Origin of the sequence: Streptomyces sp. T39, assembly GCF_008042045.1 — a bacterium.
Taxonomy (GTDB): domain Bacteria; phylum Actinomycetota; class Actinomycetes; order Streptomycetales; family Streptomycetaceae; genus Streptomyces.
Window position 1 is genome coordinate 1365729 of sequence record NZ_RDBP01000012.1, and the last position, 114525, is coordinate 1480253.

A 114525-nucleotide genomic window follows, 5' to 3' on the forward strand; every position below is an offset into this window, starting at 1 on the left:
GCCCCCGCCCCCCGGCCTCCGGCGCGGCCCCGCCCCCGAACGATTCCGCCTGACCGCCGGCCTCCGGGCGAGGGGCGCCCGCCGTCCCGCCGGTCGCGGCCACCTCACCGCCGGCCTCCGGGCCGAGGAGACCGCCCCCGGCCGCCGGGCCGCCGGCCTCCCGGCGAAGGACGCCCGCCGTCCCGCCGGCGTCTCCCGCCGAGCCGGACGGCCCACCGCGCTCCTGCACGGGGACGCCCACCGCGCCGCGCTCGTCCGCGGGCTCCACCGACGCGGTACGGCCGCCCCCGGCCGCCGCCCCGTTCTCCGCAGCCTCCGCCACGGCCTCCTCCGGCCGTCGCGCCAGCGTCACGACCCGGTCGGCGAGGGAGAGCAGGGCGGGCCGGTGCACGACGAGCAGGACCGTACGTCCCCGGGCCAGGCGTCCGACCGCCTCGACGATTCCGGCCTCGGTCTCGCCGTCCAGGGCTGCGGTCGGCTCGTCGAGCAGCAGCACCGGCCGGTCGGCGAGGAACGCCCTCGCCAGGGCGATCCGCTGCCGCTGGCCCGCCGAGAGGCCGGCGCCGTCCTCGCCGAGCAGGGTCTCGGCGCCCTGGGGGAGCGCCGCCACGACGTCGTGGGCGCCCGCCTGGCGCAGGGCGTCGAGCACCTCGGCGTCGTCGGCGTCCGGCCGGGCGAGGCGCACGTTGTCGGCGACCGTCCCGGCGAACAGGCAGGGCCGCTGCGGGACCCAGGCGATCCGCTGCCGCCAGAGCACGGGATCGATGTCGCCCAGCTCCCGGCCCCCGACGAGCACCCGCCCCTCGGAGGGTTCGGCGAATCCCAGCACCACATCCAGCAGGGTCGACTTCCCCGTGCCGCTCTCCCCGGTCAGTGCCACCGTCTCGCCGGGTTCCACCACGAGCGACGCCCGGTGGGGGGTCGCCTCGCCGCGCCCCGCGTGCCGCACGCTCAGGCCGTCGAACTCCAGCCGGAGGTCCGCCGGTACGGGGGCCGTTCCGGTGGGCCGCGGCCGGGTGCCAAGGATCTCGAAGATCTCCTCGGCGGCCGACAGCCCCTCGGCGGCCGCGTGGTACTGGGCCCCCACCTGACGCAGCGGGAGGTAGGCCTCCGGAGCCAGGATCAGGATCACCAGGCCGGTGTAGAGGTCGAGTTCGCCGTGCACCAGCCGCATGCCGATGGTCACGGCGACCAGGGCCACCGACAGCGTCGACAGCAGCTCCAGGGCGAAGGAGGACAGGAAGGCGATGCGCAGGGTGCGCAGGGTGGCCTGCCGGTACTGCGCGGTGATCGTACGGATCGAGTCCGCCTGCGCCTTCGCCCGCCCGAAGACCTTGAGCGTGGGCAGACCGGCCACCACGTCCAGGAAGTGCCCGGAGAGCCGGGAGAGCAGCTGCCACTGCCGGTCCATCCGCGTCTGCGTCGCCCACCCGATGAGCACCATGAAGAGCGGGATCAGCGGCAGGGTCCCGACGATGATCGCGGCGGAGACCCAGTCGTCGGTGACGATCCGTGCGAGGACGGCCACGGGGACGACGACGGCGAGTCCGAGCTGGGGGAGATAGCGCGAGAAGTAGTCGTCGAGGGCGTCGATGCCCCGCGTCGCCAGGGCCACCAGCGACCCGCTGCGCTGACCGCTCAGCCAGCCCGGCCCCAGCTCTGCCGCCCGCTCCAGCAGTCGCCCGCGCAGTTCGGACTTGACCGCGGCGCCGGCCCGGTGGGCCGCCAGCTCGGTGAGCCAGGAGACGACCGCGCGCCCGGCCGCCACGGCCGCCAGCAGGACCAGCGGGGTGGTCAGCCCCGACGCGGAGAGTCCCTGCTGGAAGCCGCCGACGACCACCTCGGCGACGAGCATGGCCTGGGCCACGACGAGTGCCGCGCCGAGCAGGCCGAGCACCACCAAGGACACCAGGAAGACGCGGGTGGCCCTGGCGTACCGCAGCAGCCGCGGGTCGATCGGTTTCACGTGAAACATCTCCTCGCTGGTACGCGGGCTAGTGCGAGTCGGCCAGGTGCTGGGTGCCGATCCGCTTGCGGAACACCCAGTAGGTCCAGCCCTGGTAGAGCAGCACCAGCGGGGTGGCGATGACCGCGAGCCAGGTCATGATCTTCAGCGTGTACGGACTCGACGAGGCGTTGGTGACCGTCAGGCTCCACTCCTCGTTCAGCGTGGACGGCATCACGTCCGGGAAGAGCGCCAGGAAGAGCATCGCGACCGCGGCCGCGATCGTGACGCCGGACAGCGCGAACGACCAGCCCTCCCTGCCCGCCTTGATCGCCCCGATCGCGCCGAGCAGCGCCGCCACGGCGACTGCCAGCGCCACCAGGCTCGGTCCGTCGCCGCGCAGCACCTGGGTCCAGAGCAGGAAACCCGCCGCCGGCACCGCTGCCGCGAGGCCGAGCCGGAACGCGAGCCTGCCGGCCCGTACCCGGATGTCCCCGACCGTCTTCAGCGCTGCGAACACCGCGCCGTGGAAGGTGAAGAGAGCGAGGGTCACCGCTCCGCCGAGGAGCGCGTACGGGTTGAGCAGATCGGACAGACCTCCCACGAACTCCTTGTCCGCGTCGATCGCCACACCCCGCACGATGTTGCCGAAGGCGACTCCCCAGAGCACGGCGGGCAGCAGCGAGGTCCAGAAGATCGCGTGCTCCCAGTTGGTCTGCCAGCGCTCCTCATCCCGCTTGTGCCGGTACTCGAAGGCGACGCCGCGCACGATGAGGCAGACGAGGATCAGCAGCAGCGGCAGGTAGAAGCCGGAGAAGAGCGTGGCGTACCAGTCGGGGAAGGCGGCGAACGTCGCTCCGCCGGCGGTCAGCAGCCACACCTCGTTGCCGTCCCAGACCGGCCCGATCGTGTTGATCAGCACCCGCCGCTCGGCGCGGTCACGGGCGAGCAGCTTGGTCAGGACCCCGATGCCGAAGTCGAAGCCCTCCAGGAAGAGGTAGCCGGTCCACAGGACGGCGATGAGTACGAACCAGACGTTGTGGAGTTCCATGCCCCATCAGCTCCTCAGCGCTCTCAGTGCTCTCGGTGGGCTCAGTACGAGAAGGCCATCGGCCGGTCGGGGTCGCGGTCGTCGCCGCCGATCCGGGTGGGCGGGTTGAGGTCCGCCTCGGTGAGCTCGGGCGGGCCGGCCTTGACGTACTTCACGAGGAGCTTGACCTCGATCACCGCGAGCACGGCGTAGAGCAGGGTGAAGGCGATCATCGAGGTGAGCACCTCGCCCTGGGAGACACCGGGGGAGACCGCGTCGCTGGTGCGCAGCACGCCGTAGACGACCCAGGGCTGACGGCCCATCTCGGTGAAGATCCAGCCCCAGGAGCTGGCGATCAGCGGGAAGGTCATGGTCCACAGGGCGATCAGCCAGTACCAGCGGGCGAAGCGCGGCGCGAGGGCCTTGTTCCGGAAGAGGACCAGATGCGGCACCTCGTCCTCGCCGGTCCGCAGGGCGGGTGGCAGCAGGAACCTCTTGCGGGTCAGCCAGAGGCCGAGCATCCCGATGGTGAGGGAGGCCATGCCGAAGCCGATCATCCACCGGAAGCCCCAGTAGGCGACCGGGATGTTGGGCCGGTAGTCCCCCGGACCGAACTTCTCCTGTTCGGCCTTGTTGATGTCGTTGATCCCGGGGACGTACGAGCTGAAGTCGTCGTTGGCCAGGAAGGACAGCAGGCCGGGTATCTCGATCGCGACCTTGTTGTGGCCGGCGTCCACATCCCCGTAGGCGAAGATCGAGAACGGCGCGGGCGCCTCGCCCTCCCAGAGCGCCTCCGCTGCGGCCATCTTCATGGGCTGCTGCTTGAACATCACCTTGCCCAGCAGGTCACCGCTGACCGCGGTGAGCAGACCGGCGACGGCGACGGTCACCAGGCCGAGCCGCAGCGAGGTGCGCATCACCGGGATGTGCTTCCTGCGGGCGAGGTGGTAGGCGGCGATGCCGACCATGAAGGCGCCGCCGACGAGGAAGGCCGCGGTGATGGTGTGGAAGAACTGGGTGAGCGCGGTGTTCTGGGTCAGGACCAGCCAGAAGTCCGTCAGCTCCGCGCGGCCGCGCTCCTCGTCGATCCGGTAGCCGACGGGGTGCTGCATCCAGGAGTTGGCCGCGAGGATGAAGTAGGCCGACAGGATCGTGCCGATCGAGACCATCCATATGCAGGCCAGGTGGATCTTCTTGGGCAGCTTGTCCCAGCCGAAGATCCACAGGCCGATGAAGGTCGACTCGAAGAAGAAGGCGATGAGCGCCTCGAAGGCGAGCGGGGCGCCGAAGACGTCGCCGACGAAGCGCGAGTAGTCGGACCAGTTCATGCCGAACTGGAACTCCTGCACGATCCCGGTGACCACACCCATGGCGATGTTGATCAGGAAGAGCTTCCCCCAGAACTTGGTCGCCCTGAGGTACTTCTCCTTGTCGGTCCGTACCCAGGCCGTCTGCAGGCCGGCGGTGAGGGCGGCGAGCGAGATCGTCAGCGGCACGAAGAGGAAGTGGTAGACGGTGGTGATGCCGAACTGCCAGCGGGCCAGGGTCTCCGGCGCCAGTGCGAGGCTCGAATCCACGTCGTCTCTCCTTACGTCGGCGTGGTGACCGAGGGTTGCCCACCCGGCATACCCCCACAGAGCGGGAGCAGCCGGACGAGCTTGTGAACGCGTTCACATTCACAAGCATTATGGCGCACACGAAATCCGCACTGTTTGCCGGGGGGTCCTTTGAGCCACCGCACGCGACGGGACCCCGGTGGGCAGGGCGCTCACCGGGGTCCCGTCGGGTGGGCGGGGTCCGGGTCCGGGCATTCCCGGACCCGGCGCCGTCAGCCCGCCAGCGTCTTGCGGAAGGCTTCCGCCGTGTGCAGGAAGACGTCGTTGGCCTCGTCCTCGCCGATGGTCACGCGCACGCCCTCCCCCGCGAACGGGCGCACCACGACACCCGCCTTCTCGCAGGCAGCCGCGAAGTCGAGGGTGCGCTCGCCGAGACGCAGCCACACGAAGTTCGCCTGGGTCTCCGGCACCGTCCATCCCTGGCCGACCAGCCCCTCGTACACCCGGGTGCGTTCGCAGACCAGCGAGCCGACCCGGCCGAGGAGCTCGTCCTCGGCGCGCAGCGAGGCGACGGCCGCGTCCTGGGCCAGCTGCGAGACGCCGAACGGCACCGCGGTCTTGCGCAGCGCGGCGGCCACCGGCTCGTGGGCCACCGCGAAGCCCACCCGCAGCCCGGCGAGCCCGTACGCCTTCGAGAAGGTCCGCAGCACGGCCACGTTCGGCCGGTCCCGGTAGATCTCCAGGCCGTCCGGGACCTCCGTGTCCCGGATGAACTCCCGGTACGCCTCGTCCAGGACCACCAGCACGTCGGACGGCACCCGGTCGAGGAAGCGTTCCAGCTCGGCACGGCGCACGACGGTGCCGGTCGGGTTGTTGGGGTTGCAGACGAAGATCAGCCTGGTCCGCTCGGTGATCGCGTCGGCCATCGCGTCCAGGTCGTGCACGTCGCCGGCGGTGAGCGGCACCTGGACCGGGGTCGCCCCGCTGATCTGCGTGATGATCGGGTACGCCTCGAAGGAGCGCCAGGCGTACATCACCTCGTCGCCCGGGCCCGAGGTCGACTGGATCAGCGACTGGGCCACCCCCACCGAGCCGGTGCCGGTCGCCAGATGCGTCGCCGGCACGCCGAACCGCTCGGAGAGTTCGTTCATCAGGCCGCTGCACGCCATGTCGGGGTAGCGGTTGAAGTTCCGCGCGGCGGCGACCGCGGTCTCCATCACCCCCGGGAGCGGCGGATAGGGATTCTCGTTGGAGGACAGCTTGAAGGCGGCCGGGCCGTCGGCCGCCGCCGGCTTGCCCGGCTTGTACGTGGGGATGCCGTCCAGCTCGGCGCGGAGCTTGGGACTCGTCTCGCTCACCGCAGGTCCTCCTCAGACCGTCATGCCACTCGGTACCGCGGTGCGCGTCGGTACGGGACACCGGGCCTCCGCACACCAATACTGCTCACCTTATGAGGATTCGCCTCCGCTGCGAATGGCCCGCGGAAAGGAAGGGGGGAGCACGCCGCCCTGGCGCGCGCCCCTGGCTCACTCCGTGGCGCGCATCACCCGTAGTGGTGAGTTGAGACCTCTTCGCAACATGGACCCCTCAACAGGTCCACGCGCGCCGATAGCGGCAACTCTGCAACCGATAGGCTCAACTTCCTTGTTAAGTAAGGCTTTTGCTGCTTAATGATCATGCAGAAACGTGCCTGTCAACGTGTGCATATGCGACCGGCCAGACCCACCGCCCGCGCCCTACTATCGGCACGCCATGACAGCAGCAGGGAAGCACCAGGTGAGCCGGACGGAAACATCCCGCCGGGGCGGTCGGCAAGGACGGGCGGGCATCCGGGACGTCGCCGCCGCGGCCGGCGTCTCGATCACGACCGTCTCCGACGCGCTCAACGGGAAGGGCAGACTCCCGGACGCCACCCGTCGGCACGTCAGGGAGGTCGCCGACCGGCTGGGCTACCGCCCCTCGGCCGCCGCCCGCACCCTTCGTACCGGGAAGTCCGGCTTAATCGGCCTCACCGTGACGACCTACGGGGATGAACCTTTCACCTTCACGGAGTTCGCCTACTTCGCGGAGATGGCCAGAGCCGCCACATCGGCGGCGCTCGCCCGCGGCTACGCGCTGGTCATCCTGCCCGCCACCTCACGCCACGACGTCTGGTCGAACGTCGCCCTCGACGGCACCGTCGTCATCGACCCCTCCGACCACGACCCCGTCGTGACCGAGCTGGTCCGCCAGGGGCTGCCGGTCGTCTCCGACGGCCGCCCGGCCGGCACGCTGCCCGTCACCGCCTGGGTCGACAACGACCACGAGGCCGCCGTCCTCGACCTGCTCGACCATCTCGCCGCGGCCGGCGCCCGCCGGATCGGCCTGCTCACCGGCACCACCACGGACACCTACACCCGGTTGTCGACCACCGCCTACCTCGACTGGTGCGCGCGCGTGGGCCAGGACCCGGTCTACGAGTCCTATCCCGCGCACGACCCCTGCGCGGGCGCGGTCGCCGCCGACCGGCTGCTCGCCCGGCCCGACCGCCCCGACGCCGTCTACGGCCTCTTCGACCCCAACGGCACCGACCTGCTGGCCGCCGCCCGCCGCTACGGGCTGCGCGTCCCGGACGACCTGCTGCTGGTGTGCTGCAGCGAGTCCACGGTCTACGCGACCACCGAGCCACCCATCACCACGCTCTCCCTGAAGCCGCGCCGCATCGGCACGGCCGTGGTCCAGCTGCTGATCGACGCCATCGAGGGGATCGACGAGGACCGGCCGGTCGAGCAGGTGATACCGACCGAACTGATCGTCAGGACGTCGTCCCAGCGCCGCCCCCCGCGGACCACGGTCAGCGCCCCACGGTCTCCCGCGAAGGACTAGACCTTCCGAATAGGGATGAATCGGCCGGCGAACCGGGGGTGCGGAAGGATTCATCACCCCTGGTGCGTCACACACCGCCGGGCTCATTCCTATGATGGGCGAACGACACCGCGGACCACCCCGACCAGGCTGGGCCGAGAGGTGAACGGCGGCGCGACGGTGTGGAGGGGTCGATGACTCAGGGGGCCGGTCAGGGACCCGTGGTGCGGACGGCGACGCTGCGCGATTTCCGCGTGCCGCCGTACGCTCAGGTGCCGGTGCAGTCGCAGGCCGCGGACCCGGGGCACCCCGGCAACGCGGTCCCGGAGGGCGAGATGCCGGAGGGCTACACGCCCACCGCCCGCGACCTGCCGGTGATCAGCCGCGGCGGCCCGGGCGACACCGTCCAGGTGCGGGTCGAACCCGACCCGCAGCCCGCGCCCCCCGGCCGCGGCCCGCTGTACGTCGTCGGCGACGTCCACGGCTACCTCGAGGAACTGGTCGCCGCCCTCGCCGAGCAGGGCATCATCGACGCGGACCTGCGCTGGGCGGCCGGCAACGCCCGCCTGTGGTTCCTCGGCGACTTCACCGACCGCGGTCCCGACGGCATCGGGGTCATCGACCTCGTGATGCGGCTCTCCGCCGAGGCGGCGGCCGCGGGCGGCTACTGCAAGGCTCTGATGGGCAACCACGAGCTGTTGCTGCTGGGCGCCAAGCGCTTCGGCGACACCCCCGTCAACTCCGGCGCCGGCACCGCCACCTTCCAGGCGGCCTGGCTGCTCAACGGCGGCCAGAAGTACGACATGGACCGGCTCCAGGAGGTCCACCTCCAGTGGATGGCCCGGCTCGACGCCATCGTCGAGGAGGACGGCCACCTGCTGCTGCACTCCGACACCACCGCGTACCTCGACTACGGCACCACGATCGAGGACGTCAACGACGCGGTGCACCAGGTCCTCACCCTCAACGACGCCGACCAGTGCTGGGACCTGTTCCGCAAGTTCACCAAGCGCTTCGCCTTCCGTGACGAGGGCGGCCCGGACGCGGTCCGCGAGCTGCTCGCCGCCTACGGCGGCCGGCGCGTGGTGCACGGGCACAGCCCCATCCCGTACCTGCTCGGCGAAGTCGGCACCGAGGACGGCGAGGACGGCGCCCGCCCCCTGGTCGACGGCCCCCATGTGTACGCGGACGGTCTCGCCATCGCCATGGACGGCGGAGTGACCATGGCCGGAAAGCTTCTCGTACAACAGCTCCCCCTCCAGGACTGAGCCGGTTCGCGACGGGCGATTTACGGAAACCCTCTGTCACGCCGCGCCGTCGCCGCTCTACCATCGGCTTATCCGTAGCAGGCTCTCCTCCGTTTACGCCCCATTGCCCGGCACCGACGGGCGATCCGCGGCCTACGGAGCATCGGGGGATGCACATGAACAGCGCTCCGCACCTGCTGACCGAGGACCGCGCAGAGTACGAGCGCGTCCTCGACGAAGCACTGCGCGACGACCGGGCACGCCGGGAACCGGCCGCCGGGACGGCACGACTGAGCACCGAACAGCTGCGCACCATGGCGCTGAACGCGACGGCACTCATCGTCGCGTCGGCCGCCGCCGAGTACGAGCACTACGTGAAGGTCCGCGCCGAGGTGCGCGCCGCGGCGGGCGGCACGGGACACGGAACGGCCGGGCTCGGACCGGCCGTCGGGGCGGCGGAGAGCGGCGCGGGTGTCGCCGCCGTGGTCGCCGTGCTCGCCCCGCTGCTCGCGGGAACCGCCGCGGCGATCTTCCTGATCGCCGGCTACCTGCTGAAGATGCTCAGCCCGCCGCCTGCCTTCGCCGACACCCTGCTCTCCGCGGGATGGGTCTTCGGCGCTCTCACCGCGGCCGCCGTTCTCGCCGCCGCCGTCGCCCTGCTGCTCACCGCGCTGCGCAACGACGCCAGCCATGTCGCGGACGGCAGAGCCCACGACGAGCCGCCGCCCGAGGTGAGGGACGCGAAGGAGGCATGGTGCGAGGCGCTGCTGGACCGCGGCATCCTGCCGTTCCTGCGGGCCGCGCTGGCCGAGCGCCCCCAGACGCCGGCCCCCACGGACGCCGGGCCGCCGGTGCGCCGCATCCCCAGGATCGGCTACAGCGGTCCGGAGTTCTCCAGCCCCGCCGAGGGCCGCACCGCGGGCCGGCGCCCCCGGTACACCAGCCCCGACTTCTCCAGCCCGGACTTCGGGGGCCCCGAGCACCAGCCGGACTGACCCCCGGCGCCCGGCATCCCGGCACCCGCATCCCATCCGGCCGGCATGCGGCACCGGCCCCGGCATCCCGCCCGCACCCGGCGCACGGTGGCGCGGCGGGGCCCGGCGGCTCCCCCGTGAACCGCCGGACCCCGCCGCGCCCCCGGCTCAGTCGGCCAACGGCAGGTAGACTCGGTTGCCCGCCGCGGCGAACTCCGCGGACTTCTCCGCCATCCCGGCCTCGATCTCCTCCTGGCTCCCGCCGTGTTCCCGGCGGATGTCCTGGGAGATCTTCATCGAGCAGAACTTCGGCCCGCACATCGAGCAGAAGTGCGCGGTCTTGGCCGGCTCCGCCGGCAGCGTCTGGTCGTGGAACTCCCGCGCCGTGTCCGGGTCGAGGGCCAGATTGAACTGGTCCTCCCAGCGGAACTCGAACCGCGCGTCCGACAGCGCGTCGTCCCACTCCTGGGCGCCGGGGTGCCCCTTGGCGAGGTCCGCGGCGTGCGCGGCGATCTTGTACGTGATGACGCCGGTCTTCACGTCGTCGCGGTCGGGGAGGCCCAGGTGCTCCTTGGGCGTCACGTAGCAGAGCATGGCCGTGCCCCACCAGGCGATCATCGCCGCCCCGATGCCGGACGTGATGTGGTCGTACGCCGGGGCGACGTCCGTGGTGAGCGGGCCGAGCGTGTAGAACGGCGCCTCCTCGCAGATCTCCTGCTGGAGGTCGATGTTCTCCTTGATCTTGTGCATCGGGACGTGACCCGGGCCCTCGATCATCGTCTGCACATGGTGGCGCTTGGCGATCGTGTTGAGCTCGCCGAGGGTCCGCAACTCGGCGAACTGCGCCTCGTCGTTGGCGTCCGCGATCGACCCGGGGCGCAGCCCGTCACCGAGGGAGTACGTCACGTCGTACGCGGCGAGGATCTCGCAGAGTTCCTCGAAGTTCTCGTAGAGGAACGACTCCCGGTGGTGCGCCAGGCACCACGCCGCCATGATCGACCCGCCGCGCGAGACGATGCCGGTCTTGCGGCGCGCGGTCAGGGGCACGTACCGCAGCAGGACGCCCGCGTGGACGGTCATGTAGTCCACGCCCTGCTCGGCCTGCTCGATGACCGTGTCCTTGTAGATCTCCCAGGTCAGCTCCTCCGCCTTGCCGTCGACCTTCTCCAGCGCCTGGTAGAGCGGCACCGTGCCGATGGGGACGGGGGAGTTGCGCAGCACCCACTCGCGGGTGGTGTGGATGTTGCGGCCGGTGGAGAGGTCCATGACCGTGTCGGCGCCCCAGCGGGTCGCCCAGGTCATCTTCTCCACCTCCTCCTCGATCGAGGAGGTGACGGCGGAGTTGCCGATGTTGGCGTTGACCTTCACCAGGAACCGCTTGCCGATGATCATCGGCTCGATCTCCGGGTGGTTGACGTTGGCGGGCAGCACGGCCCGCCCCGCCGCGATCTCCTCGCGCACCACCTCGGGCGAGACGTTCTCGCGGAGGGCGACGAACTCCATCTCGGGGGTGATCTCGCCCCGCCGGGCGTAGGCGAGCTGGGTCACCGCCTGGCCGTCGCGGCCGCGGCGCGGCTGGCGCGGGCGGCCGGGGAAGACGGCGTCGAGATTGCGCAGACCGCCGCGCGGCGACGTGTGCTTGATCCCGTCGTCCTCGGGGCGGACCGGCCGCCCCGCGTACTCCTCGGTGTCGCCGCGCGCGGTGATCCAGTTCTCCCGCAGCGGCGCCAGACCGCGGCGGACGTCGGTCTCGGCGGCGGGGTCGGTGTACGGGCCGGAGGTGTCGTAGAGCGTCACATCCTTGCCGTTGGTGAGGTGCACCGTGCGGACCGGCACCCGGATGTCGGGGCGGGAGCCCTCGACGTATCCCTTGTGCCAGCCGATGGACTTCCCGGCCTCGTCGTTCTGACTGGAGGCAGGCGTGCGTGCGTCCGATACGGTCATGAGACCTACTCCCTACGCCGGCATTACCCGGTAACAGGTTCGGCGGTCGGCGCAGCCTTCCCGTACGACGTACGGCGATCAGCGCCCTCTCAGCCCGGTGCTCCGAGCTCCCGCGTGTGCAAAGGTGCCACCACGCTAGCGCCCGCTCTGGCGCGCTGAACAGAGGGCCCCTCGCGTTCTTGCGATGATCTGTCGGTGACCTCATCGCCGCAGAACCCCGAACAGCACGGCCACGACCACGGTCATGTGCACAGTCACGGGCCGGCAGCGCCCGTTTCCCAGCACCTTCGCAAGGTCATCGCCGCGGTGCTGATCCCCTTCGCGACGGCCGTCCTCGTCGGTCTCGTGGTGCTGTGGCCGGGCGGGACACCCGGCCACGAGCGCTCGGGAGTCGGCTTCGACCGGCAGACCGAACAGGGCAGGGTGGTGAGCCTCGAGGAGGTCGACTGCAAGGACGTCAACGCGGCGCAGGTGCCGCCCACGGGGGACACCTCGACCCCCGAGGGGCGCGAGGCGGTCGCATCGCAGCGCGGTGACTGCGGCAGGGCGACGATCGAGGTCGTCACGGGCAAGGACAAGGGGCGGACCTTCGTCGAGATCGTCCAGCCCGACGCCCCGCGCCAGTTGAAGGAGGGGCAGGGCGTCATCGTGGCCTACGCGCCGGACGCGCCCCGCGATCTCCAGTACTCGGTCACGGACGTCGACCGGGACTTCCCCATCGCCCTGTTGGCGGGCATCTTCGCGCTCGTCGTGGTGGTGGTGGGCCGCATGCGCGGCGTGATGGCGCTGATCGCCCTGGCCGCCTCGTTCGCCGTGCTGACGCTCTTCATCCTGCCGGCCATCCTCCAGGGGTCGAACCCGCTGGTGGTGGCCATCGTGGGAGCCAGCGCGATCATGCTCATCGCGCTGTACCTGTGTCACGGGGTCAACGCCCGCACCTCGGTCGCGGTGCTGGGCACGCTGATCTCCCTGCTGCTGATCGGGCTGCTCGGTTCGCTCTTCATCGGCTGGGCGAGCCTGAGCGGGAACACCGACGACAACACCGGTCTGATCAAGGGGCTCTACCCGGGGATCGACATGAGCGGTCTGCTGCTCGCCGGAGTGATCATCGGTTCGCTCGGTGTCCTCGACGACGTCACCGTGACCCAGACGTCGGCGGTCTGGGAACTGCACCGGGCGGACCCGGCGATGGGTCCCCGCGGGCTCTACCGCTCCGCCATCCGCATCGGCCGTGACCACATCGCATCCGTGGTCAACACCCTGGTCCTCGCGTACGCGGGTGCGGCGCTCCCGCTGCTGCTGCTCTTCTCGATCGCGCAGTCGAGCGTGGGGACGGTGGCCACGAGCGAGCTGGTGGCGGAGGAGATCGTGCGCACGCTGATCGGCTCGATCGGCCTGGTCGCGTCCGTGCCCGTGACGACCGTGCTCGCGGCGCTGGTGGTGTCCGCCGACCGCCCCCAGGAGCAGCCGAACGGCACGGCGCCCGCGGCACCGGTCCGGGGTGGCCGGGGACGTCGCCGCAAGCGGTAGCGGCCGACGGCGGGGACGGCACGGGCAGCCGCCCGGGCCGCGGGCGTGCGGACCGGGCCGGCGCGGCGGCGCGCCGCGGAGTCTGTCAGCCGGCGTTCTCCTCGGCGAGGATCCGCCCCAGCGCCTCCTCCAGGCTCAGCTCGAAGTCACCGAGCGCGAGCTCCTGACCCAGCGGGACGAGCTTGTCGGTGCGGTCGAGGAAGGCGACCAGCGGCGGGGCGCCCACCCGGAAGAGCGCCGAGTCGCCGCCGACCCGGAGCCGGATGTGGACGTCCGAGAGCGCCTCGGGCCGGGTGGGCGCGATGTGCACATCGCCGTCCCCGCTCGGCGCGTTGATCCCGTCGAGAAGCAGTTCCCGACCGAAGGCCCAGGTCACCGGCGCGTCGCCGGGCAGGTGGAACGTCATCCGCACCGCGTACGGATCGGATGTCTCGTAGCCCAGCTCCACCGGGATCCGGAAGGAGAGCTCGTCGGAGACGAGAAAGCTCATCAGAACCTCGGCCTGAACCGACTCGCGCATCACATACCTCGCAGTAGATGAAGCAATGAATGACCGTGCTGGCGAAGCAAGAAGTTGGCCAAGAACGATCCCCGTTGGGCACAGAGGCCCTCTTGACGCCATCGTGCTCCAAGCGCTAGCAGATCACAAGGAGTGATTTTTCAGATACTGATAGAGAAGGCAAGTGACCTCAGAAGGCCACCGATCCCCTCGCGTAACTGCTCAACTGCCGGACGCAGCCTGAGTTCTTGGTGCAAGGGAAGAGAAATGGCCATCGTCGCGGCCAGGTTACCCACAGTGATCGGGATGGCCGCGCAGACGGTACCGAGCGCGTACTCCTGACGCTCCACGACCGGTTCCATCCGGCCGATGGAGGCGAGGCGTTCCATCAGCGCCGCCTGGTCCCGCACCGAGTACGGTGTCACCGGCTGGACGGGATGACGGTCCAGGTGGTCCTTGCGCGCCGCCTCGTCGAGCTGGCTGAGCAGGCACTGACCGATCGCATGGGCGTGACCGGTCTCCCGGAAGTCCGCCCATTCGTGGACGGCGGGGGAGTACGGCGTGTCCGAGACCGCCACCAGCTCGATCTCGCCCTCGCGGTAGACCGCGAAGTACACGGGCACGCCGATGGCGTCCCGCCAGTGGGTCAGGGACTCCTCGAGCGTGCTGCGACGATTCTGCACCTCGCCCCCGAGCGCCAGCCTGCCGACGGCCTCGCCGAGGGTGAACACACCCTTGTCACGCCGGAGGTAGTCCTCGTGCGTCAGGGTGCGCAGCAGGTGGTAGGCGGTGGGAAGCGGGATCCCGGTCTCCCGCGCGAGCTGCTTGGCGGGGGCACCGTCGCGGTGCGCGCCCGCGGCCTCCAGCAGCCTCAACGCACGCTGCACCGAGCCGATCAGGGTAGGGACAGCGGCATTCGTGGCGCCGGCCAAAGGTCACCCCCCAGGCATGGTGACGGGCAGCGGCCCGCCCGCGGGAACCGCCCCCGCGCGGCCGCCGCGACCCCCGGGTCTCCCGATCGGCGGTCCCGGCCGGCCGGGCAGCCGGTCCGACCACCTGGGCGGCCACGACACGGCGAAAGCGCCGGTCGGAGCCGTCACATGTGGAGAGGTGCCGAAGAGTGCGGCAGAGAGCTGCCACTCTAATGGCAGCCCTCCGCCGTGACAGGCATAAAGCGGAGCGTTCCCCCGGGCGGGCTAACGGGCCCGCCGCCCCGGCTCACCACTCCTTGCCGGACGGGCCCGAGGAGCCCGTGAACTTCCGTACGACGAAGACCAGTCCGCCGATCAGCGCGACGAAGAGCAGCACCTTGAAGAGCACAGTGATCACGAAACCGACGATGCTGGTGATCAGTCCGCCGAACACGGCGAGGGCGATGACGGGCACCGCGATCCACTTCACCCACCAGGGCATCCCCGCGAATATCTCCCGCACAGCCATCGTCGTACCTCTTTCTCCGAGTGCGTGCTGTCGATGCTAGGCGGAGGGGCGGGGCGTGCGGGGGCCCGCGAGCCCTTGGACTCCCCGGAGCGGACCCTTAAGGGAACGGTGGAATCCGTGGGTCAGCCCTCGGGGGGCGAGAAGACCACCATGACCCGCAGGTCCTCGCTGATGTGATGGAACTTGTGCGGCACCCCGGCCGGCACGTAGACCACGCTGCCCCGTCCCACCTGGGTCGTCTCCATCCCGACGGTGATCGACGCCCGGCCGCTGACGACGAAGTAGACCTCGTCCTGGTTGTGGGGGAGCTGCGGGTCGACCTGGCCGGCGTCGAGCGCGTACAGCCCGACCGACATGTTCCGCTCGCGCAGGAACTGCAGATACGCGCCGTCGTTCGCGGCGCGTTCCGCCTCCAGTTCGTCCAGTCGGAATGCCTTCATCGCCGTCCGCCCCTGCCGTTGATCCGATCACGTCTGCCACGATCAGACACATGATGAATTTCGTAGTCAAGACGCTCGCGAACGCAGGGGCGCTGCTGGTCGCCATCTGGCTGGTGCACGACATCACGCTCACCGGGGACAGCACCGGCAGGAAGGCGCTCACCCTGGTGCTGGTGGCGCTGATCTTCGGTCTGGTCAACGTCATCGTGAAGCCCGTCGTGAAGCTGCTCACGCTTCCGCTGTTCATTCTCACGCTCGGGCTGATCACCCTGGTGATCAATGCCCTCATGCTGCTGCTGACGTCCTGGCTCGCCGACCAGTTCTCCCTCAACTTCCACGTGGAGGGCTTCGGTACCGCCGTCCTCGGCGGCCTGATCATCTCCGTGGTCTCCTGGGCACTGAACGTGGCCCTCCCGGACAAGGACTGAGCACTTCCGGCGCTGCCCGAGAATGGTGGCGGCGCCGGGCGAGGTCCCTCTCCGGCGCGGAACAGGCGCAGCGGAGGAGCGAGCGGCATGACGGAGACACCCCTGGGCGAGGGCACCCGAGCGGTACGCGCGGGCCTTCCGGAGCCCCTGCAGTACGAACCGACCCTGCCCGGACCGGTGTTCGCCGCCCACTTCCACCTCTCCGGCGACCCCACCGGCCCCTACACCTACGGCCGTGACTCCAACCCGACGTGGACGCATCTGGAGCGCGCGATCGGCGAGCTCGAGGCCCCGGGGGAGGACGTGCACACCGTCTCCTTCGCCTCCGGGATGGCCGCGATCTCCGCCGTGGTGATGTCCCAGCTCCGCACCGGCGACGCCGTCGTCCTCCCCGACGACGGCTACCAGGCGCTCCCCCTCCTCCGCGAACAGCTGGAGGCCTTCGGGATCGAGGTGCGCACCGCGCCCACCCGGAACGACTCGCAGCTCGCGGTGCTCGACGGGGCCCGGCTGCTGTGGATCGAGACCCCGTCCAACCCCGGCCTCGACGTCTGCGACGTGCGGCGGCTGGCCGAGGCCGCGCACGCGGCCGGCGCCCTGGTCGCCGTCGACAACACCCTCGCCACGCCGCTGGGCCAGCGGCCGCTCGATCTCGGCGCCGACTTCTCGGTCGCCAGCGACACCAAGGGCATGACCGGCCACGGGGACGTCCTGCTCGGCCATGTGACCTGCCGCGACGCCGAGCGGGCGGCCGAGGTGCGGCGCTGGCGCAAGATCGTCGGCGCGATCCCGGGGCCCATGGAGGCCTGGCTCGCCCACCGGTCGCTCGCCACCCTCCAGTTGCGGTCGGACCGCCAGAACGCGACGGCACTCGCCCTCGCCGAGGTCTTGGAGCGCCGTGCGGACGTCACCGGCCTGCGGTATCCGGGGCTGCCGGGCGACCCGTCGCACAAGGTCGCCGCCCAGCAGATGCGGCGCTTCGGCTGCGTGGTCTCCTTCGTCCTGCCGGACCGCGCCCATGCCGAGCGCTTCCTCGCCGCACTGCGCCTCGTCGACGACGCCACCAGCTTCGGCGGGGTCCGCTCCACCGCCGAGCGCCGCGGGCGCTGGGGCGGGGACGACGTGCCCGAGGGCTTCATCCGCTTCTCCGTCGGCGCCGAGGACGCCGGGGACCTGCTGGCCGACGTGACCCGGGCACTCGACGAGGCCGCGGGCACGGCGTAGGGCCGTCGTCCGGTGCTCCCGGCCCCGGCGGCCGTTCCGTGCCGGGCCCTCACCGGCGCGGAACGGCCTGACGGAGGACGGTCCGAGCCTCCCCCCTCGTGGCTCGGACCGCCCCGGTCCCTGCTGACGAAGAACCGTGCCGACAAGGCTAGTTGACTGAGCGTCAGTGTCCAATCACAGTAGCGACAGCGACCTATCGACTTATTTATAGTTGACCGGGTTCGGGAGAGACGTCGGACCGGGAGGGGCATGGGATGGATCTGGCCCTGCTGCGCACATTCGTCACGGTGCACCGGGCCGGCTCCTTCACCCGCGCCGCCGCCCTGCTCGGCCTCTCCCAGCCCGCCGTCACCGGTCAGATACGCACCCTCGAACGCCAGCTGGGCCGCCCCCTCTTCCTGCGCCAGGCGCGCGGTGTCACGCCGACCACCATCGGCGACGAGCTCGCCCAGCGGGCGGCACCCCATCTGGACGCGCTGCTGGAGATCACCGAGGCGGAACTCGACGGCGACTCCGCCGTCCGCACCGTGCATCTGACCGGTCCCCCGGAGTTCACCGCACTGCGCGCCCTGCCGGCACTGACGCCGCTGACCGGCCAGGGGCTCGCGCTGCGGACCTCGTTCGGCACCGCGGAGGAGTCGCTCGACGGGCTGGCCGCCGGCCGTCACGACATCGCCATCACCACCGCCCGCCCGCGCGGCGGCCTGCTGAGCGCCACGGCCCTGTGCGACGAGGAGCACGTCCTGGTGGCGGCCCCGCGCTGGGCGGCGCGTCTGGGGCCCGACGATCTGCGCACGGGCCATGTCGTGCTCGAGCAGCTGCCCGTGGTCGAGGTGCACGAGACGCTGCCGCTGGTGTCCCGCTACTGGCACAGCGTCTTCGAGTCCCGTCCGGCGGCGGCCGGCGCCGTCATCGCCCCGGACCTGCGCGCCGTCCTGGAAGCGACCGCCGCCGGGGCCGGGCTCGCGGTGCTGCCCCGGTATCTGTGCGAGGAGGCGCTGGCCCAGGGCCGGGTCGTCGCCCTCCTGGAGCCGCCCGTCCCGCCGCTGCGCACGTACTTCCTGGTCGTCCGCACCGGCACCCTGGCCCATCCGCATGTCGCACGGGCCCACGAGTGCCTGCTGCGCGCGGCCGCCGAATGGTGAGCGCCCGCACCCGAACGGTCCGGTGCGTTTCAGACGCCGCGGCGTGGGCCACTCTCTTGCCATGACCGAACGACCAGTGGTCAAGCGCACCGCACGCGCCATCCTGCTCGACGGGGACGATCTCGTCCTGATCAAGCGCACCAAGCCCGGCGTCGATCCTTACTGGCTCACTCCCGGCGGCGGTGTCGAACCGGAGGACGCGACCGTCGTCGACGCCCTCCACCGCGAGGTCCACGAGGAGCTCGGCGCCAAGATCGTCGACGTGGTGCCCTGCTTCGTCGACACCGTCGAGCACATCGCCGACGGCGGGGTGACCGGGGTGAAGGTGCAGCACTTCTTCGTCTGCCGGCTGGAGTCGATGGACCCCTCGCAGCGCCACGGCCCCGAGATCGACGAGCCGTGCGGGGAGTACGAGATCGTGCGGGTCCCGTTCAGCCGGGTCGGCATCGCGGCGGTCCATCTCGTGCCGCTGTCCCTGCGGCACTACCTGGACGGCAACATCGAGGGCGTGCGGGCGATGCACGCGCCGGACCTCGGCTGACCCGGCGGGTGCGGTGCCCTCGCGGCGGGGGTCACTTCCCGACCGCGACCAGATCCTCCAGGGAGTCGTGCCGGATGCGGTCGACGGGTATGCCGATGCCGCGCAGGGCGTGCACCCCGCTGCGGATCATCCCGGGCGGCCCCGAGAGATAGGCGTCGAAGTCGTTCCAGGGGCCGTGCCTGCCGAACTCACGCAGCGCGGAGGGGAACTGGGCGCGGTCGTCGACCACGGGGCGGACCGACAGCCACGGATGGGCCTGCTGGAGCCGGAGCATGGTGTCGATGTCGTAGAGGTCGAAGTCCGTGCGGGCCCCGTAGAACACCTCGACCGTCCGCCGCTCACCGTGCTTCGCCACGTCCTCCACGAGTGCCTTGATCGGCGCGATGCCCGTGCCCCCGCCGAGGCAGAGGAGACCGTTGTCGGTGGTGTGGTCGACCGTCATCGAGCCGGCCGGCGGGCCGAGGCGCAGGACGTCCCCGGGGCGGGCGCGGTGCACCAGCGCGTTGGAGACCCAGCCCGCGGGGACCGCCTTCACATGGAACGACAGCAGACCGTCCGATCGCGGCGCCCCGGCGAACGAGTAGTGCCGCCACACCCGGGGCCACCAGGGCGTCTCCAGGGTCGTGTACTGGCCGGCCAGGAAGGCGTACGGCGTGTCCGGCCGCACGGTGACCACCGCGATGTCCGGGGTCCGCAGATCGTGCGAGACCACCTCGGCGTCCCACCAGGCGGGGGCGTGGAGCTCGTTCTCCGCCGCCGCGTCGATCATGATCTGCGAGATCGTCGTGTACGTGCGCACCCAGGCCGCCTCGGCGGCGGAGTCCCACGTCCTGGTCGCGTACTGGGCCAGGGCGCCCAGCAGGGCCTCGCCCACCGCGGGGTAGTGCGCGGGCTGCGTGCCGTACTTGCGGTGGCCCCGGCCCAGGTGCTGGAGGTACTCCGTCAGCACCGCGCTGTCGTCCATGTGCTCGGCGGCGGTCAGCAGGGCCTTGAGCAGCCGGTCGCGCTGGGTGTCCATGGCCACGGGGAACATGCCGCGCAGGGCGGGGTGGCGTGTGAACAGCAAGGCGTAGAAGTACGAGGTGACCTGATCCGCGACGGGCTCGATCTCGGCGAGGGTGCGGCGGACCAGGAGCGCGTCGGGGGACGCGGGCGAGCCGGGATCCCGGGCCGGCGCGGCGGAGCCGACCGGTGGGTGCTCGGTCCCGGCAGGGGTGCTCTCCGGGCCGTGTGCGGCCGCGTCGCCCGCGTCGTCCACCTCGTCCCGGGGCAGGTCGGGGACCACGGAGAGGCGTGGGCGCTCGCGCCGGGAGGCACCCGACCCCACCGGCCGTATGGCGCTCACCGGTCGCGACGGCGTGGCCGCCGTACCGGCGCTCTCCCCGTCCCCGCTCCGCTCGCCCGCTCCGGTCCGGCCGGCGGTCCCGCCGGGGGCGGCGTCGGCCGCGGAGGACTGCTCATGCGGCGACGGCTGCCTGCGAGGGCTGAACCATCCGCCGTTGTCGTCCGGCGTCCCGTTGTCTGCCGACGTGGTGGCCGGAGCGTCCATTGTCTGCCTCGCCTCGAACATCTTCTGGTCGGTTCCCGCACGTCCGCCTTCCGGACGCGCTGCCTTACCTGCTCTGTCCGCACCTGCCCGCTGTCGCAGCATGTCAGGCGCCCCATGGTCAGGGGAGGAAGTCGGGAAAGTCCGGGCAGCCGAATCCGATTCCCTCCTCAGCTCGTGCCACCGCGTCGCCGTGCTGCCCGCAGGGATCTCCGCGCCCACATGGAACCACCGGGGCCGACGCGCCCGTCCAGCCTCAACCCGGTTTCTGCACACGGCCGGTCCTCGATCTTCACGTTCACCGTGCCCGCGCAGCCGCCCCCCGGCCCCCCCTCCCCCCGGGGACGGCTCCACGCATACGCCGCAGCTCGTACGCAGGGATACTCCCGTCGTCAGACGCGCCCGCCGGGACCCGCCCGGCAGGGTGTTTCACGTGAAACATCTCCAGCACCCCGCCCGCCGGGGAGTCCTCGCCATCCATGTCACCGCGTCCGCCGGCTGGCTCGGGCTCACCCTCGGCCTGCTCGCCCTGGCGCTCACCGCCCTCTCCTCCGGGAGCCCCTCCGCCGCCGAGGCCTCCTACCGGTCCATGAAGGTCTTCACGGACTGGCTGGTACTGCCGATCGCCCTCGTCACCCTGCTCAGCGGTCTGGTGCTCTCCCTCGGCACCCCGTGGGGCCTGGCACGCCACCGATGGGTCGTCGCCAAGTTCTGGCTCACCCTGGCCACCACCGTCGCCTCGGTCGTGCTGCTGCGGCCGGGCGTCGACCGCGCCGCGGCGGCCGCCGTGTCGGGGCTGCCGGTGCCGGAACCCCGCGACCTGGTGATGGGCCCGGCGGTCTCCCTCGCGGCCTATGTCTTCATGACGGTCGTCTCCCTCCTCAAGCCCTGGGGCCCCACCCGGCGCGGCCGTCGGCTGCGGAGCGCGTCACGCCGGACGCCCGGTTCCCGGAAAGGGGTGGACGCGCGATCGGTGCGTCGGACAGCCTGACCCCATGTCGACTCCGCTCCCCGAACTCCCCATCCGGCGCCTGACCCGCGAGGACGTCGTCGCCTGCGCCGACCTCTCCGAAAACCGCGGCTGGCCACGCGAAGACCACAAATGGGGGCTCCTGCTCACCGCGGGCACCGGATACGGGATCGACGACCCCGACGGCAAGGGCCTCATGGCCGCCTCCGTCCTGACCTCGTACGGCACCGGACTCGCGGCCATCGGCATGGTGCTCGTCGCCGAGCGCCACGCCCGGCGCGGGGTGGGCCGCCGCCTGATGCACCATGTGCTCGCCGAAGCCGGTGACACCCCCGTCACCCTGCACGCGACGCCCAACGGACAGCCGCTCTACGAGGAACTGGGCTTCGCCACCGTGGGCAGGGCGGAGATGGTCAAGGGCCACTTCACGGGGACAGAACCGGTCCCGGCAGTGGCGACCCGGCCGGCGACCGCCGATGACATGGCCGCCGTCACCCGGCTGGACGCCGAGGTCTTCGGCGTCGACCGTACGCACATGATCACCCGGCTGCCCGCCTTCGCCGACCGGATCCGGGTGGCCGAGGAGGACGGCGAGCTCACGGGCTACGCGGCGGCCTGGCCGAACATGGCCACGCAGGTCATCGGCCCTCTCATCGCCCGCGACACGCGAACGGCCCAGGCACTGGTCGCCTCACTCGCCGCACAGACCGACCGGCCGCTGCGCACGGACATCGACGTCCGGCACGAGGAGTTGCTCTCCTGGCTGAGGAGGCAGGGGCTGGAGACGATCACGTTCAACGCGGTGATGACCCGTGCCACACCCGCCCTGCCCGGCGACTGGACGCGCCGGTTCGCACCCCTGACGGTGGCTGCCGGCTGACGCCACGACGACGGAGGCCTTGCCGCGGGGCGCTGTCCCCCGCGGCAAGGCCTTGGTCGTTCCCGGTGGGCGCTCAGTGCGCGACCGGCAGCCCCTCGCGTTCCGGGACGCGGAGGGCGGGTGCCGTCCCGCGCCGGTCGGCCCTGCGCTCCAGGGCCGCGGAGAGGACGGCGAGCGCGAGTGCCGAGGCGGCGAGCAGGGCGCCGACCCAGTTGGGAGCGGTCAGTCCGAACCCGGCCGAGATGACCAGTCCGCCCAGCCAGGCCGCGAGCGCATTGCCGAGGTTGAAGGCTCCGATGTTGACGGCGGAGGCCAGCGTGGGCGCCCCCTTGGCCTGGTCCAGGACCCGCTTCTGCAGCGGCGGCACGGTGGCGAAGCCGAGGGCGCCGATCAGCACGATGGAGATCGCGGCGGGGACCTTGTGGTGCGCGGTGACCGTGAACAGCGCCAGCACCAGGGCCAGGGCCCCGAGGGTGACGTAGAGCAGGGGCATGAGGTGCCGGTCGGCGTAGCGGCCGCCCAGGAGGTTGCCGCCGACCATGCCGAGACCGAAGAGGACCAGCAGCCAGGTGACCGAGGAGTCGGCGAACCCGGCGGTCCCGGTCATCATCGGGGCGATGTAGGTGATCGCGGCGAACACCCCGCCGAAACCGAGCACGGTCATCGCCATGGCGAGCAGCACCTGGGTGTTCGTGAAGGCCGCCGCTTCGTCACGCAGCCGTACGCCCTGGGGCCGGGGCATGTCGGGGACGAGCTTGGCCACACCGGCCAGACCCACGACACCGAGCACGGCGACGACGGCGAACGTGGTCCGCCAGCCGATCGACTGACCGATGAAGGTGCCGCCGGGGACCCCTACGACATTGGCGACGGTCAGCCCGGTGAACATCATCGCGATCGCACCCGCCTTCTTGTGCGGGGCGACGAGCTCGGCGGCGACGACCGATCCGATGCCGAAGAAGGCGCCATGGGCGAGGGAGGCCACGATCCGGCCGGCGAGCATCGCTCCGAAGGACGGAGCCACGGCCGAGAGCAGGTTGCCGACGACGAACAGGCCCATCAGCAGCATCAGCATCCGCTTCCGGGAGACCTCGGTGCCGAGCGCGGTCATCAGTGGAGCCCCGGCGACCACGCCCAGGGCGTAGCCGGTCACCAGCAGTCCGGAGGTGGGGATCGACACTCCGAAGTCGGCGGCCACCTCCGGGAGCAGGCCTATGATCACGAATTCGGTGGTGCCGATGCCGAAGGCTCCGACCGCAAGAGCCAGTAGCGCGAGAGGCATGGGTTGGCCCCTTCCAGGGTTGCTTGAGCGCTTTACAGGCGTTCACAATAATTGCAGACGCCGACTAATTGCAAGCGCGGGCTATTGCGGCCGTCGTCTATCCTGGCAAGGACTGGTGGCGAGCCGCCCGGCACCGAGGAGAGACACATGACTGCGACCGATCCCGCACTCACCGCCCTCGCCCAGGGGTGGTGCGCCCTCTCCCTGCTGCACGGCAGGATCGAGTCCCACATCGAACGGGCCCTGGAGGCGGGGCACGGACTGAGCATGCGGGAGTACTCCCTCCTCGACGTCCTGAGCCGCCAGCACAGCGGTCCCGGCGGACACCTCCAGATGAAGCAGGTCGCCGACGCGGTCGTGCTCAGTCAGAGCGCCACCACCCGGCTGGTCTCCCGCCTGGAGGACCGCGGCCTCCTCTCCCGGTATCTCTGCGACACCGACCGCCGGGGCATCTACACGGACGTCACCGAGAGCGGCCTGGCGCTGCTGGCCGAGGCCCGCCCGACCAACGACACCGCCCTGCGCGAGGCCCTCGACGAGGCGGCGAAGAACCCGGAACTCGCCCCGCTCGTCAGGGCCGTCGAGGAGCTGAGGGTCCCCGCGTAGTCTGCGGATCATGAGTGATCTGCTGATACGCGCCGCCGGCCCCGATGACCTCCCGGCGATCGTGGCCATGCTTGCCGACGACCCTCTCGGCGCACAGCGGGAGTCCCCCGGCGACCTTGCCCCGTACCGGGCAGCGTTCGAGCGGCTGGCCCGCGAACCCCATCAGCACCAGACGGTCGCCGTTCGGGACGGCCGGGTCGTCGGCACACTGCAACTGACCGTGATTCCCGGGCTGTCGCGGCGCGGAGCCACCCGTTCGGTCATCGAGGCCGTCCGGGTGCACCAGGACGAGCGCGGCAGCGGACTGGGTACGCAGCTGATCCAGTGGGCCATCGAGGAGTCCCGGCGCTTGGGCTGCAGCCTGGTCCAGCTGACTTCCGACGTGCAGCGGTCCGACGCACACCGTTTCTACGAGCGGCTCGGCTTCACTCCGTCCCATGTGGGCTTCAAGCTCCCCCTCTGACGCCCGGGGCGGGACCGGAGACATCGGCACACGCAACAGGGCCGGCGGGAGAGCCGGCCCTGTTTCACGTGGAACAACGCCTCAGAGTCCGCGCCATCCCGCCTCGTCCACCCCGCCCGGCACGGCCTCCGAGGGCCCGTACGGCTCACGGGTGAAGACGAAGGACCCCAGGTCGAGATGGCTCACCGACCCGTCGGCCCGCCGCACCACCGACAGGGTCTCCCCCGCGTAGTAGCCGTCCATGCCGGTCCACCGGCCCTCGCCCACCGCGACGAAGCGCGACTTCCGGCCCCCGCCCCGGAGCATCTCCAGCTCCACCCCGCCGTCCGCGGCGAGACGCAGCCCGTAGGCGTAGGTCCCCCAGTACCAGGGGCCCGTCAGCTCCAGCAGTTCCGGGTCCACCGCGGGAAGCGGCCGCCACGGCTGAGGGATCCTGGGCTCGGCATCGCCGACGATGCGCACCAGATCGGCCGCCGTGGTGCCGGGGGCCGGCCCGGAGGTGGCATTGGTGAGCGCCACCGCGGCAACGCCGTCCTCCACACTCACCCAGAGCCCCGCGAGGAAGCCGGGCAGCGAACCGCCGTGACCGATCAGCGTCCGCCCCTCGCTCCGGACGATCTGCACGCCCAGGCCGTAGGTGCTGATCCAGTCCCCCGTCTCGGCGGGAACGGAGGGCGTCCGCATCTCCCGCACGGAAGCGGCACCGAGCACCCGGTCGTCCCCCTCGGCGAGGAACCAGCCGAAGCGGCAGAGATCCTCGACGGTCGACCACAGCTGGCCCGCGGGAGCCATCAGCCCCAGATCCTCGGAAGGTTCGGGCAGCATCACATCCGCCCAGGGGTGGACGGCCCAGCCTCCGGCATGCGGCGCACTCGGCCGGACGCCCGTACGGGTCAGCCCCAGCGGATCGAGGATCTCCCGTTGCAGTGCCTCCTCCCACGACACTCCCCGCACGGCCTCCACCAGCGAGCCCAGCACGGTGTAGCCCGGGTTGGAGTAGTGGTGCCGGCGCCCCGGCGGGTGCATACGCGCCCCCTGGCCGAGCACATCGGCGAGTTCGGGGCGCAGGGTCCCCGGTGTCCGCTCCCACCAAGGAGCGGGGGACTCGGCGCTCAAGCCGGCGCTGTGGCCCAGCAGTTGGGCGACGGTCACCTCGCCGACCCCGGTGCCGGGCAGATGCTTCTCCAGCGGATCGCCCAGATCGAGCAGGCCCTCGTCGCGCAGGCGCATCACCAGGACGGCGGTGAAGGTCTTGGTGATCGACCCGATGCGGTACTGCGTACCGGGTTCAGGAGCGTGCCCCTCGACACAGCTGCGGGATCCCGTCCATACGATCTCCCCGTCCCTGAGCACCGCGGCCACAAAGGACGGGGTCCGCCCCTCCGACTGGGCGACGGCGATGCGATGCAGCAGCGCCCTGCGCGTACTGGGGAGGAGTTCTTCCGGCGATGAGGTCATAGGGCAGGTCTACCTGCGGCCGCCCCGGCACGTCGAACGCTTTACGCCACACGGTGATGCGAGCTCCACGACCCCGAAATGCCGCTCCCCCGGCCGGTCTTCGGCCCAGACCGCCGGCGCGTGCGACGGCGGGGTCTCGCCGCCGAGCACGAGGACTGCCGGCGGTCCCGGCTCGCGCGCCGATGAGTTTCCCCCGCCGTGCCGGTCCGTACGCGTGAGACCGACTCACGAAAGGCTGCGCCATGCGGAAACTGATCTACGGCATGAACCTGAGCCTGGACGGCTACATCGCCGCGCCCGGCGACGACATCGGCTGGGGCGTGCCGAGCGACGAGCTGTTCCAGTTCTGGTCCGACCAGTTGCAGGCGACCGACCTGACGCTGTACGGGCGCAAGCTGTGGCGGACGATGAGCTCCCACTGGCCGACCGGCGACCAGCAGCCCGGCGCCACCCCGGCGGAGATCGCGTTCGCGCGCCGGTGGCGGGACATGCCGAAGGTGGTGTTCTCCTCGACGATCGACACGGTCGACTGGAACACCCGCCTGGTCACCGGCGACGCGGTCGCCGAGATCACCCGGCTCAAGGCCGAGGACGGCGGCCCGATGGACATCGGCGGCGCGACGCTCGCCGGCGCGGCCATGCGGGCCGGGCTGATCGACCAGTACGTGCTGGCCACCGCGCCGGTCCTGGTGGGCGGCGGCACACCGTTCTTCACCGCGCTGGACAACTGGGTAAACCTGAACCTGGTGGAGACGCGGACGCTTCCCGGCGGTGTGGTCCTCACCAGGTACGAGACGAGGCGCTGACGCCCGTCCCGGGGACGACCGCCCGAGGGGTGCCGGTTCTCGCCGCTCGTGGCACAGGTCGCGCTCGCCGACCAGCACTCTTCCGCTGTCCCGGGTCGATGGCACAGCCGCTCGGTCTCACGAACGTGGCACTTCCTCGTGGTGTCCGCTCACCGAGTGGCCCCCAACCCTGGACCCACACGCTCCAAGCGGGCTCAGATCTCATGATCATCCCTGTGGCGACCGAGGCTGCGGCCGAAGCGTTCGGAGATGGCCGGCATCAGGCTCTGGCCTTCGCCGGGCCGGTCCAGGCCGAAGACGTAGCCGGGGAAGTCGAGCTCCTTCTGCACTTCCCAGATCCCATTGTGGTCCTCCGGCGGGAGGATGCGCGCCGGGTCGCCGACGGCGACCCAGCCGATCGGCACCGTCGAGTCGGCGGGCAGGACCGTGCGCAGGTGCACGACGCCGTTGATCCGTACCTCGGAGCGGGTCCCGATCCGTGCTCCGTTGAAAACGCGGCTGCCGGTGGCCAGGAAGACCTCGTCCTCGACCCGGCAGCCGGTCAGGTAGGAGGTGGGGCCCACCAGGACCTGTCGCCCCAGGACCAGCGGATCCCGTCGGGTGCCGCGCAGAACCGCGTTCTCCATCACGATGCAGCCTTCGCCCAGCTCCACCGGCCCGCCCTCGGCGGTGAGCACCGCACCGAACAGCACCCGGCACCCGGCCCCCACGCGGACGTCCCCGCACAGCGTGGCGTTCGGAGCGACGTAGGCCGTGGGGTGGACGGAGGGCGAACGGCCCTCATGAGTGAGAAGCATGGCCGCGATGAACCGTCCTTTCGTATGCCTGCCGGTTTCCATGACGTACCGTCATGAGGTCGGGGTGCTGGTCAACGCGTCGACCAGCTGGGCGAACTCGACACGTTGCCGGACGGTCAGCGTGGCATAGAGCGGCGCCTGCAGCTCGTCCGTGAGCCGCTCGGCGCGCTGCCACTGGGGGATCAGGGCCGCAGCGGCCGGGCCCGGCTCGCGCCAGCCGTAGTGGGCCGCCTTCTCGACGCCGAGGTGGACGACCATCGCCTCCCGGGCGCTCAGCCCACACAGGCGTACCGCCGCCAGATGGCAGGCACCGCGGTGTTCCCGCAGGACGTGGATGCGCTGCATCGCTGCCCCGACCGGGTCGTCGCTGGGCACGGGCTGCGCGCGCCAGCCTGCGAACAGCGGCAGCGCGTCGGCGTCGGCGGCATCGATCAGCCGCTGGGCCAGGCAGTTGAAGTGCTCCACATCGGCATCGGCAGGGATGTGGGCGCGCCCCCACGTCCGCACAGCCTCTGCGTAGCAGGCGACGGCCCCTTCCGCCGGCATCACGGGCCTGCCGACACGCCAACCGGTGGCTACGAGATCGGGGCCGAGGAATCCCTGCACCGCCTGGACCACAGCGGCCGGTGCCTCGCCGAGCACCCCGAACCGGCCGCGGCAGTAGAAGCCACGCCCGGGAGCGAATCCGGCGTGCAGGCCGATGGTGGCGGTCGCCTCGTCGGACATGAACTCGTCGCCGAAGTCGTGGACCCGCCTGGCCACGGCGGCGATGCAGTCGAAGATCTCCATGCGCAGAAGGTCGCCCACCTCGACACCGCAGGTCAAGGGGATGTTTTCTGAGGAAACCCTTTAGCTAATCTATCGAGTCATGCTCGATATCCGTCGTCTGCACATGCTCAGGACCGTCGCTGCCCGCGGCTCCATCACCGCGGCCGCCCAGTCCCTCGAGCTGTCCGCCGGTGCCGTGTCCCAGCAGCTCACCGCACTGAGACACGACGTCGGGGTCGATCTCCTGCGCCCCGACGGACGAACCGTCGCGCTCACGGAGGCGGGCCGCGTCCTCCTCGAACACGCCGACCGGATCCTCGCCGCCATGGAGGAAGCCGAGTGCGCCGTCGCGGCGGTCAAGGGCACGGTCGGCGCCACCGCCACGCTCGCCGCGCTGCCGTCGACCGTCGCCAGGATCGTGGCCCCCGCCCTCAGCGCGCTGCGCGCGGATCATCCGCAGCTCGCCGTCACCTGCCTCATCACCGACCAGGCACAGCTGCGCGAACTCACACTCGGCACCGTCGACGTGGTGCTGGGGCAGCACTACCACCACCTGCCGGAGACCACGCCCCGGAGCATCGCGGTCTCCCCACTGCTCGACGACCCGCTACTCGTCGTCACCGCCACCGACGGATCCGGCGAAAGGCCCGTCGGCCTGCGCGACCTGGCCACGCACCACCTCGTCCTGCCGCCGGCGACCACGGACTGCGGACAGGCCGTCCTGCACGCCTGCCGACAGGCCGGCTTCACCCCCACGACCCGCTACGTCACCGCCGACATCGCCGCCCAGCTCGCCCTCGCCCGGTCCGGCCTCGCCACCGCGCTCGTCCCCCAGACGGCCATCGATCCGGCCACGCCAGGAATCCGCACAGCCCCCATCGAGGACCACCCGATCCAACGCCTCCTGTTCGCCGCGACCCGCCACACCGAAACGACCAACCCGACGACCGCGGCCGTCATCGCGGCACTTCGCACAGCGGCGCGGCAGGACCGCCCCGCGCACCTCCCGCGCCAGCCTGAGAAACAGGACCGCGAGCAGTGAGCGGACGGGGCCAGGTCACCCGCCTTCGCGTCCTTGGCATCCGCTCTGAGGACCACGGCGCCGGCGCGGCATCCGCGACGGTGCCGGCCTCGAGCGGAGTCACCCCACGGGCAGGGCGTTCGCCCTGCTGTCCGGTCCGATTCGAGTTGGCAGCTGGTGGGTCGCTGACCTGTGAGGTTGCCAGGTGGTTCGAGAATGACGCCGGGCGCTGTTCTCAGACGAGTCGGCTTCCGTGGAAGAGGGCGCGCTCCGGGCCGCCTCCCCGGAACGCCGGATACTCGTTCGGTCGCTTGTCAGTGAGGGCATGCAGAATGCGTCCATGAGTCGCGACTACCGGCCCGGTGACGTGCTGTTGCTGGAGTGCCCGTTCACTGAGACCGCCGTCACCGAGGTCACCCGTTACTACGCGTCCGTGCGGTGGCCGTGGTTGGAGGTGGACCCGCAGGCCGAGAACATCAGGTGGAACGGCCAGAGGGCGCTTCCGACGCCAGCGGCTCGCGAGTGGGAGCTCTTCCGAACGGAACCGGCGGAGACCGCACTGAAGCCGGGCGATACCTGCCGGGTGGGAATCCCCGCGACCGTGGTGCACGTCCAGGCGGTTCATCGCTTCGATCCGCCCCTGGTCACCGGCATGCTGCCGCGGCCCGCGTCCTACGTCGAGGTTCTGCGGCAGGGTGAGACCCATGATCCTGACCTTGAGGACCAGGGCTACGCGATCGATCCGGCCGGCGGTGAACCGATACGCATCGAGCTGTTCTTCCGTCCGTACGCCTTCCTCGAACCGGGTGATGAGGTTGCCGACCGGAACGGGCGCGCCTGGCGGTTCGATGCGGCCTGGGACTGGCATCCCTTCGACGGTGAGCAGTCGGGCACTCCGGCCTGGCCGCTGGCGCTGCTCTCCCGCCGTGGTGAGCCGACACCGAAGGAAGCCGTGGAGGTTGCCCGGGCGACGGCGGTCGGCAGCCATGCGGACGAACTGGAGCGCTGGAGCGGACTCACTCTCGCGCGACCAGCCGCCCATCAGCAGTAGCCTCGCGGGACCGGACAAGAGCAGATGGTAAGCGCTGCCAGCAGTCAAGATCACCCGGATGCCGTTCGTTCACTTCACTTGCCGCGTGAAATGGTGAGAATCCGACAACGCGGATGAGACCGAGTGAGAATCTGCCAGCTGGGCTGCGACAGGACACCCGCGAATCTCAGATGGATGGCACAAGTGCCGAAGCGGTGCCATCGCGGCTGAGACTGTGCCGCGAATCCTGAGACCCTGCAAGGCGACTGTAGGTTCTCACTTTCGGTGTCATGTGCCGACGCTATGACCTGGAGGTTCCCCTCCCGGCTCACGACGTGTCGGCAGGCGGCTGTCTCAGATCGGTGTCATTTCCTCAGACTGTCCAGCCGGCTGCCCCGGACCTCATGAGCCTGTGATGAGGCTCGTTGTTTTCCCCACCCGGTGCTCAGAGGTTCCCCAGGCCTGCTCACACTTCTCCCCACCCGCAGCGCGTGGACCTGCGGACGGATGTCACTCGGAGGGGCCGTTCGATAACCAGCCCAGCCCGAGCTGGAACGGCCGATGCTATGGATGCTCGGTCGCCGCCGGCAGGTTGTGCCATGCATGTCCGCAGGCGCCTTTGCAGTACCTCTCGCGGCGGCGAGTGTCAGCAACGGCGAACACGGAAACGAGGACGCGGAACGCCTTGACGTATTCGGCGGAGGGCAGGCCCGTGAACCCGTAGCGGGGCGGGTCCATGCAGATCATGACCGAGGGATTAGCCGTGGGCTTCACACCAGACCGCGCCACCCCCGCACGGCCGTCCGCAGCCGTAATGTGCGCCTGCATCGCATAGCCAGCGACTTCCTGAAGAACCATCTGCTGGCGTGTCGGGGCGAGGTCGGAGAACCAGCTCACCCCAGCGTTCAACGTGCGGAGCCCTTGGGCGATCTCGTTGGCGACCCGCTCGATCTCGCGCCGGAACGTGCGGCCGTCGTCGCTGCTGGGTTCAGTCATCGCTGGATGATTTCATGACGCTGATTCCGGGCGAGGGCTAGCACCAGCACCGACAAAGCACGAGCGACCCCGGCCATCGTTGCCTCCAGCAATCAAGCGGGGGGCGAAGAGCAGCACTGGCCGATTTCACAGATCCTCATCACCTGCATCGACGGCCGTCCGTTCCATCCACTCACGCACCTTCACGGCTTGCTCGATGCGGTTGACGATGTCCTTCTTGGATGCCGTGTCCAAGGTCGCTGGGATCTTGTCGAAGGTGTCGGGGAGGACGTCGAGGAGACCCCAGACCTGTTCGCCGGTGCTGACCGTCAGCAGTTGCTGGCACCTCCACTGCAGCGGCGTGTCGGGGCGGTGCGTGAGCCGCTGCACGAGCGTCGGGAACAGGTAGTGCGTCGCCTCCGCGGCGAGGTGCTCTCGGAGCCAGTCGACCGGGAGCCGCTGGCTGAAGCCATGCATGGCGGCCTCCTGGGCCAGGTCCAGGAGCTGAGCGGTGTCGACCGCTCGGACGGTGCGGGGAAGGGTCGGGGCCATGCCCCGATGATGCCAAGAAGCCTCCGCGGGGCCGAGCAGTCAGCCGGGCCGGGATGCAATCTGGAAACGGGCAGCCCCCCAGACTTCCTCGAACTCCTCGAAGGTGAGTTGTTCGGGGTCATGGCCTTCCCATTCTGAGATGGGCAGCTCGGCGGTGATCCCGAACCTGCTGTCGTACTCGTCGAGGCGGCCTGCGTCGCGGGCCCGCTGCCACTCGGCGAGGGAGGCAGCTGCGATCGGGGTCAGCTCAGGCCCTTCGAGTTCGACCTGCCGGATCACCCAGCCTTCGGCGTCGACCTCGAAGTAGAACCAGGTGTCTTCCTCGTCCCAGTAGCAGCGCATCCAGGTGGTCACCAGGCCATGATGACGGGCCAGGTGCACCGCGCTGCTCCGCTTCGCCTCATGACTGGGCGATGAATCCTGCGGATCGATCGAGCTGGAAAGGAGAACCGACCCGGGTGGGATCCCAGCCCTGATCCCGTGCCGCTCGAATGCCGGCAGCAACGTGTGCTGGGCGAATGGGCTCCGTCTCGACGCCCACCCAGTTGCTGGGGTGGGCCTGGCCGCTGGTGACGATCAAGGTCGTGCCCGGCCGGCTGCCGCCGGCCGCTTCGACCGCGTAGGTCATCGGTGTCCAGCAGAGTCCCTGCATGTAGGAGGGCTTCCTGCGGATCCGCCAGCGGTACTCGATTCCGTCAACGGTTATGCGCCGGGAACCCTTCTTGTTCAGCGCCATCTTCGCCTCCTCCGCTGTTGGACTGTGCTGTGTCGCCGCGGTCGCGAAAAGCAGGTTGCACGCGAACGTACCGAACGTTATCGCCGACGAGCACCTTCGGGACTACGGATGGGTTGATCAGCCCATAAGTTGGTGTCAGTGCCGAGCGGCCCGGCGCATCGCACCCGCCCCGGGTGCACTCACCGCGATCGGAGAGCACCGTGAAGAACAGGACGTTGTGGCGTGTAGTTGACAACGAGAGTGGTAGCCAGTCCATCGTCAGCACGCCCTCCGAGGCGGTCGCGTTCGTCAACAGCCGGTTCGACACCGATGACGACGACGAGCCGTTCAGCGTCACCGAGGTCGGTCCTCTCCTTCCGAAGCCGCTCGGGGTCATCACCGCATGGGCCGCCGAGAAGGACGGCGAGCGAACCGACGGGCGTACTGCCCCGATCACCATCAGGCCGGTTGTGACGGACAACGCCAGCGAGTGCGATGACGTCGTGCTCTGGGGCGACGTGTACGTCTCCTGGGACCACGACATGTACACCGTCGAGGGGCCGGACGGCTCCGAGTACAGCGAGGCTTACAGCGCAACCGAGTTGAGTGCGATCCTTGACGTGTACGCCGACGACTATGAGTACGCGCCTGAAGGGCCCGACAGCCACAGGTGGCCGAAACCGGAAGAGTTGATCACCTACGGCGCCCAGGAGTGTGCCAAGCGGTTCGGGCACCTCGACGACGACGCCCTGCTGTGGCTCGCTGCCACCCGCATCACGCTCGCCGTGTGGCGCAACACACCCGTCGAGAACTGGCATGCCGGGAAGAGTCCGCTGCACGACGGCACGATGATGCGGATCAACACGGCAACCACCCGACTCGTGCGCTCGATGCTGTCGTTCGACCGTGTCGACTGGATCGGTCTCGGTCTCGCGATCGTCAACCCGTCCCGGGTTCTACCGACAGGGCAGTCCGTACTCGAGCTCGGGCTGGCCTGCCACAACCCTGACGACCCGGCGCACGAGGTTGATCCGCGAGATGAACTCGCGGAGATGGCGCAGGTCGCGATCTCATGGGGGCGAAGGTACTGCCTTCACGAGAAGGAGTTCGGCCTGCGAACCCTGATCGAATCCTTCTGTGCGTCCGACAACGGCTGGTTTGGAGCACCGAGTTGGGGGCGCATCGTCGATCGGTTCCTTACGGCTGTCGACGACCGGGAGAATGCGCACTGGGGCATATACCAGGACAAGCCTTGGTTCAACGAGTGGTTCACCAACCGGCCGGCCGACATTGCGGATACCACAGAATTTCGTCGGCTGCTCCTTGCCGGGCCCGACCTGCTTTCCGAGGAGGCCGCCGAATGGTGCGTGGATGGTGCCATCGGCTACGTCTGCCAGGACGACCACGCGAACGACTGCTGGCGGTGCGGTATCCCGCTGGCAACGGAATCCCCCAACGAGTGAAGGTGTGCACCAGCATAGAAAGGCAGCAATCCACTGACCGCACTCTCTCCCGCCTACTCGGCGGCCTCCCCTGCTTGGGGAGCCAGTCGCGGCTCCACTGACTGGAGATGTGCGGGCGCTTCTGACGGATCTGTGGCAGCAACGCTAGCCCGGCTGCCCGCTGGTCGGCCACAAGCTCCGTGAGCCCTACAGGAGTGTCTGGGTCCGCTTCCACACTCCGTCGGGTCTTTGACATCAGTATCACCGGCCTGCTGGTTTCTTGATAACCACGGCTTCCACGACACGGAGGTCGAGCAGGTCGCCGGACCTCCGGGATCATGACGCCATGCAACTCCGATACTTCAATCAGACCGGATGGACCGCCATCTTCAATGGCACTGAGACCGAGATCGGTCGCATGGTGCGCGTGGAGGGATGGGATCCCGCAACCGGGACAGCCTTGGTGGTCGACCCGCAACGAGGGGCACTGCGCCAGGTCACGGACTACGTGGACTTCTCCCACTTGGAGCGGGCCGATCAGGTGGTCGCCGCGATACCCGGTGGGGGATGGCGGGCACACTGGACGGATGAAGGGCCGGGTGGATCACCTCTCACGGAGCAGGTGCTGGCCTGGTTGATCACTTCGCAGGGCCGGGCGACTGCCATCACAGTCGATGCTCAGGGGCATGTGGAGGACGCCGACAGCGCCGACGCCTTCATACCGCCGGGTGAGGAACTTCAGTGACGGCGTCGATGCCGCAACAGGCGGGCCCGGCGTCCGAGGGTCGGGCTTCTGATGCCGACTGGGAGGCTCCCTACTACCGGGTTCGGGCCGCCGGCTTCCAGGTGCTCTTCCTCGTGGAACCGGACGAGGCGATCGAAGAGGTCTGCAACGTCGATGCCGAGGTTCATCTTGCCGACGGGTCGCGCTGGAGTTCCACGATCTTCACTCTCGCCGAGGTGGATCGGCTCATGCGGAGCTGGGAGGCGAGCGGAGAGGCGGTCTCCGGGCAGTGCTTCTTCTGCGCGGACGGGCTGATCGTGCGGAATCCCGGCATCGGCAGCATGATGCGCGTGATTGCCGGGCTCGTGGCCTCCGGCGAGTTGGACGGGGTGTTCCGACGCATTGCCGACCCGGAATGATCATGCCGCATCTCAGGGCATCGTGTTGTCCTGCATCTTTCGAATGGCCTTGAGCACCTTCTTCCCCAGGGGAGTGAGCGTCATGGGCCTACCTCGTTCCGCCCGGACCAGGAGTGGTCCACCGAGTTCTCGTTCGACCCGGTTGATCTGTGCGACGAGGGTGAACGTGTTGAGGCCGAGGCCGCTCGCTGCGGCACCGAGGCTGGGGTAGGGAGATGCAGCCGCGAATCGGCTCAACCGTTCGCTGGCCCCCTGGCCGCCGAGTGCCGGCCGAAGGATGCTTGGTGCTCGGCTGGCCTGGTCGATTGCCCGAAGTACCTGGCTGTGACTGGACCCTCCGCGTGGTCGCAGCGGAACGTCGTGGGTCTTGGCCCAGCGGGCCATGTTCGCGGTGCTCATGCCAGCTTCTCGGGCGAGGTCCAACAGCGTCCGGCGGCGGTGGACGTACTGCTCGATGAGCCGTCAGATGCCATTGCGACTGAGAAAATGACACGGAATTTGAGAACCCACAAGGCGACGGATCAGGTCTGCGCCATGTCGACGAACCGCGAGTAGTGCCCCTGGAAGGCCACGGTGATCGTGGCCGTCGGGCCGTTTCGGTGCTTGCCCACGATGATGTCCGCCTCGCCCGCGCGCGGCGATTCCTTCTCGTACGCGTCCTCGCGGTGCAGCAGGATCACCATGTCGGCGTCCTGCTCGATGGAGCCGGACTCACGCAGGTCGGACACCATGGGCTTCTTGTCGGTGCGCTGCTCGGGCCCTCGGTTCAGCTGCGAGAGCGCGATCACGGGGACTTCCAGCTCCTTGGCCAGCAGCTTGAGGTTACGGGACATGTCCGAGACCTCCTGCTGGCGGCTCTCGGCGCGCTTGGACCCACCGGACTGCATCAGCTGCAGGTAGTCGATGATCACGAGCTTGATGTCGTTGCGCTGCTTGAGGCGGCGGCACTTGGCCCGGATCTCCATCATCGACAGGTTGGGGGAGTCGTCGATGTAGAGGGGCGCGGACGACACCTCGGGCATCCGGCGGGCCAGGCGCGTCCAGTCCTCGTCCGTCATCGTGCCGGACCGCATGTGGTGCAGGGCGACGCGGGCCTCGGCGGACAGCAGACGCATGGCGATCTCGTTGCGGCCCATTTCGAGGGAGAAGATGACGCTCGGCAGGTTGTGCTTGATCGACGCCGCGCGGGCGAAGTCCAGTGCGAGCGTCGACTTGCCCATCGCGGGACGTGCGGCGATGACGATCATCTGGCCGGGGTGGAGCCCGTTGGTGAGGGAGTCGAAGTCGGTGAAGCCGGTGGGGACACCGGTCATCTCACCGCTGCGGGAGCCGATCGCCTCGATCTCGTCGAGGGCCCCCTCCATGATGTCGCCCAGCGCCAGATAGTCCTCGCTGGTGCGCTGCTCGGTCACGGCGTAGATCTCGGCCTGCGCCGAGTTCACGATCTCGTCGACGTCGCCGTCGGCGGCGTATCCCATCTGCGTGATCTTGGTGCCGGCCTCGACCAGGCGGCGCAGCACGGCACGCTCGTGAACGATCTCCGCGTAGTACGAGGCGTTCGCCGCCGTCGGGACGGACTGCACCAGGGTGTGGAGATACGGCGCACCGCCGACCCGGGTGATCTCGCCGCGCTTGACCAGTTCGGCGGCGACGGTGATGGGGTCGGCGGGCTCGCCCTTGGCGTAGAGGTCGAGGATCGCCGTGTAGACCGTCTCGTGGGCCGGCCGGTAGAAGTCGTGGCCCTTGATGATCTCGACGACGTCCGCGATGGCGTCCTTCGAGAGCAGCATGCCGCCGAGGACGGACTGTTCGGCGTCCAGGTCCTGGGGGGGCACCCGTTCGAAGCTCGGAGCGCTGTCCCAGCCGCTGCCGTCCCTCCCTCGGTCGTGCCTGTCCTCACGGCCACCACGGCCCTCGCTGCCGCGCCGACGGGAGGCAGGGAGGCGGTCGCCGGGGCTGTCCGCCGCCCACGGATCGTCCAGAGGCTCGGAGATGCTCACCCGTGCCACCTCCTCCCGTCCGCTCAGCGGACCTCTGTCGTGGCACTCTTTCTACGGCACGACACTGACAAATCGACTCGCTCGATGCCGCTGCGGCGCGTCGGGCGACGGTTCACGGTAGGCCCCCGGAAGGCCTCAGCCAATCTCGTTATCCACAGGCTGTGTGGATGAACGACCAGATGCTGTGGAGAACTCTCCGCATCCTGTGCACGGACCGGGGGACAGCACTGTGGACAACATCGGAGATCACCCAAGAAACACCGGATGACCTGCACCGTTGCCGTCCACCGGCTGTGGGGGAGAAAAACTTTCCCGCTCGGGCCAAGATCAGAACAAACGGGCCCGGAAGGCGCTCGCCCACCGACGACTTGTAAGGGATGCAAGACAATTGCGTCTCTTACCTGTGGAAGATTAGATTGACCGTATGACTCAGGCCCCCGCGACCGTCCGCGCCCATCGGCGCCGGCATGACCGAGAGATCATCGCCCTGGCCGTTCCGGCCTTCGGCGCCCTCGTCGCCGAGCCCCTCTTCGTGATGGTCGACAGCGCCGTCGTCGGCCATCTCGGCACCCCTCAGCTCGCCGGCCTCGGGGTCGCCGCGGCACTTCTGATGACCGCCGTCAGTGTCTTCGTCTTCCTGGCCTACGCCACCACGGCGGCCGTGGCGCGACGCGTCGGTGCGGGCGACCTCCGGGCGGCGATCCGCCAGGGCATGGACGGCATCTGGCTGGCGCTCCTCCTCGGCGCTGCCGTGGTCGCCGTGACCCTGCCCGCCGCTCCCTGGCTCGTGGACGTCTTCGGAGCCTCGGAGACCGCGGCCCCCCACGCCATCACCTATCTGCGCATCTCCAGCCTCGGCATCCCCGCCATGCTGATCGTGCTCGCCGCCACCGGCGTGCTGCGCGGCCTCCAGGACACCCGCACACCGCTCTACGTGGCGGTCGGCGGCTTCGCCGCCAATGCCGCCCTCAACGTCGGACTCGTCTACGGGGCGGACCTCGGTATCGCGGGATCCGCATGGGGCACCGTGATAGCCCAGTGCGGGATGGCGGCCGCCTATCTCTTCGTGGTCATCCGCGGCGCACGCACCCACGGAGCCCCCCTGCGCCCCCACGCGGCGGGCATCCGGGCCAGCGCCCAGGCCGGCGTACCGCTGCTGGTACGCACCCTCTCCCTGCGCGCGGTCCTGATGATCGCCACCGCCGTGGCCGCCCGCCTGGGCGACACCGACATCGCGGCCCACCAGATCGCACTCTCCCTGTGGAGCCTGCTCGCCTTCGCCCTGGACGCCATCGCCATCGCCGGACAGGCGATCATCGGACGCTATCTGGGGGCCGGGGACTCGGAGGGAGCCCGCCAGGTGTGTCGCCGCATGGTCCAGTGGGGCATCGTCTCGGGCTTCGTCCTCGGCCTTCTCGTGGTCCTGGCCCGCCCCCTGTTCATCCCCTTGTTCACCGGGGACCAGGCGGTGAAGGACACCCTGCTGCCCGCTCTGCTGGTGATCGCCGTCTCCCAGCCGATCGCCGGGGTGGTCTTCGTCCTCGACGGCGTGCTCATGGGTGCGGGGGACGGCCCGTATCTCGCCTGGGCGATGCTCCTCACCCTGGCGGCCTTCGCGCCCGTCGCCCTGCTGATACCGGTGTTCGGCGGCGGGCTCACGGCGCTCTGGTGGGCCATGACCCTGATGATGACCGTACGTCTGGTGACGCTGTGGTGGCGGGCTCGATCGGGCCGGTGGATCGTGACAGGCGCGACCCGCTGACCGCCCCCGGCAAGCTTCACGACACGATCCTCCGCCCGGTTTCACGTGAAACATGCGGGTAGGACGTTTCACGTGAAACGTACGCGAAAGGGCCGCACCCTCGGGGTGCGGCCCTTCCTCTGCTCAGTCGATCACGCTGCTCAGGCGGCGACGACCTCGACACCGAGCTGCGCGGCGACCTCGGGGTGCAGACGCACGGACACCTGGTGCGAGCCCAGGGTCTTGATCGGCGCACCGAGCTCGACACGACGCTTGTCGACCTCCGGACCACCGGCAGCCTTGATCGCCGAGGCGATGTCGGCCGGGGTGACGGAACCGAACAGGCGGCCCGCGTCGTCGGAGCGAACGGCCAGGCGCACCTTCACGGCCTCGAGCTGACCCCGGATGGAGTTCGCCTGCTCGATGGTCGCGATCTCGTGGATCTTGCGGGCGCGGCGGATCTGCGCCACGTCCTTCTCGCCGCCCTTGGTCCAGCGGATCGCGAAACCACGCGGGACCAGGTAGTTGCGAGCGTAGCCGTCCTTGACGTCGACGACGTCGCCGGCGGCACCGAGGCCAGAGACCTCATGGGTGAGGATGATCTTCATGTCTAGGTCACCCTTCCCTTATCGCGCGGTGGACGTGTAGGGCAGCAGCGCCATCTCACGGCTGTTCTTGACGGCCGTGGCGACGTCACGCTGGTGCTGCGTGCAGTTGCCGGTCACGCGACGGGCACGGATCTTGCCGCGGTCGGAAATGAACTTCCGCAGCATGTTCGTGTCCTTGTAGTCCACGTACGCGGTCTTGTCCTTGCAGAACGCGCAGACCTTCTTCTTAGGCTTGCGCACAGGCGGCTTCGCCATGGTGTTTCTCCTGTGTGATCAAGAAGTGGGGTACGAGCTGCCCTAGAAGGGCGGCTCGTCCGAGTAGCCGCCGCCGGAACCCCCGGAGCTTCCGCCCCAGCCGCCCCCGCCGCCCTGCTGGCCACCGCCGGCCGGCGCGCTGGTGGCCCAGGGGTCGTCGGCGGGTGCACCGCCGCCGCCCTGCTGGCCGCCGCCACCGGGGCCGCCGCCCCAGTTGCCGCCGCCGCCACCCTGCTGACCGCCGCCGTATCCGCCCTGGCCGCCGCGACCCGTGGTCTTGGTGACCTTGGCCGTGGCGTTCTTCAGGCTGGGGCCGACTTCCTCGACGTCCAGCTCGAAGACCGTCCGCTTGACGCCCTCGCGGTCGTCGTACGACCGCTGCTTCAGACGGCCCTGCACGACGACGCGCATGCCCTTCTGAAGCGACTCGGCGACGTTCTCCGCCGCCTGCCGCCAGACCGAGCAGGTGAGGAACAGGCTCTCGCCGTCCTTCCACTCGTTGGTCTGCCGGTCGAAGGTGCGGGGAGTGGACGCGACGCGGAACTTCGCGACCGCCGCACCGGACGGGGTGAAGCGCAGCTCGGGGTCGTCGACGAGATTGCCGACGACCGTGATGACGGTCTCGCCTGCCATGGGTGAACCTCTCGGCGGGATTGCTTCTGGCTGCTTGCTGCTACTCGAACCCGATGACCTCTGAGCGGAAAGCTCAGTGGGTCTCGGGACGGAGGACCTTGGTCCGGAGGACCGACTCGTTCAGGTTCATCTGGCGGTCGAGCTCCTTGACGACCGCAGGCTCGGCCTGCAGGTCGATGACCGAGTAGATGCCCTCGGGCTTCTTCTTGATCTCGTAAGCGAGACGACGACGGCCCCAGGTGTCGACCTTCTCCACCTTTCCGTTGCCCTCACGGACGACGGAGAGGAAGTTCTCGATCAGCGGGGAGACAGCGCGCTCCTCGAGATCGGGGTCGAGGATGACCATCACCTCGTAGTGACGCATGTGGAACCCACCTCCTTTGGACTCAGCGGCCACGGTCGTTCCGTGGCAGGAGGGTCGTGATGCGTACGCAACGGTATCCGCGGCCACTGACAATCCCCGCGTGTTCGCGATCGATCGTGTCCTGGCCAGGGCAGACACCGGTGCAGACCGTACAGCCTACCCGCAGACCGGCTTCCGGTTGAAATCCGGTGCCAGATGGCCGCAATCTGTACACATCGGGTGCGCGCGGCGCTACGATGCGCCGCCTTCCGGCACAGGCAGGAGGTGCCCCATGGCACACGCAATGCGACGACAGGCCGCCCCCGCCGGTCTTCTCTCCACCGACGGCAGACCACATCCGCTGCAGGACTCCCTGATGGCGGCGACCCTGGTGCTCGGCGCCGTCGCCTTCATCACGGCGATGTTCCACCATCTGCATCTGCTCAGCTCATGGGCGGGTCTCCTCGGCATCCTGGCCGGGGCGTACGGGCAGTTCATCTCGGCCACCACCCGGGAGCGCTTCCTGCTGATCCTGGGACTCGGCGCATCGGCCGTGGGCTTCTACCTGGGCATGGCGCACGGCGGCCTGTTCGGCGGCCTCCTCGGCTGACCGGGGTCCGGCACGGAGCACCGCCCCGCCGCGACACGGTGCCGTCCCTCTGCTGACGGCACCGTGCGCCCGTCCCGGGGGCCCGCCGCACGGCCCGGCCCCCGGACAGCGCATCGGCGGCGAACCGCTGCGAAAGGCGGGGCGGGGCCGTGTGCGGCCGCTTCCGCCTCCGGACGGCGGCCCGCTCCTGCGCACAACCATTCGGGGCGGTTCCCGGGCGCAGTAGGCTTCGGCGCGAGAGCCGGAGCCCCTGAACCCATGGGGACACACCTGCCGAGGAGCGCCCCGCATGAGCCTGACCCTGAGGACCATCAGCCGTGAGCAGCATCTGGCATACATCCAGACACTGCCCTCGGCCAGTCACTGCCAGGTTCCGGCGTGGGCGGACGTGAAGACCGAGTGGCGCTCCGAGAACCTGGGCTGGTTCGACCGGAGCGGTGAGCTCGTCGGCGTCGGCCTGGTGCTCTACCGCCAGCTGCCCAAGATCAAGCGGTACCTCGCCTATCTTCCCGAGGGCCCGGTCATCAACTGGTACGCCCCCAACCTGGACGACTGGCTGCAGCCGATGCTGGCCCACCTCAAGAACCAGGGCGCCTTCTCCGTGAAGATGGGCCCGCCGGTCGTGATCCGGCGCTGGGACGCTCCCGCGATCAAGGCCGGCATCCAGGACCCCGACGTGAAGCGCCTGCGCGACGTCGAGGCGACCCACATCGAGCCGCGTGCCTTCGAGGTCGCGGACCGGCTGCGCAAGATGGGCTGGCAGCAGGGCGAGGACGGCGGCGCCGGCTTCGGCGACGTGCAGCCGCGCTACGTCTACCAGGTGCCCCTCGCGAACCGTTCGCTGGACGACGTCCTCAAGGGCTTCAACCAGCTGTGGCGACGCAACATCAAGAAGGCCGAGAAGGCCGGCGTCGAGGTCGTGCAGGGCCGCTACGAGGACCTCGCCGAGTGGCAGCGTCTCTACGAGATCACCGCCGAGCGCGACCGCTTCCGTCCGCGTCCGCTCTCCTACTTCCAGCGCATGTGGACCGTCCTCAACAACGAGGACCCCAACCGCATGCGGCTCTACTTCGCCCGGCACAACGGAGTGAACCTCTCCGCGGCCACCATGCTCGTCGTCGGCGGCCACGTCTGGTACTCCTACGGCGCCTCCGACAACATCGGCCGTGAGGTGCGGCCCTCCAACGCCATGCAGTGGCGCATGCTGCGCGACGCGTACGCGATGGGCGCCACGGTGTACGACCTGCGGGGCATCAGCGACTCGCTGGACGAGACGGACCACCTGTTCGGTCTCATCCAGTTCAAGGTCGGAACCGGCGGCGAGGCCGTGGAGTACGTGGGCGAGTGGGACTTCCCGCTCAACAAGCTGCTCCACAAGGCTCTCGACATCTACATGTCCCGCCGCTAGACCGCGGAACCCACTCGCCGGCCCCGAGCGGCCGGCGGGTCCGTAACCTCGTACACGTCCCCATTCACGCCGAAGTCACCAGAAAGGTCCCGGGCCTGTCATGGCGCTCTCCCTCTACGTAGACACCGCGCGCTGGCGGGCTCACCAGAAGTCGGTGATCGACCAGTTCCCCGGCCTCGTCCCGGTCTGCAAGGGCAACGGCTACGGCTTCGGCCACGAGCGGCTGTCCGAGGAGGCGGCCCGTTTCGGCTCCGACATGCTGGCCGTGGGCACGACCTACGAGGCGGCGCGGATCAAGGACTGGTTCGGCGGCGACCTGCTGGTGCTGACGCCGTTCCGGCGCGGTGAGGAGCCGGTGCCGCTGCCGGACCGGGTGATCCGCTCGGTCTCCTCGGTCGACGGTGTGCACGCCCTGGTCGGTGCGCGCGTGGTCATCGAGTGCATGAGCTCGATGAAGCGTCACGGCATCACCGAGCAGGAGCTCGGGCAGCTCCACGCCGCGATCGAGGACGTCCGCCTGGAGGGCTTCGCCCTCCACCTTCCGCTGGACCGCACCGACGGCTCGGACGCCGTCGAGGAGGTCATCGGCTGGATGGACCGGCTGCGCGCGGCCCGGCTGCCGCTGCACACGATGTTCGTCAGCCATCTGCGCGCCGAGGAGCAGGCACGGCTCCAGCAGCAGTTCCCGCAGACCCGCTTCCGCGCCCGGATCGGCACCCGGCTGTGGCTGGGCGACCACGAGGCGACCGAGTACCGCGGCGCGGTGCTCGACGTCACACGGGTCTCCAAGGGCGACCGCTTCGGCTACCGCCAGCAGAAGGCGGCATCGGACGGCTGGCTGGTCGTCGTGGCCGGCGGCACGTCGCACGGCGTGGGCCTGGAGGCGCCCAAGGCGCTGCACGGAGTGATGCCGCGTGCCAAGGGCGTGGCCCGGGCCGGTCTGGCGACCGTCAACCGCAATCTGTCGCCGTTCGTCTGGGCGGGCAAGCAGCGCTGGTTCGCCGAGCCGCCGCACATGCAGGTGTCCATCCTCTTCGTGCCCGCCGACGCCCAGGAGCCGAAGGTGGGCGACGAGCTGGTGGCCCACCTGCGCCACACCACCACGCAGTTCGACCGCCTGGTCGAGCGCTAGGACCTCTCCGTCGGATCCCGGCCGGCTCGCGCGCTCCGGCGCGCGAAGGGCCCCAGGACCTCCCGGGGGGCGTCCGGCGCCCCCCGGAGGTGTCACACGGTCGGCTGGGGCTCCTTCTCCGCGCCGGGGCCGGGCGGGCTGCCCCAGTCCACCCGCGGCCCCTCCACGGCCTTCGTCGCGTCCTGCTGCGGCCGCGCGGCGCGGCCCAGGACGAACACGTCCTCCGCACCGTCGAGCACCCCGCCCGAGGGGTCGTCGGTCCCGTCCGTCCGCACACCGTCGCGCTCCGGCTTCAGGATGTCCCTGACGATCACCGCGCACAGGTACAGCGTCCCGAGCAGGTGCAGCGCGATCGCCAGCTGGTAGCCCTCCGGCGGCAGCCCCTGGTGCTTCTCACTGGTGGTGTACGCGAGGTACATCCAGATCCCCAGGAAGTACATGACCTCGCACGCCTGCCACACGAGGAAGTCCCGCCAGCGGGGGCGCGCGAGCGCGGCGAGCGGGATCAGCCACAGCACGTACTGCGGCGAGTAGACCTTGTTGGTGAGGATGAACACCGCGACCAGCAGGAACGCCAGCTGGGCGAAACGGGGCCGCCGGGGCGCGGTGAGGGTGAGCACGCACAGGCCGATGAAAGCGGCGACCACCAGCACGATCGCCGTGTCGTTCACGGTCCGGACGTCGATCGGCTCACCGGTGCGCTGGGTGATGACCAGCCAGAACGAACCGAAGTCGATCTGCCGTTCCTGGCTGAACGTGTAGAACTTCTTCCATCCCTCGGGCGCGAGGAGCATGACCGGGAGATTGACCACCAGCCAGGCGCCCGCCGCCGCGAGGGAGGCCGTGAAGAACTCCCGCCACCTCCCCGCGCGCCAGCACAGCGGCAGCAGGGGGGCCAGCAGGAAGACGGGGTACAGCTTGGCCGCCGTCGCCAGACCGATCAGGATGCCGAAGGCCAGCACCCGTCCGCGGGACCACATCAGCATCGCCGCGGCGGTCAGCGCCACCGCGAACAGGTCCCAGTTGATGGTCGCGGTGAGCGCGAAGGCCGGGGCCAGGGCCACCAGCAGACCGTCCCAGGGGCGGTGGCGGTGCGTCCGGGCGGTGCAGACGGCGATGACCGCCGTACAGGCCATCAGCATGCCCGCGTTGACCAGCCAGTACAGCTGCTCCTGCTGCATGACGTCGGCGTCGGAGATGCCCAGCCAGAAGCCGATGTCGCTGATCCACGCGGCGACCTGCATGAACAGGCCGGTCAGCACGGGGTATTCGAGGTACTGCATGTCGCCGGGCAGCCGGTCGAAGTACGGGATCAGCCCTTCGGAGAAGCCCCGCCCCAGGTAGAGGTGGGGGATGTCCGAGTAGCAGGCATGGGTGTACTGCGAGCTGGTGCCGCGGAACCAGGCCCAGTTGTAGCAGGGCAGTTTCTGCACCATGCCCAGGGCGAACAGGCCGATCGCGGTGAGGGCCACGACGGCCACCGGGGTGAGCCTGCGGTTGCCGTCGGGCAGCGCTCGGCGCCCCGACGGGCCGCCGAGCAGTTCGCTGCCCGCCCTCGCGACGCTGTCGCGCAGGGTGGGGCGCACGTCGGGGCGTTCCCGCCGCGGGGACCGGTCCTCGTTCACGCTCGTCTCTTCTGCGCTGGGCATGCTGCACATCCTGCCGTAAGGGGGCGGGGATACGGCGAGGGCCGCCGCATCCCGTACGCCGCGGGAGGCGGCGCGAGGGGATGCGACGGCCCGTGAGCCGTGCGGTGTGCGGGGCCTGCGGGCCCCGCGGGGGGGCCTAGGTCCCGTCGGACCCTCCGATGAACCCTCCGCCGTTGCTGTTGCCGCCGCCGTTGTTCCCCCCGGAACTCTCCTCCTGCGACTCGCTGGGACTGGGGGAGACGCCGCCGTTGGTGGCTCCCTGGTCACCGCCCTGGTCGGTCCCGCCGGAGGGCCGGCAGGTCCAGTCCTCCCACGGGTTGCACGTCTCGGAAGGCCGGGGCGTGATCGAGGGGCTCGGCGTCGGGGTCGGCGACTGGGACGGCGTCGGGGTCGGGGACGGGCTGGTGGTCGGCGTCGGCTCGGGGCTCTTGGCGCCACCGCCCCAGACGGCCTCGCCGTCGAGCTCGCCCGGCTTGCTGAAGTCGATGGCCTTCTCGCCCTTGAGGGCCTGGGTCATGTAGTCGTGCCAGATCCGGGACGGGAACGACGAGCCGTGGATCTTCGGCTGGTCACCCGTGCCGTACATGTCCTCGAACTGGCGGTCCTTGTTCTTCTCGTTGTCGTCCAGGCGGTACATGTCGATGGCGGTCGACAGCTGCGGCGTGTAGCCGACGAACCACGCCTGCTTGTTGCCGTCGGTCGTACCCGTCTTGCCGGCCACGTCACGGCCCGGGATCCGGGCCTTGCGGCCGGTGCCCTCGTCGCTGTCGACCACGTCGCGGAGCACATCGGTCACGTTGGTCGCCACGGCCTTGCTGAACGGCCGCTTGACCTCGTCCTCGTGCTCGTAGATCACTCCGCCCTGGTACTCCACCCTGGTCACGGAGTACGGGTCGCGCTGCTCGCCCTCGGCGGCGAAGGTGCCGTAGGCGCCCGCCATGCGGATCGCGCTGGGCGAGGAGATACCGAGCGAGAACGACGGCACGTCGGACTTCACCAGGCTGTTCTCCAGCAGTCCGGCGTCGACGGCCGCCTGCCGGACCTGCGGGATGCCGATGTCCATGCCGAGCTGCACATAGGGGGAGTTGGCGGAGCGGATCATCGCGCGGCGCAGGCTCATGTCGGGGTAGCTCGCGTCGTCGTCGTTGACCTGCTGCCACTCCTCCCCGTTCTCGTCGTGCCAGACGCTGCCGTCGTAGTTCCGGATCGTCAGCTTGTTCTTGCCGCTGTACCGGCTCTTGTCCGGATCGACGATCTTCCGGTCCTCGGCGCCCTGCTCCTTGCCCAGCTCGGGGTTGCGCACCCCGTCGCGCATCGCGGCGGCCAGCACGAACGGCTTGAACGTCGAGCCGACCTGGGCGCCGGTCGCGTCGGCGTTGTTGGTGAAGTGCTTGGTGGCGTCCGTACCGCCGTAGATCGCGATGATCTTGCCCGTCTTCGGCTCTACGGACGCGCCGCCGAACTGCACGTGGGTGTCGGTCTTCGGCCGCTTCTTCGGATCGATGTACTCGTCCTGGATCTTCTTGACGGACTTCTCGAGCTCGGTGACCTTCTTCTTGTCGAAGGTCGTGTGGATCTCGTAGCCGCCCTGGGCGAGCTTGACGGAGTCGATGCCCCGGTCGTTCTTGTTGATGAAGTTCGCCTTGGCCAGGTCGACCAGGTAACCGATCTGGCCGCTCAGCTGGGCGTTCTTCTTCAGCGGGTCGGGCATCGGGAACTCGGTGTACTTGGCGCGCTCGGCGGCGTCCAGGTGACCGTCCTTGACCATCTCGTCGAGGATCCAGCGCCAGCGCTTGGTGGCCCGCTCCAGGTTGTCCTTGGCGGTCGCCTTGGAGTCGATCTCGGGGGCGCCGGCCGGGTCGTAGTACGTGGCGCCCTTCAGCAGCGCGGCCAGGAACGCGCACTGGCTGGCGTTGAGCTGGTTGGCGTCCTTGCCGTAGTACGTGCGGGCGGCGGCCTGGATGCCGTACGCGCCGCGGCCGTAGTACGCGGTGTTGAGGTACCCGGCCATGACCTCGGGCTTCTTCACCTCGGTGTCGATCTTGATCGAGATGAAGAGTTCCTTGAGCTTCCGCGTCACCGTCTGCGACTGGTCGTTCAGCCGGTTGTTCTTCACGTACTGCTGGGTGATGGTCGAGCCGCCCTGGGTCTGCTCGCCCGTCGCCATGTTCAGCACCGCGCGGCCGATGCCCCGGGGGTCGATGCCCGAGTCCTTCCAGAAGGTCTTGTTCTCGGCCGAGACCACCGCGTTCATCATCTCGCGCGGGATCTGGTCGAAGGCGATGATCTGGCGGTTGGTCTCACCACCGGTCGCGGCCATCTGCGAGCCGTCCGCCCAGTAGTAGACGTTGTTCTGCGCGGTCGCCGTCTTGTCCGGGTCCGGGATGCCCACCATGGCGTACGCGATCGTCGCGGCGCCCATGAGGGTGCCGAGGAAGGCGATGCACAGGCCCGTGACGAGCTTCCAGGACGGCATCCAGCGACGCCATCCGTCCTTGTCGTGGCGCGGGTAGTCGATCAGGCGCTTGCGGCCCGGGCCGCGCCCGGCGCCGCCCCCACCGCCGCCTCCACCGGTGCCCCGGCGCCCGCCTCCGCGGCCACCGCCGCCGTGGCCGGCCGCGGCCGGCTCGTCCACCCGCCGGCGCCCGCCCCGCTGGGCACGGCGGGCCTCCGCGCGGCCTCCGTAGGGCCGCTCCTCCTCACCGAAGGAGGCGGCAGGGGAAGCTGACGTGGCACTTCGGCCGGGCGCCGCACGGCGGCCGGAAGACTGCTGTGCGGCGCGACGGGCCGCGGCGCGACCGCCACCCTGCGGCTGTGGCGGTTTGCGACGGTGCTCGCTCATCGAACGACTACTCCTCGGGCAGGCGAGACGCCTGGAAGCGGCAGTTGAGTTCCGGTCCCCCCGAAATGGATACGGACGAGCTCTTCCCAGAGCTCATCCGCTGCGCATCCACGGCGATGACGCTCGGGGGCGTCACTTGGTTCCCGGTGGTCTGCATGCCGCACAGACTACGCACGGTCAAAACCCTCCTAGCCCTGAAGTTCACCCCATATCAGGCAAGTCACCGCCTGTGAATTGACGATGTGACGCCGTTCACGATGACCCCCCTTGTCGCAGCAGGAACACCCCTCTATCGTGCTGATGTATCGACTCGATACATCAGCACGACACATCGGACCGGCATACGGACTCCGTACGGCGAGGGAGGCAGCGGTGAGCAGGCGCTCAGGCATCCTCGAGTTCGCCGTACTCGGACTGCTCCGTGAAGCCCCGATGCACGGATACGAGCTGCGCAAGCGGCTCAACACCTCGCTGGGAGTCTTCCGGGCCTTCAGCTACGGAACCCTCTACCCCTGCCTCAAGACGCTGGTCGCCAACGGCTGGTTGATCGAGGAGCCCGGGCACGCACCCGAGGACGCCCTCGCCGCCTCCCTCGCGGGGCGCCGGGCGAAGATCGTCTACCGGTTGACGGCCGAGGGGAAGGAGCACTTCGAAGAGCTCCTCTCCCACACCGGCCCCGACACCTGGGAGGACGAGCACTTCGCCGCCCGTTTCGCCTTCTTCGGCCAGACGGAGCGCGAGGTGCGGATGCGGGTGCTGGAGGGCCGCCGCAGCCGGCTGGAAGAGCGCCTGGAGAAGATGCGCGCCTCTCTCGCCCGCACCCGTGAACGCCTCGACGACTACACGCTCGAACTGCAGCGGCACGGCATGGAGTCCGTGGAGCGTGAAGTGCGCTGGTTGAACGAGCTCATCGAGAGCGAGCGGGCGGGACGGGATCAGCGACAACCGTCCCCCGGGAACACCGCTCAGCAGGACAACACATCTGGAGCGACGGACGGCCTGCCCCGGCGGCCCGGGAATCGCGGGGAGACCTCTCCCGGCGACTCCGGCCCGCCGGATCCGTCCGACGACACCGCCAAGTGAAGCCCCGCGCTCCGCAGGGTTTCATCCGGAATACCGAGATCACACAGGGAGCAACCGGAATGGGTTCGGTTCGCGTAGCCATCGTCGGCGTGGGCAACTGCGCCGCCTCGCTGGTGCAGGGCGTCGAGTACTACAAGGACGCCGACCCGGCCGGCAAGGTGCCGGGTCTGATGCACGTGCAGTTCGGCGAGTACCACGTCCGCGACGTCGAGTTCGTCGCCGCCTTCGACGTGGACGCCAAGAAGGTCGGTCTCGACCTGGCCGACGCCATCGGCGCCAGCGAGAACAACACCATCAAGATCTGCGACGTGCCGTCCTCCGGCGTCACCGTGCAGCGCGGCCACACCCTGGACGGTCTGGGCAAGTACTACCGCCAGACCATCGAGGAGTCCGCCGAGGCCCCGGTCGACATCGTCCAGATCCTCAAGGACAAGCAGGTCGACGTTCTGGTCTGCTACCTGCCCGTCGGCTCCGAGGACGCCGCGAAGTACTACGCGCAGTGCGCCATCGACGCCAAGGTCGCGTTCGTCAACGCCCTGCCGGTCTTCATCGCCGGCACCAAGGAGTGGGCGGACAAGTTCACCGAGGCCGGTGTCCCGATCGTCGGCGACGACATCAAGTCGCAGGTCGGCGCCACCATCACGCACCGTGTGATGGCGAAGCTGTTCGAGGACCGCGGTGTCATCCTGGACCGCACCATGCAGCTGAACGTCGGCGGCAACATGGACTTCAAGAACATGCTCGAGCGTGAGCGTCTGGAGTCCAAGAAGATCTCGAAGACGCAGGCCGTCACCTCGCAGATCCCCGACCGCGAGATGGGCGAGAAGAACGTCCACATCGGTCCGTCGGACTATGTCGCCTGGCTCGACGACCGCAAGTGGGCGTACGTCCGCCTCGAGGGCCGCGCCTTCGGTGACGTCCCGCTGAACCTCGAGTACAAGCTCGAGGTGTGGGACTCCCCGAACTCCGCGGGTGTCATCATCGACGCCGTGCGTGCCGCGAAGATCGCCAAGGACCGTGGTGTCGGCGGCCCGATCCTCTCGGCCTCCTCGTACTTCATGAAGTCCCCGCCGGTGCAGTACTTCGACGACGAGGCTCGTGAGAACGTCGAGAAGTTCATCAAGGGCGAGGTCGAGCGCTAAGCGCCGCATCTCCACACCCCATCGAGGAGGGTCCCCGGGTCACTGCCCCGGGGACCCTCCTCGTATGTGACGCTTGCTCGCATGTCCGCCGTGGGTGATCTGTGTGTCCTTCTGCGCCTGAGGAACTTCCGCCGGCTTCTGGCGGTCCGGCTGCTGTCCCAGTCGGCCGACGGCGTCTTCCAGGTCGCCCTCGCCACCTATGTGGTCTTCTCGCCGGAGCGGCAGACCTCCCCTGCGGCGATCGCCTCCGCCATGGCCGTGCTGCTGCTGCCCTACTCCCTCGTCGGCCCCTTCGCCGGTGTCCTGCTGGACCGCTGGCGGCGGCGCCAGGTGCTGCTCTACGGCAATCTGCTGCGTGCCGTGCTGGCCTGCTGCACCGCGCTGCTCATCCTGCTGTCCGTACCCGACTGGCTCTTCTACGCCTCCGCGCTCACGGTCACCGGCGTCAACCGTTTCGTGCTGGCCGGGCTCTCCGCCTCCCTGCCCCGGGTGGTCGACTCCGAGCGTCTCGTCATGGCCAACTCCCTGTCGCCGACCGCCGGGACCCTGGCGGCGACCGCGGGCGGCGGTCTGGCCTTCGCGGTGCGCCTCCTGCTCTCCGACTCCGACGCGGCGGTGGTCCTCCTCGCCGCGCTCCTCTATCTCTCCTCCGCGTTCATGAGTCTGCGGATGAGCCGTGCCCTGCTCGGCCCCGAACCCGAGGTTCTCCAGCCCCGTCTCGCCGCCGCCCTGGTGTCGACGGCCCGCGGCCTGCTGGACGGGCTGCGCCACCTGAGGGGCCGGCCCGCTGCCGCTCACGCCTTGGCGGCCATGACGCTGCTGCGCTTCTGCTACGGCGCCCTCACGGTCATGGTCCTCATGCTCTGCCGGTACGCCTGGTCCGACTCGGACGCCGACGGCCTGGCACTGCTCGGCCTTGCTCTCGGCGTCTCCGGTGCCGGTTTCTTCGCGGCGGCCGTCCTGTCCCCGTGGGCGGTCGAACGGTTCGGACGCTACGGGTGGATGGCCCTCTGCGCGGGTGCCGCGGCGGTGCTGGAGCCCGCCCTGGCGCTCCCCTTCGCTCCGGCGCCGATGCTGGTGGCCGCCTTCCTCCTGGGGCTGGTCACCCAGGGAGCGAAGATCGCCACGGACACCGTCGTCCAGACATCGGTGGACGACGCCTACCGGGGCCGGGTCTTCGCGCTCTACGACATGCTCTTCAACATCGCCTTCGTCGGAGCGGCCGCCATCGCGGCCCTGATGCTGCCACCCGACGGCCGCTCGGTTCCCCTGGTGGTGATGGTGGCGGCCCTCTACGCCGCCGTGTGCGCCACGCTGATCCGGTGGCGGCACGGCGAACCGACGGGCTGACGGTGAGAGGTCGTGTTTCACGTGAAACACGACCCCCGAAACGCATCGGCGCGATGTTTCACGTGAAACATCGCGCCGACCACACCACCGAACTCAGTTCTGCGCCGCCCACCACTCCTTCAGCGCGGCGACCGCGGCGTCACGCTCCATCGGGCCGTTCTCCAGCCTGAGGTCCAGGAGAAACGCGTACGCCTTGCCGATCAGCGGCCCGGGGCCGATGCCGAGGATCTCCTGGATCTCGTTGCCGTCGAGGTCGGGACGGATCGAGTCGAGCTCCTCCTGCTCCTGGAGCTGCGCGATCCGCTCCTCCAGCCCGTCGTAGGCGCGCGACAGAGCGGTGGCCTTGCGCTTGTTCCGGGTGGTGCAGTCCGACCGGGTCAGCTTGTGCAGCCGGTCGAGCAGCGGTCCGCCGTCCCGCACGTACCGCCGGACGGCGGAGTCGGTCCATTCGCCGGTGCCGTAGCCGTGGAACCGCAGATGCAGTTCCACCAGCCGCGACACGTCCTTGACCATGTCGTTGGAGTACTTCAGCGCCGTCATCCGCTTCTTGGTCATCTTCGCCCCCACGACCTCGTGGTGGTGGAAGGAGACCCGGCCGTCCTTCTCGAACCGGCGTGTCCGCGGCTTTCCGATGTCGTGGAGCAGGGCGGCCAGCCGCAGCACCAGGTCCGGGCCGTCCTGCTCCAGGGCGATGGCCTGGTCGAGCACGGTGAGTGAGTGCTCGTACACGTCCTTGTGACGGTGGTGCTCATCACTTTCCAGGCGAAGCGCGGGAAGCTCGGGCAGAACGTGCGCGGCGAGCCCGGTGTCCACCAGCAGCGCCAGGCCCTTGCGGGGGTGCGCCGCCAGCAGCAGCTTGTTCAGCTCGTCCCGCACCCGCTCGGCGGAGACGATCTCGATCCGCTCGGCCATCGCCGTCATGGCCTCCACCACGTCCGGGGCGACCTCGAAGTCCAGCTGGGCGGCGAAGCGGGCCGCGCGCATCATGCGCAGCGGATCGTCGGAGAAGGACGCCTCGGGCGTGCCGGGCGTCCGCAGGATGCGAGCGGCCAGGTCCTCGAGACCGCCGTGCGGGTCGATGAACTCCTTCTCCGGGAGTGCCACGGCCATGGCGTTCACGGTGAAGTCACGGCGGACGAGGTCGTCCTCGATGGAGTCGCCGTAGGAGACCTCGGGCTTGCGGGAGGTCCTGTCGTACGCCTCCGAGCGGTACGTGGTTACCTCGATCTGGAATCGCTGGACCTCGTCCCCGACCCGGCCGTCCTTCTGCGCCCCGACCGTGCCGAAGGCGATGCCGACGTCCCAGACGGAGTCGGCCCAGGGCCGGATGATCTTCAGAACGTCCTCGGGCCGGGCGTCGGTGGTGAAGTCCAGATCGTTGCCGAGCCGCCCGAGCAGCGCGTCGCGCACCGATCCTCCGACCAGGGCGAGACGGAAACCGGCATCCTGGAAACGGCGGGCGAGGTCGTCGGCGACAGGAGAGACCCGCAGCAGTTCGCTCACCGCGCGGCGTTGCACCTGGCTCAGGGCTGTGGGGCTGTCTTCATTGGCGTTCGGCACAGCTGAAAAGGGTACGTGCCCCGGCCGGTCGAAGCAGTCGGGTTGTCCCCCGGCCCCCGGGAACACCTCACGGGTCCGTCACGATCCTTTCGTGGCGATCTTGTGGAGCAGACCGCGGCACTTCGACACAGCGGGTCTCGTTACCATGCGTGGACGCAAGGACCAGAGAACCACCAAGGGCAAGCAGACGACGAGGGACGGGCGAGCGCGTGGCCGAGGCGGCAGACACCCAGGGGATGCGTACTCCTCCGGCCCGCCGGTGGCTGCGGCGCACAGCCTCCGTGATCGCGGGACTACCGCTCGTGGCCGGGCTCCTGTGGGGTCCGGGCACCCCGGCCGCCACCGCTCAGGAGGCCGTCGGCAGCAGCACCGTCGATGTGTCCCTGAACACGATGACGCCCGCCTCTCCCGGCGAGAAGGACACGATCAGGATCTCGGGAACGGTGATCAACCGCGGCAAGCAGGCGATCACCGACGCCCATGTCGATCTTCGCGTCGGTCAGCAGCTCACCGGCCGTGCCGCCATCGACCGCGCCACGGAGCGCGTGACGGAGGGCAGGGTCTTCGACCCGATCCTCGACGGATCGCGGATCGACGACAAGTACGCGCTCGAGATCCCCCGGCTCGCCGCCGGCGTGAGCCAGGACTTCTCGCTCTCCGTCCCGGCAGGCGAGCTCGACCTCGACGAGAACGGCGGGGTCTACCAGCTCGGGGTGTCACTCACGGGCCGGACCGCGGCCCTCCCGTTCGACCAGGTGCTCGGCATCGAGCGGACCTTCCTGCCCTGGCAGCCGGAGGCGACCGAGAAGCGGACGCAGCTCACCTACCTCTGGCCGCTGATCTCGACCACGCATCTGACCTCGGAGACCGGTTCCGACGAGCAGCAGACCCCTGTGTTCGAGGACGAGTCGCTGGTCGCCGAGCTGTCCCCCGGCGGGCGCCTCCAGCAGATGGTCTCGCTCGGCACGCAGCTGCCCGTCACCTGGGTCGTCGACCCGGATCTGCTGGCCACGGTCGACGCCATGGCCGAGGGATATGTCGTCCGGCAGGGCGACACCACGGTTCCCGGCAGCGAGAAGAACCAGAAGATCGCCCAGAGCTGGCTGAACGACCTCGGGAAGGCCGTGCAGGGCCGCAAGGTCGTGGCCCTGCCCTTCGCCGACCCGGACCTGGCCTCCCTGGCCCACCGCGGCAAGGCCGTGCCCGGCTCGCTCAGCCATCTGCAGCCCGCCACCGAGGTCGCCAGGGCCACCGTGGAGTCGACGCTCCTCACCACGCCGTCGGTGGACTTCGCCTGGCCCGTCGACGGCGCCGTCGACGCCGCGATCGTCGACGTGGCCACCTCCGCCGGCGCCGACAACGTCATCGCCCGCAGCGACAGCATCGGGGACGACCTCCCGTACACCCCGACGGCCGCGCGCCCCATCGGAGGCGGCACCACGGCCGTGGTGGCCGACTCACGGCTCTCCAAGGCCTTCCAGGGCGACATGACCAGGGCGGACGACTCCGCGCTCGCCGTGCAGACGTTCCTCGCCCAGACGCTCGCCCTGACCCTCCAGGACCCGGAGAAGCAGCGCAGCATCGTCGTCGCCCCTCAGCGCATGCCCACGGCCGCCCAGGCCCAGAGCATGGCCCGCGCCCTGCAGGCGCTGGACGGCAAGCGCTGGACCCAGCCCCTCGACCTGCCGGCCGCCGCCGAGGCCAAGCCCGACGCCGACGCCAACACCCGGGTGCCCCGCGCCTCCGAATACCCGGCCAAGCTCCGCAAGCAGGAGATGCCCGTCGAGACGTTCCGCGAGATCAGCGGAACCCAGAAGAACCTGGACATGTTCGAGGGCATCCTCACCCAGGCTGACCGGGTGAGCACCCCCTTCGGCCGGGCGATCGACCGCCAGCTCTCGACGTCCTGGCGGGGCAACCCGCAGGGCGCCCAGCAGTACCGCGGCGGGGTGCAGACCAATCTCAAGAACCTCACCGAAGAGGTCCAGCTGATCCAGAAGTCCGATGTGACGCTCTCCGGCCGCAGCGCGATGATCCCGGTCACCGTGCAGAACCAGTTGGTCCAGGGCGTGGACGACCTGGTGCTGCGGCTGACCTCGCAGAGCCCCACCCGGCTCGGGCTCGACGACAAGGCCATGGCGGAACAACCGGTCCGGGTCGGCGGCGGACACAGCCAGACGGTGAAGTTCCCCGCCGTGGCCAATGCTAACGGTCAGGTCCAGATGACCGCCCAGCTCTTCACCAAGGACGGCACCCCCTACGGCGACTCCATGGCCTTCACCGTGAAGGTCTCGGAGATCACGCCCCAGGTGATGCTCGTCATCGCCGGCGGGGTGCTGCTCCTCGTCCTCGCGGGGATCAGGATGTACACCCAGCGACGTCGCGCAGCCGCGCTCGATGCTGCCGGCTCCGGCGAGAGGACCGCGGAGGAAGCGGCCGAGGGGACGCCGGACGCCGGGACCGGCGACCCTGTCACCCAGGCCGGCGACGGCCCGGATCCCGGGCAGGCGAGTGACCTGTCACCTGACACCCGACCGGAAAGCGCCGACCCGTCCGGCGCTGGTGAGAAAGTGGACCGTTGAGCGATGTCGTGGCCGGTCGGCCGGGGACGATGAGGTGGGGTAGTCATGAACGCGCCGTATGACGGTGACCGCGGTCAGGGCGCGGGCGGTAACCCGTCCGGCCAGGGCCCGACGCCTCATCAGCCTCCCCACGATCCCTACGCCCCGCAGGACCCGTACGCCCAGGATCAGTACGCCCACGACCCGTATCTCCAGGACGCGTACCACCCCGATCCCTACGCGGCCCAGGATCTCTCCGCCCAGGACCCGGTCTCGGAAGCCCTCTACGACCGGTCGGCGCACCCGCCGCCGCCCCCGGGCAGCTACGAGGCGCCGAACCCCCTCTACCAGCAGCCCCCCACATCGCCGTACGCTCCGGACCCCCGGGTCTGGGCACAGACCCCTCCGCCCGAGCCGGACGGGCCCTCGCGCCATCTGCCGTACGGGGACGACGCGCGGACCACGCAGTTCACCGGTGTCGACGACCTGGTCACCCGGGCCGGAGAGCAGCAGCCGGAGCCCGACGCCTTCGCCCATCTCTTCCGGGACCAGCAGGCCGCGGGCGTCCCCGCGCCGGCCCCCGAGCCCGATCCCGTGCCCGTGCCCCCCAAGAAGCCGGCCGGGCGCGCCTCCGGGCTGCTGAGGTCCAGCGCCGTGATGGCGGCGGGAACCCTGGTCTCCCGCCTCACCGGATTCGTGCGCAGCCTGGTGATCACGGCCGCGCTCGGTGCCGCCCTGCTCGGTGACACCTTCACCGTCGCGTACACCCTGCCGACGATGATCTACATCCTCACCGTCGGCGGCGGTCTCAACTCCGTCTTCGTCCCGCAGCTGGTCCGGGCGATGAAGAACGACGAGGACGGCGGCGAGGCATTCGCCAACCGTCTGCTGACCCTCGTGATGGTGGCGCTGGGCGCCATCGTCGCCATCGCCGTCTTCGCCGCGCCACTCCTCGTCCAGTTGATGTCGGACACGATCGCGAGCGACCCGGCGGCAAACAACGTGGCCGTCACCTTCGCCCGCTACTGCCTGCCCACCATCTTCTTCATGGGCATCCACGTGGTGATGGGCCAGATCCTGAACGCGCGGGGCAAGTTCGGCGCGATGATGTGGACCCCGGTCCTCAACAACATCGTCATGATCACCACGTTCGGTCTCTTCATCTGGGTCTACGGGACCTCGGCCGAGTCCCAGATGGGCGTCCAGACGATTCCGCCGGAGGGCGTCCGCCTCCTCGGCATCGGCACCCTCCTCGGCCTGGTCGTCCAGGCCCTGGCGATGATCCCGTACCTGAGGGAGACCGGGTTCCGGTTCCGTCCGCGCTTCGACTGGAAGGGCCACGGGCTGGGCAGGACGGTCAAGCTCGCCAAGTGGACCGTGCTCTTCGTCCTCGCCAACCAGGCGGGTGTCCTCGTCGTCACCCAGCTGGCCACCGCGGCCGGTGAGGCCTCCGGCAAGCAGGGCGCCGGCTTCATCGCCTACACCAATGCCCAGCTGATCTGGGGCATGCCACAGGCCATCATCACCGTCTCGGTGATGGCCGCCCTCCTCCCGCGGCTCTCCCGCGCCGCCCACGACGGAGACCCGGGCGCCGTGCGCGACGACATCTCCCAGGGCCTGCGCAACTCCGCGGTCGCGATCGTCCCCGTCTCCTTCGCGTTCCTCGCGCTGGGCGTCCCGATGTCCACGCTGCTGTTCGCCTCCAGCGGCCACCAGGCCGCCCAGGGCATGGGCTTCATCCTGATGGCCTTCGGCCTCGGTCTGATCCCGTACTCCGTCCAGTACGTCGTCCTGCGTGGCTTCTACGCGTACGAGGACACCCGCACCCCCTTCTACAACACGGTGATCGTCGCCGCGGTCAACGCGGGCTCGTCCGCTCTCTGTTACGCGCTGCTCCCCGCCCAGTGGGCGGTCGTGGGCATGGGCGCCTCCTACGGCCTCGCCTACGCGGTCGGCGTGGGCGTCGCCTGGCGACGGCTCAAGAAGCGTCTCGGCGGAGACCTGGACGGCTCCCATGTGACGCGGACCTACGCCCGGCTGTCGATGGCCTCGGTTCCCGCCGCGATCGCCGGCGGCGCGGTGGCCTACGGGATCACCACCCTGCTCGGCAGCGGGGCCGGCGGTTCCCTGGTCGCACTGGTCATCGGCGGGATCGTCCTGCTGGGCATCTTCTTCGTCGCGGCGAAGAAGATGCGCATCGCGGAGCTCAACGCCCTGGTCGGAATGGTCCGCGGACGTCTCGGACGATAGGACGATCCGGTCCTGGCACAACCATCGTCGGACGCCGTGTGTCGTGCATAGCGTCCGACTGTGGGCACAATTGGCATGGCGTTTGAGTACGGCGCAATGGATGGGGAGGCAGGAACGACGGTGGCGGAACGTAGCACGGCTGCCGTCGACGTGGCCGACAACGGCGGGGAAGAACCGCTGACAGCGCAGAAGCGCGAGGCCACGACCGACGGGGCGGCTGAATCCCAGAAGACTCCGGAGACGAACGCGCCGGAGGAAACGGACGGCGGGGAAAAGGGAGCCGAACCTCCGATCGCGACGCCCGACTTGCACAGCGGCCACAAGCTCGCCAAGCGCTACCGGCTCGAGGAGTGCGTCACCCGTCTGGACGGTTTCAGCAGTTGGCGTGCCGTCGACGAGAAGCTGCGCCGAGCCGTCGGCGTGCATCTGCTGCCCGCGGACCATCCGCGCGCTCGGTCCGTCCTCGCCGCCGCCCGTTCCTCGGCTCTCCTCGGCGACCCCAGGTTCGTCCAAGTGCTGGACGCCGTCGAGGAGAACGAGCTGGTCTATGTCGTTCACGAATGGCTTCCGGACGCCGTCGAACTGACGACGCTGCTCGCGGCAGGCCCTCTGGAACCTCACGAGGCCTACCAGCTGGTCGAGCAGGTGGCGCTCGCGATGACCGCGGCCCACCGGGAAGGGCTCGCCCACCTCCGGCTCACCCCGGGGGCCGTGCTGCGCACCTCCACCGGCCAGTACCGCATCCGCGGTCTCGCCGTGAACGCGGCACTGCGCGGTATCTCCGCCGACCGTCCGCAGCGCACCGACACCGAGGCCATCGGCGCCCTTCTCTACGCGGCGCTCACCCAGCGCTGGCCGTACGAGAACGACGCCTACGGGCTGTCGGGCCTCCCCAAGGGGGTCGGCCTGGTCGCCCCCGACCAGGTGAGGGCTGGCGTCCACCGGGGCCTGTCCGAGCTCGCCATGCGGGCGCTCGTCAACGACGGGGCCACGGCATCCCGTCAGGAGCCGCCGTGCACCACGCCGGACGAACTGGCGAAGGCGGTTGCGGCGATGCCCCGGATCCGCCCGCCGGAGCCGACGTTCGCGGCACCACCGGACTACCAGCGCACGACGTACCAGCAAGGCACCTACGGACGTCCCCCGGCTCGCCCGGGCGCCGCCGTCACCCAGTCGGCTCCGGTGCCCCCGGCGCCGCTCGAGAGCCGCACCGGCAGGGCGCTGAAGTGGACGGTCTCGGCCCTGCTGATCGCCGCGCTCGGGCTCGGCAGCTGGCAGGTCGCCGACAAGCTGCTGGACGACAACAAGGGGGCCCGGGAGACTCCGTCCTCCGAGACGTCCACCACGGACGGCGAGAACGACAAGCCGGCCGCACCGACACCCCTGAAGGTCCAGGCCGCCCAGGAGTACGCCCCGGACGGTTCTCCGCAGAACTCCGCGAACGTGGGCGCCACCTACGACAGCGATCCCTCCAGCTACTGGCGCACCAAGTCCTACTTCGACGGGCCTGAGTTCGCCCCGTCGGTGAAGCAGGGCGTCGGGATCGTCTTCGACCTCGGCAGTGAAAAAACTGTCACGGGTTCCTCCATAGCGTTGCGCTACGGGGGAGAGCACACCACGATCAGCCTCTATGCCGCTGATTCCCTTTCGCCTTCCGGCCCTGTCGGTTCGATGAAGCAGATCGCGACGGGCCGGACCGGTGGATCGGCGCTCGAACTGAGGAGCAAGGACGGCAAGGAGTCCGTCTCGAGCCGGTACGTGCTCCTGTGGATGACGGCGATGCCGCACTCGCCGCAGGACGGGTTCAGCGACGCCGGTTACAAGCAGGGGATCACGGACGTCTCCTTCACCGGCTGACGGAGCAGAGGGGAGGGGGCTCACCGTTGAACGACGAGACACTCGGCGACCGGAGCGATCAGGATCTCCTGGCACTCCACGTCGCCGGGGACCCGGAGGCCTTCGGTGAGCTGGTGCGCCGGCATCGCGACCGGCTCTGGGCCGTGGCGCTGCGTACCCTGGGGGACAGGGAGGAAGCCGCCGACGCGGTCCAGGACGCCTTCGTCTCCGCCTTCCGGGCCGCGGCGGGATTCCGTGGGCAGTCCGCGGTCACGACCTGGCTGCACCGCATCACGGTGAACGCCTGCCTCGACCGGGTCCGCAAGGCCGCCTCCCGCAAGACGTCCCCCGTCGACGACACCGAGCGGCTGGAACAGCTGCTGGAACCGCATGAGTCCGCCGAGGCACCCGCGGAGCGCGGTGACCTCCATCGGGAGCTGCTCGCCGCCCTGGCCCGGCTCCCCGAGGACCAGCGGGCGGCACTCGTCCTGGTGGACATGCAGGGATACCCGGTGGCGGAGGCCGCCCGGATCCTCGATGTCCCGACCGGGACGGTCAAGAGCCGCTGCGCCCGCGGCCGGGCACGCCTGCTGCCCATGGTCAGCCATCTGAGAGCCGAGGGCTCGGATATCCCCGTGGACGACGGGGGAAGGAACCGGACGGCAGGGACATCCGTCCCACCGGAGTCGGGAGCGAAAAAGCCGGGACCCAACGGTCCGGCTGCGGTGAAAGGTGGAGGTGGGCGCGCGTGACATCCTCGACCGACGCGAACCGGCACCCTGACGTCTCGGAGATCTCCGACCTCACCGAAGGTCTCCTCCCACCGTCCCGGGCCGCGGAGCTGCGCCGGCACCTCGACGACTGCGTCCTCTGCGCCGAGGTGCATGCCTCGCTGGAGCAGATCCGGGGCCTGCTGGGGACGCTGCCCGGCCCGAGCCGTATGCCGGCCGATGTCGCCGGCCGTATCGATGCCGCCCTCGCCGCGGAGGCCCTGCTGAGCGCCACGGCTCCGGCCGACCCGGTCGATGTTTCACGTGAAACATCGACCGATGCCCCCACGCCTCCCGCCGTCCCCGCGCCTTCCGCCGACCGGCCGGCCGGACGCCCGCGTGCTGCCACCGGTCCCGGCCGGAGCCGCCGACCCCGTCGCCGGACGGCCGTGCTCGGTGCCGTGCTGAGCGCGGCCGCTCTCGGCATGAGCGTCATCCTGCTGCAGTCCGGCACCCAGATGTCGGCCGACTCGGGTGCCGCCAAGGACGCCTCGGTCAGCGCGGCCTCCGGCGATGCGGGCGAGTTCTCGGGAGAGCCGGTCCAGGAGCGCGTGCACACGCTGCTGTCGGTCGGCATCAGTTCCGCGGAACCGAGGATCGAGAAGGCCCCTTCGGCCGAAGCCGACAGCCCTGCCGTCTCTCCGAAGAGTTCGCCCACGGCCCCCGTGCCGCCCTGCGTCCAGCGCGGCACCGGCCGCACGGACCAGCCCCTCGCCTTCGAGGAGGGCCGCTACGCCGGGACCGATGCCTACCTCGTGGTTCTGCCGCACCCCTCCGATGCCACACGGGTCCAGGCCTACGTGGTCGATGCCGCCTGTGTGGACGCGTCCGGTACGCCTGCCGGGGATCTGCTTCTCACCAGGGCCTTCCCCCGGGACTGAGAGACCGCCAGCGCCGCTGTGCGATTGCGGGAATGCGCGCCCCTTAGGATCCGTTGGGTGGGGTGAGAGCGATGAAGCAGCCCCGTAGGCAGTAGGCAGTCCCCAGAGACGAGGAAGAAACCCGTGAGCGACGTTCGTAACGTGATCATCATCGGCTCCGGGCCCGCGGGCTACACGGCTGCCCTCTACACCGCGCGTGCTTCGCTGAAGCCGCTGGTGTTCGAGGGCGCAGTCACCGCCGGTGGCGCGCTGATGAACACGACCGATGTGGAGAACTTCCCCGGTTTCCGCGACGGCATCATGGGCCCGGACCTGATGGACAACATGCGCGCCCAGGCAGAGCGCTTCGGCGCCGAGCTGGTGCCGGACGACGTCGTGGCCGTGGACCTCACCGGGACCGTCAAGACCGTCACGGACACCGCCGGCACCGTGCACCGCGCCAAGGCCGTGATCGTCACCACCGGTTCGCAGCACCGCAAGCTCGGTCTCCCGAACGAGGACGCTCTCTCCGGGCGCGGAGTCTCCTGGTGCGCCACCTGCGACGGCTTCTTCTTCAAGGACCAGGACATCGCCGTGATCGGCGGCGGTGACACCGCGATGGAGGAGGCGACCTTCCTCTCGCGCTTCGCCAAGTCGGTCACCATCGTCCACCGCCGGGACACGCTGCGCGCCTCCAAGGCCATGCAGGACCGTGCCTTCGCCGACCCGAAGATCTCCTTCGCCTGGGACAGCGAAGTCGCGGAGATCCACGGCGACCAGAAGCTCTCCGGCCTGACGCTGCGCAACACCAAGACCGGCGCGACGTCGGAGCTCGCCGTCACCGGTCTCTTCATCGCCGTGGGCCACGACCCGCGTACCGAGCTGTTCAAGGGCCAGCTCGAGCTCGATGACGAGGGCTACCTGAAGGTGGCGGCTCCGTCGACGCGGACCAATCTCACCGGTGTCTTCGGTGCGGGCGATGTGGTGGACCACACCTACCGTCAGGCGATCACGGCTGCCGGCACCGGCTGCTCCGCCGCCCTGGACGCCGAGCGCTTCCTCGCCGCGCTCTCGGACAGCGACAAGACCGCCGAGCCCGAGAAGACGCCCGTCGTCTGACGACTCGACTGCTTTCCTCCCACCCCCGCAGAGAAGAAGTTAAGGAGGCCGCCGTGGCCGGCGCCCTGAAGAACGTGACCGACAGCTCCTTCGAAGAGGACGTCCTCAAGAGCGACAAGCCCGTGCTGGTGGACTTCTGGGCAGCCTGGTGCGGCCCGTGCCGTCAGATCGCGCCCTCGCTCGAGGCCATCGCGGCCGAGCACGGCGACAAGATCGAGGTCGTGAAGCTCAACATCGACGAGAACCCGGCCATCGCCGCCAAGTACGGCGTGATGTCGATCCCGACCCTCAACGTCTACCAGAACGGCGAGGTCGCCAAGACCATCGTCGGCGCCAAGCCGAAGGCCGCGATCGTGCGCGACCTCGAGGCGTTCCTCGGCGAGTAGTCGACCGCCGCTGTTTCACGTGAAACACGTAGGGCCCACCCTCAGGGGTGGGCCCTACGCATGTGCACGAACGATCCGCTCACAGCGGTCGCAGTGCCGGTTCCTTCTGCACCGCACCCAGCAGACGGTCCAGAGCCAGCTCCACATCCTCCTTCCAGGAGAGCGTGGTTCGCAGCTCCAGCCGCAGCCGTGGGTGTCTCGGATGGGGGCGTACCGTCTTGAAGCCCACCGCCAGCAGGTGATCGACGGGCAGCACACACGCCGGCTCCTTCCAACGGGCATCACCGAACGCCTCGATGGCCCGGAAGCCGCGGCGGAGCAGATCCTTGGCGACCGTCTGCACGATCACCCTCCCCAGCCCCTGTCCCTGATAGCCGGGCATCACCCACGCCGTCATGAGCTGCACCGCATCCGCGGCGACCGGGCTGGTGGGAAAGGCAAGGGACCGGGGAACATAGGCAGGCGGCGCATAGAGCACGAAGCCGACCGCCACATCGTCGACATAGACGACCCGGCCGCACGACCCCCAGTCGAGAAGGACCCCGGAGATCCAGGACTCCTTCTCCTCCTGCGCGGTGCCCGCTCTTACCGCGGCTTCCCCGCTGACCGGATCAAGCTCCCAGAAGACGCACGAGCGGCAGCGCTGGGGAAGGTCCGAAAGGTTGTCCAGCGTGAGTGGTACGAGCCGACGCCCCATGAAGGCTGTTCCTCGCTTCCCTGACGTGCCGCGCCAAGCGCGGCGGCCAGCGCGCTCCTCTCGCGCAGCAGGCTGCTGACGAACCCGCCCACGACTCCGAGTCCCAGGCCTGCCGTCACCAGTTGGCCGCGGCTCACCTCGCGCATGACCCCCGCCCTCTTTCTGGGATGCCCCACAGTGGATGCGTCATACCAGAACGCATCGTAACCACCCAGCCCCGACACCGGGTACCGCACAACGGCAAAGGGCGGGTTGTGTTCCGGTGAAGGAACACCACCCGCCCTCCGTACCGGGTGAGCAGCCGGGTCTCAGAGATCCTCGTCCTCGGCCGGCTCTCCGCCCGGACCGCTGTCCAGGACCTTGCCCTCGCCAGGAGCGAGAGTCCCGAGGATCCTCTCCAGGTCCTCCATCGACGCGAACTCGACGACGATCTTGCCCTTCTTCTGCCCCAGATCGACCTTCACCCTGGTCTCGAAGCGATCCGAGAGGCGGGAGGCGAGGTCGCTCAGAGCCGGAGAGAGCCGAGTACCGGCACGGGGACCCTTAGGCCGCGTCGGGCTCTTCTGGTCCGCGTTGAGAAGCGTGACGATCTCCTCCACCGCACGCACCGACAGCCCCTCGGCCACGATGCGATGGGCCAGCCGGTCCTGCTCCTCCGTGTCGTCCACGGAGAGAAGCGCCCGTGCGTGCCCGGCCGAGAGGACCCCGGCAGCCACACGACGCTGGACCGGCGGAGAGAGCTTCAGCAGACGCAGGGTGTTCGACACCTGCGGACGCGAGCGTCCGATCCTGTCGGCCAGCTGGTCATGCGTGCAGTTGAAGTCCTTCAGAAGCTGGTCGTAGGCGGCCGCCTCCTCCAGAGGATTCAGCTGCGCCCGGTGGAGGTTCTCCAGGAGGGCATCCAGCAGAAGCTTCTCGTCCTCGGTGTGCCGGACGATGGCGGGGATCCGTTCCAGGCCCGCTTCACGGCACGCCCGCCACCGGCGCTCGCCCATGATGAGCTCGTAGCGATCCGGCCCCAGCTGACGGACCACGACCGGCTGGAGAAGACCGACCTCCTTGATGGAGGTGATCAGCTCGGCCAGCGCATCCTCGTCGAAGACCTCGCGCGGCTGGCGAGGGTTGGGCGTGATCGCGTCGAGCGGCACCTCGGCGAAGTGGGCGCCGGCAGGCTCCGTCGTGGCGGGCGGAGTCTGCGCCGGGACAGGAGCGGTGGCGTCCGGCGCGGACGTCGCCGCAGGAAGTGTGGTCACCTTGGCCGCGGCCACACCGCGGTCCGAGGTCAGCACGGACGCCGCAGCGGGAGACGAGGTCCCGGTCGACGGGGCGGGCTGCTTCTCCTGGGGAGCCGCCGGGATCAGCGCACCGAGCCCACGCCCCAACCCTCTACGTCGCTCGCTCACTGGATCCCTTCCGACATGTTCTGCTGATTGTTCTGAGCCGCGTGGGCGTGCTGCGGGTCGTAGCGGACCCCCACGCCACGCAGGGCGATCTCCCGGGCGGCTTCGAGGTAGGACAAGGAACCGCTCGAACCCGGATCGTAGGTCAAAACCGTCTGCCCGTAGCTCGGCGCCTCCGAGATCCGCACAGAGCGCGGAATGCTGGTCCGCAGTACCTCTTCGCCGAAGTGGCTGCGGACCTCCTCCGCCACCTGCGACGCGAGCCGGGTACGGCCGTCGTACATGGTGAGGAGGATCGTCGAGACATGGAGCGCGGGATTCAGGTGGCCGCGCACCAGGTCCACATTGCGCAGCAGCTGACCGAGGCCTTCCAGCGCGTAGTACTCGCACTGGATGGGGATGAGCACCTCGGCCCCGGCGACCATGGCGTTGACGGTGAGCAGTCCCAGCGACGGAGGGCAGTCGATGAGGATGTAGTCCAGGGGCTGCTCGTACGCCTGGATCGCGCGCTGAAGCCTGCTCTCCCGCGCCACCAGCGACACCAGTTCGATCTCCGCACCGGCGAGGTCGATGGTGGCGGGGGCGCAGAAGAGTCCTTCGACGTCGGGGACGGGCTGGACCACCTCGGAGAGGGGTCGGCTGTCCACCAGGACGTCGTAGATCGAGGGGACTTCCGCGTGGTGGTCGATCCCCAGCGCCGTGGAGGCGTTGCCCTGTGGATCCAGGTCCACCACCAGGACGCGCGCGCCATGCAGGGCCAGCGATGCCGCGAGATTGACCGTGGTCGTGGTCTTCCCGACGCCGCCCTTCTGGTTGGCAACGACCATGACACGGGTGTGCTCAGGCCGGGGCAGCCCCTCACCGGCACGCCCCAGCGCCTCCACGGCCAGCTGAGCAGCACGGCCAATGGGGGTGTCGTCCATCGGCGGCGGTGTTTCACGTGAAACATCCTCCGCCGTGAACTCGGTACGGGGACCGGGGACCGGATCGGTCATCGGTCCCGCGATGTTGGCGTCGGACCGCAAGGATTCACTCTCCTCGACATCAGGCTCGCAATGAAGAGAGCCTGCCATGCTTTCGGGGTCGTGAACCAGCGAGGCCCGTGGTTCTGTGGAGGAATCCACCTCTGTGGACAACTCCGTAGCCCGCACGAGGGGCTTACGGCCCTTCATCGGGGCGGCAGCACGGCCGCGGCTGATGATTCCCTGCAGCAGTGAGCGACGTTTCACGTGAAACACGATGCACGCGCCGCAGGACCGGGCCGGGACGACACTCCGAAATGCGTACCTATGGAAGCTTGTATGGCTCAGCGCCGGGTCGGCTATCGGCGCCGCCGGGTGCGGCTCGTCCGCGCCGCCTTGGCGCGCTTGGCGGCGAACCTCACCCCACCGGGGCTCTCGCCGACCTCCACGCGCACCACGGTGGACAGGGGGTCGACGATCCCCTCACCCACCTGGAGGACGGACGTCTCGACCACACCGAGCTTGCTCAGTGCGGCGCGCGCTCCCTGGAGCTCCTCCTCGGCGGTGTCCCCCTTGAGGGCGAGCATCTCGCCGTAGGGACGGAGCAGCGGAACTCCCCAGCCGGCCAGCCGGTCGAGCGGAGCGACAGCCCGGGCGGTCACCACATGGACGGGCGGCACCTTGCCGAGCATCTCCTCGGCGCGCCCGCGGACCACCGTCACATGATCGAGGCCCAGCAGCTCGACGACCTCCTGGAGGAAGTTGGTCCGGCGCAGCAGCGGCTCGAGAAGCGTGATCTTCAGGTCGGGCCGCACCAGAGCCAGCGGGATGCCCGGAAGCCCGGCGCCGGACCCGACATCGCAGACCGTCACGCCCTCCGGTACCACCTCGGAGAGGACGGCGCAGTTCAGCAGATGCCGCTCCCACAGCCGGGGCACCTCACGAGGCCCGATGAGCCCTCGCTTCACCCCCGCATCCGCGAGCAGCTCCGCATACCTCACGGCCTCCGGAAAGAACTCTCCGAAAACCGTCCGCGCCTCCTGGGGCGCCTGAGGAAGCTCCTCTGCCTCCGTCACGGGAACCGTCCTTCCGTACCGCACTGCCGCAATGGGACTGTGGTGGGCTGACTATCAGGCTGACAAAGATCGGCCCCGCCTGCGAACAGACGGGGCCGACACGACAAGCGGATCAGGCAGGGAGTACGACGACGAAGCGCTGAGGCTCCTCGCCCTCGGACTCGCTGCGCAGGCCCGCGGCTGCCACCGCGTCGTGCACGACCTTGCGCTCGAAGGGCGTCATCGGGTCGAGCTGCACGGGCTCTCCGGTCGACTTGACCTCGCTCGCGGCCTTGGCCCCGAGCTCCGCCAGCTCGGAGCGCTTGTTGGCCCGGAAGCCCGCGATGTCGAGCATCAGCCGGCTGCGGTCTCCGGTCTCCCGGTGCACGGCCAGGCGCGTCAGCTCCTGCAGGGCTTCGAGCACCTCGCCGTCCCGGCCCACGAGCTTCTGGAGGTCCTTGGTGCCCGCATCGCTGATGATCGAGACCGCTGCCCGGTCCGCCTCGACGTCCATGTCGATGTCACCGTCGAGATCGGCGATGTCCAGCAGACCCTCGAGGTAGTCGGCGGCGATCTCGCCTTCCTGCTCGAGCCGGGTCAGGGTGTCGCCACCCTCGGGGGCGGAGATGGTGCCTTCCGTCACGGATGGACTCCTTCTTACTTCTTGGACGACGGGTGCTTCGGGCGCTGCGGGCCCTTGCGCTGTCCGGACTTGGGCTGGCGAGCGGAGCCGGCGGCCTTGCCGCCGGACGCCTTGGACCTGGTTCCCTCCGCGCCGCCCTTCTCGAGGGAGGGCTTCGCGTCGGTGGTGTCGCCCGAGCCCTTGGCCGCGGCACTGCCGGTGGGCGTGGACTGACGCTGCGACTTGGACTGGCGCTTCGGCTGCTGGCGGCGCTGCGCGGCGCTGCCGCCCTCCGCGTCCGCCGTCGCCGTGTCGCTCTTGATCACGGTGCCGTCGGCCTGTGCGGCCAGACCGGCCTTGGCCAGGCCCGTGATGAAGCGGCGCTCGTTGTCGTTACGGTCGGCGGTGCTCTTGGCGACGATCATCTGGACGATGGTGCGCTTGCGACGCGAGCGGACCTCGCCGTGAGCCACGACGGACTTGACCAGGCGCTGGAGGTACTGGTCCTGGGCCTTGCTGCCGGGCGTGGGGTTCTGGTTGATGACGTACATCTGCTGGCCCATGGTCCACACGTTGGTGGTCAGCCAGTAGACGAGGACACCGACGGGGAAGTTGATGCCCATGACCGCGAAGATCACCGGGAAGATGTACATGAGCATCTTCTGCTGCTGCATGTACGGCGTCTTGACCGTGAGGTCGACGTTCTTCTGCATCAGCTGACGCTGGGTGAAGAACTGCGACGCCGACATCATGACGATCATGATCGCGGTGACGATGCGGACGTCCGTCAGGGAGGCGTTGAGTGCCTCGACCTTCTCGGGGGAGTCCATGAACTTCGCGGCGATCGGGGCACCGAAGATGTGTGCCTGCCGGGCGCTGTCCACCAGGCTCTGGTTGAGGACACCGATCTCGTCACCCGAGGCGATCTTGCTGAGCACGTGGTACAGCGCGAAGAAGAACGGCGACTGGGCGAGGATGGGAAGGCACGAGGAGAGGGGGTTGGTCCCCGTCTCCTTGTACAGCTTCATCATCTCTTCGGACTGACGCTGCCGGTCGCTCTTGTAGCGCTCCTGGATCGCCTTCATCTTCGGCTGGAGCGCCTGCATGTTCCGGGTCGACTTGATCTGCTTCACGAAGAGCGGAATCAGACAGATCCGGATGAGCACCACCAGGGACACGATGGACAGTCCCCAGGCCCAGCCCGTGTCGGGGCCGAAGATCGCCCCGTACAGGCTGTGGAACTGGACGATGATCCACGAGACGGGTGTGGTGATAAAACTGAAGATGCTGGCAATCGTGTCCACTAATCAGGCTCCTTGAGCATTGGGCGAGGTCTCTGCGGCCGGGCTCGGGGGTTCGTGTGCCGATCCCGGGGCAGGCACATCGGCGGCGGAGTGCCCGCCCTTGCTGCCGCGCAGGGCATCGCGCAGCATTTCGTGCCATCGGGGGCGTTTGCGCGGCGGCACATGATCCACACCGCCCGGCGACCACGGGTTGCACCGCAGGATCCGCCAGGCGGTCAGGGCCGTACCCTTCACCGCGCCATGCCGGTCGATGGCCGTAAATCCATAGTGGGAACACGACGGGTAATACCTGCAGACAGGCCCCAGCAGCGGGCTGATCGTCCATTGATAGATCTTGATCAGCGCCAGCAGTGGGTACTTCATCGCGCGCCCCCTCCCAGCAGCCGCTGCAGAGCGGCGTCCAGGTCTCGGGCCAGCTGTGCTTGATCGGCGTCACCCGCACCGGGCAGCGCCCGTACGACCACCAGGCTACCGGGGGGCAGGAGGGACAGACGATCGCGCATGAGGTGACGCAGTCTCCGCTTGACCTTGTTACGCACGACGGCGCCACCGACGGCCTTGCTCACGACGAAACCCGCACACGTCGGGGAGGCGCTCTCCCCAGGCGCGTGCGGGTCCGTGGCACCGCTTCGTAGGTGGACGACGAGGAGCGGGCGTCCGGCCCGGCGTCCTCGGCGTACCGCAGTCGCGAAGTCCTCGCGCCGCCTCAGCCGATTCTCGGTAGGCAGCACGTCATGACCTGTTTAGGCGATCAGGCGGACAGGTTGGCGCGACCCTTGCTGCGGCGGTTCGCCAGGATGGCGCGGCCGGCGCGGGTACGCATGCGCAGGCGGAAACCGTGGGTCTTCGCACGACGACGGTTGTTCGGCTGGAAGGTGCGCTTGCTCACTCGGGGGCTCCAGAAATGAATCGTTGGTGGCGGGACATCGCCTGGCTGTCACCGTGCGCCCACGAGTAGCTCGCGTTTACGCCCGAGTGCACCGCTTCACGATCACTGATCGTGATCTTTGCCCATCGGAGGCAGGCGGCAGCAGCCATCGACAACTCGACCTGGTCACGGTACGCGCGGCTACGCCATCCGGTCAAACCAGCTCATCGGCGGGGGTCGCTGTGCACAGGCTGTGGACAACAACTTGAACCGCACGAGTCGGCGCGACTACCGTGGCTGGACTCCCATTCTTTTCCTGCCTGTCTTCCTATCCCGTCCCGAGAACCACACATTCGTGGGACCTGCGAGAGAGCGTGCTTTGTGGCTGACGTACCTGCCGATCTTGCCGCAGTGTGGCCACGAGTGCTGGAGCAGCTCCTCGACGAGGGCCAGCAGGGCGTCGAGCCCAAGGACAAGCAGTGGATCGAGCGCTGCCAGCCACTCGCCCTCGTGGCCGACACGGCGCTGCTCGCCGTCCCCAACGAATGGGGCAAGCGCGTTCTGGAGGGCCGGCTCGCGCCGTTGATCAGCGAGACCCTCAGCCGTGAGTGCGGCCGCCCCATCCGTATCGCCATCACGGTGGACGACTCGGCGGGAGACCCGCCGCCCACGCCGGCGCCTCCCCGTCACCCGCAGCAGGGCTCCCGCTACGGAGCTCCGCAGCACGACGACTCGCGCACCGGCGGTGGATACGACTCCGGACGTCCGGGCGACGGCTACGACGGCGGCCCGTACGACGGTCCCCGCTCCGGCGACCCCTATGACGCCCGTCAGAACGACGGCTACGAGGCGCCGCGCCAGAACGACGGGTACGAACCGCCCCGGCAGGGCGACGGCTACGAGCCCTCCCGCCAGAACGACGCGTACGACAGCCCGCGCAAGAGCGACGGCTTCGACGGATCGCGGCAGAACGACCCCTACGACACGTACGGCCGTCGGCCGGAGGCCGACGACGGCCTGCCGGGCGTCCGCCCCACCTACCCCGAGTACCAGCAGCGGCCCGAGCCCGGCGCCTGGCCGCGCACCGCGGAGGACCTGTCCTGGCAGCAGCAGCGCCTCGGCGGGTTCCAGGACCGCGACCTGTACGCCTCGCCCCCGTCCGGAAGGGACCGGCACGACTACCGGTCCCAGCCGCCGGAGCGCCAGCAGTACGACCCGCGGCCCGAGCGGCGCGACCTGCCGGAGCCGGGGGCCGGACACCGCGGTGTGCCCTCCGGCGCTCCCGGTCCGCTGGGCGCGAAGCCGGCCCCCGCGCCGGGGCCCGGTGAGCCGCACGCCCGGCTGAACCCCAAGTACCTCTTCGACACCTTCGTGATCGGGGCGTCCAACCGGTTCGCCCATGCCGCGGCGGTCGCGGTCGCCGAGGCACCGGCCAAGGCGTACAACCCCTTGTTCATCTACGGGGAGTCGGGACTGGGCAAGACCCACCTCCTCCACGCGATCGGGCACTACGCGCGCAGCCTCTACCCGGGCACCCGGGTGCGGTACGTGAGCTCCGAGGAGTTCACCAACGAGTTCATCAACTCCATCCGCGACGGCAAGGGAGACACCTTCCGCAAGCGGTACCGCGACGTGGACATCCTGCTCGTCGACGACATCCAGTTCCTCGCGAGCAAGGAGTCGACGCAGGAGGAGTTCTTCCACACCTTCAACACGCTGCACAACGCCAACAAGCAGATCGTGCTCTCCTCCGACCGGCCGCCGAAGCAGCTGGTGACGCTGGAGGACCGGCTCCGCAACCGGTTCGAGTGGGGTCTGACGACGGATGTGCAGCCGCCCGAGCTGGAGACGCGTATCGCGATCCTGCGCAAGAAGGCCGTGCAGGAGCAGCTCAACGCCCCGCCGGAGGTGCTGGAGTTCATCGCCTCCCGTATCTCACGGAACATCAGGGAGCTGGAGGGCGCGCTGATCCGGGTGACGGCGTTCGCGTCGCTCAACCGGCAGCCGGTCGATCTCGGGCTGACCGAGATCGTGCTCAAGGACCTGATCCCCGGTGGCGAGGACGCCGCTCCCGAGATCACCGCCGGCGCGATCATGGCGGCCACCGCCGACTACTTCGGGCTGACGGTCGAGGACCTGTGCGGTTCGTCCCGCAGCCGTGTGCTGGTGACCGCACGCCAGATCGCGATGTATCTGTGCAGGGAGCTGACGGACCTGTCGCTGCCGAAGATCGGCGCGCAGTTCGGCGGACGGGACCACACCACGGTGATGCACGCGGACCGCAAGATCCGTGCGCTCATGGCCGAACGCCGCTCGATCTACAACCAGGTCACGGAGCTGACCAACCGCATCAAGAACGGCTGACGCAGCGGCCTGCCAGGGCGCCCGGGGACCTGCTCCCCGGGCGCCCTCGGCGTTTTCCGGCCCCGGACACGGGGCACCGGACCAGGGACACGAGGCCCCGCACGGAGGCCGCCCCGGGCCTGCATCAGAGTGGCGCAGAGCCGGTCGGAGTTCCCCCGTGGGGACCGCGCGGTGCCGCCGGAACACCCGGGAAAGCCGGTCGCGACGGCCTTCGAGGTGTCCCGAGGGCCGTTCCGGAGCCCGCTCCCACCTCGAAGCCGGACAGGGTGTGTTCGAATACCCGGCGGCCGGAGTCGCTTCTCCACAGATTCGGGAGTGATTTTCCCTCCACAGCCTGGGGACCGCGAAGTTGTCCCGTACCGGTCCACAGGTGCGCCGTGGTCCGGGGAGTCCTGGCAGGTCAGCCGGTTGTGGATTTGTGGCCGAACGATCTCCACAGTCTGTGGACACAGCCGTCGTCCACAGACCTTGATCCACCTTGTCCACCGGCAGCCCACAGGCAGGGGTCCGTTGCCCACAGCTTTTCCCCACCCCTGTCCACTGTTCGGCAACGGAACACCACAGCTCACCGGGTCGAGTGAAAGGCGTCACACCAAGGAGGTCGGTTGCCCTGTGGGGAACCTGGGTAAAGCTGGGGACGGCACTGGGGAGAAGTACCGGCGGGCTGTGCATCGGGTGTGCAGAACTTTCCCGTGTCCACAGAGACACCGGGTTGTCCACGGGTGCCGCCCACAGGCGCAGTGGACAAAAAACCTGGCCTGACCTGCTCAAACGGCGTTATCCACGGTTTCCACAGCACCTACTACTACTCCCACTCTGAGTTACCGGGGAATTCGCTTGGAAGGGGGTCCTGTGCACAACTCGGCGCCGGGGCTCCGGCTGCCTCCTGTCCTGACTTGACCCCGACCCGCACCGAGTGTCGGCGCGGTGCGTCAGACTGGTCTCCGGCATCAAGCCGACGACGAAGGCCAGCAGGGCGAGCCAGCAACAGCAGGAGGCGGTTCCGGTGAAGATCCGGGTGGAGCGCGATGTACTCGCGGAGGCGGTGGCCTGGGTGGCCCGGAGCCTTCCGGCCCGTCCGCCGGCGCCGGTGCTCGCGGGCCTTCTGCTCAAGGCCGAGGACGGCGCCCTGAGCTTCAGCAGCTTCGACTACGAGGTCTCGGCCCGGGTCTCCGTGGAGGCCGAGATCGACGAGGACGGCACCGTCCTCGTCTCCGGGCGCCTGCTGGCCGACATCTGCCGCGCCCTGCCCAACCGCCCGGTGGAGATCTCCACCGACGGTGTACGCGCGACCGTCGTCTGCGGCTCCTCCCGCTTCACCCTCCACACCCTGCCGGTGGAGGAGTACCCGGCCCTCCCCCAGATGCCGACGGCCACGGGCACCGTGCCCGGTGAGGTCTTCGCCTCCGCCGCCGCCCAGGTCGCCATCGCCGCGGGCCGCGACGACACCCTCCCCGTCCTCACCGGTGTGCGCATCGAGATCGAGGGCGACACGGTCACCCTGGCCTCCACCGACCGGTACCGCTTCGCGGTCCGCGAGTTCCTGTGGAAGCCGGAGAACCCGGAGGCGTCCGCCGTCGCCCTGGTGCCCGCCAAGACGCTCCTGGACACCGCCAAGGCGTTGACCAGCGGCGACACGGTCACCCTCGCCCTGTCCGGCTCCGGCGCCGGTGAGGGCCTGATCGGCTTCGAGGGCGCCGGCCGCCGCACCACTACCCGGCTGCTCGAAGGCGACCTGCCGAAGTACCGCACGCTCTTCCCGACCGAGTTCAACTCGGTGGCGGTCATCGAGACCGCGCCGTTCGTCGAGGCCGTCAAGCGCGTGGCCCTGGTCGCCGAGCGGAACACCCCGGTGCGCCTGAGCTTCGAGAAGGGCGTGCTGATCCTCGAGGCCGGCTCCAGCGACGACGCACAGGCTGTGGAGCGGGTGGACGCCGAGCTGGAGGGCGACGACATCTCGATCGCCTTCAACCCGACCTTCCTGCTCGACGGCCTGAGCGCGATCGACTCGCCGGTGGCCCAGCTGTCCTTCACCACCTCCACGAAGCCCGCACTGCTGAGCGGCCGGCCCGCGATGGACGCCGAGGCGGACGAGGCCTACAAGTACCTGATCATGCCGGTGCGTCTGAGCGGCTGATCAGCGGCTTCTGAGCGCCTGACCCCACAGGTGTGCAACCGCGTCCGGGCGTAGGCTCGGACGCGGGTAGGAATCGGCACACAACGATTGAGGAATCTCAGATGGAGCTCGGTCTCGTCGGCCTCGGCAAGATGGGCGGCAACATGCGCGAGCGCATCCGCCGCGCAGGTCACACCGTCATCGGCTACGACCGCAACCCGGATGTCGCGGATGTCCACAGTCTCGAGGAGCTCGTGGGCAAGCTCAAGGGCCCGCGCGTCGTCTGGGTCATGGTCCCGGCGGGTGCCGCGACCCAGTCCACGATCGACGAACTGGCCGAGCTGCTCTCCCCCGGCGACGTCGTCGTCGACGGCGGCAACTCCCGCTGGACGGACGACGAGAAGCACGCCGTCGAGCTGGGCATCAAGGGCATCGGCTTCGTCGACTGCGGTGTCTCCGGCGGTGTCTGGGGCCTGGAGAACGGCTACGCCCTGATGTACGGCGGCGACGCCGAGCACGTGGCGAAGGTGCAGCCGGTCTTCGACGCCCTCAAGCCCGAGGGCGAGTTCGGCGCGGTCCACGCGGGCAAGGTCGGCGCCGGCCACTTCGCCAAGATGGTCCACAACGGCATCGAGTACGCGATGATGCAGGCCTACGCCGAGGGCTGGGAGCTGCTGGAGAAGGTCGACTCCGTCACCGACGTGCGCGAGGTCTTCCGCTCCTGGCAGGAGGGCACGGTCATCCGCTCGTGGCTGCTCGACCTCGCGGTGAACGCGCTGGACGAGGACGAGCACCTGGACGGGCTCCGCGGCTTCGCCCAGGACTCCGGAGAGGGCCGCTGGACGGTGGAGGCGGCCATCGACAACGCCGTGCCGCTGCCGGCCATCACCGCCTCGCTGTTCGCGCGGTTCGCCTCGCGTCAGGACGACTCCCCGCAGATGAAGATGATCGCCGCGCTGCGCAACCAGTTCGGCGGCCACGCGGTGGAGAGCAAGAAGTAGTCCACAGGTTGTGCACGGCGGTGCACAGCCGCCGGGGGAAGGTCGGCGCCACACCATGCACGTCACGCATCTGTCGCTGGCCGACTTCCGCTCGTACGCCCGGGTCGAGGTCCCTCTCGATCCGGGCGTCACCGCCTTCGTGGGGGCGAACGGGCAGGGCAAGACCAACCTCGTCGAGGCCGTCGGCTACCTGGCCTCCCTCGCCAGCCACCGGGTCTCCTCGGACGCCCCGCTGGTGCGCATGGGCGCCGACCGCGCGGTCATCAGGGCCGCGGTCGCCCAAGGCGACCGCTCCCAGCTGATCGAGCTCGAACTCAACCCGGGCAAGGCGAACCGGGCCCGTATCAACAGGTCGTCCCAGGTCAGGCCCCGTGACGTGCTCGGCATCGTGCGGACGGTGCTGTTCGCTCCGGAGGACCTGGCCCTGGTCAAGGGCGACCCGGGCGAGCGCCGGCGGTTCCTCGACGAACTGGTCACCGCTCGCTCGCCGCGCATGGCGGGCGTCCGCTCCGACTACGACCGGGTGCTCAAGCAGCGCAACACCCTGCTGAAGTCGGCCGCCATGGCCCGGCGGCACGGCGGCCGGTCGATGGACATGTCGACCCTGGACGTCTGGGACCAGCACCTGGCCCGTACCGGGGCGGAGGTGCTCGCGCAGCGGCTGGACCTCGTCACCACCCTTCAGCCCCTCGCCGACAAGGCGTACGAGGCCCTCGCCCCCGGCGGCGGCCCGGTCGTCCTGGAGTACCGTTCCTCCGCCGGTGCGACGGGCGATGCGCACAGCCGCGAGGAGTTCTACGGGCAGTTGACGGCCGCCCTGGCCGACGTCCGGAAGCAGGAGATCGAGCGGGGCGTGACACTGGTGGGCCCGCACCGTGACGACCTGCTGCTGTCGCTGGGCCGCCTGCCCGCCAAGGGGTACGCGAGCCACGGGGAGTCCTGGTCCTGCGCGCTGGCGCTCCGCCTCGCCTCCTACGACCTGCTGCGCGCCGAGGGCAACGAGCCGGTGCTCGTGCTCGACGACGTCTTCGCCGAGCTGGACGCCCGCCGGCGGGAACGGCTGGCGGAACTGGTGGCCCCCGGCGAGCAGGTCCTGGTGACGGCCGCGGTCGACGACGACGTGCCCGGTGTGCTCGAGGGTGCGCGGTACGCCGTGGCGGACGGAGAGGTGACGCGCGTATGAGCGAGGACGAGAAGCGGGCCGTCCCGGAGGCGTCCGGGGTGGACCTGGCCCGGGTCGCGCTGCGGGCCGCCAAGGAGCAGGCCCGGGCGCGCGGGGCGGCGGCGCAGCAGAAGAAGCAGGCCAGGCGCGGCGGCGGACTGCGTTCCGGCGCGCGCGCGGACGGGCGCGACCCGCTGCCGCTGGGCGCGGCGATCAACCGCCTGATCACCGAGCGGGGCTGGGAGACACCGGCCGCCGTCGGCGGCGTGATGGGCCGCTGGCCGCAGATCGTCGGGGACGACCTGGCCAGGCACTGCGTGCCCCTGCGGTACGACGAGGACCCCGACCAACGGCTGCTGACGGTGCAGTGCGACTCGACGGCCTGGGCGACGCAGCTGCGGCTGCTGGCGCCCCGTCTGGTCGCCCGGCTCAACGAGGACCTCGGGCACGGGACGGTCCGTGCGATCAAGGTGCTGGGACCGGGCGGCCCGCAGCGCCGTTTCGGCCCGCTGCGGGCGCCGGGAAGCACCGGTCCGGGGGACACGTACGGCTGAGCGGGGCCCCGCTCCGGGGCCGCTGCGCCGGGGTGGGACGGCCGGGGCCGACGGGGCGTCCCTCTGGGTAGCGGAGGGTTGACAGGCCGAAGCGCTCAAAGCCGCTGTGAGCCTCCTGGAGCCCCTTCCCGGATATGGGGAGTCGGACGGAGGCGGTTGAGGGCGGCACATGCGGACTCAGCTACCGGCAAACCCCCATTCGTGTCGCCGGTACCGGTAGACTGGTGGACAATCCCGCGTCCTGGCGGGACACGTCGATTAGCAGCCGAACGACGCAGCCGGTCCCGCTACCCCGGAGAACGGCCTGTGCTGTGCCAGAAAGGGCGCTTCGTGGCCGATTCCGGCAACCCCAACGAGAACATCCCGTCCAACACTGCCGGTGGGAGCGGCGAGGCCGGCGCCTCGTACGACGCCAGCGCGATCACGGTCCTCGAGGGCCTGGACGCGGTCCGCAAGCGCCCCGGCATGTACATCGGGTCGACCGGTGAGCGTGGCCTGCATCACTTGGTGCAGGAGGTCGTCGACAACTCCGTCGACGAGGCCCTCGCCGGGCACGCGGACACGATCGACGTCACGATCCTCGCCGACGGCGGCGTGCGCTGCGTCGACAACGGCCGCGGTATCCCGGTCGACATGCACCCGGTGGAGAAGAAGCCGGCCGTCGAGGTCGTCCTCACCGTCCTGCACGCGGGCGGCAAGTTCGGCGGCGGCGGCTACGCCGTGTCCGGCGGTCTGCACGGTGTCGGCGTCTCCGTGGTCAACGCGCTGTCCACCAAGGTCTCCGTGGAGATCAAGCGTGACGGCTACCGCTGGACGCAGGACTACAAGCTCGGTGTCCCCACCGCCCCCCTCGCCCGGCACGAGGAGGTCGAGGACTCCGGCACGACCGTCACCTTCTGGGCGGACCCGGACGTCTTCGAGACCACCGACTACTCCTTCGAGACGCTCGCCCGGCGCTTCCAGGAGATGGCCTTCCTCAACAAGGGCCTCACCCTGACGCTGACCGACGAGCGCGAGTCGGCCAAGGCGACGATGAACGCCGACGACCCGGACGCCGAGGCGGCCGACGAGCAGCCGGCGCGGACGGTGAAGTACCACTACGAGGGCGGCATCGTCGACTTCGTGAAGTACCTCAACTCCCGCAAGGGCGAGCTGATCCACCCGACCGTGATCGACGTGGAGGCCGAGGACAAGGAGCGGATGCTCTCGGTCGAGATCGCGATGCAGTGGAACTCGCAGTACACCGAGGGCGTGTACTCCTTCGCGAACACCATCCACACGCACGAGGGCGGTACCCACGAGGAGGGCTTCCGCTCCGCGCTGACGGGTCTGGTCAACCGTTACGCCCGGGACCGGAAGCTGTTGCGCGAGAAGGACGACAACCTCTCGGGCGAGGACATCCGCGAGGGTCTGACGGCGATCATCTCGGTCAAGCTGGGCGAGCCCCAGTTCGAGGGCCAGACGAAGACCAAGCTGGGCAACACCGAGGCGAAGACCTTCGTGCAGAAGGTCGTGCACGAGCACCTGACCGACTGGTTCGACCGCAACCCGAACGAGGCCGCGGACATCGTCCGCAAGTCGATCCAGGCGGCCACCGCCCGGGTCGCGGCCCGCAAGGCACGCGATCTGACCCGCCGCAAGGGCCTGCTGGAGTCGGCGTCGCTCCCCGGCAAGCTGAGCGACTGCCAGTCCAACGACCCCACCAAGTGCGAGATCTTCATCGTCGAGGGTGACTCCGCCGGCGGCTCGGCCAAGTCCGGCCGCAACCCGATGTACCAGGCCATCCTGCCGATCCGCGGCAAGATCCTGAACGTCGAGAAGGCGCGCATCGACAAGATCCTGCAGAACACCGAGGTCCAGGCGCTGATCTCGGCCTTCGGCACTGGGGTCCACGAGGACTTCGACATCGAGAAGCTCCGCTATCACAAGATCATCCTGATGGCGGACGCCGACGTCGACGGCCAGCACATCAACACCCTGCTGCTGACCTTCCTGTTCCGCTTCATGCGGCCGCTGGTCGAGGCCGGGCACGTGTTCCTGTCCCGCCCGCCGCTGTACAAGATCAAGTGGGGCCGTGACGACTTCGAGTACGCGTACTCGGACCGTGAGCGCGACGCCCTGGTCGAAATGGGCAAGCAGGCCGGCAAGCGCATCAAGGAGGACTCGATCCAGCGCTTCAAGGGCCTCGGCGAGATGAACGCCGAGGAACTGCGGGTGACCACCATGGACCAGGAGCACCGGGTGCTCGGTCAGGTCACGCTGGACGACGCGGCCCAGGCCGACGACCTGTTCTCGGTGCTGATGGGTGAGGACGTCGAAGCGCGGCGCTCGTTCATCCAGCGCAATGCCAAGGACGTCCGCTTCCTCGACATCTGAGTCGGTCTCAGCTGACCGCACGAAAGGACCGAAGACCAGCAATGGCCGACGAGAACACCCCTGTGACCACCGAGGACGAGGGTCCGCAGATGCGGATCGAGCCGGTCGGTCTCGAGACCGAGATGCAGCGCTCGTACCTCGACTACGCGATGTCCGTCATCGTGTCCCGCGCGCTGCCCGACGTCCGGGACGGACTCAAGCCCGTCCACCGCCGGGTGCTGTACGCCATGTACGACGGCGGCTACCGCCCCGAGAAGGGCTTCTACAAGTGCGCCCGCGTCGTCGGCGACGTCATGGGCACGTACCACCCGCACGGCGACTCCTCGATCTACGACGCCCTGGTGCGTCTGGCCCAGCCATGGTCGATGCGGATGCCGCTGGTCGACTCCAACGGAAACTTCGGCTCACCGGGCAACGACCCGGCCGCCGCCATGCGCTACACCGAGTGCAAGATGGCGCCGCTGTCCATGGAGATGCTCCGGGACATCGACGAGGAGACCGTCGACTTCCAGGACAACTACGACGGCCGCAACCAGGAGCCGACGGTCCTGCCGGCCCGCTTCCCGAACCTGCTGGTCAACGGCAGCGCCGGTATCGCGGTCGGCATGGCCACCAACATCCCGCCGCACAACCTGCGCGAGGTCGCGGCCGGTGCCCAGTGGGCGCTGGACCACCCGGAGGCCACCCACGAGGAGCTGCTCGACGCGCTGATCGAGCGGATCAAGGGGCCCGACTTCCCGACGGGCGCCCTGGTCGTGGGCCGCAAGGGCATCGAGGAGGCGTACCGCACCGGACGCGGCTCCATCACGATGCGCGCCGTCGTCGAGGTCGAGGAGATCCAGAACCGGCAGTGCCTGGTCGTCACGGAGCTTCCGTACCAGGTCAACCCGGACAACCTCGCGCAGAAGATCGCCGACCTGGTGAAGGACGCGAAGATCGGCGGCATCGCCGACGTCCGCGACGAGACCTCCTCGCGCACCGGTCAGCGCCTGGTCATCGTGCTCAAGCGGGACGCGGTCGCCAAGGTCGTGCTGAACAACCTGTACAAGCACACCGACCTTCAGACCAACTTCGGCGCCAACATGCTGGCCCTGGTCGACGGCGTGCCGCGCACGCTCTCGCTGGACGCGTTCATCCGCCACTGGGTGACGCACCAGGTCGAGGTCATCGTCCGGCGCACCCGTTTCCGGCTGCGCAAGGCCGAGGAGCGGGCGCACATCCTGCGCGGCCTGCTCAAGGCCCTGGACGCCATCGACGAGGTCATCGCGCTGATCCGGCGCAGCGACACCGTCGAGGTCGCCCGCGGCGGCCTGATGGACCTCCTCCAGATCGACGAGATCCAGGCCAACGCCATCCTCGAGATGCAGCTGCGCCGCCTCGCCGCCCTGGAGCGCCAGAAGATCATCCAGGAGCACGACGAGCTCCAGGCGAAGATCAACGAGTACAACGCGATCCTGGCCTCCCCGGAGCGGCAGCGCGGCATCATCAGCGACGAACTCACGGCGCTGGTCGACAAGTTCGGCGACGACCGCCGTTCCAAGCTGGTGCCCTTCGACGGCGACATGTCCATGGAGGACCTGATCGCCGAGGAGGACATCGTCGTCACCATCTCGCGCGGCGGCTACGTGAAGCGCACCAAGACCGACGACTACCGGTCCCAGAAGCGCGGCGGCAAGGGCGTGCGCGGCACGAAGCTGAAGGAAGACGACATCGTCGACCACTTCTTCGTCTCCACCACCCACCACTGGCTGCTGTTCTTCACGAACAAGGGCCGGGTCTACCGGGCCAAGGCGTACGAGCTGCCGGACGCCGGCCGGGACGCCCGCGGCCAGCACGTGGCCAACCTGCTGGCCTTCCAGCCCGACGAGCAGATCGCCCAGATCCTCGCGATCCGCGACTACGAGGCCGCCCCGTACCTGGTGCTCGCCACCAAGGCCGGTCTGGTCAAGAAGACGTCGCTGAAGGACTACGACTCCCCGCGCTCCGGCGGTGTCATCGCGATCAACCTCCGCGAGACCGGGTCCGGTGCGGACGACGAGCTGATCGGTGCCGAGCTGGTCTCGGCGGAGGACGACCTGCTGCTCATCAGCAAGAAGGCGCAGTCCATCCGCTTCACGGCGACGGACGAGGCGCTGCGTCCGATGGGCCGTGCGACGTCGGGCGTCAAGGGCATGAGTTTCCGCGCGGACGACGAACTGCTCTCGATGAATGTCGTCCGGCCCGGTACGTTCGTCTTCACCGCCACCGACGGCGGGTACGCGAAGCGGACACCGGTCGACGAGTACCGGGTCCAGGGTCGTGGCGGCCTCGGCATCAAGGCTGCGAAGATCGTGGAGGACCGCGGATCGCTCGTCGGTGCGCTGGTGGTCGAGGAGACGGACGAGATCCTCGCCATCACGCTGGGCGGCGGTGTGATTCGTACGCGAGTCAACGAAGTCAGGGAGACGGGCCGTGACACCATGGGCGTCCAACTGATCAATCTGGGCAAGCGTGATGCCGTCGTCGGCATCGCACGCAACGCCGAGGCGGGCCGCGAGGCCGAAGAGGTCGACGGGACCGAACCGGTCGACGGTGAGACGGCCGAGGCGGCCGCCGAGGGCACCCCGTCCTCGGCAGGGGAGCACGAGGAGTAGAGCGTGAGTGGAGCCACGGGCGCCGGAGCGGCCGCTTCCGGAGCGAACGGTGCCCGTGGCCCTGCCGCGGACTCCCAGGGTGGGCACCCCACCGCTGACGACAGGGGGACTACGGTGACCGACACCAGGGGCGGGCAGCCCCAGTACCAGATGTTCGGCGGCGAGCAGCCTGCTCCGCAGCAGGCCGGCCAGCCGTACCACCCGCCGCAGGCGTATCCCTCGCCCGGCGGCGCCCAGGACGGCAGGCAGCAGGCCGGCCGTCAGGGCGGGGGCGCCGCCGTGCGCCGGCCGCGTACGGGCGCCAGCACGACGCCGCGTACGCGCAAGGCGCGGCTGCGGGTGGCCAAGGCCGACCCGTGGTCGGTGATGAAGGTCAGCTTCCTGCTCTCCATCGCCCTGGGCATCTGCACCGTGGTCGCGGCCGCGGTCCTGTGGATGGTCATGGACGCGATGGGCGTCTTCTCCACCGTGGGCGGCCAGATCAGTGACGCCACCGGCTCCGGGGACAGCAACGGCTTCGACCTCCAGTCGTTCCTGTCGCTGCCGCGGGTGCTGGTCTTCACCTCGGTCGTCGCGGTGATCGATGTGGTCCTGGCCACGGCCCTGGCCACGCTCGGAGCCTTCATCTACAACCTCTCCGCCGGTTTCGTGGGCGGTGTGGAGCTCACCCTCGCCGAGGACGAGTAGCGCTCCACGGGGGTCCTCGGATTCCGATTTTGGCGCTGCACGGTGGGTGCGCTAATCTTCAGAGGTCAGCGCGCAGCGCGGAGGGGCTATAGCTCAGTTGGTTAGAGCGCATCCCTGATAAGGATGAGGCCACAGGTTCAAATCCTGTTAGCCCCACAGTGACGATCGGCCCGGACGGAGACTCTCCGCCCGGGCCGATCTCGTTTGCCGGGCACCCGAGTTGAGGCTTCGGCGGCGCGGCCGACCGGTGCACGCAGGTCACCGATCGGTATCGGTCGGTGTGTATAGTCGGGCGCCAGAAGTCCTCATACGTCAAGGAAAGACGAGGTCGCGCGGTGAAGAAGCTTCTCCTGGTCGCACTGGCCGCCATCGGCGGGCTCCTCGTGTACCGCCAGATCCAGGCGGATCGCGCCGAGCAGGATCTGTGGACGGAGGCGACCGACTCCGTGCCCGCAGGTTCGGGTGTCTGAGACGCACAGTCCTGGAGACGAAGCCCCGGCCGCTCAGCGGCCGGGGCTTCGTGCCGTCCCGGGCCCCTTCGCGGCACGCGCTGTTGCCGGACCGTGACGCAACCCCCTTGAGTTCACCTCCGCAAATGACTAGCTTGCGAGAGCAAAGTCCGGCTGTGGAGGGGGAACACGGTGAGAGCAGGACGGCGCCGCCGCGAAGCGGTGGCCGCGATCGGTGCGGCGCTGCTCGTGCTGGCCGCGGCACCGCTGCCCGCCGCGGCCTCGGAGGCCGCCGGGCGGGCTTCCAGGGCACCGCAGACGAGCGCGGGCAGCGGTCTGGTGATGGTGCTGGACTCGTCCGGCTCCATGGCCGAGGACGACGGCACCGGACGCACGCGGATGGAGTCGGCCCGCCAGGCCGTCGGCACCGTCGTCGACGCCCTGCCCGACGGCCATCCGACCGGACTGCGGGTCTACGGCGCCGACCGCCCCTCCGGCTGCACGGACACCCGTGCGGTGCTGCCCGTGCGGCCACTCGACCGGGCGGGCCTGAAGGACGCCGTCCGCGGGGTGCGGCCCGGCGGGGACAGCCCGGTCGGGCTCGCGCTCACCGAGGCGGCGCGCGATCTCCCGGCGACGCCCGGCAGGACCGTCGCCACCCGCACGATCCTGCTGGTCTCCGACGGCGAGGACACCTGCGGAGGCCCCCGGGCGTGCGAGGTCGCCGCCAGGCTTGCCGGGGCCGACGCGAGCCTGCGCGTCGACACCGTGGGCTTCCAGGTGGGCGGCGCTGCCCGCGAGGAACTGGAGTGCGTGGCCAGGGCCGGCCACGGGCGCTACCACGACGCCCCCGACGCGGACGCGCTCGCACGCCAGCTCCAGCGCTCCGCCGGGCTGTCGGCCGACGGCTACCGCTTCCGCGGCGCACCGGCCGCCGGCACGCCCGGCCCCGCCGGCGCACCGCTGCTCGTGCCGGGCCGGTACCTGGACACCATCGGCCCCGGCGAGCGGCGTCACTACGCCGTCGACCTCGACGCCCGCTCCACCGTGACCTTCGCGGCGACCGCGGTGCCCCGGCCGGGCACCGCGGTCGGCCCCCGTGACGGGCTGCGCACCCGGATCGCGTACGGCACGGAGGGTTCGTGCGGGTCGCGGACCGAGTACGTCGGGCAGGACGAGGGCGCGGCCCCGCTGACCTCCGCCGTGACACGTGTCCCCACCCCTCGGGGCGGCGGGCGCTGCGACCGGGCGGGCGGCTACCGGCTGGTCGTGGAGCGCGAGAGCGGGGCGGACACGGATTCCGCCCGCTGGCCCCTGGAGCTCGCCTACGAGGCACAGGAGCCGCTCGCCGAGGGGGTGACGCCCGCTCAGTCGCGGCCCGGGTACGGCAGCAGCGCGGACGCCGTGCTTCCGGCGGGCGATCCGACGGAGATCGCGGGCGGCACCGGCTTCAACGACGCCGAGGAGATCGCGGACGGGGTGTGGCGGGACGCGCTGCTGCCGTCGCAGACGCTCTGGTACAAGGTCCCGGTCGGATGGGGCCAGCAGCTGCGCTACGACGTGGAGTTCGGCAACGAGCCGCCCGTCGACGGCGGATCGGCGGCGCGTTCGTACGGGGCGACCCAGGTGTACACCCCGGCCCGCGTGCCGGTCGGTCCGGGCGCGGCGGGGTTCAGCCGTACGACCGCCTACGACGGCCGCCCGGCCGTGCTGGAGATGGGCACGGTCCCCGTCGCGTGGACCAACCGCCACGAACACCACCCGAACGTGGTGCCCGTGCACACGGCCGGCGACTTCTACATCGCCGTGACCCTCGGCGCGAAGGCCGCCGAGATCGCCCGGAACGCGCGGATCGCCGTCGTGCTGCGGGTGGCCGTCCTCGGCGACGAACTGGCCGGACCGCAGCACGACGCACCCGTGCGGGCCGGCGGGGGAGCCGGGGCGGGGGACAACAGGGGTGATTCGGCCGCGGGCCGAGACAGCGCCCCCGGCGCCGGGGCAGGATGGTCCGGCGCCGCGCAGGCGGCCGCGGTGGGCGGCGGCGCCGTTCTGGCCGCGACCGTCCTGGCGGTGCTCCTGCGGCGCAGGGCGGCGGCCACGGGGCCCCATGGCCGCGCGACGGACGCCTGGACGGACTCATCGAGCACGAGGAGAAGCGCGTGAAGAGGCAGCGCGGCAGGACACGGCTGGCGCTGGCCGGTGTCGTGGCGGTCTGTGCGGCGGCCGCGCTGCCCGCGCCGGCCCGGGCGGCGGGCGAGCCCAGCCCCTACTCGTTCGACAGCGCCGCGAAGGCCGTCGCGGGCACGGCCGTGAACACGAACGGGCCCGCGCTGGAGGCCGGTTCGACGTACAAGGACAGCATCAGGCCCGGCGAGAAGCGCTACTACCGCATCGATCTCGACGCGACGTCGAACGCCTACGTCTCCGCCGTCGCCGTCCCGAAGCTCGCGACCAAGGTCTCCTACGCGGACGAGCTGTCGGTGAGCGTCGAGAACCGGTCGGGCACCTCGTGCAGCGAGGGCGAGGCCCGTTTCGGCTCGGCGGCCTACGCCCGCCCGGTGGCCGACTACGCGAGCCGCAGGGTCGACAAGGAGAGCACCACCTGCCAGGAGGCGGGCCCCTACTACGTGCTGCTGGAACGCAAGGGCGAGGCCACCTCGTCGCCGGAGCCGTGGGAGGTGGAGCTCCGCTTCGTCACGGAACCGAAGCTGAGCGGGAAGGCGCCCACGGCGGCGCCCGAGAACTGGCCGTCCGCCTCCCCCGCCGCCCCGGCGGGCGGACCCGTCGTGCGGGCGGGCGGGAACGGCTTCCACGACGCGACCGGCCTCGCACAGGGCGAGTGGCAGGACGAGATCCGGCCGGGCAGGACCCTCTTCTACCGGGTGCCCGTGGACTGGGGTCAGCAGGTCTTCGTCAGCGCCGACCTCGGCAGCAGCACGGCGGCCGATCCCGGGAGCGTCAGCAGCGCGCTGGCCCTCGCGCTGCACAACCCGGCGCGGGGCCTGGTGGACGAGGAGTCCGGCGTCTACTACGACGGCAAGCAGAAGTCGCTCGCCCTCGACCCGCTGCCGCCCGTCGCCTACGAGAACCGCTTCGACTCCGACAGCACCGTGAGCGCCGTGAGGTTCGCCGGCTGGTACTACCTCTCGGTCACCCTCAGCCCCGAGATCGCGGACGAGTTCGGGGACGAGCCCCTGCCGCTGACCCTGCGGGTGAACGTCGAGGGCGACGCCCGGTCCGGACCGGGCTACGACGGTCCGGCCGGCGACTTCCAGGTCACCGACGACGACCAGGAGGCGGCGGACAGCGGCAGGAACGCCGCCGAGGAGTCCACGAGCGCCACCATGCGCGTCGTGGCCGCGGCCGGGATCGGCACCGGCACGCTGCTCGTGCTCGCGCTCGGGCTCTGGACGCTGCTCGCCCGCCGCCGCGCGGCCGACCGCCAGGGGGACCCGGTGCAGCTCCCGGCACAGGCGCACCCTGCGCCCGGCCAGGCCCCGGTGCCCGGTCATCCGGCCGGATACGGCTACCCGCCGCCGCAGGGCGGCCCGGGGCAGGGCTACGGGTACGGACAGTACGGTCCGCCGCCGGGGCAGTAGACCCGGCGGCGAGGGCGCCCGGCGCCGGCCGGCCCCGGGTCAGGCCTGGGTCAGGGCCCAGATGCCCACGGCGAAGCAGAGCAGCGCGACGATCAGCACCGGGACCGCCACCTTCGGGGGCGGTCCCGGTCGTGTGCGCACCGCCGGAGCGGGGGCGGGCGCGACCGGGGCGTGCTGCTGCTGCGCCGTGTAGGCGCGGGTCTGCGGCTGCTCGTACCGCACCGGAGCCGTCGGGTCCGAGGGCGCGTGCGCGGGAACGGGAGCGGGCTCGGGAAGGACGGGAGCGGGCGGGACCGTCCGCTGGGGCGAGGGCTGCTGCGGGGCCGTCTGCTGCGGGGGCGGCGCCAGATGGAAGCTGCCCGTCCGCGAGGCCGCCGGTGGTTGTGCCGCGGGTTGCTCGGGGGCGGCCCCGGTCTGCTGGTCGCGCTGGGGGCCCGCGGGCCCGAATCCTGCGGGCAGCGGGCCGATCTGGTCGAAGATCTCGACCGGCTCCTCGCCCTGCCCTGCGTCCGGCAGCGCCTCCACCGCGGCGCTCAGGGCCTTGCGCGCCCCTGTCGCCGTACGGAAGCGGGCCTGGGGGTCGGGCTGGAGAAGACCGGCGAGGACCTGCCACAGGGGCTCGGGGATGCCCTGGGGCGCTCCGGGGGTGCCGTGCCGTGCGAAGTGCTCGATCAGGGCCTGGGAGTCCGGCTTGCGGCCTTCGAGGAGGTAGAGGCCGACCAGACCGACCGCGAACAGGTCGGCGGTGAAGTCCGGCTCCGCGCCGAGCATCTGCTCGGGTGCGAAGTAACCCGGAGTGCCGACCACGTAGTTGGTCTCCGTCAGCCGCGGTTCGCCCTTGCGCATGGAGATGCCGAAGTCGGAGAGGCGCAGATGCGGCCGCCCCGTCCCGGTCGCCTCCATCAGGATGTTGGCCGGCTTGATGTCACGGTGCACGACGCCCTCCGCGTGCACCGCGGCGAGCCCGGACAGCAGCTGGTCGAGGAGCGTGCACACGAACCGGGCGGGCAGCGGGCCGTAGTCGCCGATCACATGGGCCAGCGACCCCCCGCTGACCAGGTCCATCGTGAACAGCACCTTGTCGTCGTCCGCGGCCCAGCTCGCGGGCGCCAGGACGTGCGGATGGTCGATGCGCAGCGCCTGCTCGCGGACGAAGCGCAGCAGGGTGTGCGCGTCGCTCTGCTGGAGCACCTTGGCCGCCACGTAGCGGCGCCGCCGGTGGTCCCAGGCACGCCAGACCGCGCCGACCCCGCCGCGTCCGATCGGGTCGATCAGTTCGTACCGACCAGCGAAGACCTCACCCATGGTGCCGCGCCCGCTCCTGGTTCCCTCGTGGAGGCGTACGCCTCGCTCAGCTCTGGTGCGCCTCGTAGTGGGCGACGGCGTCCGCTGTCCGGCCCGCTCCGTACACCCGGAGGAACTCTGCCAGTTCCGGGTGGGTGGGGGCGAGGGAGTCGGCCGCGTCGATGATGTCGCCCGCCGCCGCGACCGAACGCAGCAGCGACTGGATCTCGCGGACGACACGGCGCACGGTCGGCGCCCCGGAGGTGCCGGCGGACTGGCTCGTGCCGGTGAGGACGGAGCCGCCCTGCGACTTCTTGATCTCCTCCATCCGGCCCGTCGCCTCGACCGCGCTGACGCTGCCGTCGGCCACCTGGCTCGCGAGTTCCTGGAGCGCCTGGACCCGCTGGACCACGGCCGGATTGCCGATCTTGGCGCGCTGACCGCTCATCAGCTGGGAGAGCATCGGAGCCGACAGCCCGAGGACACCCGCGAGACGCGCCTGGTTGAGGCCCAGGTCGTCGATGAGCCGGCGGAACAGTGCGCCGAGCGGTTCCCCGTACCAGCTCCGCTGCAGTTCCCGGGCTCTTGCGGTCGTCTCCTGCTGCGCTGCGTCCATTGCGTCTCCCCATCGCTTCCCCAAGCGGCTTCGCTGCTGCGAACCTCGGGAGCATCTTACGGAGCGTGGTCGTCCACCGGGAGGCCCATGGGGAGTCCCGTGCTGCCAATCCTTTTGCAGGATCACGGGGGTGACCCGCTACTCTTGAGCACGGCGGTGGCCGGGTGACCGGACCACCTCCTCGTGCACACCCTCACGGGGCCTTAGCTCAGTTGGTAGAGCGCTGTCTTTGCATGGCAGATGTCAGGGGTTCGACTCCCCTAGGCTCCACTCGTGAAGACCCTTCCGACCTGCGAAAACGCGGTCCGGAGGGTCTTCACGAGTGGAGCCTAGGGGAGTCGAACCCCTGACATCTGCCATGCAAAGACAGCGCTCTACCAACTGAGCTAAGGCCCCGTGAGGGTGTGCACGAGGAGGTGGTCCGGTCACCCGGCCACCGCCGTGCTCAAGAGTAGCGGGTCACCCCCGTGATCCTGCAAAAGGATTGGCAGCACGGGACTCCCCATGGGCGCCGCCCCGGCAGGCCGTAGCGGCGTGCGGTGAATTCCAGCGCCATGAGGAATCCGAGGACGGCGACAGCCGCTACGGCCCAGAGTCTCGCCCGTGGTTGGTGCCGTATGTGTATCAACGTCGACCGCTCCGCTCGATGGTGACCGGACCGCACTCCTTCCGTCTCCCCGGAGGGGCGGTCCGGTCACCATCGAGCGGAGCGGTCGACGTTGATACACATACGGCACCAACCACGGGCGAGACTCTGGGCCGTAGCGGCTGTCGCCGTCCTCGGATTCCTCATGGCGCTGGAATTCACCGCACGCCGCTACGGCCTGCCGGGGCCGATCACCACCCAGGCCCGGGAGGTGATGTTCCCGCCCAAATCGGGCGGCATACTCTACGCCGGCATGGCGCTGACGATGGTGGTGCTCACCTGGCGGCAGCGCTTCATCGCCCTCGGGGCGGCGATCGGGATCGACCTGGCCTTCTGGGCGGTCCGCTGGGCGGCCGGCATCGAGGTGACCGGCGGCCACCCCTTCGGCAACGGCGCGCTGTGGGTGATCCTGGGCGTCGCCGTCATCGCCGTCACCCGCCGTACCGGCACGGAACGGCTGCTGCTGCTGAAGGGCGCGGGCCTGGCGCTGCTGCTGGTGGCCGGACGCAAGACCGGCGACACCTGGCTGCTGATCACCTCCAGGACCCGCCCCATGGTGCTCGACCAGTACGTCGCGACCGCCGACCACGCGCTGGGCGACCCGTCCTGGCTGGTGGGCCGCATCGTCACCGCCACCGGCCCGATCGGCTTCAACATCCTCGACTTCGTCTACGGCCAGCTGCCGGTGGCCGCGGTCGTCGTCGCCCTGTACCAACTGCGGCACGTGGCCTGCGAACGCCGCTTCCCGGTCCATCACCTGGTGCGCACGTTCCTGCTGATAGGCCTGCTCGGGCCCGCCTTCTACATGCTCTTCCCGGTGGTCGGCCCGCTCTTCGCCTACGGCACGGGAGCGGAGCACTGGGCGTCGATCAGCCTGTGGTCGCCGGACATGATGCCGAGCGCGCAGTGGGCGCTGGGCGACCTGTGGCCCGACACCGCCCCGCCCCCCGGCACCCCGCAGCCCATGCCGTTCGACGAGTTCACCCCGCGCAACTGCATGCCGAGCCTGCACACGGCGTGGGCCACCGCGATCTTCCTCCACACCCGCAGGAGCCCCGGGTTCCTGCGCCACGCGGGAACGTTCTGGCTGATCGCCACCCTCGCCGCGACCCTCGGATTCGGCTACCACTACGGCGTGGACCTCATCGCCGGCGTGGTGTTCACGCTCACCATCGAGGCGGCTCTGCGCACATACGACCGGGGCTGGGACCGGTCGGGTCTGCGGCTGGTGGCCTACGGCACCGCCGTCTTCACCGCGCTGCTGCTGTCGTACCGCTATCTGCCGGTGGAGATGGCCCGGCACCCGTGGATCGCCGGGCCTCTGCTCGTCCTGGCGATGGCGTCGGTGATCTACGCCTATCTCCGCACCGGCGCCCGCTGGGAGCGGGACTCGGCACCGGACGCCGCATCCGCCGACTCCGGCCGGGCCGGGGCCGGGGTGGCGCTCAGGGGATGAGGGAAGCCGCGTCCTGCGGCTCCCTCCCCGCAAGGTCGGGGACCTCGCGTCCGGCGGCCGACGCGGTCCGTTCCACCGCCTCCGACGAGGCCCTGACCTGCCCTTCCGTCCCGGTCGGGCAGGTCTTCTCCCCGGTTCCTAGCGTGTGTCCGGCCGCTCCGCATCCCGGACTGGGCGATCCGGGGCGCACGGGCCGTGGGCCGTCCGGGTGGTGTTCATCCGAAGAACTGCGCGGCAGGGGCGTCGCTCCCACACTCCTCGAGATGCGTACACATCATGAGAAAGGTATGTAAAGCGCTCAACCCGAAAGCGAGGGGTCATGGCCGCCTTGAAGGTCAGGAATCTGTGGACCGCGTTCGTCACCGCGTTCTTCGCACTGCTTGCCTCGGTGGGGCTCACCACCGCCACCGCGACCGCCGCCACGTCGCACCCGGCCGTCGCCGCGCCCGACGAGCCCGCCCGGGCCGGCAGCCGCACCGCCGGTACGAGTGTGCCGGAACAGAGCAGGAGGGCGGTGCCCCAGCGACTGCCCGCCGCACGCGGCAGCAGGTCGCTGCCGCCGACGATGAAGCAGCGCATCGGCGCCGAAGCCCACGGCGCCTCACCCGCCACCCGACGTCTGCGTGACCGCGAGGCCGAGGCCGCCGCGGCCGCCGAGACCGAAGGCCGTGCCGTGACCGCGTCCGCCACCGTCCCGGCCCCCGCCGCGGCCGCCGTCCCGGAGCGCACGCGCCGCGCCGCACTCGTCGCCGGTACCGCCGGAGGATCCCAGGAGACGACGACCTCCGCACCGTCCGGCCCGGCCGCGTCGACCCGTTCCACCGCGACCGCCGCTCCGTCCTCGCCCGCGACGGCCGGTTCCGCCGCGTCCGCCGCGCGGGCCGCGTCCCGCTCGTCCGCCCCGGCAGGCACCCGTGACGCGTACACCGTGGCAGCATGAGACGCCGGGAGCGGTGTTCGTGCCTCCCGGCGTCTCGGGACCTCGGGCCGGAGCCCTGTCAGCGGTTCTCGTCGCCGTCCGCCTCGTCCTGCTTCGCCCGGACCTCGGGATCGAGATCGGCCTTGGTGCTGCCGTCCACCGACGACAGCGGAGTCCGGTCGGAGACCTCGGTCGCGGCCGGCGGTTCCACCAGCCAGTCCGGGTTGGCCTGCTTGTCCCACCACTTCCATGCGGCGAAGGCGCCTCCCGCGATCAGGCCGGCCAGTGCGACACCCTTGAAGACACGTCCGGCCCTGCAGCGCCGCTCGTGCTTCCTCACCAGCTTCTGGATGTCCTTCGCCGACACCTGTCCGCGCAGGGCGGCGAGTGCGGCGGCGGACCTGGCCGCGGCCTCCGAGCCCACCGGCCTGGCGACGGCCACCGCGTGCCCGACACGGGGGACGGTGTAGTCGGCGGCCTGCCGTGCCGCCTTCCTGGCCTGGAGGGCCGCTCGCTGCGCCGTCTCGTCGATCTTCGGCGGCACATGCGGCGCCACATGGACGCCGTACTGCACACGTGCCTGAGCAGCGGCCTTGGAGACTGTCGGCGCGAGCCGGGCACGGGCCTCACGTGTGTAGAGAACGGCATGGTCCTTGGCCGAACCGGCGTAAGGCGCCACCACTTCCGCGGCGTGCAGCACGCTGTCCTTCGCCGTATCGGTCGCGGCGCGCACGCTGTCGATGCGGGTCACGGGATCCTCCTCCTCGGTGGCGTTGTGGACGACTGAGGTTTTGTCCGCAGTCGGCATGAGTTCCGCCTTTCCACCCGATGCGAAATCATGCCCGTTGAGAGCCGCCTCGGCATGCGGGGCTGGCATCCGGGTCATTGCGGCACGTGACGGAGGCATGCCCCGTCCGCCCGCTGACGCGCCGGTGCGCGATCGCCACCGGCCGCTTCTGCATGCCCTCCGCCCTTCCGTGCGAGGATCAGGCGCGTCAGAGGAAGACTTACGGAAGGCAGACCGTGGCCGAGCAGCTGTACGCCACTTTGAAGACCAACCGCGGCGACATCGAGATCCGGCTCCTGCCGAACCACGCGCCCAAGACGGTCAGGAACTTCGTCGAGCTCGCGACCGGTGAGCGGGAGTGGGTCCACCCGGCGACGGGCGCCAAGTCCACGGACCGGCTCTACGACGGAACGGTCTTCCACCGCGTGATCAGCGGTTTCATGATCCAGGGCGGCGACCCCCTGGGCAACGGCACCGGCGGCCCGGGATACGAGTTCGCCGACGAGTTCCACCCGGAGCTCGCCTTCGACAAGCCGTACCTGCTGGCCATGGCCAACGCCGGCCCGGGGACCAACGGCTCCCAGTTCTTCGTCACCGTCGCGCCGACCGCCTGGCTGACCCGCAAGCACACCATCTTCGGCGAGGTCACCGGTGACGCCTCCCGCAAGGTGGTCGACGCGATCGCCGGCACCGCGACCAACCCCCGCACCGACCGCCCGGTCGAGGACGTCGTCATCGAGTCCGTCGTGGTGGAGACCCGGAAGGGCTGAGGAGTCCGTCGTGAGGGGGACCCGGAAGGGCTGAGCCCGCCCGGATTCCCGCGTGGGAACCTTTACGCCCCGTCCGTCCGTAAGGATGGACGGGGCGATGTCGCGAGCCCAAGGACGAGGGGACCTCATGGACCAGGCGCCAGGCAGTCCGCAGGAGCCGCAGGGCACCCATGGTGTGCCCGGCTGCTACCGCCATCCGGACCGGGAGACCGGCATCCGGTGCACCCGCTGCGAGCGGCCGATCTGCACCGACTGCATGGTCAGCGCCTCCGTCGGCTTCCAGTGCCCCGACTGTGTGAGGACCGGCTCCGGCACGGGCCACGCGCCCGGCGCGAGCATGCCCCGCACGATGGCCGGCGGGGCGGTGACCTCCGACCCCCGGCTGGTCACCAAGATCCTCATCGGCATCAACGCGGCCGTCTTCGTCGTCGGCCTGGCGCTGGGCGACGACTTCCTCAACCGGCTGACGCTGATCGCCGGCGCCTTCGACCGGGAGCTGGGCGAGCCCGTCGGGGTGGCCGCCGAGGACGAGTGGTACCGCCTGCTCACCTCCGTGTTCCTGCACGCGGAGATCTGGCACATCTTCTTCAACATGCTGCTGCTGTGGTGGCTCGGCGGGCCGCTGGAGGAGGCACTCGGACGAGTGCGCTTCCTGGCGCTCTACCTGGTGTCCGGGCTGGCGGGCAGCGCCCTGACCTATCTGATCGCCGAGCCGAACCAGGGCTCCCTCGGTGCCTCCGGGGCGATCTACGGTCTCTTCGGCGCGATGATCGTCCTGATGCGCCGGATGCGGTACGACCTGCGGCCCGTCGTCGCACTGCTGGCGATCAATCTGGTGATCACCTTCGTCGCGCCCGGCATCGCCTGGGAGGCGCATGTCGGCGGCCTGGTCGGGGGCGCCCTCGTGGCCTACGGGATGGTCCACGCGCCGAAGGGCCGCTGGCGGACACCGGTGCAGTTCGGCTCCTGCGCGCTGGTCCTGCTGATCGCCGTCGTGCTCATCGCGGTGCGTACCGCCGAGCTCACCTAGCGAGATCCTGCTTCCGGCGGAGCTTTCCCCACAGTTGTCCACAGCGTGTGCCGGATGGTGTGCATGTCGTGGGGAACAGACGTGCCCCTCGTCACTGACCTGGGAATTCCCGGTCAGGACAAGGGGCACGGTACGTCACCGGCATGGCCGAAGAAGTCACATCGGCGTCAACGTCCCGAGAGTTATCCACAGATCGTCAGACCTTTTCCCCCGGCTGTGGAAAACCGTGTGGACAACCTCAGGGCAGAGCTTGACGACCGGCCTGCCGGGACGCTACTTCCACTGCGTCGAGACGCCGAAGCCCGCCGCGATGAAGCCGAAGCCGGCGACGATGTTCCAGTTGCCGAAGCTCTGGATCGGCAGCTCGCCCTCGGTCACGTAGAAGAGGACGATCCAGACGAGACCGATGAGGAAGAGCGCGAGCATCACCGGAGCCACCCAGCTTCGGCTGGTCAGCTTGATGGTCGCCGCCTGCTTCGAGGCCGGCGGCGGCGTGAAGTCGGCCTTCTTGCGGATACGTGACTTCGGCACGAGGGACTCTCCTGTCGATGCGCTGCGTGACCGCGCAGGTAACTGTGGCTGGCGCCGTGGCGGGCGCCGAGGGGGACCGCTGCCTCCCCCGGGCGTCCGTTAGCGTAGTGCTTCCGCGGTGCCGAAGGAGATAAGGGTACGTTGAGCAATTCAGCCGACTCCCCCCGAGGGCCGGTCAGCCGCTTCACCTGGCGACCGGTCCGCCTGCTCACGGCTGCGGTTTTCGCACTCGCGGGCGTCATCTTCGTGACCAGTTTCAACACCGCAAAGGGTACGGACCTGCGGACCGATGCGTCCATGCTCAAGCTCAGCGACCTGATCAGGCAGCGCAGCACCGACAACGGGGACCTGGAGGAGTCGACCGCGGCCCTCCGCCACGACGTCGACACCCTCGCCCGCCGGGACGACGGCTCGACCGAGGCGCAGGACGCGGAGCTGGCCGCGCTGGAGAAGGCGGCCGGGACGGAGAAACTGACGGGCGACGCGGTGAGCGTCACCCTCGACGACGCCCCACCGAACGCCCAGGCTGCCCCCGGCTACCCCGAACCGCTCGCCAACGACCTGGTCATCCACCAGCAGGACCTCCAGGCGGTCGTCAACGCCCTCTGGCAGGGCGGCGCCGAGGGCATCCGCGTCATGGACCAGCGGCTGATCTCCACCAGCGCCGTGCGGTGCGTGGGCAACACCCTGATCCTCCAGGGCCGCGTCTACTCCCCGCCCTACAGGATCACCGCGGTCGGGGACCGGGACAGCCTCAAGAAGGCCCTCGCCCAGTCGCCCGCCGTCCAGAACTACCAGCTGTACGTGAAGGCCTACGGGCTGGGCTGGAAGGTCGACGAGGACGACTCCGTGACCCTGCCCGGCTACACGGGCACGGTGGATCTCCACTACGCGGAACCCGTCGAGTGATCATCCGTTCCACCGGCGTGGCGGCAGGCGTCCGCTCGCTGGGGCCGAACCGGCCGCCCGTGCTGTGACGGACGGCAAACGGCAGGCTTTCCACAGCTGACCCACGGGCCCCCGCCGACCTTTAGTCTGGTCCCGTACCGAACGGAAAGGGACGGCATGTACGGCTGGATCTGGCGGCATCTGCCGGGGAACGCATGGGTGCGGGGGATCATCTCGCTCGTGCTGGCCCTCGCGGTCGTCTACGTGTTGTTCCAGTACGTCTTCCCGTGGGCGGAACCGCTGCTCCCGTTCAACGACGTGACGGTCGACGGAGAGGGGGCCGGCCGGTGAGCGCGCGCATCCTGGTCGTCGACAACTACGACAGCTTCGTGTTCAACCTCGTCCAGTACCTGTACCAGCTCGGCGCCGAGTGCGAGGTCGTGCGCAACGACGCAGTCCGCCCCGAGCACGCGCGGGACGGCTTCGACGGCGTGCTGCTCTCCCCGGGCCCCGGGGCTCCCGAGGAGGCCGGGGTCTGCATCGAGATGGTGCGCCACTGCGCCGACAACGGCATCCCGGTGTTCGGTGTCTGCCTGGGGATGCAGTCCATGGCCGTCGCGTACGGGGGTGTCGTCGACCGCGCCCCCGAGCTGCTGCACGGCAAGACCTCGCCCGTCACCCACGAGGGCAAGGGCGTCTTCGCCGGGCTTCCCTCGCCCTTCACCGCGACCCGCTACCACTCGCTGGCGGCCGAACCGGCCGAGCTGCCCGACGAGCTGGAGGTCACCGCTCGCACGGCCGACGGCATCATCATGGGCGTCCGGCACCGTGAACTGCCGGTCGAGGGGGTGCAGTTCCACCCCGAGTCCGTTCTGACCGAGCACGGCCACCTGATGCTCGCGAACTGGCTGGAGCAGTGCGGGGACACCGGCGCGGTCGGGCGTTCGGCGGGACTCGCACCGGTGGTGGGCAAGGCACTGGCGTGAGCGCCGGGCACCCCGGGCACGAGCACGAGGAGCCGGCCGGACACGGCGGCGAGGGCTACGACCCGCTGACCGATCCGCTGCCCCGGAGCGGCCACGGCTCGCCCTGGTTCAGGACGTCCGGCGTCCCGGCCGAGGACGGGCCCGCACAGGAGCCGTACGTGCCGGGGACACCGCCCCGGACGTACGTTCCGCCGCCGGACCAGGAGCCGTACGACTGGTACGACCGCGAGGGCTACCGCCAGGACTGGTACGGCCCCGACGGTGCCGGCGGACCCGAGGCGCCGCCCGCACCCGCGCCCGGATACCCGCAGGCCCCCCCTGTCCCCCGGGCCCGTCATGCCGCCGTGCCGGGACCGGCCGGGGACCGTCCCGCCGGGCCCGGGCCCGCCGTGGCGCCCGGAGCCGGACTCCTGCCCGGGCCCGAGGCCGCGGGCGAGCCCGTGCCGGAGCCGGTGGCAGTGCCCGAACCGGCGCCCCTGGCCGACCCGTTGCCCGTGGCCGACGACGAGACGGTCGCGCTGCGCACCGCGCAGACCCGCCGTGCGGCAGAGGTGCCGCCCGGCCCCGGGCGGGCCGAACGCCGCCGGGCGGCGAAGGGCCGCGGCCACCGGCGCGGTGCGCCCGCCGCCGCCGCGGCGGGCGGGGCGGCGGCCGGGCCCGTGAAGCCGATGTCCCGCATGGAGGCCAGACGCGCGGCCAAGGCGGCGAAGGACAGCCCCGCTGTCGTCGCGAGCCGGGCGATCGGCGAACTGTTCATCACCTTCGGCGTGTTGATGCTCCTCTTCGTCACCTACCAGCTGTGGTGGACGAACGTGCTGGCCGGACAGCAGGCCGACAGGGCGGCGAGCAGGATCCAGGACGACTGGGCCAAGGGCCGCAAGCCCGACGCCTTCGAACCGGGCCAGGGCTTCGCCCTGATGTACATCCCCAAGCTCGACGTCGTCGTCCCCATCGCCGAGGGCATCGACAAGCACAAGGTGCTCGACCGCGGCATGGTCGGGCACTACGCGGAGGGCAAGCTCAAGACCGCCATGCCCGAGGACGAGCAGGGCAACTTCGCGGTCGCCGGCCACCGCAACACCCATGGCGAACCGTTCCGCTACATCAACCGCCTCGAACCGGGTGATCCGATCGTCGTCGAGACGCAGGACACCTACTACACGTACGAGATGGCGAGCATCCTGCCGCAGACGATGCCGTCCAACGTCGCCGTGATCGATCCCGTGCCCCGCGGTTCGGGCTTCACGAAGCCCGGCCGGTACATCACACTCACGACCTGCACCCCGGAATTCACGAGTACCTACCGGATGATCGTGTGGGGCAAGATGGTCGAGGAACGGCCGCGCAGCCAGGGCAAACCGGACGCACTCGTCGGCTGAGACACTTCGAGACAGGAAAAGGTGCTGTGGCACGTGCACGAGGCCGGATCGCCGGCGCCATCAGCGTCTTCGGAGAGCTGCTGATCACCACGGGCGTCGTCCTGGGACTCTTCGTCGTCTACTCGCTGTGGTGGACGAACGTCCTCGCCGACCGGGAAGCGTCCGCGCAGGGCGACCGCATGCGCAACGGCTGGGAGAGCACCGGCCCCGGGGCGCTGGACACCAAGGACGGCATAGGTTTCCTCCACGTACCGGCCATGGACGAGGGCGAGGTGCTGGTCAAGAAGGGCACCGACACCAAGGCGCTCAACAAGGGCATCGCCGGCTACTACACGGACCCCGTCGAGTCCGCCCTCCCCTGGGACGCCCAGGGCAACTTCTCGCTCGCCGCGCACCGGGACGGGCACGGCGCCAAGTTCCACAACATCCACAGGATCAAGAACGGTGATCCGATCGTCTTCGAGACGAAGGACACCTGGTACGTCTACAAGGTCTACAAGACGCTCCCCAAGACCTCGAAGTACAACGTGGACGTGCTCCAGCCCGTCCCGGAGGAGTCCGGGAAGAAGAAGCCGGGCCGCTACATCACGCTGACGACGTGCACCCCCGTCTACACCTCGGACTTCCGCTACATCGTGTGGGGCGAACTGACCCGCACCGAGAAGGTGGACGCGAAGCGGACCCCGCCGGCCGAGCTGAGCTGAGGCGGCCGGTCCGGCGACCTGCCGGGTCCGGGCCGGGGACGGCTCCTGGCCTGTCCGGCGGCCTGTCCGTCCCGGGGCCTGCCTGTCCGGCGGCCTGTCCGTCCGGCGGCCTTGCACCCGGGTGTCGGCAGAATGCCGCACTCCGCCGCCCCCACGAGACCCCCCGAAGGCTCCGCAGGGCCCTGCCGGCGGCTGCGCGGACCCACGGGAAGGCCCCGGCACCTGGTGAGGCGCCGGGGCCTTCCCATGGCCGTCGTACGGCGTCAGCCGTCGTTGCCGCCGATGAAGCCACCGCCGTTGCCGTTGCCGCCACCGCCGAACGTCTCGAGGACGATGGGCGTCGTCGCCGGGTCCACGGGCGTACCGGGCGTCGGGTTGGAGTTGCGGACGATCGCGTTGTCGTCACCCGGGTTGCCGGGGGCCACCGAGACGTTGGTGAATCCGGCCTGCGCCAGGATCTGCTTCGCCTCGGCCAGGCGCTTGCCCAGGATCTCGACGGGCACCGGCGACTGCGTCTGCTGCGGGCCCTTGGAGACCTGCAGGGTGACCTTCGAGCCCTTGGTGACCTTGCCGGGCTGCGGGTCCTGCCCGACGATCTGGTCCTTCGGCTGGTCGGAGTCGACGTCGACCCTGACGACCTCGAACTCGGCGATCTCCAGCTGGGCCTTGGCATTGGCGAACTGCTGGCCCACCACGTTCGGCAGGTCCTGCTTCGCCTCCTTGGCGACCGTCAGAGTCACCGTGGCGCCCGTCTCGGCCATGCTGTCGGCCGGCGGGTCCTGCTCCAGCACCGTGCCGGGCTCGGCCTCCGAGGACTCGGACTCCTTGATCTCGACCTTGAACTTGTCCTTCTCGAGGATCTCGGTCGCCCGCTCCCGCTCCCGGTCCACCACGTCGGGCACCTTCACCTGCGGGGCGCCCTCGGAGACGACGATGGTGATCGTGTCGCCCTCGTTCATCTTGGCGGGCGGCTCGGGGTTCTGGCTGCAGATGCTGCCCTTGGGCTGGTCGCACCGCTCCGGGGAGGACTGGGTGATCTGCACCTGGGCGTTCCGGGCGGCTTCCTCGGCCTCCTGGAGCGTCTTGCCCACCAGCTGCGGAACCGGCACCTGGGCCGACCCCTCGGTCTGGTCGAAGATGGTCCGGCCGATCAGGATCGCGCCGATCAGCACCAGGATGCCCGCGACCACCAGGAGGATCGTCGAGGTGTTCGACTTCTTCTGGCGCCTGCGGTCCGGGCGGTCGTCGTACCCGCCGTAGCCGCCGTCGTCAGGGTTGACCGGCGGCAGCATCGAGGTCTGGCCGGCCGGGTCGGTCTGGCGCAGCGCGGTCGTGGGCTGGTCGTCGGGGGCGTACCCGCCGTAGCCGACCGCACCCATCGCCGCCGTCGCCGCCACGGGCTGGCCGTCGAGGCAGGCCTCGATGTCCGCGCGCATCTCATCGGCGGACTGGTAGCGGTAGTCGGGGTCCTTCACCAGCGCCTTCAACACGATCGCGTCCATCTCGGGCGTGATCTCGGGGTCGAAGTTGCTCGGCGGCTGCGGCTCCTCGCGGACGTGCTGGTACGCCACGGCCACCGGCGAGTCGCCCACGAACGGCGGGCGGACGGTGAGCAGTTCGTACAGCAGGCAGCCGGTCGAGTACAGGTCGGACCGGGCGTCGACCTGCTCGCCCTTGGCCTGCTCGGGCGAGAGGTACTGGGCGGTGCCGATCACGGCGGCGGTCTGGGTCATCGTCATGCCGGAGTCGCCCATGGCGCGGGCGATGCCGAAGTCCATGACCTTGACCTGGCCGGTGCGCGTCAGCATGACGTTGGCCGGCTTGATGTCGCGGTGGACGATTCCGTTGCGGTGCGAGTACTCCAGCGCCTGGAGGATGCCGATGGTCATCTCCAGCGTGCGCTCGGGCAGCAGCTTGCGTCCCGAGTGCAGCAGCTCGCGCAGCGTCGAGCCGTCCACGTACTCCATGACGATGTACGGGATCGAGACGCCGGCACCCCCGCCGGAAGCGCTGTCGTACACCATGTCCTCGCCGGTGTCGTAGACAGCGACGATCGCGGGGTGGTTGAGCGAGGCGGCCGACTGGGCCTCACGGCGGAACCGGGCCTGGAAGGACGGGTCTCGGGCGAGGTCGGCCCGCAGCGTCTTCACGGCGACGGTGCGGCCGAGCCGGGTGTCGTGGGCGAGGTAGACCTCGGCCATTCCACCGCGGCCGAGCACCGAGCCCAGTTCGTACCGGCCGCCGAGGCGACGCGGCTCTTCCATAACCTTCCAGCCCTCTCCGTCAGTCCCGACCGCACCCGTGTGTGGTCCGCCGGTGTGCTGTTCGCGCATACGCTACCGGGCAGGTGATGCCTGCTCCGCCCGGGAGCGTCAGCTGATACCCGACCGGTATCGCAACCGGAACCGCAATGTGCAGGTATGCGGGCCGGAGGTGATCCTCGTCACTTGTCGTCGAGCACTGCCTTCATGACGGCCTTCGCGATCGGGGCCGCGAGGCCGCCACCGGAGATGTCGTCACGACGGGCTTCGCTGTCCTCGACGACCACGGCCACGGCCACCGGCGAGCCGTCCGCGCCCTTGGCGTACGAGATGAACCAGGCGTACGGGTTCTTGCTGTTGTTCTCGCCGTGCTGGGCGGTACCGGTCTTGCCGCCGACCTTCACGCCGTTGATCGCCGCGTTGCCGCCGGTGCCGCGCTCGACCACGTTCTCCATCATCTGCTGGAGCAGCTGCGCGTTCTCCGCGGAGATCGGCCGGCTCATCTCCTCCGGCTCGTTCTGCTGGATGACCTCCAGGCCGGGAGACTCCAGCTTGTCGATCATGTACGGCTTCATGAGCTTGCCGTCGTTGGCGATCGCCGCCGTCACCATGGCCATCTGGAGCGGGGTGGCCGCCGTGTTGAACTGGCCGATGGAGGACTGCGCGTTGCCGTCGCGGCTCATGTTCTTGTCGTAGACGGAGGTGGCGGCGCGGACGGGGGTGTCGATCTCCCCGTTGTTGAAGCCGAACTTCTCCGCCGTCTCGACCATCTTGTCCCGGGTCACGTCGTCACCGAGCTTGGCGAAGACGGAGTTGCAGGAGACCTCCATGGCACGGTTCAGGCTGGCGTTCTCGCAGCCCTTGGCGTGGTTGACCATGGGGGTCTTGGTGCCGGGGAGGATGTACGGCTCGGGAGTGTCCGTCGGCTCGTCGATGTCCTCGACCTTGCCGTTCTCCAGCGCGGCGGCCGCCGTGACGACCTTGAAGGTCGAGCCGGGCGGGTACGTCTCGCGCAGGGCGCGGTTGAGCATCGGCTTGTCGGTGTCCTTGGTCAGGGACACCCACGCCTTCTCGTCGTCCTTGAGCCGGCCGGCGAAGGAGGAGGGGTCGTACGACGGGGTCGAGGCCAGCGCGAGGATCCTGCCGGTCTTCGGGTCGATCGCCGCGACGGCGCCCTTCTTCTTGCCGAGACCCTCGAAGGCCGCCTTCTGGGCCTTGCCGTTGAGGGTGGTGACGACGTTGCCGCCCTTCTTCTTGTCGCCGGTGAACATCGCCATCGTGCGGTCGAAGAAGAGCTGGTCCGAGTTGCCGCTGAGGATGCCGTCCTCGAGCTTCTCGATCTGGTTGGCGCCGAAGACCTGGGAGGCGTACCCGGTGACCGGGGCCCACATGGGGCCGTCCGCATAGGTGCGCTTGTACTTGTAGTAGTTGTCGTCCGTCTCCACGGAGCCGGTCACGGCCTTGCCGTCGACGATGATGTTGCCGCGCTCGTGGGCGTAGCGCTCGATCTCCACCCGCTTGTTCAGCTTGTGGGTGTTCAGCTCGTCGGCCCGGACGTACTGGAGCCAGTTGTCCCGGATCATCAGGGCGAGGACCAGGATTCCGCAGAAGATCGCGATCCGGCGCAGGGGCTTGTTCACGGTCGGACCACCTGGGTCATCTCGGCGTCGGGGGACGGGGCGGGTGCGGGCGCGGGACGGCGCGCGGTGTCGCTGATCCGGATCAGGATGCCGATCAGGGCCCAGTTGGCGATGACGGACGAACCACCTGCCGCGAGGAACGGCATCGTCATACCGGTCAGCGGGATGAGACCCATCACGCCGCCCGCGACGACGAACACCTGGAGCGCGAAGGCGCCCGAGAGACCGATCGCGAAGAGCTTGCCGAACGGGTCGCGCGCCGCGAGCGCCGTGCGCACACCGCGCTCGATGATCAGGCCGTACAGCAGCAGGAAGGCCATCACGCCGGTCAGGCCGAGTTCCTCGCCCACGGTGGCGAAGATGAAGTCGGAGTTCGCGGCGAAGCTGATGAGGTCCGAGTTGCCCTGTCCGAGACCGGTGCCGATCACGCCACCGGAGCCGAAGGACATCAGCACCTGGGTCATCTGGTCGCACGCGTTGATCATGTTGGAGCCCTCGGGCGCCGTCTCCAGGCACCCGAAGGGGTCGATCCAGGCGGCGACGCGGGACTGGACGTGGCTGGCGAACGAGGCCACCACCACGGCACCGCCCGCGGACATCAGCAGACCGATGACGATCCAGCTGGTCCGCTCGGTGGCGACGTACAGCATGATCACGAACATGCCGAAGAAGAGGAGCGAGGTGCCGAGGTCGTTCTCGAAGACCAGGATGAGCAGGCTCATCGCCCAGATCGTCAGGATCGGGCCCAGGTCGCGGCCGCGCGGCAGGTAGAGGCCCATGAAGCGGCGGCTCGCCAGGGCGAGGGCGTCGCGCTTGACCATGAGGTAGCCGGAGAAGAAGACCGCGATCACGATCTTCGCGAACTCACCGGGCTGGATGGAGAATCCGCCGACGCGGATCCAGATCTTGGCGCCGAAGACGTCCGCGCCGAGGCCGGGGACCAGCGGCAGCAGCAGGAGCACCATCGCCGCGGCCATCGAGATGTACGTGAAGCGCTGCAGCACCCGGTGGTCCTTGAGGACCAGGAGCACGCCCACGAACAGCGCGATGCCGAGCGCGGAGTACATCAGCTGGTTGGTGGCCTGCGGGGCGAAGTCGCTGCGGGCCATCAGGCGCGGCGACTGGTCCAGCCGCCAGATCAGCACCAGACCCAGCCCGTTCAGCAGGGTGGCCAGCGGCAGCAGCAGCGGATCGGCGTACTTGGCGAACCTGCGCACCACGACGTGCGCCACCGCGGCGAGCAGGCCGAGGCCCAGCCCGTAGCCGAGGACGCCCGCGGGCAGCTCGCCGTCGAGGGCGAGGCCCACGTTGATGTACGCGAACACCGGGATCGCGACGGCGAAGCCGAGCAGGATCAGCTCGGTGTTCCGCCGGCTCGGCGCGTCGATCGCGCCGATCGTGGTCGTGTTGGTGACAACGCTCATGGTGGAGAAGGCCCCCTACGGCCCACTACTGCTTGCCGCAGTTGGAGGCCAGCCTCTGCTCCTCCTCCGAGAGGGTGGGACCCGGAGAGGGAGAGGCTGCGTTCGGCTTGGTCTTGTTGCCCTGGGTCGTCGGCGTGCCGCCGGTCTCGCCCTCGCCTTCGGCGGGAGGCGGGGTGCTGGCGCTGTCCGCCGCCTCGCGGCGCTGCTCGTCCTTCTTGCAGGCGGTCGCCTGCAGGGCGAGCTCCTCGATCTTGGCGCGGGCCCGGTCGAGGCTGTCCTGCGTGATCGTCGCCTCCACCTGCTTGCGCTGGTAGGGCGGTAGGTACTTGAGTTCGATCTCGGGGTGGTCCTTCTGGACGTTCGAGAGCGAGACCCACGCGAGGTCCTGGCTGATGCCCTGGTAGAGCGCGACGTGCTCGTCCTTGGAGCCCACGTAGTACTGGGTCTGCGTCCAGCGGTACCCGCTGTACAGACCGCCGCCGACCACGGCGAGCGCGAGCACGATGAAGAACGACCGCTTCAGCCACTTGCGGCCGCCGCGCTTGGCGAAGTCGTCGTCGGTGTAGGCCCCGAAGGAGCCCTCGGGAGGCATCCCGCCGTAGCCGTCGCCCGACCCGGGAGGGCCGAAGCTGCCGCCCGGAGCGGTCGGGGCGGACGGGCGCCCGAGACCGGCCGCGCGCCCGGCCGGGGTCTGCATCGCACCGCCGTCGTTGAGCTGGAGCTGGTTCTCGGCGACCGCGCCGACGACGACCGGGATGTCGCTGAGCTGACCGGCCAGGGTGTCACCGCCGTCGACGTCGAGGACGTCCGCGACGATGCAGGTGATGTTGTCGGGACCGCCGCCGCGCAGGGCGAGCTGGATCAGGTCCTGAACCGTCTCCTGCGGGCCCTGGTAGCTCGCGAGGGTGTCCTCCATCGTCTGGTGGGAGACCACGCCGGAGAGACCGTCGGAGCAGATCAGATAGCGGTCGCCCGCCCTGACCTCACGGATCGAGAGATCGGGCTCGACATGGTCGCCGCTGCCCAGCGCGCGCATCAGCAGGGAGCGCTGCGGATGAGTGGTCGCCTCCTCCTCGGTGATGCGGCCCTCGTCGACGAGCCGCTGCACCCAGGTGTGGTCCTGGGTGATCTGCGTGAGCACCCCGTCCCGGAGGAGGTACGCGCGGGAGTCGCCGACGTGCACGAGGCCGAGGCGCTGGCCGGTCCACAGCAGGGCGGTCAGCGTGGTGCCCATGCCCTCGAGCTGCGGGTCCTCCTCGACCATCATCCGGAGCTGGTCGTTGGCCCGCTGCACGGCGCTGCCGAGCGAGGTCAGGATGTCGGAGCCGGGCACGTCGTCGTCGAGGGTGACGAGCGTGGAGATGACCTCGGACGAGGCGACCTCGCCGGCCGCCTGGCCGCCCATGCCGTCGGCGATGGCCAGCAGCCGGGGGCCGGCGTAGCCGGAGTCCTCGTTGCCCTCACGGATCATGCCCTTGTGCGATCCGGCGGCGAAACGCAGAGAAAGACTCATGCGCACCTCACCCGTCGGCTCGCCGCTCGACTGTCGCGCCAGCCGGTCTCGAGCCACACTGCCCACCCTCCGGTCGGGAGCCCGTGCCGGTCGCCGGTGGCGACCACGGCGGCTCGCTCGCTCCGCTCGCTCATTGTCGTACTACTTCCGCAGCTCGATGACGGTCTTGCCGATGCGAATCGGCGCGCCCAGCGGAATCGGGGTCGGCGTGGTGAGCCGGGTCCGGTCGAGATACGTGCCGTTGGTGGACCCGAGATCCTCGACGATCCACTGGCCGTCTCGATCGGGGTAGATCCTGGCATGCCTGCTGGACGCGTAGTCGTCGTCCAGCACGATGGTCGAATCGTGCGCCCGTCCCAGGGTGATCGTCTGCCCTTGGAGGGCGACGGTGGTGCCCGTCAGGGTGCCCTCGGACACGACCAGCTTGGTCGGCGCCCCCCGGCGCTGGCGGCCGCCGGCCTGCTGCCGCTGCTGCGGCGGCGCGGCGGGCTGGCGCGCCTGCTGCGGCCGTGCGTCGGCGGTGCGGCGTGAACCGCGCTGCGTGACGCGCGTACCGAACAGGTCGCTGCGGATGACCTGGACGGCCACGATGACGAACAGCCACAGAACGGCCAGGAAACCCAGCCGCATGACCGTCAGGGTCAGCTCTGACATTGCCCCCGCTTCACCCTTCGGCTTGCCGGTAAACGATGGTGGTGCTGCCCACGACGATCCGCGAGCCGTCGCGGAGCGTAGCGCGGGTGGTGTGCTGCCCGTCTACCACGATGCCGTTGGTAGACCCGAGATCCTGGATCGTCGAGGGCGTTCCGGTCCGGATCTCACAGTGCCGGCGCGATACGCCGGGGTCGTCGATCCGCACATCGGCGTCGGTGCTGCGTCCCAGCACCAGCGTCGGGCGGGAGATCTGATGGCGTGTGCCGTTGATCTCGATCCAGCGTCGTACTGCCGCGTTCGCCGGCCCGCCCGGGCCGGCGGGGCCCGGTGCGCGCTGGCCGGCCGCGGGGCCGGGACGGCCGCCGGGCATGCCGGGCGGCGGAGCCGCCGGCATCGGCGGTGCTCCCGCGGGAGGACCCGCTGGAGGGTAGCCGTAGCCGCCGCGCGGTGCGCCGCCCTGGGCGGGCGCGGGCCCGCCGGACGACTGTGACGTACTCGACGCCAGGGTGCGGCTGCGCACCCGGTACAGACCGGTGTCGAGGTCGTCGGCCTTCTCCAGGTGGACCTTGATCGGGCCCATGAAGGTGTAGCGCTGCTGCTTGGCGTAGTCGCGGACCAGGCCCGACAGCTCGTCGCCGAGCTGGCCCGAGTAGGGGCTCAGGCGCTCGAAGTCGGGCGCGCTGAGCTCCACGATGAAGTCGTTGGGGACGACCGTCCGGTCGCGGTTCCAGATCGTCGCGTTGTTGTCGCACTCGCGCTGGAGGGCGCCCGCGATCTCGACAGGCTGGACCTCGGACTTGAACACCTTGGCGAAGGTGCCGTTGACCAGGCCTTCGAGACGCTGTTCGAAACGCTTCAGGACTCCCATGGGGCACCTCCTCCGTCGTTGTCGTCCTGGTACTGCTTACTGATCGTATCCACGCGTCGGGAAATCGGCTGGTTCCCCTTGTCTGCCCCGTCGATGAGTGTCACCCCTCACACGGATCGTAGAGGCGGCCTCAGAACAGTGTCCCGCACCCGGGAGGCATACAGGAGGAGTGGGGGAGAGTGCTCTTCGTTCCGTGCCGCCCGCCCCCTGCCGATGCTCCCCCTCGTCCCGTTCCGCGCCGCCCGTCCTCTTCCCTGTTCGCTCGGGCGGGGTCCGAAACAACGGATGTGAATCCACCCTCGGCAGCGTGCTAATCTTCTGCATGTCGCCAGGGGGTCGCACCGAACAGGTGGGGCACCCGGAGACAACACCCAATGCGCGGGTGGCGGAATAGGCAGACGCGCTGGATTCAGGTTCCAGTGCCCGAAAGGGCGTGGGGGTTCAACTCCCCCCTCGCGCACAGAGGAGACGGGTCTCCACCGGACGAAAGTCCCGGTGGGGGCCCGTTTCTCGTTGTGCTGTGTTCTCCGACTCCGACGACGGCCCGGCGGGGCTCGGGGTCCGACGGTGCGGCGGCGTCCGGCAGGAGTGCGATGTTTCACGTGGAACATCGCGGAGATCCCGGGCGGTTTCCGGTGGCCGCCGGAGGTTCACCGGGGGAGACGCCGGTCACGGCCCGGCGGTACGGTCGGGGTACGTGAAATTCAGGGCGTACGGACGCCCCGGGGGAGGCAGCGGCATGAACGACGCCGAGATACGGATGCCGGCGCAGCGACCGGTCACGGGGACCGCCACGGGCACCGGACGCATCCCCGAGGTGCCCGGCTTCGCCTCCCGTGCGAGTGCCGGGCGGCAGGACGCCGACGGGCCGCTCCGGTCCCCCAAGGAGATCGGCAAGGCGATCAGGGACCGGATCCCCCGGTCCGGCCACGATTCCCTCGTGCTCACGGAGGACCGCCCCGACGCCGTGCGGGCGGTGGAGGAGTCCAGCCGCGGCCGCGTCCCCGAGCTCACCCCGATCCGTGTGGGGCGGATGACCGCCTCGCCGTTCGCGTTCCTGCGGGGTTCCGCCGGCCTCATGGCGCACGATCTGGTGGGCACGCCGGTCACGGGGATCGCCGCTCAGCTCTGCGGCGACGCCCATGCGGCGAACTTCGGTCTCTACGGGGACGTCCGCGGCGGCCTGGTGATCGACCTGAACGACTTCGACGAGACGGTCGTCGGGCCGTGGGAGTGGGACCTCAAGCGTCTCGCGGTCTCGCTGGTGCTCGCCGGGCGGGTCGCGGGGGCGGACGAGGACATCTGCCGGGCGGCCGCTTTCGACACCGTCGGCGCCTACCGCCGCACCATGCGGTTGCTGGCGAAGCTTCCCGCCCTGGAGGCATGGAACGCGATCGCCGACGAGGAACTGGTGTCGCACACCGACGCCCGCGATCTGCTCGGCACCCTGGAGCGGGTCTCCGCCAAGGCCCGCAGGAACACCAGCGCCCGGTTCGCGGCCAAGTCCACGGAGAGCGTGACGGCGGAGGACGGCACCGCCGAATGCCGCTTCGTGGACGCTCCGCCCGTGCTCCGGCGGGTGCCGGACGCCGAGGCCGCGGCGGTCGCCTCCGCGCTCGGGCCCTATCTGACCACCGTGTCGGAGGACCGCCTCCCGCTGCTCGCCCGGTACGCCATCCATGACGTGGCCTTCCGTGTGGTGGGCACGGGCAGCGTGGGCACCCGGTCGTACGTCGTGCTGCTGCTCGACCACCGGGGAGACGCGCTGATCCTCCAGGTGAAGGAGGCCCGTCCTTCGGCTCTGGAGCCTCATCTGCGTGCCGCGGGCTTCCCCGTCCAGCCGGCGGGCCATGAGGGCCGGCGGGTGGTCATGGGACAGAAGCGGATGCAGGTGGTGAGCGACATCCTGCTCGGCTGGACGACGGTGGAGGGCCGGCCCTTCCAGGTCCGCCAGTTCAGGAACCGCAAGGGCAGCGTGGACGCGGCCGCCCTCACCCCTGACCAGCTCGACGACTACGGGCGGATGACGGGCGCTCTGCTGGCCCGGGCGCACGCGCACAGCGCCGACCCGAGGCTGCTCGCCGGGTACTGCGGCAAGAACGAGGAGCTCGACGAGGCCGTCGCCTCCTTCGCGGTCACCTACGCCGACCGCACGGAGGCCGACCACGCGGATCTGCTGGCCGCGGTGAAGAACGGCCGCATCGCCGCTGAACTGGGAGTGTGACAGGGGACCGGGGTGCGCCCGTAGGCTGGACGGGTGACCGAGGAAGCCGCCGGGGGGCCCAGCACCCGGAACGACGAAGAGCGCGACGCGCGGCAGGACGCCGAGCACGACGTACCGCGGGAGTCACCCGGGGACGCGTCGCAGCGGCCGGAGGCCCGTCTGGCGCGGGCGGTGCGCGTCGCCGAGCAGGCGCTGATCGAGTTCGAGATCGCGCTCGAGACGTTCCGGGTGGAGGTGGAGAACTTCTCCCGCCTGCACCATCAGAAGCTCGGGCCCATGTACACGCGCCTGGACGAGCTGGACGCCCGTATCGCCGAGGCGCGCGCGGCCCACAGCGGGGACCCGGAGGATCTGCGCAGGGCGCAGGAGGCGCGGGCGCTGGTGATGCCCATGCCGGGCGTCGACGAGCTCTTCCACGACTGGATGGACAGCGACGGCCTCTCGCCCGAGGCGGCGGCCATGCTCACCGATCAGCCCGTACGCGGGCCGAAGCGGGTGCGGCCGAGTGACGAGGCGCGCCGGCTCTACCGGGAGCTGGCCCGCAAGGCGCATCCGGACCTGGCGCAGGACGAGGGCGAGCGGGCACGCCGGGACGAGTTCATCGCCCGGGTGAATGCCGCCTACGGGCTCGGTGACGCGGCGAAGCTGCGGGAGCTGGCCGAGGAGTGGGAGGCCGGTCCGGTCCCGCCCCAGCCCGAGCTGAGCGAGAGCGACGAGCTCTATGCCCGTCTCGAGTGGCTGTCGCAGCGCAAGGAGCTGCTGACCGCCGTCGCCAGGGAGCTGGAGGACAGTGCCATCGGCGCCATGCTGCGGATGGCGCCCGATGATCCGGACGGACTGCTCGACGAGATCGCCGAACAGCTGCTGGCCCAGGTCGCCGAGCGGGAGAAGGAACTCGCCGGTCTGGTGCAGTAGGTTCGTCGGGCCGTCCGGGCGCCCCTGCGGAGCGGCCGGGCCGCCGCCGTCCGACGACAAGCACACGTTCGACAGGCACACGTTCAGCCACAGGACCAGGTACGTACGAGAGAAGGCATCACCCCATGAACTTCGCCCCGCTGCCCGCCGTGGACGCCGCCGCGGTACCGGCCGACGGTCTGGTCGTGGACGTCAGGGAAGCCGACGAGTGGGCGGCCGGCCATGTCGACGGCGCACTGCACGTCCCGATGAGCGACTTCGTCGCGCGCTTCGGCGAGGTGACGGAGGCCGTGGCCGACGGTCGGCGGGCCTATGTCATGTGCCGCGTCGGCGGCCGGTCGGCACAGGTCACCCAGTACCTGGTGCAGCAGGGCATCGACGCCGTGAACATCACCGGCGGAATGCTGGCCTGGGAGGGGGCGGGCCGCCCGATGGTGGCCGAGACCGGGGACCCCGCCTTCGTGCTCTGACACCGCGGAGTGCGGAGTAGCAGGAGTCCGCGGAGTCCTCTGACTCCGCGGGACCCTGTGGACTTTCCGGCCCCTCCGGAACGGCGGGGCCGGCCCGGAACGGCCTTGGCTGTCCCGGACGGCCGGCCCGGAACGGCCTTGGCCGTTCCGGGCGTCGGGCCGTCGTCAGCGGTCGAAGTCCAGCTCGACCTCCGCGGTCGCCGGGTGCGACTGGCACGCCAGCACGTAGCCCGCCTCCGTCTCCTCCGGTTCCAGCGCGTAGTTGCGGTCCATGCGGACCTCGCCGGAGACCAGGAACGCGCGGCAGGTGCCGCAGACGCCGCCCTTGCAGGCGTACGGCGCGTCCGCCCGGCTGCGCAGCACGGTCTCCAGCAGCGACTCCCCCTCCTGCACGGGCCAGGACCCGGAACGGCCGTCGAGGGTGGCCGTGAGCGACGCATGGGCGGGAGCGGCGGCGCGGGCGGCCGAAGGGGCCGAACCGTCGTCCACGTGGAAGATCTCCTGGTGGATGCGGCCGCGGTCGACCCCGAGACCGCGCAGGGCCTGTTCTGCGCCCTGCACGAGGCCGAACGGCCCGCAGAGGAACCAGCCGTCGACCTCGCCCACCGAGAGCAGCGCGGGCAGCAGCGCCGTCAGCCGCTCCCGGTCCAGCCTGCCGGACGGCAGACCGGCCTGCTGCTCCTCGCGGGAGAGGGCCGTGACCAGCTGGAACCGGTCGGGCCAGCGGTCCTTGAGGTCGGCGACCTCGTCCAGGAACATCGTCGAGGCCGCGGTGCGGTCGCTGCGGATCAGGCAGAACCTCGACCGGGGCTCCGTGGCGAGCACGGTCGCGGCCATGGACAGCACCGGTGTGATCCCGCTGCCGCCGACGACCGCGGCGAAGTACCCGGGGCGGGGCGGCATCAGGAAACGGCCCATGGGCGCCATGACCTCGACGACGTCACCGACCGCGAGTTCCTTGAGGGCGTACGTCGAGAACTCGCCGCCGTCGACGAGCCGGATGCCCACCCGCAGGACCGGAGGGGATCCTGCGGGAGCGGCAGGAGCGCAGATCGAGTACGTACGCCGGATCTCCGCGCCGCCCACGATCCGGCGCAGGGCCAGGTGCTGACCCGGGGTGTGGCGGAACGTCTCGTGCAGTTCGGGCGGCACGTCGAAGGTGACGGCGACCGAGTCGTCGGTGAGCTGCTCGACGGCGCCGACCCGGAGCGGATGGAACATCTACAGCTCCTTGAAGTGGTCGAAGGGTTCGCGGCAGGAGACACAGCGGCGCAGCGCCTTGCACGCCGTCGAGGAGAACCGGCTGAGCAGTTCGGTCTCCGTCGAGCCGCAGTGCGGGCAGCGCACCGAGAGGGAGAGGGGGACCGGCCCGTCCGAGGCGTGGGAGCGTGGCGGGGCTATGCCGAACTCGCTGAGCTTGCGGCGGCCCTCTGCCGTGATGTCGTCCGTCGACCAGGCCGGGCTGAGCACCTTGACCACGGAGACGTCCGCCACTCCGTGCTCGTGCAGCACGCGCTCGATGTCAGCGGTCATCGTCTCCACGGCGGGGCAGCCCGTGTACGTCGGGGTGAGTTCGACCCGGACCTGGTCGGGGCCGGTCAGGCGCACCTCCCGGATGACGCCCAGCTCCTCGAGGGTCAGCACCGGCAGCTCCGGATCGGGCACGGCGCCGGCGATGCTGCGCAGCCGGGCCTCCACGCTCGTGTCCTGCGTCCTCGTCACCATGACGCCCCCGGGTGGCTGCGGTGCAGATGCTGCATCTCCGCCAGCATCCGGCCGAACGACTCGGTGTGCAGGCCCTGCCGGCCCGCGCCCGCGGCCCAGGCGCCCGTGCGCGGCCCCGAGGGAACCGTCAGCGTGGCCTGCTTCAGCACGCCGCCGACGTGCTCCAGCCACCTCGCCTCCATGGACGCCAGGGTCTCTGGGGCGAGGCCCAGTCCTTCGAGGGGAGCGAACAGCTCCCCGGTGAAGCGCCAGAGCGCGTCGCAGGCCCGCTGCATCCGCTCATGGCTCTCGGCGGTGCCGTCGCCGAGGCGGGCCACCCAGTGCTCCGCGTGGTCGCGGTGGTAGGCGACCTCCTTGACGGCCTTGGCGGCCAGGCCCGCGAAGGGGCCGTCACCGGCGGCGAGCTCCTTGTAGAGCAGGCTCTGGTGGACGGAGAAGTAGAGCTGGCGGGCGATGGTGTGGGCGAAGTCGCCGTTCGGCTGCTCGACCAGCTGGAGATTGCGGAACTCGCGCTCCTCGCGCAGGTAGGCGAGTTCGTCCTCGTCTCCGGCGAGGGAGAGCAGGATCCGGGCCTGTCCCAGCAGGTCGAGGGCGATGTTGGCGAGGGCCACCTCCTCCTCGAGGACGGGGGCGTGCCCGGCCCACTCGCCCAGTCGGTGGGAGAGCACCAGGGCGTCGTCGCCCAGCGCGAGGGCGGCACGGGCCGTCGCCGCGTCCTGCGCGGAGGCGGGATCCGGGCTCGCCGTGGGGTGCGTGGTCGTGGTGGTCACAGGTGCTGCACCCCTTCCGGGATCTCGTAGAACGTGGGGTGCCGGTACGGCTTGTCCGCCGAGGGCTCGAAGAACGGGTCCTTCTCGTCGGGGGAGGACGCGGTGATCGAGGTGGACGGGACCACCCACAGGGAGACGCCCTCGTTGCGGCGGGTGTACAGGTCCCGGGCGTTCCGCAGGGCCATTTCGGCGTCAGGGGCGTGCAGGCTGCCGGCGTGCGTGTGGGACAGGCCGCGGCGCGAGCGCACGAAGACCTCCCACAGCGGCCATTCGGTCGAACTGCTCATGCCGTCGCCTCCACGGACTCGGTGTGCTGTGCGGTGCTGTGCTTCTCCGCGTACGCGGCGGCTGCTTCACGGACCCAGGCGCCCTCTTCGTGGGCCCGGCGGCGCTGGGTGATGCGCTGCTCGTTGCAGGGGCCGTTGCCCTTGAGCACCTCCTGGAACTCCGTCCAGTCGATGGCTCCGAAGTCGTGGTGGCCCCGCTCGTCGTTCCACCGGAGGTCGGGGTCGGGGAGCATGAGGCCCAGCGATGCGGCCTGGGGGACGCAGATGTCGACGAAGCGCTGGCGCAGCTCGTCGTTGGAATGGCGCTTGATCTTCCAGGCCATCGACTGGGCCGAGTGGGCGGAGGCGTCGTCCGGGGGGCCGAACATCATGAGGGAGGGCCACCACCAGCGGTCCACCGCGTCCTGCGCCATGGCGTGCTGCTCGGGTGTGCCCTTCGAGAGGGCGAGGAGCAGCTCGTACCCCTGGCGCTGGTGGAAGGACTCCTCCTTGCAGATCCGGACCATCGCGCGGGCGTAAGGGCCGTAGCTGCAGCGGCAGAGCGGGACCT

Annotated in this window: 106 protein-coding genes, 4 tRNA genes, 1 pseudogene and 1 riboswitch (1 of these 112 cut by a window edge); of the genes and pseudogenes, 58 read left to right on the plus strand and 53 right to left on the minus strand. The window is 70.0% G+C overall.

Annotation, left to right across the window (positions count from 1 at the left end):
* The 4 genes from cydD to hisC all read right to left on the minus strand — a co-directional run.
* The coding region (cydD, locus tag EAO77_RS07080) for a thiol reductant ABC exporter subunit CydD (protein ID WP_261993830.1) at window positions 1–1966 on the minus strand (1966 nt) is incomplete at its 3' end.
* Between the two features lie 28 nt (window positions 1967–1994).
* The gene (gene cydB, locus EAO77_RS07085) at window positions 1995–2996 is read right to left on the minus strand and encodes a cytochrome d ubiquinol oxidase subunit II (protein ID WP_147987198.1); all 1002 of its coding nucleotides are present in this window, start codon (window positions 2994–2996) and stop codon (window positions 1995–1997) included.
* A 41-nt stretch (window positions 2997–3037) separates the two neighbouring features.
* Window positions 3038–4552, minus strand: coding sequence for a cytochrome ubiquinol oxidase subunit I (locus EAO77_RS07090; RefSeq protein WP_147987199.1), 1515 nt, complete (start codon window positions 4550–4552; stop codon window positions 3038–3040).
* A gap of 251 nt (window positions 4553–4803) precedes the next feature.
* Complete coding sequence (hisC, locus tag EAO77_RS07095; RefSeq protein ID WP_147987200.1) at window positions 4804–5889, minus strand: histidinol-phosphate transaminase; 1086 nt, start codon at window positions 5887–5889, stop codon at window positions 4804–4806.
* A gap of 394 nt (window positions 5890–6283) precedes the next feature.
* Between hisC and EAO77_RS07100 the strand changes: the two genes are divergently transcribed.
* From EAO77_RS07100 to EAO77_RS07110, 3 genes are all read left to right on the plus strand, one after another.
* Window positions 6284–7396, plus strand: a complete 1113-nt coding sequence (locus EAO77_RS07100) for a LacI family DNA-binding transcriptional regulator (protein WP_147987201.1) — start codon at window positions 6284–6286, stop codon at window positions 7394–7396.
* A gap of 173 nt (window positions 7397–7569) precedes the next feature.
* A complete protein-coding gene (locus tag EAO77_RS07105; protein WP_147987202.1) occupies window positions 7570–8643 on the plus strand; it encodes a metallophosphoesterase in 1074 nt (357 codons plus the stop codon).
* A gap of 149 nt (window positions 8644–8792) precedes the next feature.
* A complete protein-coding gene (locus tag EAO77_RS07110) occupies window positions 8793–9617 on the plus strand; it encodes a hypothetical protein (RefSeq protein ID WP_187283142.1) in 825 nt (274 codons plus the stop codon).
* Between the two features lie 147 nt (window positions 9618–9764).
* Here EAO77_RS07110 and thiC read toward each other — a convergent pair whose 3' ends face one another.
* Entirely contained in the window at window positions 9765–11540 is a 1776-nt protein-coding gene (gene thiC / locus EAO77_RS07115) for a phosphomethylpyrimidine synthase ThiC (protein ID WP_147987203.1), read from the minus strand.
* A riboswitch (TPP riboswitch) is annotated at window positions 11533–11664 on the minus strand. Its footprint overlaps the gene before it by 8 nt.
* A 71-nt stretch (window positions 11665–11735) precedes the next feature.
* Between thiC and EAO77_RS07120 the strand changes: the two genes are divergently transcribed.
* A complete protein-coding gene (locus EAO77_RS07120) occupies window positions 11736–13070 on the plus strand; it encodes a YibE/F family protein (RefSeq protein ID WP_147987204.1) in 1335 nt (444 codons plus the stop codon).
* Window positions 13071–13155: 85 nt separating this feature from the next.
* Here the strand turns inward: EAO77_RS07120 and EAO77_RS07125 are convergent, their stop codons facing one another.
* The 4 genes from EAO77_RS07125 to EAO77_RS07145 all read right to left on the minus strand — a co-directional run bounded on the left by EAO77_RS07125 (window position 13156) and on the right by EAO77_RS07145 (window position 15449).
* Complete coding sequence (locus EAO77_RS07125) at window positions 13156–13590, minus strand: SsgA family sporulation/cell division regulator (RefSeq protein WP_147987205.1); 435 nt, start codon at window positions 13588–13590, stop codon at window positions 13156–13158.
* Between the two features lie 140 nt (window positions 13591–13730).
* Window positions 13731–14501 carry an IclR family transcriptional regulator gene (locus EAO77_RS07130; protein WP_147987206.1) on the minus strand — a complete coding sequence of 257 codons (771 nt, stop codon included), beginning with the start codon at window positions 14499–14501 and terminating at the stop codon, window positions 13731–13733.
* Window positions 14502–14787: 286 nt separating this feature from the next.
* Window positions 14788–15009: a DUF5326 family protein gene (locus EAO77_RS07140; protein WP_147987208.1), complete on the minus strand. Its 222-nt coding sequence runs from the start codon at window positions 15007–15009 to the stop codon at window positions 14788–14790.
* Between the two features lie 122 nt (window positions 15010–15131).
* On the minus strand, window positions 15132–15449 hold the full coding sequence (locus EAO77_RS07145; protein WP_147987209.1) for a cupin domain-containing protein: 318 nt from the start codon (window positions 15447–15449) through the stop codon (window positions 15132–15134).
* Between the two features lie 50 nt (window positions 15450–15499).
* Here EAO77_RS07145 and EAO77_RS07150 point away from each other — a divergent pair, with 50 nt between their 5' ends.
* The 4 genes from EAO77_RS07150 (at window position 15500) to EAO77_RS07165 (ending at window position 18787) form a co-directional block, all read left to right on the plus strand.
* Window positions 15500–15877, plus strand: coding sequence for a phage holin family protein (locus EAO77_RS07150; RefSeq protein WP_147987210.1), 378 nt, complete (start codon window positions 15500–15502; stop codon window positions 15875–15877).
* Window positions 15878–15964: 87 nt separating this feature from the next.
* The gene (locus EAO77_RS07155; RefSeq protein ID WP_147987211.1) at window positions 15965–17101 is read left to right on the plus strand and encodes a cystathionine gamma-lyase; all 1137 of its coding nucleotides are present in this window, start codon (window positions 15965–15967) and stop codon (window positions 17099–17101) included.
* Between the two features lie 254 nt (window positions 17102–17355).
* Window positions 17356–18246, plus strand: a complete 891-nt coding sequence (locus EAO77_RS07160) for a LysR family transcriptional regulator (RefSeq protein ID WP_147987212.1) — start codon at window positions 17356–17358, stop codon at window positions 18244–18246.
* 61 nt (window positions 18247–18307) lie between these two features.
* Window positions 18308–18787: an NUDIX domain-containing protein gene (locus EAO77_RS07165; RefSeq protein WP_147987213.1), complete on the plus strand. Its 480-nt coding sequence runs from the start codon at window positions 18308–18310 to the stop codon at window positions 18785–18787.
* 31 nt (window positions 18788–18818) lie between these two features.
* On the opposite strand, the gene EAO77_RS07170 is transcribed toward EAO77_RS07165, so the two are convergent.
* On the minus strand, window positions 18819–20357 hold the full coding sequence (locus EAO77_RS07170; RefSeq protein WP_410088307.1) for a globin domain-containing protein: 1539 nt from the start codon (window positions 20355–20357) through the stop codon (window positions 18819–18821).
* A 409-nt stretch (window positions 20358–20766) separates the two neighbouring features.
* Between EAO77_RS07170 and EAO77_RS07175 the strand changes: the two genes are divergently transcribed.
* Both EAO77_RS07175 and EAO77_RS07180 read left to right on the plus strand, forming a co-directional pair.
* Window positions 20767–21324, plus strand: a complete 558-nt coding sequence (locus EAO77_RS07175; RefSeq protein WP_147987215.1) for a DUF2269 family protein — start codon at window positions 20767–20769, stop codon at window positions 21322–21324.
* A 4-nt stretch (window positions 21325–21328) separates the two neighbouring features.
* Entirely contained in the window at window positions 21329–22183 is an 855-nt protein-coding gene (locus EAO77_RS07180; protein ID WP_147987216.1) for a GNAT family N-acetyltransferase, read from the plus strand.
* Window positions 22184–22256: 73 nt separating this feature from the next.
* Here EAO77_RS07180 and EAO77_RS07185 read toward each other — a convergent pair whose 3' ends face one another.
* Complete coding sequence (locus EAO77_RS07185) at window positions 22257–23465, minus strand: MFS transporter (protein WP_147987217.1); 1209 nt, start codon at window positions 23463–23465, stop codon at window positions 22257–22259.
* Between the two features lie 147 nt (window positions 23466–23612).
* Between EAO77_RS07185 and EAO77_RS07190 the strand changes: the two genes are divergently transcribed.
* Both EAO77_RS07190 and EAO77_RS07195 read left to right on the plus strand, forming a co-directional pair.
* Window positions 23613–24071, plus strand: coding sequence for a MarR family winged helix-turn-helix transcriptional regulator (locus tag EAO77_RS07190; protein WP_147987218.1), 459 nt, complete (start codon window positions 23613–23615; stop codon window positions 24069–24071).
* 10 nt (window positions 24072–24081) lie between these two features.
* Entirely contained in the window at window positions 24082–24534 is a 453-nt protein-coding gene (locus tag EAO77_RS07195; protein WP_147987219.1) for a GNAT family N-acetyltransferase, read from the plus strand.
* An 81-nt stretch (window positions 24535–24615) separates the two neighbouring features.
* On the opposite strand, the gene EAO77_RS07200 is transcribed toward EAO77_RS07195, so the two are convergent.
* Window positions 24616–25992 carry a serine hydrolase domain-containing protein gene (locus EAO77_RS07200; protein WP_147987220.1) on the minus strand — a complete coding sequence of 459 codons (1377 nt, stop codon included), beginning with the start codon at window positions 25990–25992 and terminating at the stop codon, window positions 24616–24618.
* Window positions 25993–26234: 242 nt separating this feature from the next.
* On the opposite strand from EAO77_RS07200, the gene EAO77_RS07205 reads away from it, so the two are divergent.
* Window positions 26235–26798, plus strand: a complete 564-nt coding sequence (locus tag EAO77_RS07205) for a dihydrofolate reductase family protein (protein ID WP_147987221.1) — start codon at window positions 26235–26237, stop codon at window positions 26796–26798.
* Window positions 26799–26992: 194 nt separating this feature from the next.
* On the opposite strand, the gene EAO77_RS07210 is transcribed toward EAO77_RS07205, so the two are convergent.
* Entirely contained in the window at window positions 26993–27595 is a 603-nt protein-coding gene (locus EAO77_RS07210) for a gamma carbonic anhydrase family protein (RefSeq protein WP_147987222.1), read from the minus strand.
* A gap of 51 nt (window positions 27596–27646) precedes the next feature.
* Window positions 27647–28384 (minus strand): SCO6745 family protein, encoded by a 738-nt coding sequence (locus EAO77_RS07215; protein WP_147987223.1) that lies wholly within the window; start codon window positions 28382–28384, stop codon window positions 27647–27649.
* A 79-nt stretch (window positions 28385–28463) separates the two neighbouring features.
* Between EAO77_RS07215 and EAO77_RS07220 the strand changes: the two genes are divergently transcribed.
* Entirely contained in the window at window positions 28464–29405 is a 942-nt protein-coding gene (locus tag EAO77_RS07220; RefSeq protein ID WP_147987224.1) for a LysR family transcriptional regulator, read from the plus strand.
* A gap of 319 nt (window positions 29406–29724) precedes the next feature.
* Window positions 29725–30435 carry a hypothetical protein gene (locus EAO77_RS07225; RefSeq protein ID WP_147987225.1) on the plus strand — a complete coding sequence of 237 codons (711 nt, stop codon included), beginning with the start codon at window positions 29725–29727 and terminating at the stop codon, window positions 30433–30435.
* 543 nt (window positions 30436–30978) lie between these two features.
* Here EAO77_RS07225 and EAO77_RS07230 read toward each other — a convergent pair.
* The 4 genes from EAO77_RS07230 to EAO77_RS07245 all read right to left on the minus strand — a co-directional run bounded on the left by EAO77_RS07230 (window position 30979) and on the right by EAO77_RS07245 (window position 32677).
* The gene (locus EAO77_RS07230; protein ID WP_147987226.1) at window positions 30979–31410 is read right to left on the minus strand and encodes a DUF5958 family protein; all 432 of its coding nucleotides are present in this window, start codon (window positions 31408–31410) and stop codon (window positions 30979–30981) included.
* 126 nt (window positions 31411–31536) lie between these two features.
* Entirely contained in the window at window positions 31537–31941 is a 405-nt protein-coding gene (locus EAO77_RS07235; protein ID WP_147987227.1) for a hypothetical protein, read from the minus strand.
* A 39-nt stretch (window positions 31942–31980) separates the two neighbouring features.
* Window positions 31981–32283 carry a hypothetical protein gene (locus EAO77_RS07240; protein WP_147989007.1) on the minus strand — a complete coding sequence of 101 codons (303 nt, stop codon included), beginning with the start codon at window positions 32281–32283 and terminating at the stop codon, window positions 31981–31983.
* A 58-nt stretch (window positions 32284–32341) separates the two neighbouring features.
* On the minus strand, window positions 32342–32677 hold the full coding sequence (locus tag EAO77_RS07245) for a hypothetical protein (RefSeq protein WP_079047037.1): 336 nt from the start codon (window positions 32675–32677) through the stop codon (window positions 32342–32344).
* Between the two features lie 200 nt (window positions 32678–32877).
* Between EAO77_RS07245 and EAO77_RS07250 the strand changes: the two genes are divergently transcribed.
* The 3 genes from EAO77_RS07250 (at window position 32878) to EAO77_RS07260 (ending at window position 35241) form a co-directional block, all read left to right on the plus strand.
* Window positions 32878–34119: a hypothetical protein gene (locus tag EAO77_RS07250; protein ID WP_147987228.1), complete on the plus strand. Its 1242-nt coding sequence runs from the start codon at window positions 32878–32880 to the stop codon at window positions 34117–34119.
* A gap of 325 nt (window positions 34120–34444) precedes the next feature.
* Complete coding sequence (locus EAO77_RS07255) at window positions 34445–34843, plus strand: hypothetical protein (protein ID WP_055592324.1); 399 nt, start codon at window positions 34445–34447, stop codon at window positions 34841–34843.
* Window positions 34840–35241: a hypothetical protein gene (locus tag EAO77_RS07260; RefSeq protein ID WP_315986082.1), complete on the plus strand. Its 402-nt coding sequence runs from the start codon at window positions 34840–34842 to the stop codon at window positions 35239–35241. Before EAO77_RS07255 ends, EAO77_RS07260 begins: the two co-directional genes overlap by 4 nt.
* Window positions 35242–35253: 12 nt before the next feature.
* Here EAO77_RS07260 and EAO77_RS07265 read toward each other — a convergent pair whose 3' ends face one another.
* Entirely contained in the window at window positions 35254–35640 is a 387-nt protein-coding gene (locus EAO77_RS07265; protein WP_315986083.1) for a LysR family transcriptional regulator, read from the minus strand.
* A 122-nt stretch (window positions 35641–35762) separates the two neighbouring features.
* Window positions 35763–37223: a replicative DNA helicase gene (gene dnaB, locus EAO77_RS07270; protein WP_187283253.1), complete on the minus strand. Its 1461-nt coding sequence runs from the start codon at window positions 37221–37223 to the stop codon at window positions 35763–35765.
* A 442-nt stretch (window positions 37224–37665) separates the two neighbouring features.
* Between dnaB and EAO77_RS07280 the strand changes: the two genes are divergently transcribed.
* Entirely contained in the window at window positions 37666–39003 is a 1338-nt protein-coding gene (locus EAO77_RS07280; protein ID WP_147987230.1) for an MATE family efflux transporter, read from the plus strand.
* A 140-nt stretch (window positions 39004–39143) separates the two neighbouring features.
* On the opposite strand, the gene rplI is transcribed toward EAO77_RS07280, so the two are convergent.
* The 4 genes from rplI to rpsF all read right to left on the minus strand — a co-directional run bounded on the left by rplI (window position 39144) and on the right by rpsF (window position 40842).
* Entirely contained in the window at window positions 39144–39590 is a 447-nt protein-coding gene (gene rplI, locus EAO77_RS07285) for a 50S ribosomal protein L9 (RefSeq protein ID WP_147987231.1), read from the minus strand.
* 18 nt (window positions 39591–39608) lie between these two features.
* Window positions 39609–39845 carry a 30S ribosomal protein S18 gene (gene rpsR, locus EAO77_RS07290; RefSeq protein WP_005315025.1) on the minus strand — a complete coding sequence of 79 codons (237 nt, stop codon included), beginning with the start codon at window positions 39843–39845 and terminating at the stop codon, window positions 39609–39611.
* A gap of 42 nt (window positions 39846–39887) precedes the next feature.
* Entirely contained in the window at window positions 39888–40478 is a 591-nt protein-coding gene (locus EAO77_RS07295; RefSeq protein WP_147987232.1) for a single-stranded DNA-binding protein, read from the minus strand.
* A gap of 73 nt (window positions 40479–40551) precedes the next feature.
* Entirely contained in the window at window positions 40552–40842 is a 291-nt protein-coding gene (rpsF, locus tag EAO77_RS07300) for a 30S ribosomal protein S6 (RefSeq protein WP_004950685.1), read from the minus strand.
* Between the two features lie 271 nt (window positions 40843–41113).
* Between rpsF and EAO77_RS07305 the strand changes: the two genes are divergently transcribed.
* From EAO77_RS07305 to EAO77_RS07315, 3 genes are all read left to right on the plus strand, one after another.
* The gene (locus EAO77_RS07305) at window positions 41114–41431 is read left to right on the plus strand and encodes a hypothetical protein (RefSeq protein ID WP_147987233.1); all 318 of its coding nucleotides are present in this window, start codon (window positions 41114–41116) and stop codon (window positions 41429–41431) included.
* 289 nt (window positions 41432–41720) lie between these two features.
* On the plus strand, window positions 41721–42839 hold the full coding sequence (locus EAO77_RS07310) for a lipid II:glycine glycyltransferase FemX (protein WP_147987234.1): 1119 nt from the start codon (window positions 41721–41723) through the stop codon (window positions 42837–42839).
* Window positions 42840–42939: 100 nt separating this feature from the next.
* A complete protein-coding gene (locus EAO77_RS07315) occupies window positions 42940–43971 on the plus strand; it encodes an alanine racemase (RefSeq protein WP_147987235.1) in 1032 nt (343 codons plus the stop codon).
* A 92-nt stretch (window positions 43972–44063) separates the two neighbouring features.
* On the opposite strand, the gene EAO77_RS07320 is transcribed toward EAO77_RS07315, so the two are convergent.
* The gene (locus EAO77_RS07320) at window positions 44064–45620 is read right to left on the minus strand and encodes a glycosyltransferase family 87 protein (RefSeq protein WP_147987236.1); all 1557 of its coding nucleotides are present in this window, start codon (window positions 45618–45620) and stop codon (window positions 44064–44066) included.
* A gap of 136 nt (window positions 45621–45756) precedes the next feature.
* On the minus strand, window positions 45757–48462 hold the full coding sequence (locus EAO77_RS07325) for a transglycosylase domain-containing protein (RefSeq protein ID WP_147987237.1): 2706 nt from the start codon (window positions 48460–48462) through the stop codon (window positions 45757–45759).
* A gap of 372 nt (window positions 48463–48834) precedes the next feature.
* Between EAO77_RS07325 and EAO77_RS07330 the strand changes: the two genes are divergently transcribed.
* The 3 genes from EAO77_RS07330 (at window position 48835) to EAO77_RS07340 (ending at window position 52037) form a co-directional block, all read left to right on the plus strand.
* Window positions 48835–49545, plus strand: coding sequence for a PadR family transcriptional regulator (locus tag EAO77_RS07330; RefSeq protein ID WP_147987238.1), 711 nt, complete (start codon window positions 48835–48837; stop codon window positions 49543–49545).
* A 59-nt stretch (window positions 49546–49604) separates the two neighbouring features.
* On the plus strand, window positions 49605–50687 hold the full coding sequence (locus EAO77_RS07335; RefSeq protein WP_147987239.1) for an inositol-3-phosphate synthase: 1083 nt from the start codon (window positions 49605–49607) through the stop codon (window positions 50685–50687).
* An 81-nt stretch (window positions 50688–50768) separates the two neighbouring features.
* Window positions 50769–52037 (plus strand): MFS transporter, encoded by a 1269-nt coding sequence (locus tag EAO77_RS07340; protein ID WP_147987240.1) that lies wholly within the window; start codon window positions 50769–50771, stop codon window positions 52035–52037.
* Window positions 52038–52130: 93 nt separating this feature from the next.
* Here EAO77_RS07340 and EAO77_RS07345 read toward each other — a convergent pair whose 3' ends face one another.
* Window positions 52131–53597 carry a CCA tRNA nucleotidyltransferase gene (locus EAO77_RS07345; protein ID WP_147987241.1) on the minus strand — a complete coding sequence of 489 codons (1467 nt, stop codon included), beginning with the start codon at window positions 53595–53597 and terminating at the stop codon, window positions 52131–52133.
* 209 nt (window positions 53598–53806) lie between these two features.
* Here EAO77_RS07345 and EAO77_RS07350 point away from each other — a divergent pair, with 209 nt between their 5' ends.
* From EAO77_RS07350 to trxA, 7 genes are all read left to right on the plus strand, one after another.
* Window positions 53807–56179 carry a DUF6049 family protein gene (locus tag EAO77_RS07350; RefSeq protein ID WP_147987242.1) on the plus strand — a complete coding sequence of 791 codons (2373 nt, stop codon included), beginning with the start codon at window positions 53807–53809 and terminating at the stop codon, window positions 56177–56179.
* Window positions 56180–56224: 45 nt separating this feature from the next.
* The gene (gene murJ / locus EAO77_RS07355) at window positions 56225–58408 is read left to right on the plus strand and encodes a murein biosynthesis integral membrane protein MurJ (RefSeq protein ID WP_147987243.1); all 2184 of its coding nucleotides are present in this window, start codon (window positions 56225–56227) and stop codon (window positions 58406–58408) included.
* A 120-nt stretch (window positions 58409–58528) separates the two neighbouring features.
* Window positions 58529–60265 (plus strand): protein kinase family protein, encoded by a 1737-nt coding sequence (locus EAO77_RS07360; RefSeq protein WP_147987244.1) that lies wholly within the window; start codon window positions 58529–58531, stop codon window positions 60263–60265.
* Between the two features lie 26 nt (window positions 60266–60291).
* Window positions 60292–60996, plus strand: coding sequence for an RNA polymerase sigma factor SigM (gene sigM, locus EAO77_RS07365; RefSeq protein WP_147987245.1), 705 nt, complete (start codon window positions 60292–60294; stop codon window positions 60994–60996).
* Window positions 60993–61895, plus strand: a complete 903-nt coding sequence (locus tag EAO77_RS07370; protein ID WP_147987246.1) for a hypothetical protein — start codon at window positions 60993–60995, stop codon at window positions 61893–61895. The genes sigM and EAO77_RS07370 overlap by 4 nt, the downstream gene beginning before the upstream one ends.
* Window positions 61896–62018: 123 nt before the next feature.
* Window positions 62019–62993 carry a thioredoxin-disulfide reductase gene (trxB, locus tag EAO77_RS07375; protein WP_147987247.1) on the plus strand — a complete coding sequence of 325 codons (975 nt, stop codon included), beginning with the start codon at window positions 62019–62021 and terminating at the stop codon, window positions 62991–62993.
* A 53-nt stretch (window positions 62994–63046) separates the two neighbouring features.
* Complete coding sequence (trxA, locus tag EAO77_RS07380) at window positions 63047–63379, plus strand: thioredoxin (protein WP_147987248.1); 333 nt, start codon at window positions 63047–63049, stop codon at window positions 63377–63379.
* A gap of 79 nt (window positions 63380–63458) precedes the next feature.
* On the opposite strand, the gene EAO77_RS07385 is transcribed toward trxA, so the two are convergent.
* From EAO77_RS07385 to rpmH, 9 genes are all read right to left on the minus strand, one after another.
* Window positions 63459–64076 (minus strand): GNAT family N-acetyltransferase, encoded by a 618-nt coding sequence (locus EAO77_RS07385; protein WP_147987249.1) that lies wholly within the window; start codon window positions 64074–64076, stop codon window positions 63459–63461.
* 308 nt (window positions 64077–64384) lie between these two features.
* A complete protein-coding gene (locus EAO77_RS07390) occupies window positions 64385–65479 on the minus strand; it encodes a ParB/RepB/Spo0J family partition protein (RefSeq protein WP_147987250.1) in 1095 nt (364 codons plus the stop codon).
* Window positions 65476–66549: an AAA family ATPase gene (locus EAO77_RS07395; RefSeq protein WP_147989010.1), complete on the minus strand. Its 1074-nt coding sequence runs from the start codon at window positions 66547–66549 to the stop codon at window positions 65476–65478. Before EAO77_RS07395 ends, EAO77_RS07390 begins: the two co-directional genes overlap by 4 nt.
* 248 nt (window positions 66550–66797) lie before the next feature.
* Window positions 66798–67514, minus strand: coding sequence for a 16S rRNA (guanine(527)-N(7))-methyltransferase RsmG (rsmG, locus tag EAO77_RS07400; protein ID WP_147987251.1), 717 nt, complete (start codon window positions 67512–67514; stop codon window positions 66798–66800).
* A gap of 112 nt (window positions 67515–67626) precedes the next feature.
* Complete coding sequence (locus tag EAO77_RS07405) at window positions 67627–68136, minus strand: protein jag (protein WP_147987252.1); 510 nt, start codon at window positions 68134–68136, stop codon at window positions 67627–67629.
* Between the two features lie 14 nt (window positions 68137–68150).
* Complete coding sequence (gene yidC, locus EAO77_RS07410; RefSeq protein ID WP_147987253.1) at window positions 68151–69419, minus strand: membrane protein insertase YidC; 1269 nt, start codon at window positions 69417–69419, stop codon at window positions 68151–68153.
* A 3-nt stretch (window positions 69420–69422) separates the two neighbouring features.
* Window positions 69423–69782 (minus strand): membrane protein insertion efficiency factor YidD, encoded by a 360-nt coding sequence (yidD, locus tag EAO77_RS07415; protein WP_147987254.1) that lies wholly within the window; start codon window positions 69780–69782, stop codon window positions 69423–69425.
* The gene (gene rnpA / locus EAO77_RS07420) at window positions 69779–70150 is read right to left on the minus strand and encodes a ribonuclease P protein component (protein ID WP_147987255.1); all 372 of its coding nucleotides are present in this window, start codon (window positions 70148–70150) and stop codon (window positions 69779–69781) included. The genes yidD and rnpA overlap by 4 nt, the downstream gene beginning before the upstream one ends.
* 20 nt (window positions 70151–70170) lie before the next feature.
* Window positions 70171–70308, minus strand: coding sequence for a 50S ribosomal protein L34 (gene rpmH / locus EAO77_RS07425; protein ID WP_018846094.1), 138 nt, complete (start codon window positions 70306–70308; stop codon window positions 70171–70173).
* A 360-nt stretch (window positions 70309–70668) separates the two neighbouring features.
* Between rpmH and dnaA the strand changes: the two genes are divergently transcribed.
* The 12 genes from dnaA (at window position 70669) to EAO77_RS07495 (ending at window position 87228) form a co-directional block, all read left to right on the plus strand.
* Window positions 70669–72651 carry a chromosomal replication initiator protein DnaA gene (gene dnaA / locus EAO77_RS07435; RefSeq protein WP_147987256.1) on the plus strand — a complete coding sequence of 661 codons (1983 nt, stop codon included), beginning with the start codon at window positions 70669–70671 and terminating at the stop codon, window positions 72649–72651.
* A gap of 1006 nt (window positions 72652–73657) precedes the next feature.
* On the plus strand, window positions 73658–74788 hold the full coding sequence (gene dnaN / locus EAO77_RS07445; protein ID WP_147987257.1) for a DNA polymerase III subunit beta: 1131 nt from the start codon (window positions 73658–73660) through the stop codon (window positions 74786–74788).
* 32 nt (window positions 74789–74820) lie between these two features.
* Window positions 74821–75768: a phosphogluconate dehydrogenase (NAD(+)-dependent, decarboxylating) gene (gene gnd, locus EAO77_RS07450; RefSeq protein ID WP_147987258.1), complete on the plus strand. Its 948-nt coding sequence runs from the start codon at window positions 74821–74823 to the stop codon at window positions 75766–75768.
* A 55-nt stretch (window positions 75769–75823) separates the two neighbouring features.
* Window positions 75824–76951, plus strand: coding sequence for a DNA replication/repair protein RecF (gene recF, locus EAO77_RS07455; protein ID WP_147987259.1), 1128 nt, complete (start codon window positions 75824–75826; stop codon window positions 76949–76951).
* On the plus strand, window positions 76948–77484 hold the full coding sequence (locus EAO77_RS07460; RefSeq protein ID WP_147987260.1) for a DUF721 domain-containing protein: 537 nt from the start codon (window positions 76948–76950) through the stop codon (window positions 77482–77484). The genes recF and EAO77_RS07460 overlap by 4 nt, the downstream gene beginning before the upstream one ends.
* A 306-nt stretch (window positions 77485–77790) precedes the next feature.
* Complete coding sequence (gyrB, locus tag EAO77_RS07465; RefSeq protein ID WP_147987261.1) at window positions 77791–79860, plus strand: DNA topoisomerase (ATP-hydrolyzing) subunit B; 2070 nt, start codon at window positions 77791–77793, stop codon at window positions 79858–79860.
* Window positions 79861–79901: 41 nt separating this feature from the next.
* Complete coding sequence (gyrA, locus tag EAO77_RS07470) at window positions 79902–82493, plus strand: DNA gyrase subunit A (RefSeq protein ID WP_147987262.1); 2592 nt, start codon at window positions 79902–79904, stop codon at window positions 82491–82493.
* Between the two features lie 114 nt (window positions 82494–82607).
* A complete protein-coding gene (locus tag EAO77_RS07475; protein WP_147987263.1) occupies window positions 82608–83180 on the plus strand; it encodes a DUF3566 domain-containing protein in 573 nt (190 codons plus the stop codon).
* 82 nt (window positions 83181–83262) lie between these two features.
* A tRNA-Ile gene (locus tag EAO77_RS07480) sits at window positions 83263–83336 on the plus strand.
* Window positions 83337–83515: 179 nt separating this feature from the next.
* A complete protein-coding gene (locus EAO77_RS39425) occupies window positions 83516–83650 on the plus strand; it encodes a DLW-39 family protein (RefSeq protein WP_003958712.1) in 135 nt (44 codons plus the stop codon).
* Window positions 83651–83821: 171 nt separating this feature from the next.
* Entirely contained in the window at window positions 83822–85792 is a 1971-nt protein-coding gene (locus EAO77_RS07490) for a vWA domain-containing protein (protein ID WP_261993831.1), read from the plus strand.
* Window positions 85789–87228 (plus strand): hypothetical protein, encoded by a 1440-nt coding sequence (locus tag EAO77_RS07495; RefSeq protein WP_147987264.1) that lies wholly within the window; start codon window positions 85789–85791, stop codon window positions 87226–87228. Before EAO77_RS07490 ends, EAO77_RS07495 begins: the two co-directional genes overlap by 4 nt.
* Window positions 87229–87267: 39 nt before the next feature.
* Here EAO77_RS07495 and EAO77_RS07500 read toward each other — a convergent pair whose 3' ends face one another.
* Together EAO77_RS07500 and EAO77_RS07505 are read right to left on the minus strand one after the other, a co-directional pair.
* On the minus strand, window positions 87268–88533 hold the full coding sequence (locus EAO77_RS07500; RefSeq protein WP_147987265.1) for a serine/threonine-protein kinase: 1266 nt from the start codon (window positions 88531–88533) through the stop codon (window positions 87268–87270).
* A 46-nt stretch (window positions 88534–88579) separates the two neighbouring features.
* Window positions 88580–89128 (minus strand): helix-turn-helix domain-containing protein, encoded by a 549-nt coding sequence (locus EAO77_RS07505; RefSeq protein ID WP_147987266.1) that lies wholly within the window; start codon window positions 89126–89128, stop codon window positions 88580–88582.
* Between the two features lie 197 nt (window positions 89129–89325).
* Between EAO77_RS07505 and EAO77_RS07510 the strand changes: the two genes are divergently transcribed.
* A tRNA-Ala gene (locus EAO77_RS07510) sits at window positions 89326–89398 on the plus strand.
* Between the two features lie 53 nt (window positions 89399–89451).
* On the opposite strand, the gene EAO77_RS07515 is transcribed toward EAO77_RS07510, so the two are convergent.
* Window positions 89452–89524 (minus strand) — tRNA-Ala (locus EAO77_RS07515).
* A 49-nt stretch (window positions 89525–89573) separates the two neighbouring features.
* A complete protein-coding gene (locus EAO77_RS39430) occupies window positions 89574–89792 on the minus strand; it encodes a DUF5933 domain-containing protein (RefSeq protein WP_261993832.1) in 219 nt (72 codons plus the stop codon).
* A 127-nt stretch (window positions 89793–89919) separates the two neighbouring features.
* Here EAO77_RS39430 and EAO77_RS07525 point away from each other — a divergent pair, with 127 nt between their 5' ends.
* Both EAO77_RS07525 and EAO77_RS41260 read left to right on the plus strand, forming a co-directional pair.
* The gene (locus tag EAO77_RS07525; protein WP_147987268.1) at window positions 89920–91230 is read left to right on the plus strand and encodes a phosphatase PAP2 family protein; all 1311 of its coding nucleotides are present in this window, start codon (window positions 89920–89922) and stop codon (window positions 91228–91230) included.
* Window positions 91231–91549: 319 nt separating this feature from the next.
* Window positions 91550–91852 (plus strand): annotated as a pseudogene (locus tag EAO77_RS41260) (DUF6344 domain-containing protein); the annotation flags it as partial.
* A gap of 376 nt (window positions 91853–92228) precedes the next feature.
* Here the strand turns inward: EAO77_RS41260 and EAO77_RS07535 are convergent.
* Window positions 92229–92900: a DUF5324 family protein gene (locus EAO77_RS07535; RefSeq protein ID WP_147989012.1), complete on the minus strand. Its 672-nt coding sequence runs from the start codon at window positions 92898–92900 to the stop codon at window positions 92229–92231.
* A 272-nt stretch (window positions 92901–93172) separates the two neighbouring features.
* Between EAO77_RS07535 and EAO77_RS07540 the strand changes: the two genes are divergently transcribed.
* Window positions 93173–93706 (plus strand): peptidylprolyl isomerase, encoded by a 534-nt coding sequence (locus EAO77_RS07540; RefSeq protein ID WP_147987269.1) that lies wholly within the window; start codon window positions 93173–93175, stop codon window positions 93704–93706.
* A gap of 127 nt (window positions 93707–93833) precedes the next feature.
* Window positions 93834–94736 carry a rhomboid family intramembrane serine protease gene (locus tag EAO77_RS07545; RefSeq protein WP_147987270.1) on the plus strand — a complete coding sequence of 301 codons (903 nt, stop codon included), beginning with the start codon at window positions 93834–93836 and terminating at the stop codon, window positions 94734–94736.
* A gap of 273 nt (window positions 94737–95009) precedes the next feature.
* Here the strand turns inward: EAO77_RS07545 and crgA are convergent, their stop codons facing one another.
* Complete coding sequence (gene crgA / locus EAO77_RS07550; RefSeq protein WP_147987271.1) at window positions 95010–95267, minus strand: cell division protein CrgA; 258 nt, start codon at window positions 95265–95267, stop codon at window positions 95010–95012.
* A 141-nt stretch (window positions 95268–95408) separates the two neighbouring features.
* Between crgA and EAO77_RS07555 the strand changes: the two genes are divergently transcribed.
* From EAO77_RS07555 to EAO77_RS07575, 5 genes are all read left to right on the plus strand, one after another.
* Entirely contained in the window at window positions 95409–96176 is a 768-nt protein-coding gene (locus EAO77_RS07555; RefSeq protein WP_147987272.1) for a DUF881 domain-containing protein, read from the plus strand.
* A 156-nt stretch (window positions 96177–96332) separates the two neighbouring features.
* On the plus strand, window positions 96333–96506 hold the full coding sequence (locus tag EAO77_RS07560) for a hypothetical protein (RefSeq protein ID WP_147987273.1): 174 nt from the start codon (window positions 96333–96335) through the stop codon (window positions 96504–96506).
* Entirely contained in the window at window positions 96503–97141 is a 639-nt protein-coding gene (locus EAO77_RS07565) for an aminodeoxychorismate/anthranilate synthase component II (RefSeq protein ID WP_147987274.1), read from the plus strand. Before EAO77_RS07560 ends, EAO77_RS07565 begins: the two co-directional genes overlap by 4 nt.
* Window positions 97138–98520: a class E sortase gene (locus EAO77_RS07570; RefSeq protein WP_147987275.1), complete on the plus strand. Its 1383-nt coding sequence runs from the start codon at window positions 97138–97140 to the stop codon at window positions 98518–98520. Before EAO77_RS07565 ends, EAO77_RS07570 begins: the two co-directional genes overlap by 4 nt.
* A gap of 26 nt (window positions 98521–98546) precedes the next feature.
* Window positions 98547–99224, plus strand: coding sequence for a class E sortase (locus EAO77_RS07575; protein ID WP_147987276.1), 678 nt, complete (start codon window positions 98547–98549; stop codon window positions 99222–99224).
* A gap of 263 nt (window positions 99225–99487) precedes the next feature.
* On the opposite strand, the gene pknB is transcribed toward EAO77_RS07575, so the two are convergent.
* The 6 genes from pknB to EAO77_RS07610 all read right to left on the minus strand — a co-directional run bounded on the left by pknB (window position 99488) and on the right by EAO77_RS07610 (window position 107584).
* The gene (gene pknB / locus EAO77_RS07580; RefSeq protein WP_147987277.1) at window positions 99488–101488 is read right to left on the minus strand and encodes a Stk1 family PASTA domain-containing Ser/Thr kinase; all 2001 of its coding nucleotides are present in this window, start codon (window positions 101486–101488) and stop codon (window positions 99488–99490) included.
* Window positions 101489–101667: 179 nt separating this feature from the next.
* The gene (locus tag EAO77_RS07590; protein ID WP_147987278.1) at window positions 101668–103125 is read right to left on the minus strand and encodes a peptidoglycan D,D-transpeptidase FtsI family protein; all 1458 of its coding nucleotides are present in this window, start codon (window positions 103123–103125) and stop codon (window positions 101668–101670) included.
* Window positions 103122–104549 carry an FtsW/RodA/SpoVE family cell cycle protein gene (locus tag EAO77_RS07595; RefSeq protein ID WP_147987279.1) on the minus strand — a complete coding sequence of 476 codons (1428 nt, stop codon included), beginning with the start codon at window positions 104547–104549 and terminating at the stop codon, window positions 103122–103124. The genes EAO77_RS07590 and EAO77_RS07595 overlap by 4 nt, the downstream gene beginning before the upstream one ends.
* Before the next feature lie 25 nt (window positions 104550–104574).
* Window positions 104575–106062, minus strand: a complete 1488-nt coding sequence (locus EAO77_RS07600; protein ID WP_147987280.1) for a Stp1/IreP family PP2C-type Ser/Thr phosphatase — start codon at window positions 106060–106062, stop codon at window positions 104575–104577.
* A 141-nt stretch (window positions 106063–106203) separates the two neighbouring features.
* Window positions 106204–106716 (minus strand): FHA domain-containing protein, encoded by a 513-nt coding sequence (locus EAO77_RS07605; RefSeq protein WP_147987281.1) that lies wholly within the window; start codon window positions 106714–106716, stop codon window positions 106204–106206.
* A 10-nt stretch (window positions 106717–106726) separates the two neighbouring features.
* On the minus strand, window positions 106727–107584 hold the full coding sequence (locus EAO77_RS07610; protein WP_147987282.1) for an FhaA domain-containing protein: 858 nt from the start codon (window positions 107582–107584) through the stop codon (window positions 106727–106729).
* Between the two features lie 376 nt (window positions 107585–107960).
* Between EAO77_RS07610 and EAO77_RS07615 the strand changes: the two genes are divergently transcribed.
* From EAO77_RS07615 to EAO77_RS07630, 4 genes are all read left to right on the plus strand, one after another.
* Window positions 107961–108044 (plus strand) — tRNA-Leu (locus EAO77_RS07615).
* Between the two features lie 300 nt (window positions 108045–108344).
* On the plus strand, window positions 108345–109808 hold the full coding sequence (locus EAO77_RS07620; protein ID WP_410088523.1) for a DUF2252 domain-containing protein: 1464 nt from the start codon (window positions 108345–108347) through the stop codon (window positions 109806–109808).
* A gap of 33 nt (window positions 109809–109841) precedes the next feature.
* Window positions 109842–110723: a hypothetical protein gene (locus tag EAO77_RS07625; protein ID WP_147987284.1), complete on the plus strand. Its 882-nt coding sequence runs from the start codon at window positions 109842–109844 to the stop codon at window positions 110721–110723.
* A gap of 125 nt (window positions 110724–110848) precedes the next feature.
* Window positions 110849–111193, plus strand: coding sequence for a rhodanese-like domain-containing protein (locus tag EAO77_RS07630; protein ID WP_147987285.1), 345 nt, complete (start codon window positions 110849–110851; stop codon window positions 111191–111193).
* Between the two features lie 165 nt (window positions 111194–111358).
* Here the strand turns inward: EAO77_RS07630 and EAO77_RS07635 are convergent, their stop codons facing one another.
* The 5 genes in view from EAO77_RS07635 to paaA are tightly spaced (each overlapping or abutting the next) and all read right to left on the minus strand, a layout consistent with a single transcriptional unit that may run on beyond the window.
* Window positions 111359–112414 carry a 2Fe-2S iron-sulfur cluster-binding protein gene (locus EAO77_RS07635; protein WP_147987286.1) on the minus strand — a complete coding sequence of 352 codons (1056 nt, stop codon included), beginning with the start codon at window positions 112412–112414 and terminating at the stop codon, window positions 111359–111361.
* Window positions 112415–112918 (minus strand): 1,2-phenylacetyl-CoA epoxidase subunit PaaD, encoded by a 504-nt coding sequence (gene paaD, locus EAO77_RS07640; protein WP_147987287.1) that lies wholly within the window; start codon window positions 112916–112918, stop codon window positions 112415–112417.
* Window positions 112912–113688 (minus strand): 1,2-phenylacetyl-CoA epoxidase subunit PaaC, encoded by a 777-nt coding sequence (gene paaC, locus EAO77_RS07645; protein ID WP_147987288.1) that lies wholly within the window; start codon window positions 113686–113688, stop codon window positions 112912–112914. The genes paaD and paaC overlap by 7 nt, the downstream gene beginning before the upstream one ends.
* Complete coding sequence (gene paaB, locus EAO77_RS07650) at window positions 113685–113975, minus strand: 1,2-phenylacetyl-CoA epoxidase subunit PaaB (protein ID WP_147987289.1); 291 nt, start codon at window positions 113973–113975, stop codon at window positions 113685–113687. The genes paaC and paaB overlap by 4 nt, the downstream gene beginning before the upstream one ends.
* Window positions 113972–114525: the 3' portion of a 1,2-phenylacetyl-CoA epoxidase subunit PaaA gene (gene paaA / locus EAO77_RS07655; RefSeq protein ID WP_147987290.1), read on the minus strand. The gene runs 415 nt beyond the window's last position; only the last 554 of its 969 coding nucleotides appear in the window; its start codon lies beyond the right edge, outside the window — the gene reads right to left on this strand; the stop codon is at window positions 113972–113974. The genes paaB and paaA overlap by 4 nt, the downstream gene beginning before the upstream one ends.

Excerpts from the sequence above, each read along its gene's own strand:
- EAO77_RS07305 (WP_147987233.1), top strand. The coding sequence starts at position 41,114 with ATGGCACACGCAATGCGACGACAGGCCGCCCCCGCCGGTCTTCTCTCC.
- EAO77_RS07210 (WP_147987222.1), bottom strand. The coding sequence starts at position 27,595 with ATGCTTCTCACTCATGAGGGCCGTTCGCCCTCCGTCCACCCCACGGCC.
- EAO77_RS07600 (WP_147987280.1), bottom strand. The coding sequence starts at position 106,062 with ATGAGTCTTTCTCTGCGTTTCGCCGCCGGATCGCACAAGGGCATGATC.
- EAO77_RS07220 (WP_147987224.1), top strand. The coding sequence starts at position 28,464 with ATGCTCGATATCCGTCGTCTGCACATGCTCAGGACCGTCGCTGCCCGC.
- EAO77_RS07315 (WP_147987235.1), top strand. The coding sequence starts at position 42,940 with ATGGCGCTCTCCCTCTACGTAGACACCGCGCGCTGGCGGGCTCACCAG.
- EAO77_RS07630 (WP_147987285.1), top strand. The coding sequence starts at position 110,849 with ATGAACTTCGCCCCGCTGCCCGCCGTGGACGCCGCCGCGGTACCGGCC.
- EAO77_RS07610 (WP_147987282.1), bottom strand. The coding sequence starts at position 107,584 with ATGGGAGTCCTGAAGCGTTTCGAACAGCGTCTCGAAGGCCTGGTCAAC.
- rplI (WP_147987231.1), bottom strand. The coding sequence starts at position 39,590 with ATGAAGATCATCCTCACCCATGAGGTCTCTGGCCTCGGTGCCGCCGGC.
- EAO77_RS07125 (WP_147987205.1), bottom strand. The coding sequence starts at position 13,590 with ATGCGCGAGTCGGTTCAGGCCGAGGTTCTGATGAGCTTTCTCGTCTCC.
- pknB (WP_147987277.1), bottom strand. The coding sequence starts at position 101,488 with ATGGAAGAGCCGCGTCGCCTCGGCGGCCGGTACGAACTGGGCTCGGTG.
- EAO77_RS07145 (WP_147987209.1), bottom strand. The coding sequence starts at position 15,449 with ATGAAGGCATTCCGACTGGACGAACTGGAGGCGGAACGCGCCGCGAAC.
- EAO77_RS07340 (WP_147987240.1), top strand. The coding sequence starts at position 50,769 with ATGTCCGCCGTGGGTGATCTGTGTGTCCTTCTGCGCCTGAGGAACTTC.
- EAO77_RS07170 (WP_410088307.1), bottom strand. The coding sequence starts at position 20,357 with ATGTTCGAGGCGAGGCAGACAATGGACGCTCCGGCCACCACGTCGGCA.
- EAO77_RS07545 (WP_147987270.1), top strand. The coding sequence starts at position 93,834 with ATGGACCAGGCGCCAGGCAGTCCGCAGGAGCCGCAGGGCACCCATGGT.
- EAO77_RS07560 (WP_147987273.1), top strand. The coding sequence starts at position 96,333 with ATGTACGGCTGGATCTGGCGGCATCTGCCGGGGAACGCATGGGTGCGG.
- EAO77_RS07235 (WP_147987227.1), bottom strand. The coding sequence starts at position 31,941 with ATGGCCCCGACCCTTCCCCGCACCGTCCGAGCGGTCGACACCGCTCAG.
- EAO77_RS07595 (WP_147987279.1), bottom strand. The coding sequence starts at position 104,549 with ATGAGCGTTGTCACCAACACGACCACGATCGGCGCGATCGACGCGCCG.
- EAO77_RS07165 (WP_147987213.1), top strand. The coding sequence starts at position 18,308 with ATGACCGAACGACCAGTGGTCAAGCGCACCGCACGCGCCATCCTGCTC.
- EAO77_RS07140 (WP_147987208.1), bottom strand. The coding sequence starts at position 15,009 with ATGGCTGTGCGGGAGATATTCGCGGGGATGCCCTGGTGGGTGAAGTGG.
- rpsF (WP_004950685.1), bottom strand. The coding sequence starts at position 40,842 with ATGCGTCACTACGAGGTGATGGTCATCCTCGACCCCGATCTCGAGGAG.
- EAO77_RS07180 (WP_147987216.1), top strand. The coding sequence starts at position 21,329 with ATGTCGACTCCGCTCCCCGAACTCCCCATCCGGCGCCTGACCCGCGAG.
- EAO77_RS07240 (WP_147989007.1), bottom strand. The coding sequence starts at position 32,283 with ATGCGCTGCTACTGGGACGAGGAAGACACCTGGTTCTACTTCGAGGTC.
- EAO77_RS07200 (WP_147987220.1), bottom strand. The coding sequence starts at position 25,992 with ATGACCTCATCGCCGGAAGAACTCCTCCCCAGTACGCGCAGGGCGCTG.
- EAO77_RS07310 (WP_147987234.1), top strand. The coding sequence starts at position 41,721 with ATGAGCCTGACCCTGAGGACCATCAGCCGTGAGCAGCATCTGGCATAC.
- EAO77_RS07335 (WP_147987239.1), top strand. The coding sequence starts at position 49,605 with ATGGGTTCGGTTCGCGTAGCCATCGTCGGCGTGGGCAACTGCGCCGCC.
- paaB (WP_147987289.1), bottom strand. The coding sequence starts at position 113,975 with ATGAGCAGTTCGACCGAATGGCCGCTGTGGGAGGTCTTCGTGCGCTCG.
- gyrA (WP_147987262.1), top strand. The coding sequence starts at position 79,902 with ATGGCCGACGAGAACACCCCTGTGACCACCGAGGACGAGGGTCCGCAG.
- EAO77_RS07105 (WP_147987202.1), top strand. The coding sequence starts at position 7,570 with ATGACTCAGGGGGCCGGTCAGGGACCCGTGGTGCGGACGGCGACGCTG.
- EAO77_RS07395 (WP_147989010.1), bottom strand. The coding sequence starts at position 66,549 with ATGGCAGGCTCTCTTCATTGCGAGCCTGATGTCGAGGAGAGTGAATCC.
- yidD (WP_147987254.1), bottom strand. The coding sequence starts at position 69,782 with ATGAAGTACCCACTGCTGGCGCTGATCAAGATCTATCAATGGACGATC.
- rpsR (WP_005315025.1), bottom strand. The coding sequence starts at position 39,845 with ATGGCGAAGCCGCCTGTGCGCAAGCCTAAGAAGAAGGTCTGCGCGTTC.
- EAO77_RS07605 (WP_147987281.1), bottom strand. The coding sequence starts at position 106,716 with ATGTCAGAGCTGACCCTGACGGTCATGCGGCTGGGTTTCCTGGCCGTT.
- thiC (WP_147987203.1), bottom strand. The coding sequence starts at position 11,540 with ATGACCGTATCGGACGCACGCACGCCTGCCTCCAGTCAGAACGACGAG.
- EAO77_RS07195 (WP_147987219.1), top strand. The coding sequence starts at position 24,082 with ATGAGTGATCTGCTGATACGCGCCGCCGGCCCCGATGACCTCCCGGCG.
- EAO77_RS07295 (WP_147987232.1), bottom strand. The coding sequence starts at position 40,478 with ATGGCAGGCGAGACCGTCATCACGGTCGTCGGCAATCTCGTCGACGAC.
- EAO77_RS07525 (WP_147987268.1), top strand. The coding sequence starts at position 89,920 with ATGGCGCTGGAATTCACCGCACGCCGCTACGGCCTGCCGGGGCCGATC.
- EAO77_RS07460 (WP_147987260.1), top strand. The coding sequence starts at position 76,948 with ATGAGCGAGGACGAGAAGCGGGCCGTCCCGGAGGCGTCCGGGGTGGAC.
- recF (WP_147987259.1), top strand. The coding sequence starts at position 75,824 with ATGCACGTCACGCATCTGTCGCTGGCCGACTTCCGCTCGTACGCCCGG.
- EAO77_RS07205 (WP_147987221.1), top strand. The coding sequence starts at position 26,235 with ATGCGGAAACTGATCTACGGCATGAACCTGAGCCTGGACGGCTACATC.
- EAO77_RS07185 (WP_147987217.1), bottom strand. The coding sequence starts at position 23,465 with ATGCCTCTCGCGCTACTGGCTCTTGCGGTCGGAGCCTTCGGCATCGGC.
- EAO77_RS07225 (WP_147987225.1), top strand. The coding sequence starts at position 29,725 with ATGAGTCGCGACTACCGGCCCGGTGACGTGCTGTTGCTGGAGTGCCCG.
- EAO77_RS07150 (WP_147987210.1), top strand. The coding sequence starts at position 15,500 with ATGATGAATTTCGTAGTCAAGACGCTCGCGAACGCAGGGGCGCTGCTG.
- EAO77_RS07245 (WP_079047037.1), bottom strand. The coding sequence starts at position 32,677 with ATGGCGCTGAACAAGAAGGGTTCCCGGCGCATAACCGTTGACGGAATC.
- EAO77_RS07100 (WP_147987201.1), top strand. The coding sequence starts at position 6,284 with ATGACAGCAGCAGGGAAGCACCAGGTGAGCCGGACGGAAACATCCCGC.
- EAO77_RS07230 (WP_147987226.1), bottom strand. The coding sequence starts at position 31,410 with ATGACTGAACCCAGCAGCGACGACGGCCGCACGTTCCGGCGCGAGATC.
- EAO77_RS07160 (WP_147987212.1), top strand. The coding sequence starts at position 17,356 with ATGGATCTGGCCCTGCTGCGCACATTCGTCACGGTGCACCGGGCCGGC.
- cydB (WP_147987198.1), bottom strand. The coding sequence starts at position 2,996 with ATGGAACTCCACAACGTCTGGTTCGTACTCATCGCCGTCCTGTGGACC.
- paaD (WP_147987287.1), bottom strand. The coding sequence starts at position 112,918 with ATGGTGACGAGGACGCAGGACACGAGCGTGGAGGCCCGGCTGCGCAGC.
- EAO77_RS07265 (WP_315986083.1), bottom strand. The coding sequence starts at position 35,640 with ATGAGCACCGCGAACATGGCCCGCTGGGCCAAGACCCACGACGTTCCG.
- EAO77_RS07215 (WP_147987223.1), bottom strand. The coding sequence starts at position 28,384 with ATGGAGATCTTCGACTGCATCGCCGCCGTGGCCAGGCGGGTCCACGAC.
- EAO77_RS07190 (WP_147987218.1), top strand. The coding sequence starts at position 23,613 with ATGACTGCGACCGATCCCGCACTCACCGCCCTCGCCCAGGGGTGGTGC.
- murJ (WP_147987243.1), top strand. The coding sequence starts at position 56,225 with ATGAACGCGCCGTATGACGGTGACCGCGGTCAGGGCGCGGGCGGTAAC.
- EAO77_RS07500 (WP_147987265.1), bottom strand. The coding sequence starts at position 88,533 with ATGGGTGAGGTCTTCGCTGGTCGGTACGAACTGATCGACCCGATCGGA.
- EAO77_RS07255 (WP_055592324.1), top strand. The coding sequence starts at position 34,445 with ATGCAACTCCGATACTTCAATCAGACCGGATGGACCGCCATCTTCAAT.
- EAO77_RS07635 (WP_147987286.1), bottom strand. The coding sequence starts at position 112,414 with ATGTTCCATCCGCTCCGGGTCGGCGCCGTCGAGCAGCTCACCGACGAC.
- EAO77_RS07620 (WP_410088523.1), top strand. The coding sequence starts at position 108,345 with ATGCCGGCGCAGCGACCGGTCACGGGGACCGCCACGGGCACCGGACGC.
- EAO77_RS07385 (WP_147987249.1), bottom strand. The coding sequence starts at position 64,076 with ATGGGGCGTCGGCTCGTACCACTCACGCTGGACAACCTTTCGGACCTT.
- EAO77_RS07320 (WP_147987236.1), bottom strand. The coding sequence starts at position 45,620 with ATGCCCAGCGCAGAAGAGACGAGCGTGAACGAGGACCGGTCCCCGCGG.
- EAO77_RS07505 (WP_147987266.1), bottom strand. The coding sequence starts at position 89,128 with ATGGACGCAGCGCAGCAGGAGACGACCGCAAGAGCCCGGGAACTGCAG.
- EAO77_RS07155 (WP_147987211.1), top strand. The coding sequence starts at position 15,965 with ATGACGGAGACACCCCTGGGCGAGGGCACCCGAGCGGTACGCGCGGGC.
- EAO77_RS07325 (WP_147987237.1), bottom strand. The coding sequence starts at position 48,462 with ATGAGCGAGCACCGTCGCAAACCGCCACAGCCGCAGGGTGGCGGTCGC.
- EAO77_RS07110 (WP_187283142.1), top strand. The coding sequence starts at position 8,793 with ATGCACATGAACAGCGCTCCGCACCTGCTGACCGAGGACCGCGCAGAG.
- EAO77_RS07280 (WP_147987230.1), top strand. The coding sequence starts at position 37,666 with ATGACTCAGGCCCCCGCGACCGTCCGCGCCCATCGGCGCCGGCATGAC.